Below are 115,343 nucleotides of genomic sequence, written 5' to 3' on the forward strand. Positions count from 1 at the left end.
TCAAAACACCTGCAACTCATTGAATCGCAAGGCTTTTTCGTTTCCGTCTGCGCCGGAAGTGGGGCGAATTATAGAGAGATTGGAGAGCGCGTCAACACATATTTCAAGTTTTTACAGAACCCGCCGGCCTGGTCGAGGCCAGGCGCGGATTCGCCTTGCAATCACTGGGATCCGGAAGGCCAGAAGCACTGCTCCGAGGACGGCATATAAGGCCCACTCCTTGAGATCTGCCCGTACGATCCAGAACATATGCAGCAAACCCAGCCCCAGAATGACGTAGACAAGCCTGTGAAGTTTCTTCCAACGGGCACCCAAGCGTCGCTGACTGTATCGATTCGATGTTACGGCGAGAGCCAGCAAGCCAAGAAAGGCTATCGCACCAACAATGATGTAAGGACGCTTGACCAACTCCACGCCCAACTGCCCCCAATCCAGCCCGAGGATAAACAGTGCGTACATCGTCATGTGCATGACCACGTAGGCGAAACACCACAACCCCAGCTGCCGGCGCACTACGATCCAGCCTGGCCAGCCGGTGAGCCGCTGCAACGGCGTCATCGTCAGCGTGATCAATAGCATGATCAATGTCGCCAACCCGAACCGATCCACCAGCACCTTTCCCGGATCAGGTCCGAGCGCGAAGATCCAGGCTTGATAAAGCCATAACACCGGTGCAACACATGCTGCGAGGAACACTCCCAGACGCCAGAGTGGATATCTCATCAGTAGTCCTTCCTCAAATCCATGCCGCTATATAAGGAGGCAACCTCCTCGGCATAGCCATTGAACATTTCGGTCTGCCGAACATTGGGGCTGAACAGCCCGCTGGGCAAGCGTCGCTCGCGGGCCTGGGTCCAACGTGGATGATCCACAGTCGGATTGACGTTGGCATAGAAGCCGTATTCATTGGCCGCGATGCTTTGCCAGGTTGTCTTGGGTTGTTCACTCACCAGACTGATACGCACGATGGACTTCACGCTCTTGAAGCCGTACTTCCACGGCACCACCAACCGCAACGGCGCGCCGTTCTGGTTAGGCAGCTCCCGTCCATACATACCCACGGCGAGAATCGCCAAAGGGTGCATCGCCTCATCCAGCCGTAACCCCTCTACATACGGCCAGTCGATCAGCGCAAAGTCCGAACGCTGGCCAGGCATCGTCTTGGGGTCCAGCAGTGTTTCGAAACGGATGTATCTGGCCTTGGAGGTTGGCTCGACCTGTTTGAGCAACTCGGAAATCGGGAAACCTATCCAGGGAATGACCATCGACCAGGCCTCTACGCAGCGCAGCCGGTAGATTCGCTCTTCGAGCTGGTAAGGCTTCATGAAGTCTTCCAGCGCATAACGACCGGGCCTGGCGACTTCGCCATCGATGACCACACTCCAGGGCTCGGTCTTCAGCGCCCCGGCGTTATTGGCCGGGTCGCCCTTGTCGGTACCAAACTCATAGAAGTTGTTGTAGTGGGTCGCATCCTTGAACGGGGTGATCGCCTCCCCTTTCACGTTTACGGCGCCCCACTGGGTCGCAGGCAGTTTCTCGGCGAACCACGCAGGAGGTTTTCCCGCTTCCACATCGGCATAACGCGCCGGGTCGGCGGCGCCTGCCCATTGGGGTATTGCAGATACGGCAAGGCCGGCCATGGAACCGGCGAGCAACGAGCGTCTGGACAGATAGAGGGTTTCGGGCGTGACGTCCGACTCTTTACAGTCGGACGCAGAGGGCAGCTTGATTAACATGAAAACTCCGCGACCTAAGGGGACTGATGCACCAGTAGTTCACGGAGTATGAGCCTAAATCAGCTCAATCGATCGTCTTGCGACGACGCATGTGCAACAAATATTGAATCGGGCCGGACAGCGCATAGGCAAGAAATATCAGCAACAGGATACGCGGTGGATCGCTGAATACCACGGCGAACACCAGCACCACGGCGAGTATCGCCACGAACGGCACCCGGCCCTTCAGGTCCAGCTCCTTGAAGCTGTTGTACTTGATGTTGCTGACCATCAGCATCCCGGCAGCCGCCACCAGCAGCGCAACCAGGAACGACAGTTTAGAGCCCTGGATACCGAAATCGCTGAATGCCCAGACCGTACCGGCGACCACACCTGCAGCCGCCGGGCTGGCCAGACCAATGAAGTAGCGCTTGTCGGCCTTGCCCACCTGGGTGTTGAAACGCGCCAGGCGCAACGCAGCACCCGCCACATAGATAAAGGCCACCATCCAGCCAACCTTGCCCATGTCATCCAGCGCCCAGCCAAACGCCAACAGTGCCGGCGCGACGCCGAACGCGACCATGTCCGAAAGGGAATCGTACTCGGCACCGAACGCGCTTTGCGTGTTGGTCATGCGGGCCACACGCCCGTCCAGACCGTCAAGCACCATCGCAACGAAGATGGCGATGGCGGCAAACGCGAAATATTTGCTGGCACTGGCCGTGTCACCGGCGCTCAGGGCGCTTTGCGCGCTCATCGAACTGATGATGGAGTAGAACCCGGCAAACAGATTGGCGGTGGTGAACAGGTTGGGCAGCAGATAGATGCCACGGTGCCGGACCTTGCGGCCTTCGGCGTCGTGACCTTCTTCTACATGTTCATCGATAGGCAGCAGACTTTCGGCGTCAGAGGCCTTGTTCGGCTCTTCAGGACGTTCGCTCATGGACATTACCTTGCAGCGGTTTGAAAAAATTCGACAGGTGTCTGCGGCGAGGGTTCGCCGGCAAACGATGCAGCTTTATACCAGAGCCTTGCCCCAGAACGAAAAAACGCGACCGATTGGCCGCGTTTTTCAGGAAGCCGTGAACTCAGTTCTTGTCTTTGTCGACAATCTTGTTCGCTGCGATCCAAGGCATCATCGAGCGCAGTTTTTCGCCGATCACTTCGATACCGTGCGCGGCGTTGTTACGACGCTTGGCGGTCATCGACGGGTAGCCGGTAGCGCCTTCGCTGATGAACATCTTGGCGTACTCGCCGTCCTGGATGCGCTTGAGAGCGTTGCGCATGGCCTGACGGGATTCGGCGTTGATGACTTCAGGACCGGTCACGTACTCGCCGTACTCGGCGTTGTTGGAGATCGAGTAGTTCATGTTGGCGATACCGCCTTCGTACATGAGGTCAACGATCAGCTTGAGTTCGTGCAGGCACTCGAAGTAGGCCATTTCTGGCGCGTAGCCGGCTTCAACCAAGGTTTCGAAACCGGCTTTTACCAGCTCAACGGTACCGCCGCACAGAACAGCCTGCTCGCCGAACAGGTCGGTTTCAGTCTCGTCCTTGAAGGTGGTTTCGATGATGCCGGTACGGCCGCCGCCAACGCCCGAAGCGTAAGACAGAGCAACATTCTTGGCGTTGCCCGAAGCGTCCTGGTAGACAGCGATCAGGTCAGGAATACCGCCGCCTTTGACGAACTCGGTACGCACGGTGTGGCCCGGAGCCTTTGGCGCGATCATGATCACGTCCAGGTCAGCGCGTGGCACGACCTGGTTGTAATGGATGGCGAAGCCATGGGAGAAAGCCAGGGTCGCGCCCTTTTTCAGGTTCGGCTCTACTTCATTCTTGTACAGCTGGGACTGGAACTCGTCCGGGGTCAGGATCATGACCAGGTCGGCAGCAGCGACGGCGGATGCAACGTCGGTAACTTTCAGGCCATGAGCTTCAGCTTTGGCGACAGTAGGCGAACCCTTGCGCAGGCCAACAGTGACATCAACGCCGGAGTCTTTCAGGTTGCACGCCTGAGCGTGGCCTTGGGAACCGTAACCGATGATGGCGACTTTCTTGCCCTGGATGATGGAAAGGTCACAATCTTTGTCGTAAAAAACTTTCATGGAATTCCCCTGTTATCTCGGCCTTCAGGCCATTTTTGCTAAATGAGTCAGATGCTCAGCACTTTGTCGCCACGGGCAATGCCCGTGACACCACTGCGTACGGTTTCAAGGATAGCGGCAGTGCCGATGGCCTGAATGAAGCTGTCCAGTTTGTCGCTGGTGCCGCTCAGTTGCACGGTGTACACACTGGCGGTCACGTCAACGATCTGCCCGCGGAAGATGTCCGTGGTGCGTTTGATCTCGGCACGCTGCGCGCCGGTCGCCTTGACCTTGACCAGCATCAGTTCGCGCTCGATGTGAGCGCTCTCCGACAGATCGACCAGCTTGACCACTTCGACCAGCTTGTTGAGGTTCTTGGTGATCTGCTCGATCACCTCATCATGGCCGACGGTGGTCAGCGTCAGACGCGACAGGGTCGGGTCTTCGGTTGGCGCCACGGTCAGGCTTTCGATGTTGTAGTTACGCTGCGAGAACAATCCGACGACACGAGACAACGCACCCGGTTCGTTTTCCAGCAGAAGGGAAATGATGTGCCGCATGATTATGTCCGCTCCGTCTTGCTCAACCACATATCGCGCATGGAGCCGTCCTTGATTTGCATCGGGTAGACGTGCTCGGTCACATCGACCTGAATGTCGATGAACACCAACCGATCCTTCATGGCAAACGCCTCTTCCATCATCGGCTTGAGGTCCTTGAGTTCGGTCACGCGCATGCCGACATGACCGTAGGCCTCGACCAACTTGACGAAGTCAGGCAGCGATTCCATGTAGGAATGCGAATGGCGAGCGCCGTAGCTCATGTCCTGCCACTGGCGAACCATGCCCAGTACGCCGTTGTTGAGCAGAATGATCTTCACCGGCAGGCCGTATTGCAGGCAGGTGGACAGTTCCTGGATGTTCATCTGGATACTGCCCTCGCCGGTCACGCAAGCGACATCGGCGTCCGGGAAGTTCAGCTTCACGCCCATGGCTGCAGGGAAACCGAAGCCCATGGTGCCCAGGCCACCGGAGTTGATCCAGCGGTTGGGCTTGTTGAAACGGTAATACTGAGCGGCGAACATCTGGTGCTGACCTACGTCGGAGGACACATAGGCGTCGCCCTTGGTCACTTCGCACAGGGTTTCGATCACGGTTTGCGGCTTGATGACGCTGCCGTCGCCACGGTTGTACGGGAACAGCTCACCACCGGCACGCCACTCGTCGATCTGCTTCCACCAGGCGGCAACGGCCTCCGGGTTCGGGGTCTCGCCGATTTCCTTGAGGGTCGCGACCATCTCGGTCAACACGCTTTCCACAGGACCGACAATAGGCACGTCGGCCTTGATGGTCTTGGAGATCGACGCCGGGTCGATGTCGATATGGATGATCTTGGCGTTGGGGCTGAATTTGGCGGCGCCGTTGATGACACGGTCATCGAAGCGGGCGCCCACGGCCAGAATGACGTCGGTGTTGTGCATCGCCAGGTTGGCGGTGTAGCTGCCGTGCATCCCCAGCATGCCGAGGAACTGACGATCGGTGCCCGGATAGCCGCCCAGCCCCATCAGCGTGTTGGTAACCGGCGCGTTGAGCAGTTGCGCCAGTTCGGTCAGCGGCGCCGAGCCATTGCCCATGACCACGCCACCACCGGCATAGATGATCGGACGCTTGGCGGCGAGGAGCATTTCCACGGCCTTGCGGATCTGGCCCGAGTGGCCGCGGACCGCCGGGCTGTAGGAGCGCAGCTTGGCTTTCTTGGGGAAGACGTATTCGAATTTCTCGGCCGGGTTGGTCATGTCTTTCGGGATATCGACGACAACCGGACCTGGACGACCTGACTGAGCCAGGTAGAAGGCCTTTTTCAAGACTTCAGGGATTTCCGACGGATGCTTGATCATGAAGCTGTGCTTCACGATCGGCCGGGAGATACCGATCATGTCGGTTTCCTGGAACGCATCGGTTCCCACAAGGGTGCTGGCCACTTGACCCGACAGGACGACCATCGGGATCGAATCCATGTAAGCGGTGGCGATACCGGTGATGGCGTTGGTTGCACCCGGACCGGAGGTCACCAGCACAACGCCGGCCTTGCCGGTTGCGCGGGCATAGCCGTCAGCCATGTGCGTGGCAGCCTGCTCGTGACGAACCAGAATATGGTTTACGGCAGGTTCCTTGAACAGCGCGTCGTAGACATGCAGGAGGGCACCACCCGGATACCCGTAAATGTACTCAACGCCTTCGTCACGCAAAAAGCGGACGACCATTTCAGCGCCAGATAAAAGCTCCACGTTGTTCACCTCTAAAACGCCAGAATACCGTCCATCCGGGACGGGTCTTGATAGGTTTTACTGCCAAGCAGAGCATGAGCGACGGTGGTCGCCGACTACGTCAGCACTGACTGAGCAAGTATTGGGATGTCCCTGAGTGTTGCGGAACATTCCCACCCAGCGCGAGGTAACGCGTTGCGGGTGTTACAGGTCGGCGCGGGTGTGCGCCTCATGATCTACTGAGAGAGTCTGCTTCTGGCAGTCCTTCTACAGCGAACTTTGGATTGTTCTGATTCGCCTCCCTCAAGTCAAGTCATCGTTGCGCTTTCTTCCTACCAACCTGCCCTGGCGCACCGCTTCGGACGCCATCGCAACGATATGATAGCTTTCGCCGTGCACAGACATTTTAAGGAAGCAGCATGCGTTGGATGATCCTTGTGGCCGCACTGTTGGCTGCGGCAAGCGCGAGTCAGGCCGCCACGGTCTACAAATGGGTGGACGCTCAGGGCGTGACCCATTTCGATGCCCAGCCGCCTGCGGGCCAGCAGGTGCAGGAAATCAACGTGCAGAAGCCGCAACCCTCGACCGAGCCTGCCGCGTCCACGCCGTCGGCTGATCTGGAAGGTGCAGCCGAGCAGCGCAGCATCGACGCCAAGGTCAAGAACCAGATCAAGGAACAGGAAGCGCGGCGTTCGGAAAACTGCGCGACGCTGCGCACCAACCTTGCGCAGCTGCAGAACAATCCACGGGTCCGTGAAGCCACGGAAAGCGGCAGCCGACGTCTGTCGGATGAGGACCGCAAGGCTCGCATCGAAGAAACGCAAACGGCCATCAACGACAACTGCCGTTGACGGTCGTCCTCGATCAGCGGGCTTCGGCGATCAGTTGATCGAATCGAGCCAGGTGCTGTTGCAGCAGCCGGGCTTCGGCCTGACGTCCGGCATAAACCATTTCGGCCATTTCCAGAATCCCGGACGCGTTGGGCAGCGGCAGATCCTGCTCCAGGATGATCTTCATCCGCGGCAGGAAAATCCATTGCAGCCACTGTGCGAAATCGAGGGTATCGACGCAAAACGGTTCAGGGCTGGACAACGCGGACTCGTCGGGAGACGTCGCGTCCCACCAGCCCAAGGCCCGCAATTCGCGCTCGATCAGCAGCAATTGCTCGGCCACTTCAGGCAAGCGCTTGTCCATCAGGAGCTGGCCCCGGCTTTCTGCCGAGCCAGTGCCGCGCCAGCGGAATCACCCTGCTTCTCGCGAGCCTGAGCGATCAGTTCCCACAAGCTGGCCTGCAGACTCGCCCGACCATTGGCATACGTCAGACCGCGACGCGCCAGTTGCTCGGCCTGGGCCGCATCGCCCTGGGCCAGACGCACCTGAGCCAGACGATAAAGCACCTGCGGCTCACGAGGCGCGACACGCTGTGCCCGTTCCAGGCTGGACGATGCTCCATTCAGATCACCGCCGCTCTGCTGTTGCTGCGCGGTAGTCAGCAGGGCCAGTACCGGGCCATCAAGCTGCTCGTCGGCGGAAAGCCCGCCGCTGTTCGACGGAATGCCGCTCGGCGCCGACGCTGCCGGCATGTTGTAGCTGCCGGTGTTCACCGGGGCCGTATTGATCGGCGCCTGATTGACCGGCGCGGTATCGATCGGCGTATCCACACTGAACGGGGCTTGTGCGGACGGCGTGTAGACCTGGCTCGATTGCCCGGCGCCGGGCACCATGACCACGACGCCCGAGTCCTGCGGCACCGCTTGCGGCTGCTGGGCCTGAGCGGTATTGGCGCGATACGTGCCGCTGCGAGACGCCGAAACGCGCTCGCTGTTGGACACTCTGGAACCCGAATCCACGACTGGAATCGAGCCACGTTGAACACTGGCGCAGCCGTTGAGCAGGGCCAGGGCCGTAAAAGCCGGAATCCACCATCTATTCACTTCAAACCCTCATCGCTTAATTCAACCAACCCTTGACCCAGTCCATCACCTCGGTAGCCGGTGCCGGAACGCCGCCGCACGTGGCGCCGGGCTGGGGTTCACTGCCGCGAATATACGGCATCTGGACCGCATTCGGGCAGCTGCCGTCAGAACCCTGCCCGGTCTGCGCATCGACCCAGGCCTGGGTGACGTTGTCCGGCAATGCCATGTCCAGTGGCAGCGGGTCGGCCTTGCGCATGAAGTGGGTCCACACCTGCAAGGCGCCGCTGGCACCGGTAAATGGCGTCTTGCCGTTATCGTCACGGCCCATCCACACCACGGCCAGCAGATCCTGGCTGAAACCTGCAAACCAGCTGTCACGCGAATCGTTACTGGTGCCGGTCTTGCCCGCCAGATTCAGCGAACCGGGCAATACGCTATAGACCGATTTGGCCGTGCCTTCCCGCATGACTCGCTGCATAGCGTTCTGGACCAGATAAATGGCGCCCGGATCGAAACGCTGTTCGATCTGGAACGGGTAACGCTTGAGCGGTTCGCCTTCGGCCGTGAGCACGCTGCGAATGCCGCGCATTGGCGTGTTGAAGCCGCCGCTGGCAATCGTCTGATACATGGTCGCCACTTCCATCGGCGTCAGCCCGCCCGCACCCAGCAGCATTGACGGGAACTGCGGCCACTCGCGGCTTACGCCCAGCTTCTTGAGGGTCTTGAATACATTGGGCACGCCCAGCTCGAGACCCAGCTTGGCGGTCGACAGGTTGTAGGAATGCGCCAGCCCCTGATACAGGAAGATATTGCCATGGGAGCGGCGATCATAGTTCTGCGGCTTCCACACCTGGCCGTCGGCGCCCTTGACCTGAAACGGCTCGTCGGACACCCAACTGGTCAGCGTGTACTTGCTGGATTGTTCCAGCGCGGTCAGGTAGATGGCCGGCTTGACCAGCGAGCCTATCGGCCGGACCGCATCGATGGCGCGGTTGAAGCCTGCGAAGCCCGCCTGACGACTGCCCAGCAGCGCCTGCACCTCACCGGTTTCCGGGTTGGTCACGACCATGGCCGCTTCCACTTCACCGGCGCCCTTGCGCCCGGCAAGCCGCTTGAAGGTTTCATCCATCGCGGCCTGGGACTTCATCTGCAGGATCGGATCGAAACTGGTGAAGATACGCAGACCTTCTTCGGTCAAGTCTTCGTCGCGGTAATCTTCGCGCAACTGGCGTTTGACCAGATCGAGGAAACCGGGAAAGGAGCTGTCCGCCAGACTGCCGGTGCGGGTCACGCCCAGCGGCATTTTCTTGGCCGCCGCCACCACTTCCGGCGTTGCGACGCCTTGCTGCTCCAGCAGATCGAGCACCAGGTTACGCCGTTCGAGGGCACGCTCCGGATTGCGTCGCGGGTTGTAATAGGACGGCCCCTTGACCAGTCCGACCAGCATGGCGACCTGATGGATTTTCAGTTCCGACAGAGGCTGACTGAAGAAATACTGGCTGGCCAGGCCGAAACCGTGGACCGCCCGCTGGCCGTCCTGACCGACGAACACCTCGTTCAGATAAGCCTCGAGGATTTCCTGCTTGCTGTAGTGCAGTTCCAGCAGCATCGACATCATGGCTTCGGTGAGCTTGCGGGTCAGGCTGCGCTCGTTGGTCAGGTAGAAGTTCTTGACCAACTGTTGTGTCAGCGTACTGCCGCCCTGGCGCATCTGTCCCTGGGAGGTGTTGACCCAGATGGCCCGGGCAATCGACTTGGGCGAAACACCCCAGTGGTTGTAGAAATCCCGATCTTCCACGGTCACCAGCGCGTCGAGCAGGTACGGCGGAGCCTGATCGAGCTTGATCAGAATCCGGTCTTCAAGGTTTTTCGGATACAGGCCGCCGATCAACAACGGCTCAAGGCGCGCCACGGCCAGCTTGTTGCCGTTGCCGGAAGACAGCTGGGCGACGTAATCACCGGAAAAGCGCACGCGGATCTGCTGGGCAGAGTCGGTGCCTTCATAGAACTGGAAGCCGCGCGTGTTGAGATCAACCGTATTGCCGTTGACCGATGCCGCACCTGGCCCGTTGGCCACGCTTTCACGTCGATAGCCCAGCGCGTCGAGCTCGATGAGGAAGTCATCGCGGCTCAGTTTCTGGCCCACGAACAGTTCCAGCGGCCGCGCATACACCTTGGCAGGGATCATCCAGCGCTTGCCGGAGAATTTTTCCTGGACGACGGCATCGAGATAAACGGCGAGGCCGGCGAGGATCACCAGGCCGACGATACTGAGCTTCAGCCCCCAGCCCAGCCACTTGCGCAGGCTGCCGGACGGTTGTTTTTTTGCTTTGCGAGGAGTACGGGATCGAGTCATGGGCGCGGATTATACGCACTTTGCAGGCGATCGACAGACGCTCGGGACAGCGGTTTGCAGCGCCGCGCCGAGCGGCCATAATGGCGCCCATGAGCCATCCCATTCCCATTCAATTGTTGAAGGATCGACCGTGAGCCAGTCACTGATCGCAGCCCTGCAGAACCCGGCCCTTTTCCCACACCCCGTGGAGGGTTTTCAGGTCATCGAGACGCACATCTCGCGGGTCCTGCTCACCGGCCAGTACGCCTACAAGTTCAAGAAACCGGTCAATTTCGGCTTTCTGGATTTCGAGACGCTCGATGCCCGTCGTCATTTCTGCGAGGAAGAGCTGCGTCTCAACCAGCGCCTGACCGACGACCTCTACCTTGAAGTCATTCCGGTCACCGGCTCCCCAGAGGCACCGCAATTGGGCGGCAGCGGCGAGGTCATCGAATACGCGCTCAAGATGCGCCAGTTCTCCCAGGACGGGCTGCTCAGCACCCTGCAGGCCAACGGCGAACTGACCACGGCCCATATCGATCAGCTGGCTCGCCAGATTGCCGAATTCCATGTCGATGCGCCTCGGGTCACGGCCGAAAACGAGCTGGGCTCGCCTGACAGCGTCATGGCCCCGGTGCTGCAGAACTTCGAGCAGATCCACCCGTTCCTCAGCGAAGCGTCCGACCTCGCACAACTCGAGGCGTTGAAAGCCTGGGCCGAATCGAGCTTCGAACGGCTCAAGCCACTGCTGGCTCAGCGCAAGGCCGACGGTTTCATCCGCGAGTGCCACGGGGATATCCACCTGGGCAACGCGACCCTGATCGAAGGCAAAGTGGTTCTGTTCGACTGCATCGAGTTCAACGAGCCGTTTCGCATGACCGACGTCTACGCCGACATCGGTTTCCTGGCGATGGACCTTGAAGACCGCGGCCTCAAATCCTTGTCGCGTCGGCTGGTCAGCCAGTACCTGGAAGTGACCGGCGACTATCAGGGCCTGGAACTGCTGAATTTCTACAAGGCTTACCGCGCCATGGTTCGCGCCAAGGTGGCGCTGTTCAGCCTCGCTCCTGATGCCGATGGTGTCCAGCGCGCGGCTACCCTGCGCCAGTATCGCAACTATGCCAATCTCGCCGAGAGCTACAGCGCGATTCCGTCGCGGTTTCTGGTGATCACCCACGGCGTATCGGCCGTTGGTAAAAGCCAGGTTGCCATGCGCCTGGTCGAGGCACTGGGCGCGATTCGCCTGCGCTCGGATATCGAGCGCAAGCGCATGTTCGCCGGCCAGGACGAAGCGCTGTACGGCGCGCAGGCCAGCGATGCCACTTATGCCCGCCTGCACGAGCTGGCCGGCCTGGCACTCAAGGCAGGTTTCCCGGTTGTTCTGGACGCCACTTACCTCAAGCGCGAGCAGCGCGACGCGGCCGCTCAAGTGGCGGAAGACACGGGCGTGCCGTTCCTGATCCTGGACTGCGAAGCACCGCAGGCAGTGATCGCCGGCTGGCTGGAGCAACGTCAGGCACAGAACAGCGATCCGTCCGACGCCACTCTCGACGTCATCGAAGCCCAGCAAGCGAATCGGGAGCCTCTCAGCGATGAGGAAATACTGCGCAGCAAGCGCGTGGAAACCAACATCAGCGGCGATCTGGACACCCTGATCGACAATCTGCGCCAACGTCTTCCAGGTCTGTGACACAGTTGTCGAGCCGTTGGGCAGGTAATGCTTCACGGCTCGACAATGGTGGCGATATACTGGCGCCATAAATCCAACGCAACCCACGAGGCCGCTATGAGCCAGCCCAAACAAATCGACTCACCTCTGTACATGCTGCTGCGCCAGGATGATGTCGACGGCTTCAACCAAGAGAAGCCGAGGACCGGCACGATCGATATGGTCGGCGGCGATTTCCGGGGCCTGGACCTACGCAGTCTGGATACCACCGGCATCGACTTCACTGATGCCTATTTCCGCTCGGCCGACCTGCGCGGCCTGGATCTGCGCAACACGCCGATGGAAGGCGCAAGCATCGCCCACGCACAGATCTCTGGCGCGTATTTCCCGGCAGAGCTGTCGGCTGACGAAATTCTCATGTCGGTCAACTTCGGCACCCGCCTGCGCTACCGTACCCGCTCGTAAGCTCTGCTTCAGGCCCGTATGCGCAAGGCATGCGGGCTGATGCAGCCATTGGCGTCACGCCACTCTGTGTCTACCGCGCGTTATCTTCTCTTCGCAGAAAAATCCGTTTCGACGTATCCGCTCTCGCAAGGTGAATGCTGCCCGCGCGTATCCAGCGGCAGCGGCTTGCTGTCGCCGGTCGCTGGGAAGGGCTGAAAAGAGTGTTGACTTCTAAATGAGAATCGTTATGATTATCACAACCGGTCGCGAGACTGGTTGATATTCTGAAAGACCTTGGTTCGGACTCTCAGTTTATCTCCTCATCAGGCTAATCACGGTTTTTGACCCGGCTTTTTGCCGGGTCTTTTTTTGCCCGCCGAAAACTGCGCCTCAGTACCCGCCATACCCACCGCTGGCCAGGATGCCGAGTCGCGCCAGTAGATCATCCAGCAGGCTGGACCCACCCACCCGCATCCGTTCCGGCTTGATCCAGTGCGGTCCGAAGCGACTGCGCGCCAGCTCCACGAAAACGCCGGCATCCGGCAATGTGCGAATCCCGCCCGCTACTTTCAGACCGACCTGCCCGCCCACCTCGGAAATGGACTCAAGCATGATGCGCGCCGCTTGGGGCGTGGTGTGCACGGCCGTCCGGCCGGTACCGGATTTGATGAAGTCGGCGCCGGCATGGATCGCATCGCGACAGGCTTGAAGCATGATTTGAGGGTCACGCAATTCCCCGCTCTCCAGCGTCGCAGTCAGGGTGATCCGGCTGGGGCATGCGCTGCGGCACGCCTGTATCAGCTCGACACCCATCCGCTGGTCGCCGGTCAGCAGAGCGCGGTGCGGGTAGACCAGATCGATTTCGTCAGCGCCGGCGTTTACTGCCGCCCGGATTTCCGACAGCACGGAGTTGATGTGCGCGCCACCATTGGGAAAGTTGACCGCCGCGACCACCCTGACGTCCGGAGTACGCTGCCGGTCCAGCAGGGTACGCGCCAGGCACACGAATCGCGGAAAGACACACACGGCGGCAACAGGCCCCACTGGCGTCAGGGCGCGCTGACACACGCCCGCGACTCGGTGTTCGGTTTCTTCATGATTGAGGGCCAGGAGTTCGAGCATGCTCAGCGTCCGGCGCGCGAGCTGCTCTTGTTCGGATGTGATGTCGTTCATGGGTGTCCGCTCTGAAAACATGAGCAGGACAATAAACGAGCCATCTTCCGAAGATTCTCGCCCGCTTGAACATGGGAAACGGACTACTTCAAATCAGGAAAAACCCTAACAAGTCAGTTCAGGGATGCGCGGCGCAGTACCAGACGTAATCGGCCGTATCCGGTGCAATATGGTCCCCCACTCGCGCCAGCATCAGTACCACCGGCTGGATTCCCGGGCCGGCACTGGCCATGAGCACAGGCAGCCCGGTGGCCTTGCGCACCCATCCGGCTTCGGCGAACAGCATGGTCGGCACGGGGGCAGCCAGCACGCAGCGGGTCATATGCTCAGGTACCGTTACGCCATGGCCGGGGTCGAGGCCGGCGGCGAGCACCCGATAAGGCTGAGCGAGCGCAAAGCGCAGGATCGGCCCGAACATCAGCCAGTCCCAGGCCGGCCGCCAATTCAATGCTGCGGCCAGGTCGGCGGGATAGCTCGAGGCCCGCATGCCGGCTTGCAGCCCATCGACACTGGCCTGCTGGCTGGAGGTCAACATTTCGAGCAGCAAACTGCCCTGAGGCCGATAATCGGTCAGGGCCTGCAACAGCCATAGCTGCACCGCGTGATGATCAGGGTTATCGTGCTGCTCGCCCACCAGTACATGTGAAGCGGCTGCCAGGCGTCGAGCGAGTTGCCGGGCAGTCAGCGACTGGCCACTCTTGATGTCACGAATCATGGCTAAGTTCCAATACTGACGCCTGCCAGGCTTTGCCAAGTCTGTATATTGGGCACCGCAAGTGGCCCTTGGCGAGCGACGAGCAGCGTTCGGATCATGAACGGAAACAGCTGCGGCGACGGCTGAGTACGGACTGCCATGCCGGACGTTTCACTCCGCCTGTCCATTGATATTTTTTTTGCATTGCAAGGTCAAGTCTTATGGGGGCTTCTTGAAATTCCTCTGCACCTCCGGCCATATCCCTGACGCCCAGAGCCGCGGCTTTGAACTGAGCGATCATCGGTTGCTGGCCATCCGTCGAGAAGGCCGGGTGTTCGTCTACAAGAACCGCTGCCCGCACCGAGGCGTGCCGCTGGAATGGGAGGCGGACCGTTTCCTGGACAGCAGCGCCAGCCTCATTCGTTGCGCGACCCACGGTGCGTTGTTCCTGATCGAAAATGGCGAGTGCGTGGCCGGACCTTGCGAAGGCCAGACACTCACCGCCTTGCCCTGCGCCGAAAACGCCGAGGGAATCTGGGTCGAGCTGCCTAGCGACGAAGACTGATCAGTCGCTCCCGCCGGCGACGGCCCAAACCACGTGCAGCGGCCGATCGATGCGGATTTCCTCAGGCGTGAGCTGCACCCCATACGCCAGGATCTGCACTCCGGCCTCGATGGCCTCTTTGAGTGCGGCGGCATAGACCGGGTCGATCTCTTCGGCGGGCCGTACCGCCTCGATCCCGGTCAGGTTCACGCAATACAGCAGCACCGCCCGAACCCCCTCGCGCGCCAGGGCGGCCAATTCGCGAAGATGCCGGGCGCCGCGCTGAGTGATCGCATCGGGAAACGCCGCAACGCTGGAATCATCGAACCCCAGGGTGACGCTTTTCACTTCCAGATACAGATAGCCTTCCGGGTATTCGAGGCGGAAGTCCACCCGGCTTTTTTCAACCCCATAGGCCACCTCGCGCTTGAGCGCGGTGAAGCCGGCCAGCTCGCTGATGGTGCCGGCCAGCAATGCCTCCTCGACCAGCGCGTTGGCGCGCCCGGTATTGATACAGGCCAGGCGCCCTTGCGGCGTTTCGCTGATCTCCCAGGTGCCGGGCAACTTGCGCTTCGGATCGCTGGAGCGGCTGAACCAGATGCGGCCGCCGGGCATCATGCAATTGAGCATTGACCCGGTGTTGGCACAGTGAATGGTGAGCTGCTCGCCGTCGGCGGTTTCGATATCGGCCAGGAAGCGCTTGTAACGAACCCGCAAACGACCTTGTTCAAGTTCCGGAAAAAAACGCATCAGGCCTGCCAGCTCCGCAGGCCACGGGCGATTCGCGCCACGGCTTCTTCGAGGCGCGGCAAGCTTTGCGTGTACGCGAAGCGCACATGATGACCGGCCTTGTACTGCCCGAAGTCCAGCCCCGGCGTGAAGGCCACGTGCTCGGTTTCCAGAAAATGCCGGCAGAACGCGAACGCATCACCGCCAAATGCGCTGATGTCGGCATAAAGGTAAAACGCGCCCTCCGGCTCGACCTGAATACCAAAGCCCAGCTCGCGTAACGCGGGCAGCAGGAAGTCGCGGCGGCGGCCGAACTCGGCGCGGCGCTCCTCGAAAATGGCCAGGGTCTGCGGCTCGAAACAGGCCAGCGCGGCATATTGCGCCATGCTGGGCGCACTGATGTAGAGATTCTGGGCGAGCTTTTCCAGATCGGCGACGGCCTGCTGCGGCGCAACCAGCCAGCCCAGGCGCCATCCGGTCATGCCGAAATATTTTGAAAAGCTATTGAGGACAAAGGCATCGTTGTCCACTTCGAGGACGCTGCTGGCGTCAGTTCCGTAAGTCAGGCCGTGGTAGATCTCGTCCACCACCAGATGCCCGCCCCGCGCCTTGAGCACCTGAGACAATGCGGCCAGTTCATCCCGATGCAGCAGCGTGCCGGTCGGGTTGGCAGGCGACGCGACCAGGGCGCCGACGCTGTCGCTATCCCAGTTTCGCTCCACCAGATCAGGTGTCAGTTGGTAGCGCTCCTGCGGCCCGACCGGTACCAGTCTGGCGGCAGCCTCGACCAGCCGCAGGAAGTGCCGGTTGCACGGGTAACCTGGGTCTGCCAGCAGCCAGTGCTTGCCGGGGTCCACCAGCAGACTGCTGGCCAGCAACAATGCGCCCGAACCGCCGGGCGTGATCAGAATCCGTTCCGGATCGATGTCGACCCGATAACGCTGCGCATAGAAGCCTGCGATGGCCTCGCGCAGTTGCGGCAGGCCGCGGGCGGCGGTGTAGCGCGTCTTGCCCTGCGCCAGCGCAGCCTGGCCGGCTGCGACGATGGGCGCGGCGGTGGTGAAATCCGGCTCGCCGATTTCCAGGTGAATGACATCGTGACCGGCCGCCTGCAGCTCATTGGCCCGCGCCAGCAGCGCCATGACGTGAAAGGGTTCGATGGCGCGGCTGCGCGCGCTGTAGGGCTGGGCCATGGGTGTTCCTTGCAGATAGAGCGGGGATGACTGCGATTGGCAGCGAGCCACGATTCTACCCAACCTGAGCGCAGGCGCCAGATGAAATCCGGCCCTCGGCGCGCGCCCGGAATGCAGGAAAAAAGAAAGATACGACGGCGACGCCACCACGGAGTTCACTCAAACCCATGCACTTTTCAACTAGCCCGTATACAGTGGCTCGATAGCGGCCACATGCACGACAACCGGGAGTAGCGCACTCCGATTTGATCTGGTAAGTTCGCCCGCTTGCAGCTGCAGGGCCGACGGGTGTCGGTGATGGAACAATCCTGCGCAATAGATTAGAAGAGTGAGAGGCGGTCCCATACATGCCCACCCCAGAAAAGCAACAGAATCATCTAATCAGCGGCTTTGAACCCTACGTGGAAACGAAGGGCGAAGAGTATATGGGCGAGCCCATGCGCGCGCACTTCACCAAGATCCTGAACAAGTGGAAACAGGACTTGATGCAAGAGGTCGACCGCACGGTAGACCACATGAAGGACGAAGCGGCAAACTTTCCCGACCCAGCAGACCGTGCCAGTCAGGAAGAAGAATTCAGCCTCGAACTGCGTGCCCGTGACCGCGAACGCAAGCTGATCAAGAAGATCGACAAGACGCTGCAACTGATCCTCGACGAAGAATATGGCTGGTGCGAATCCTGCGGTGTCGAGATCGGTATTCGCCGCCTCGAAGCCCGCCCGACCGCCGACCTGTGCATCGACTGCAAGACACTGGCGGAAATCAAGGAAAAGCAGGTCGGCAAGTAACTCGCCGGTTACCTGACCCGCCTTGAATGGCCCGCTTTGAATAAAAAGACGCTTCGGCGTCTTTTTTTGTGCCCGGCTCGGAGCCTGGGCGCAGGTTCGACGCTTGCCCGGCGAAGCCTGGCGCCAGTAACATCCCGACCATGAAAAACCCTGCCTATATCGGGCGCTTTGCGCCAACTCCCAGCGGCTACCTGCACTTCGGCTCCCTGGTCGCCGCGCTGGCGTCCTACCTGGATGCCCGTGCCGCCGGCGGAAAGTGGCTGATGCGTATGGAAGACCTCGATCCACCGCGTGAAGTCGCCGGCGCACAGGCGGCGATTCTCGACACGCTGGAGCGTTACGGTTTCGAATGGGACGGCGCGCTGGTCCGCCAGAGCGAACGCCATGACGCCTACGCCGAGGTTCTCCAGCGCTGGCTGAGTCACGGGCTGGCCTATGCCTGCACCTGCTCGCGCAAGCAGCTTGAAGATTATCAAGGCGTGTATCCAGGCTTTTGCCGCAACGCCGGACACGACTGGGCCAACGCAGCCATCCGCATCCGCGTGCCTGAACTCAGCTACCGTTTCGTCGACCGCGTGCAAGGTCCGTTTGAAATGCATCTGGGGCGCGAAAGCGGCGATTTCGTTATCCGCCGCCGTGACGGGTTGTATGCCTACCAGCTGGCGGTGGTCATCGACGATGCCTGGCAGGGGGTGACCGATATCGTCCGCGGCGCCGACCTGCTGGACTCCACGCCGCGCCAGCTCTACCTTCAGGAACTGCTCGGCATCGCCCAACCGCGTTACCTGCACGTCCCGCTGATCACCCAGCCGGACGGCCACAAGCTGGGCAAGTCGTATCGTTCGCCGCCCTTGGCCGCCGACCAGGCCACGCCGCTTCTGTTGCGTGCCTTGCGGGCGCTCGGTCAGCCGGCCGGAAAGGAACTGGCCTGGGCCAGCGCGCCGGAAGTCCTGAAATGGGGCATAGCGCACTGGAACCCTGCGCTCATCCCCCGCGTACCCAGTATCGAGGAAGCCTGCATTGCCTGATCCAGAGCGGTCGGCGAAAAGTCATACATAAGGCTACTTGCAGCCTGCCCGGCATCCGTTACCATGCCGCTCCTCATCTACCTGCGCAGGGAGACCGGATGTACATATACCGATTGGTTTTACTCCTGGTGGTAGGCATCTATCTGTTCTCCCCGGCCATCATGGACTGGTGGATCGATGCAACCGGCGCATGGTATCGGCCTTACATGTTGTGGCTGATCCTGATCGTGGTGACGTTCATCCTCCAGAGCCAGCGAGATGCCGATGAGCTTTAGCCTGACGCAGATGTTGCTGGTCAGCGCCGCCTATCTGCTGGTGCTGTTCGCCGTGGCGTGGGTCAGCGAGCGCGGCCTGATTCCGCGCTGGATCATTCGCCATCCATTGACCTACACCTTGTCGCTTGGGGTATACGCCAGTGCCTGGGCGTTCTACGGAACCGTTGGCCTGGCCTATCAATACGGCTACGGCTTCCTGTCCAGCTACCTTGGGGTTTCCGGGGCGTTCCTGCTGGCGCCGGTGCTGCTCTACCCGATTCTGAAGATTACCCGCACCTACCAGCTTTCATCGCTGGCCGACCTGTTCGCCTTCCGCTTCCGCAGCACCTGGGCTGGCGCGCTGACCACCGTCTTCATGCTGATCGGCGTGCTGCCGCTGCTGGCATTACAGATTCAGGCGGTGGCCGATTCCATCGGCATCCTGACCCGCGAGCCGGTCCAGGATCGGGTGGCGATTGCTTTCTGCGCGCTGATCACATTGTTCACGATCTTCTTCGGTTCGCGGCACATTGCCACGCGGGAAAAGCACGAAGGGCTGGTATTCGCCATTGCCTTCGAATCGCTGATCAAACTGATTGCCTTGGGCGGCGTCGGGCTTTACGCGCTGTATGGCGTATTCGACGGGCCGCAACACCTGGAACTGTGGCTGCTGCAAAACCAGACCGCCCTCGCCTCGCTGCACACGCCGTTGCAGGAAGGGCCGTGGCGCACGCTGCTGCTGGTGTTCTTCGCCTCGGCCATCGTGATGCCGCATATGTATCACATGACCTTCACGGAAAACCTCAACCCACGCTCGCTGGTCAGCGCCAGCTGGGGTCTGCCGCTGTTCCTGCTGCTGATCAGCCTGGCCGTGCCGCTGATCCTCTGGGCCGGCCTCAAGCTGGGCGCCACCACCAGCCCTGAATATTTCACGCTGGGCATCGGCATTGCTGCCAACAGCAAGTCATTGGCGCTGCTGGCCTATGTGGGCGGGCTTTCGGCGGCCAGCGGATTGATCATCGTGACCACGCTGGCACTGTCGGGCATGGCGCTCAATCACCTGGTGCTGCCGCTTTATCAGCCGCCGGCCGAAGGCAATATCTATCGCTGGCTGAAATGGACCCGGCGCGGCCTGATCGTGGCGATCATCGCCGCCGGTTATGGTTTCTACCTGATGCTCGGCGCCCAGCAGGATCTGGCCAACCTGGGCATCGTCGCTTTCGTCGCCACCTTGCAGTTCCTGCCCGGCGTGCTTTCGGTGCTTTACTGGCCGACTGCAAACCGTCGCGGATTCATCGCCGGGCTGCTGGCCGGTATCGCGGTGTGGGTCATCAGCATGCTGTTGCCGCTGATCGGCAACCTGCAAGGCTTCTACATTCCGATGCTCAATACCATCTATGTGCTGGACGACACCAGCTGGCACATGGCGGCCATCGCATCGCTGGCCGCCAACGTGCTGCTGTTCACCCTGGTGTCGCTGTTCACCAACGCCAGCGCCGAGGAAGTCAGCGCGGCCGAAGCCTGCGCGGTGGACAACGTGCGTCGCCCGCAGCGACGGGAGCTGCATGCCGTGTCACCGCAGGAATTCGCCACGCAACTGGCCAAGCCGCTGGGCGCCAAGGCCGCGCAGAAGGAAGTGGAACAGGCGTTGCGCGATCTGTACCTGCCGTTCGACGAGCGCCGTCCCTATGCACTGCGCCGCCTGCGCGACCGGATCGAAGCGAACCTGTCCGGCTTGATGGGTCCAAGCGTCGCCCAGGACATGGTGGAGACCTTTCTGCCGTACAAGTCCGGCGGCGAAAAATACGTCACCGAAGACATCCACTTCATCGAGAGCCGACTGGAGGATTACCACTCGCGCCTGACCGGCCTTGCCGCCGAACTCGATGCCTTGCGCCGTTATCACCGCCAGACCCTTCAGGAACTGCCGATGGGCGTGTGCTCGCTGGCCAAGGATCAGGAAATCCTGATGTGGAACCGGGCGATGGAAGAACTCACCGGCGTTCCTGCCCAGCGTGTCGTGGGCTCGCGCCTGGAAACCATTCCCGAGCCGTGGAAGGGCCTGCTGTCGGGCTTCATCAACGTCCCCGACGAGCACTTGCACAAGCAGCGCCTGGGTCTGGACGGACAAACCCGCTGGCTCAACCTGCACAAGGCGGCCATCGATGAGCCGCTGGCGCCCGGTAACAGCGGCCTGGTGGTGCTGGTCGAGGACCTGACCGACACGCAGATGCTGGAAGACAAACTGGTGCATTCCGAGCGCCTGGCGAGCATCGGCCGGCTGGCCGCCGGTGTCGCCCACGAAATCGGCAACCCGATCACCGGAATCGCCTGCCTGGCGCAGAATCTGCGCGAAGAGCGCGAGCAAGACGGTGAACTCAAGGAAATCAGCAGCCAGATCCTCGAGCAGACCAAGCGCGTCTCGCGCATCGTCCAGTCGCTGATGAGCTTCGCCCACGCCGGTGCTCACCAGAACACCGATGAGGCCGTCTGCCTGGCCGCCGTCGCGCAGGATGCCATCGGCCTGCTGGCCCTGAACCGACGCAATTTCGAAGTCCAGTTCTACAATCTGTGCGACCCGGAACATTGGGTCGACGGTGATCCGCAACGCCTGGCGCAGGTTCTGATCAACCTGCTGTCCAATGCCCGCGACGCTTCGGCGGCGGGCAGTGCCGTGCGGGTCAAGAGCGAAGCATCCGAGCACACTGTCGACCTGATCGTCGAAGACGAAGGCAGTGGGATTCCCAAAGCAATCATGGATCGATTGTTCGAGCCGTTCTTCACCACCAAGGATCCCGGAGAAGGAACCGGACTAGGCCTCGCACTGGTCTATTCCATCGTTGAAGAGCATTATGGACAAATCACCATCGACAGCCCGGCCGATCCCGAGCAGCAACGTGGTACCCGCATTCGGGTGACCCTGCCGCGCCATGTCGAAGCGACGTCCACCGCGAACTGAGACCGTCGAGAGAACTGAATCAATGCCGCACATTTTGATCGTCGAAGACGAAACAATCATCCGCTCGGCCCTGCGTCGCCTGCTTGAACGTAATCAGTATGAAGTCAGCGAAGCCGGCTCCGTGCAGGAGGCACAGGAACGCTTCAGCATCCCGTCGTTCGACATGATCGTCAGCGACCTGCGGCTGCCCGGCGCGCCCGGAACCGAACTGATCAAGCTCGGGGAAGGCAAGCCGGTGCTGATCATGACCAGTTATGCCAGCCTGCGCTCGGCGGTTGACTCGATGAAGATGGGCGCGGTGGACTACATCGCCAAGCCTTTCGACCACGATGAAATGCTCCAGGCCGTGGCGCGCATCCTGCGTGACCGCCAGACCGTGCAAAGCCTGCAGGCCGAACGCGCCGCCATGGCCAAGGCCGGCGGCAACGACAAGGGATCGGCGCCGAACGCCAACGGCGAGATCGGCATCATCGGCTCATGCCCGCCAATGCTCGATCTGTACAGCAAGATTCGTAAAGTGGCGCCCACCGATTCCAACGTGCTGGTCCAGGGTGAGTCCGGAACCGGCAAGGAGCTGGTAGCGCGCGCGCTGCACAATCTGTCGCGCCGTGCCAAGGCACCGATGATTTCGGTGAACTGCGCAGCCATCCCCGAATCGCTGATCGAGTCCGAACTGTTCGGCCACGAGAAAGGCGCGTTCACCGGCGCCAGCGCCGGCCGTGCCGGGCTGGTCGAAGCGGCGGATGGCGGCACGCTGTTTCTCGACGAGATCGGCGAGCTGCCGCTGGAGGCCCAGGCCCGTTTGCTGCGCGTGCTGCAGGAAGGCGAGATTCGGCGCGTCGGCTCGGTGCAGTCGCAGAAGGTTGACGTGCGATTGATCGCCGCTACCCACCGTGACCTCAAGACGTTGGCCAAGAACGGCGAATTCCGCGAAGACCTTTACTACCGCCTGCATGTCATCGCCCTGAAACTCCCGGCCTTGCGTGAACGCGGCAGCGATGTGAGCGAGATTGCCCGTGCCTTTCTGACACGCCAGAGTGCCAAGGCCGGTCGCAGCGATCTGAAGTTCGGCCCTGACGCCGAGCAGGCGATTCGTCATTACAGCTGGCCGGGCAATGTCCGCGAGCTGGAAAACGCGGTGGAACGGGCGGTCATTCTGTGTGAGAACCCGGAAATCACCGCCGACCTGCTGGGCATCGATATCGAGCTGGACGGCCTGAACGACGATGAGTACATGGGGCTGGCCCCGCTGAGCAACGCGGCGGTCAATACCAGCAATAACGAGCCGACCGAGGACCTTTCGCTGGAGGACTACTTCCAGCATTTCGTACTCGAACACCAGGACCATATGACCGAGACCGAACTGGCGCGCAAACTGGGCGTCAGTCGCAAATGCCTGTGGGAGCGTCGTCAGCGCCTGGGCATTCCCCGGCGCAAGGGCGTTGCCAACGAAACCTGAAACCCTGCGCAAGGCTCTGGCACGCGGTGCGCAGGCCATGCGAAAACTGTTACCTCATAGGATTCACGTAACAAAAGCCGGGGCATACGGTAACGTCTCCCCGGCTTTTTTTGCGCTATCAAAAAGCCATGAAATCCGCTGAACCCGCGGTTTCCAAGGGTTTGCGAAAGTTGGCACAGGTCCTGCTATATCTCAGGTACAAGAAAAACAAAAACCCGTACGACACCCACAATAAAAATAAGACGAATCGACTCACGCATAACAAGAACAACACGGCGGAGGCGCAGCTAACTGATTCTTTTGGAGAGGAGTTGTATTTGGGGCTTGCCCCGCAACCAGGCCGAGAACAATAAAAACTACCCTTAGGTAGCGCCTGAACTGGTTGGATCGAACGATCATTGCAACGCAGCGACCAAAGCAATCCGTTTGCTCTTGACTCCCGATTGGGAGGTTTCACAGGTCACAGGCCTTGTGAATGGGCACTCAACAAAAACAAGAAGCCCGGTCAGACAATAAAAATAAAGAGCACGCACTTTGGGGGAGCTTCGGCTCCCCCAGTAGCTTGTCCCGCATTGTTTTCCCTCCCCGCGTCAGCGTCCTACACCATCCCTCGACTAAATGCTAGAATCCCCGCCCATCCTGCGGTCATTCTCCATTTTTGGCCGAAAATTCCTTCAAACAGTGCATCCCATGCTGAAGAAGCTGTTCCAGTCATTCCGATCCCCACTGCGTAAACCGCAGCAGCACACGCGCACCACGCCCGAAGTGCTCAATGCCAGCCAGCACTCGCTGCAGCGTGGCCAATTCAGCCGCTACGCGGTCAACATCGTCGAACGCCTGCAGAACGCCGGTTACCAGGCTTATCTGGTCGGTGGCTGCGTACGCGACCTGATGCTGAATATCGAACCCAAGGATTTCGACGTCGCCACCAGCGCCACGCCGGAACAGGTTCGTGCCGAATTCCGTAACGCCCGGATCATCGGTCGGCGTTTCAAGCTCGTGCACATCCACTTCGGTCGGGAAATCATCGAAGTGGCGACGTTCCGCGCCAATCATCCCCAGGATGACGAAGAAGAAGACAGCAACCAGTCTTCGCGCAACGAGAGCGGTCGTATCCTGCGCGACAACGTTTACGGCACTCTGGAAGAAGACGCCCAGCGTCGCGACTTCACGATCAACGCCCTGTATTACGATCCGGTCAGCGAGCGCATTCTCGATTACGCCAACGGCGTGCACGACATTCGCAACCGCCTGATCCGCCTGATCGGCGACCCCGAGCAGCGCTACAAGGAAGACCCGGTGCGCATGCTGCGTGCCGTGCGTTTCGCCGCCAAGCTGGACTTCGGTATCGAGAAACACAGCGCCCAGCCGATTCAGCCGCTGGCGCCGATGCTGCGTGACATTCCGTCGGCGCGCCTGTTCGAGGAAGTGCTCAAGCTGTTCCTGTCCGGCCACGCCGAGCCCACCTTTGAAATGCTTGTGGCCCTGGAGCTGTTCGACCCCCTGTTCCCGGCCACCGCCAAGGCGCTGGAATACAACCCGACGTACACCCACACCCTGATCAGCGAGGCGCTGATCAATACCGACCTGCGTATCAAGCAGGGCAAACCGGTAACGCCCGCGTTCCTGTTCGCCGCCCTGCTGTGGCCGGCGCTGCCTGCCAAGGTCCTGCGCCTGCAAGAGCGCGGCATGCCGCCGATCGCGGCCATGCACGAAGCCGCCCACGAGCTGATCATCGAGCAATGCCAGCGCATCGCGATCCCCAAGCGCTTCACCCTGCCGATCCGCGAGATCTGGGACATGCAGGAGCGCCTGCCGCGTCGCTCGGGCAAGCGCGCCGACCTGTTGCTGGACAACCCGCGCTTCCGCGCCGGTTACGACTTCCTGCTGCTGCGCGAGAAGGCCGGTGAGCAAACCGACGGCCTGGGCGAGTGGTGGACCGACTATCAGGAATGCAATGACAGCGAACGTCGGCAGATGATTCGTGACCTGAGCGGCAAACCCGAGGCCGACGGCTCTGCACCCCGCAAGCGTCGACGCAGCACCGGTGCCAAGCGCAAGCGCAGCGGTGCCCAGGTTCAGGACGGTGAGTAACACGCCGGTCGAGCGCGTCTACATCGGCCTGGGCAGCAATCTCGCCGACCCGGCCGAGCAGCTGCGCAATGCCCTCAAGGCGCTGGCCCGACTGCCGGCCAGCGAGCTGGCGGGGGTCTCTTCGTTTTATGTCAGCGACTCTCTGCTGCCCGGCCAGCCGCGCTTTACCAATGCCGTGGCTGCGCTGGACACCGCCCTGACGCCGCTGGCGCTGCTCGACGCCCTGCAGGCCATCGAGCTGGATCAGGGCCGCGAGCGCCACGAGCGCTGGGGGCCACGCACGCTGGATCTCGATATCCTGCTGTTCGGCGAGCGCGTCATCGATGAACCCCGACTCAAAGTGCCGCATTACCACATGCAGGCCAGAGCGTTCGTCCTGTACCCGCTGGCCGAGCTTGCACCCGGCCTGCGGCTGGCCGACGGCCGCGATCTGTCGGCATTGCTCGCCGATTGCCCGTTCGTGGGCCTGGAGCGCCTGAGCGCGCAGGCTTGATGCCCGGTGTCACCCGTTACACCTGTCGGTAACCACCCCGGCAAACGGGTAACGCCCGCAATTGACTTCATGCCCCCTCCTCACGAAGATAGGCCTCCCGCCGCCAAGCCGTTGGTGAGTGGGTGCGAAACAGGCCTTTGCGAAACACCGCGCTACGATGGTGTGCCTGCTTTTCCAGGATGAATCTCACGCGTTGCCTGAGGCTGTATCGCAGATGATCGGTCCAGATCGAGCGACGACAAGCCTGGGGCTCACAGCGCCTGATGGAGAGACTTTACATGCCGGATATAACCGTTACGTCGCTGCTGGCGCTCAAGCAGAAAGGTGAAAAGATCACCATGCTGACCTGCTATGACGCGACCTTCGCCCACACCGCCAGTCAGGCGGGTGTCGAAGTGCTGCTGGTCGGTGATTCATTGGGCATGGTCCTGCAGGGGCATGACAGCACCCTGCCCGTCACCACCGCCGACATGGCTTACCACGTTGCCTGCGTCAAACGCGGCAACCAGGGCGCACTGATCCTCGCCGACCTGCCGTTCATGGCCAACGCCACCCTCGAACAGACCTTCGTCAACAGCGCCACGCTGATGCAGGCCGGTGCGCACATGATCAAGGTCGAAGGTGCCGCGTGGCTGGCCGAGTCGATACGCCTGCTTGCCGAGCGCGGCATCCCGGTGTGCGCGCACATGGGCCTGACACCCCAGGCAGTGAACGTGCTGGGCGGTTACAAGGTTCAGGGTCGCCTGGAAGCCCAGGCCCGGCAGATGCGCGCCGATGCCATCACCCTGGAACAGGCCGGCGCGGCCATGATCCTGCTGGAGTGCGTGCCCAGCGAGCTGGCGGCGGAGATTACCCAGGCGGTCAAGGTTCCGGTCATCGGCATCGGCGCCGGCAGTTCGACCGACGGCCAGGTGCTGGTCCTGCATGACATGCTGGGGTTGTCCATTACCGGGCGCGTGCCCAAGTTCGTCAAAAACTTCATGGTCGGCCAGCCGGATATTCCGTCGGCCATCCAGGCCTACGTCACCGCAGTCAAAGACGTCAGCTTCCCGGCAATTGAACACGGATTCTCGGCATGAACACAGTAAAAACCGTACTTGAGCTGCGTGCGGCCGTGGCGCGGGCGCGCAGCGAAGGCAAGCGGATCGGCCTGACGCCCACCATGGGCAACCTGCACAGCGGGCATGTGGCGCTGGTGTCCAAAGCCGTGCAGCGGGCGGATTTCGTCGTGGCGACCATCTTCGTCAACCCGCTGCAGTTCGGCCCCAGCGAAGACCTGGCGACTTATCCGCGCACGCTGGCCGCCGACCAGGAAAAACTGCTGCAGGCCGGCTGCCATTTGCTGTTCACGCCAACGGTCGAGGAAATGTACCCTCACGGCATGGCCGACCAGACACTGGTCAGCGTCCCGCATCTGTCCGAAGGGCTGTGCGGTGCGAGCCGTCCCGGTCATTTCGACGGCGTGGCGACGGTGGTCAGCAAGCTGTTCAACATGGTCCAGCCTGACCTGGCGGTGTTCGGCGAGAAAGACTTCCAGCAACTGGCGGTGATCCGCGCGATGGTCCGCGACCTCAACATGCCGATCAAGATCATTGGCGAGCCTACCGTTCGCGCCGCGGATGGCCTGGCGCTGTCTTCGCGCAACGGCTATCTGAGCGAAGAACAACGGGCCGCGGCACCGGCGCTGTATCGCATCATAAGCCAGATCGGCACGTCCATCCGTGGAGGTGAGCAGGATTTCGAGCGTCTGCTGGATGACGGCAAGCGTCAGTTGGAAAGCGCCGGGTTCCGGGTTGACTACCTGGAGATCCGTAATGCCGGCAGCCTGCGCCCGGCTACCGCGCAGGACCGCGACATCGTGATCCTGGGCGCCGCCTTTCTCGGCACGACCCGACTGATCGACAACCTGCACCTGCACGAGCAATGACACGGCGCTGCAGACCGGATCGTCATTCGTGCCTATGCTCACTGTTCATTGCCCGTGCGATGCCGGGCAATGAACTAAGCCAACCCTGCAATGCCATATCGGTACAGGTGGCTTGAGCCTCCAATGTCATTCCAGATGCACAGCCCGGCCACTGATGTGTGAAATAGTACCGGGCCCAAGTACAGCAAGGCGCAGACAAACGGGCAGGCGGAAGGTAGTCTCCGTGACATTGCCAGGGACCGAGTCTGTGCTCTCGCTTCAAATGTTCAAGACCGTTTAGCCAAAGGAAACCCGCAGCGATGGCGTACTACCGCAATCCTTCCGATGTGACCGCTCTGCCCGCCTGGCAGGCGTTGAGTCAACACCGCCAAGCCATGCAGGATTTCAGCATGCGCGAGGCGTTTGCCACAGATCCGCAGCGCTTCAGCCAGTTCACCCTCAGCAGCGCCGGGCTGTTTCTCGATTACTCCAAGAACCTGATTACCGGCCAGACGCGGGATCTGCTGGTGCAACTGGCCAACGAAGTGGGTCTCAAGGAGGCGATCAAGGCCCAGTACGATGGCGAGCTGGTCAATTCCTCGGAAGGCCGCCCTGCCCTGCACACCGCGCTGCGACGTCCGGTGGGCGACAAGCTCAAGGTCAACGGCGTCGATGTGATGCCCGACGTGCACCGCGTGCTCAACCAGATGACCGAGCTGGTCGGCCGCATTCACGACGGTCTGTGGCGCGGCTACACCGAAAAGCCGATCACCGATGTGGTGAACATCGGCATCGGTGGCTCGTTCCTCGGCCCTGAACTGGTTTCCGAAGCCTTGCTGGCCTATGCCCACAAAGGCGTACGTTGCCACTACCTGGCGAACATCGACGGCAGCGAATTCCACGAACTGTCGATGAAGATTCGTGCCGAGACCACGTTGTTCATCGTTTCGTCGAAGTCGTTCAATACCCTGGAAACCCTGAAGAACGCTCAGGCCGCTCGCGCCTGGTATCTGGCCCAGGGCGGTTCGGAAGCCGAACTGCATCGCCACTTCATCGCGGTGTCCAGCAACAATGCGGCGGCCGTGGCGTTCGGTATTCGTGAAGAAAACATTTTCCCGATGTGGGACTGGGTCGGCGGCCGTTACTCGCTGTGGTCGGCCATCGGGCTGCCCATCGCGCTGGCCATCGGCATGTCCAACTTCAAGGAACTGCTGTCGGGCGCCTACAGCATGGACCAGCATTTCCAGAGCGCGCCGTTCGAGCAGAACATGCCGGTGCTGCTGGGTCTGCTCGGCGTCTGGTACGGCAATTTCTGGGGCGCGCACAGCCATGCGATCCTGCCTTACGACCATTACCTGCGTAACATCACCAAGCATTTGCAGCAGCTGGACATGGAATCCAACGGCAAGACCGTGCGTCAGGACGGCACGCCGGTCTCTACCGATACGGGCCCTGTGATCTGGGGCGGCGTGGGCGCCAACGGGCAGCACGCGTACCACCAGTTGCTGCATCAAGGCACCCAGTTCATCCCCGCCGACTTCATCGTGCCGATCGTGAGTTTCAACCCGGTCGCCGATCACCATCAGTGGCTGTACGCCAACTGCCTGTCGCAAAGCCAGGCGCTGATGATGGGCAAGAACCGCTCTGAAGCCGAAGCCGAGCTGCGCGAGAAAGGCATGCCGGAAGATCAGGTGCAGAGCCTCGCGGCGCACAAGGTCATTCCGGGTAACCGTCCGAGCAACACGCTGGTGGTCGAACGCATCAGCCCGCGTCGCCTTGGCGCGCTGGTGGCGATGTATGAGCACAAGGTGTTCGTGCAGAGCGTGGTCTGGGGCATCAACGCCTTTGACCAGTGGGGCGTGGAACTGGGCAAGGAAATGGGCAAGGCGGTGTACCAGCGCCTTACCGGCGGCACCGACGAGCCGGCCGACGACGCGTCCACTCAGGGCCTGATCAACTACTTCCGCGGTCGTCATCGCGGTTGAGTCTGAACCGGCCGCGCCTGTCAGGCGTGGCTGCCGGCCCGTTCGCGAGCCAGCTCGCTCCTACGATGCTTACTGCCTGTAGGGCCAGCTGGCTGGCGAAGCGCCTGAACCGGTTGAGAGTACATGGCGCTTCAGCCTGCCATCTGCACATCACTCTTGAACCCCTCCCCCGCGCATAGCTCCTATTCTTGTAGATCCCAACAAGAATACGGAGGCTGTCATGTTCGACATCAGCGCATTCCCCAAAGCTGACGCGGTTCGACAGTCCGCACAGCTCAGTCACAGCGACTATCAGCGCCTGTATCGCCAGTCGGTGGAGCAGCCCGACGCGTTCTGGGCCGAACAGGCCGCTGCATTCCTCGACTGGTCCTCGCCCTGGAGCGAAGTGCAGCATGCAGATCTGAAAACGGGTCAGGCCAGCTGGTTCAAGGGCGGCAAGCTCAATGTCAGCGTCAACTGCATCGATCGGCACCTGAACGAGCGCGGCGACCAGATCTCAATCATCTGGGAAGGTGACAATCCTGCCGAATCCGCCGAAATCACCTACCGCAAGCTGCACCATCATGTCTGCCGACTGGCCAACGTACTCAAGAGCCGGGGCGTGAAGAAAGGCGATCGGGTGTGTATCTACATGCCGATGATCCCGGAGGCGGCCTACGCCATGCTGGCTTGCACCCGCATCGGCGCCGTGCACTCGGTGGTGTTCGGCGGCTTCTCCCCCGATGCCCTGCGCGACCGGATTCTGGACGCCGACTGCCGCACGGTCATCACCGCCGATGAAGGCGTGCGCGGCGGCAAGTACATTCCACTCAAGAGCAACGTCGACAAGGCTTTGCAGAGCTGTCCGGACGTCAGCACGGTTCTGGTGGTGCAACGCACCGAGGGCGACATCGAGTGGGTGCAGGATCGCGACCTCTGGTATCACGAAGCGCTGCACGGCATCAGCGGCGACTGCCCGGCCGAACCGATGGACGCGGAAGATCCGCTGTTCATTCTCTACACCTCCGGCAGCACCGGCAAACCCAAGGGCGTGCTGCATACCACCGGCGGGTATCTGTTGCAGGCGGCCATGACCCACAAGTACGTATTCGATTACCGCGAGGGTGAGGTGTTCTGGTGTACCGCCGATGTCGGCTGGGTGACCGGCCACAGTTATATCGTCTATGGCCCTCTGGCCAACGGCGCCACCACATTGATTTTCGAAGGCGTGCCCAACTACCCCGACGCGTCGCGCTTCTGGCAGGTGATCGACAAACATCAGGTCAATATCTTCTATACCGCGCCCACCGCCCTGCGTGCGCTGATGCGAGAGGGCGCGCAGCCATTGCAAGGCACTTCGCGGGAAAGCCTGCGCCTGTTGGGCAGTGTCGGCGAGCCGATCAATCCCGAAGCCTGGGAATGGTATTTCCATAAGGTCGGCAAAGAGCGCTGCCCGATTGTGGACACCTGGTGGCAGACCGAAACCGGCGGCATCATGTTGACCCCGCTGATCAGCGCCGAGCGGATCAAACCCGGCTGCGCGACCGGGCCTCTGGTCGGTGTGCAACCGGTGCTGCTTGACGAGCACGGCAAGGAAATCGAGGGGCCGGGCAGCGGCCTGCTGGCAATCAAGGCCAGTTGGCCTGGGCAGATCCGCAGCGTATACGGCGACCCGCAACGCATGATCGATACCTACTTCAAGCCCTACCCGGGTTACTACTTCACCGGCGACGGTGCTCGTCGTGACGAAGACGGCGATTACTGGATCACCGGCCGGGTCGACGACGTGCTTAATGTTTCCGGCCATCGCATCGGCACGGCCGAGGTGGAAAGCGCGCTGGTGCTGCATGACAACATTGCCGAGGCGGCAGTGGTCGGCTATCCCCACGACGTGAAAGGCATGGGCATCTATGCCTTCGTCACGCCGATCAACGGTGTCGACCCCAGCGACGACTTGAAGAAAGAGCTGCTGGACCACGTCAGCAAGGAGATCGGCAGCTTCGCCAGGCCCGAGAAGATCCAGTGGGCGCCGGCGTTGCCCAAGACCCGCTCGGGCAAGATCATGCGTCGCATCCTGCGCAAGATTGCCTGCAATGAACTGGACAGCCTGGGCGACACCTCGACCCTGGCCGATCCGAGTGTGGTGGAGGATCTGATCGACAAACGCTTGAATCGTTGAGGCAGGCGAGGCATGGTCTGCGCCGTGCCCGCTGTTTCCCTGTTTCGAGAGCCCATGGAATTCATTCGCAGTCATATCGAACGCCAGGTCATCAACCTGACCGGATTGTCTTTGGGCCAACTGGACCTGGAAAACCCCAAGGGCGATCCCGGCCTGTTCGGGCCTGACTCTATCTGTTGGCGAGTTCATGCTGACTTCACCAGCATGCTGATCGGCGGCATTGCGGCGCTGATGCTCCAGGCGCTGCATCCACTGGCCCTGGCCGGGGTCTGGGATCATTCCAGTTTTCGCCAGGACATGCTCGGGCGCCTCAGGCGCACCGGGCAATTTCTGTCGGGCACAACCTTCGGATCGACGCGTGACGCCAAGTGGTTGATCGACAAGGTACGCACCATTCACCTGCAGGTCACCGGAACGGCCCCCGACGGGCGCGCCTATGCGGCCAGCGATCCCGAGCTGCTGACCTGGGTGCATGTGGCGGAAGTCAGCAATTTTCTGACCGCCCATCTACGCTACGTCGACCCGGCCATGTCCTGCGCCGACCAGGACACCTATTACGCGGAAACTGCGCTGATCGCCGAGCAACTGGGCGCCCGTGATGTGCCGCGTTCCCGCCAGGCGATTGCCGAATACCTGGAGCAGATTCGTGGACAGTTGGTGTGCGATGAGCGCAGTCGTGAAGTGCTGCGCCTGTTGCTCAATGCGCCGGCGCCGAACCGGCTGAGCAAGCCGTTCGCCGCGCTGATGATGCAGGCAGGCATCGAGCTGTTGCCGGATTGGGCCAGCGACATGCTCGGCGAGCATCAAGGTCCGCTGCGCCGGCGTTTGATCCGCCTGGGGGTCAACAGCAGCGCGCCGGTACTGCGCTGGGCCGTGCGCGACGGCTCGTCGCACCGGGCCAGACGACGAATGGGTGTGTGAACCGGGCAGAAAAATGACCAACGGGTTCGCAGTTGGAACCCGAGCCCCCATGTATGACACCATCAGCGACTTGATCACCACGGGCAGCGGTCGAGCGCCCGGTCTCCAAAAACAATGAGGATCAGCACCATGCAAGACGTCGTTATCGTTGCCGCTACCCGCACCGCCGTGGGCAGTTTCCAGGGCGCATTGGCGAATGTTCCCGCCGTCGAACTCGGCGCTGCGGTGATTCGCCAGCTCCTGAGCCAGACCGGCGTGGAGGGCGCCAGCATTGATGAAGTGATCATGGGCCAGGTGCTGACCGCCGGCGCCGGTCAGAACCCGGCCCGGCAAGCGGCCATCAAGGCAGGGCTGCCGTTCGCGGTGCCAGCCATGACCCTGAACAAGGTCTGCGGTTCTGGCCTCAAGGCGCTGCATCTGGCGACCCAGGCCATTCGTTGCGGCGACGCCGAGATCATCATTGCCGGCGGTCAGGAAAACATGAGCCTGGCCAACTACGTCATGCCAGGCGCGCGCACCGGTCTGCGCATGGGCCACGCGACCATGGTCGACACCATGATCAGCGATGGTTTGTGGGACGCGTTCAACGACTACCACATGGGTATCACTGCCGAAAACCTGGCGCAGAAGTACGAAATCAGCCGCGAAGCGCAGGATGCTTTCGCTGCCCTCTCGCAACAGAAAGCGGCGGCGGCTATCGAGAGCGGGCGATTTGTCGACGAAATCACGCCGATTCTGATTCCGCAGCGCAAGGGCGAGCCGCTGTCGTTTGCCACCGATGAACAGCCGCGAGCCGGCACCACGGCGGAATCCCTTGCCAAGCTGAAACCGGCTTTCAAGAAAGACGGCAGTGTCACGGCGGGCAATGCATCCTCGCTCAACGACGGTGCGGCGGCAGTGATGCTGATGACTGCATCCAAGGCTGAACAACTGGGCTTGCCGGTACTGGCGCGCATCGCCGGTTATGCCAACGCCGGCGTGGACCCGGCAATCATGGGCATCGGCCCGGTCAGCGCCACCCGCCGCTGCCTGGAAAAGGCCGGCTGGACGCTGGAGGACCTGGACCTGATCGAGGCCAACGAGGCTTTTGCGGCCCAGTCCTTGTCGGTGGCTCACGAGCTGGGGCTGGACCCGGCGAAACTCAACGTCAACGGCGGCGCCATTGCGCTTGGCCACCCGATCGGCGCGTCAGGCTGCCGGGTGCTGGTGACGCTGCTGCACGAAATGATCAAGCGCGACGCCCGTAAAGGTCTGGCGACGCTGTGCATCGGCGGCGGACAAGGCGTAGCCCTGGCCCTGGCGCGCTGACCTCGTCGCTCGGACACCTGCGTAGCCAGCTCGCTGGCGAAACTGACGCTCGCGGCGATGAGGTTGCTGATGTCACGGCCGATTCGCCAGCAAGCTGGCTGCTACAAGGCAGCGGCGGACCTCAATGGTGTAGGAGCCAGCTCGCTGGCGAAAACTGACGCTTGCGATGATGCGGCTGCTGATGTCACGGCCGATTCGCCAGCAAGCTGGCTGCTACACGGTCAACGCCCCATAGCTGTTAAACTCTCGCGCCTCAATTCCCTGCCAAGGCGCTCTGCATGTCTTCCTTGAATCAGGCGCTCAGCGTCGCCCTCGATAATCGTCAGTCGCTGCTCGCCGAGCTGCACGGGCAAGGCACGGACTGTTATCGCCTGTTCCATGGCAGCCAGGAAGGCGCCAGCGGCCTGACGATCGACCGCTACGGCCCGCAACTGCTGGTGCAGAGTTTCCACACGGCCCTGGAGCGCGATGCCTTGCTGAGCCTGCATGCTCAGGTCAACGAGCGACTGGGTATTGACACCCTGCTGGTCTACAACGATCGCTCCCAGGGTAACTCACGTGTCGATCGCACCGACCCGATCTACCAGGCCGAAGACGCGGCACTGCAAGACCTGATCGGTCACGAATGGGGGCTCAACTACCGCGTGCGTGGCCGGCATGCAGGGCAAGACCCGCTGCTGTTTCTCGACCTGCGCAATACCCGCGGCTGGGTGAAATCCCACAGTGCCGGCAAAAGCGTGCTGAATCTGTTCGCCTACACCTGCGGCGTGGGCCTGAGCGCTGCAGCCGGTGGTGCGCGGGAGGTGTGCAACCTGGATTTCGCCGAAGGTAACCTGGCCGTCGGCCGCGAGAACGGCGCGCTGAACCCGGACTTGCCTGCCATGGAATTCATCCAGTCGGACTACTTCCCGGCCATCCGGCAACTGGCAGGCCTGCCGGTTTCTGCCCGGCGCGGGCAAAAACTTCCCGGCTACGCCAGGCTGGACCCGCGCCAATACGATCTGGTATTGCTCGATCCTCCTGCGTGGGCCAAGAGCGCGTTCGGCACCGTCGATCTGCTGCGCGATTACCAAAGCCTGCTCAAGCCTGCGCTGCTGGCCACCGCCGACGACGGCACACTGATCTGCTGCAACAATCTTGCAAGAGTCAGCATGGAAGATTGGCGCGAGCAGGTGCTGCGCTGTGCCAGCAAGGCCGGGCGTGCGGTCCGGGACTGCCAGGTCATGCAGCCCGCAGCGGACTTCCCATCCATGGACAACCAGCCGCCGTTGAAAACTCTGATTCTAAGGTTCTGATGCATCCTTCATTTTAGGAACTTTCCTACCTGACGTATGGGCGTTACCTTTTGAACCGAGTGGGCATGCCATACTCCAAGCAGCTCCAAAAGAGAGAGACGACGCCCCCCATGTCCAAAGGATTGAAACGCACGATCGGCACTTTGCTGGCCGTTTTCGTGCTGTACAGCTTGCTCGGATTTTTCATCCTGCCCGGCGTCGCGTTGCGCATCGCCAATCAGCAGCTGGCCGACTACGCCACCGTTCCGGCAAAACTGGAACGGCTCGAGCTCAATCCTTACACCCTGGAGGTGACACTCTGGGGGCTGAACATCGGGACACCGGGCCAGGAACAGGTCGGTTTCGAGAAGCTCTACGCCGATCTGCAGATCGACAGCCTGTGGAACCGCGCCCTGCATTTGCAGAGCGTCGAGCTGATCAAGCCACGCACGCAGGTGCTGTTCGGCAAGGATGGCAAACTCAATCTGGCGCAACTATTCAAATTGCCGGCCAGTGAGCCGGCCACCCAGGAGCCGGCCGGCGAGCCTTTCCCGCTGCGCATTGATCAGATCAAGCTGGCCGACGGCTATCTGCATTTCCAGGACCTGCGCCCCAGTGCACCTATCGACTTCCTGTACGACACGCTCAACTTCGAGCTGAAAAATCTCAGCACCCTTCCGGAAGACAACGCTGACATGACGCTCGTCGCGGCCGGCCCGGACGGCGGGCGGATTGACTGGGTCGGGCGCATCAGCCTGGTGCCGATCACCTCCGAGGGCACGCTGAAAATCACCGACGGCAAGATGAAACTGTGGTGGCCCTATGTCCGCGACTCCTTGCCCTTGGCGCTCAAGGACGGCGTACTGAATTTCAGCACCGCGTACAAGCTCAACCTGGCCAAGGAAACCCAGTTGCAGCTCACTGGCGCCTCGGCCAGTGTGGCGCCGTTCGCCCTCGATGCGCCTGACGGCCGCCCGCTGGTGCGCCTGCAACGCCTGGAGGTCAGCGATACCAACATCGACCTGGCCAAGCAGCTGGTGACGGTGGGCAAAGTCCGCAGCCAGAAGCTCGAAACCTGGGCGGCTCGTGAAGCGGACGGCCAACTGGACTGGCAGAAACTGTTCGCTGGCCAACCCGCCAAGCCTGCAGCGACACAAAAACCCGCGGTGGATGACAAGGCCGTGGAGCCTGCTGGCGCCGATCAGGCAGCCAAAGCGCCTGCGCCTGTCGGCAAGCCATGGCAAGTGACACTGCGCGATGTGCAACTGCGCGATTATCAGATCCACCTCACAGACCGGGTGCCTGCCGAGCCGGTAGTGCTGGACGTCGGCCCGTTGAATCTGGACATGCAAGACTTCGACAGCCTCAACTCCCGGCCTTTCAGCCTCAAACTGGATACCGGCATCGGCAAGCAGGGCCGCATCACCGCTGCCGGTAATGTCAACCTGGCACCGGTCAGTGCGCAGTTGAAAGTCACTACCAAGGACATCGACCTGCGCCTGGCCCAAGCCTACATCACGCCGTTCATTCGTCTGGAGCTGCGCAGCGGCATGCTGGACGGCGATCTGGCGGTCAATCTGCAAGGCACCGAGCCGCTCGCGTTCAACGTGACGGGCAAGGCCCGGGTCAATCAATTGCATACGCTCGATACGCTCAAGCAGCGAGACTTCCTCAGATGGCAGCAGCTGGATGTCGACGGCATCGATTATCGCCATGGCCAAAGCCTGGCAATTGCCCAGGTCAATCTCGAGCAGCCTTACGCGCGCTTCATGATCAATGATGACCGCACCACCAACATCGACGACCTGCTGGTTCCGCAACCTGCCGATCAACCGGCCTCACAGAAAGCGCGGCAACCGGCCAGCCAGGACAAGCCCCTGGCGATCCGCGTCGGTGGCGTGAACATCAAGAACGGCTCGGCCAATTTTGCCGACTTCACCCTTACGCCAAACTTCGCCACTGCCGTTCAGCAACTCAACGGCCGCATCGGCACCATCGACAACAGCAAGCCTACGCCTGCGCCGGTGGATATCGAGGGCAAGGTGGACCGTTACGCACCTGTCACCATCAAGGGCAGCGTCAACCCGTTCGACCCGATGGCAAGCCTGGACATCGCCACCAGCTTCAAGCGTGTGGAACTCACCACCCTGACGCCCTATTCCGGCAAGTTCGCCGGATTCCGCATCCGCAAGGGGCGCTTGAACCTCGACCTTCATTACCTGATCACCGAAGGCAAGCTCAAGGCTCAGAACAAGGTGCTGGTGGAGCAACTGCAACTGGGCGAGAAAGTGGACAGCCCGGACGCGGTGGACTTGCCGATCCGCCTGGCGGTGGCCTTGCTCAAGGATTCACAAGGCCGAATCTCCATCGAGCTGCCCGTGGAAGGCGATCTGAACAATCCTCAGTTCAGCGTCATGCCGATCGTCTGGCAGACTCTGCGCAACCTTGTGGTCCGCGCAGCAGCAGCGCCGTTCAAGCTACTCGGCGGGCTGGTGGCCGGCGGCGGCTCCGAGGACCTCGGCACGGTGAGTTTTGCTGCAGGCTCCAGCGAACTTGGCCCCGACACGCAAAAGGCGCTGGACAAGCTCTCAGCCGCCCTCAGGGAGCGTCCCACCTTGCGCCTGGAGATCGAAGGCACCAGCGCAGCCGGCAGCGACGGGCCGTTAATCGCCCAGCAACGCCTGGAACGCGAATATCAATACACCTACTACAAGATTCTCCAGCGCCGCGGCGACAAAGTCCCGGCCCGGGCCGCTCTGCTGGAAGTGCCGGAAGATGAAAAAGCGCCGATGCTTGAGGGCATCTACCGGGCGCGTCTGAAGCAACAGCCGCCGGCCCAGTGGCAGGATCTCGGCAAGGAAGAACGCGCCAACCAGATGCGTACAGCGGTCCTCAAGTTCTGGAGCGGCAACGAAGCCCTGCTGCGCGAGCTGGGCCAGGAAAGAGCCGGCAACATCAAGGACTATCTGGTGGAAAAGGGCAAACTGGAGGACGAGCGGGTTTACTTTGTCGATGCACGCCTCGGCGAAGCCCAACCGGATGGACGCGTTATCAGCCCCCTGCACCTGGACAGCGAGTGACAGACTTGAATCGAGACGCCCGCAAGACGATTTTGCGTATGGGTTTGGCCTGCGCCTGCGCGGTTGTGGCGTTGGGCACTGAGGCGGCGACGTTGCGCTGCGGCAGCCAGCTGATCAGCACTGGAGACCGGCCGTTCGAGGTCGAGCAGAAATGCGGCACGCCGGTCAGCCAGTCGGTGATCGGCAGCCAGGAAACCTTCGACAATGCCTATCGCAGGTCCGAGCAGGTTCAGATCGAGGAATGGGTCTACGGTCCGGACAACGGCATGTACCGATACCTGCGCTTCGTCGGCGGTCGGCTCACCGATATCACCAGCAAGCGCGGACGATAAAAACCGCACGCAAAAAAACAGGCCTCGGCGTTAACCGAGGCCTGTAATGGCTACGTCCCTGTAGCCCTTCGCATGAACTTTCCGTGAGTCAAATGACTTGGGTGTCCAATGCTGAGTCAGCGATTACTCGGCTTTCAGGCCGTCTGCCGATACAGCTTTGACGCCTTTGATTTTCTTGGTGATCGCGACGGCCACGTCTTTCTGGGACTCGGTCACAGCAACTGTCGAGGACAGGGAAACCACGCCTTTATTGGTCTCAACCTTGATGTCCGAACCTGGGATGCCTTTTTCAGTCAGCAGATCAGCTTTGACCTTGGTGGTGATCCAGGTGTCAGAGGTCTCTTCTTTTGCCTTGGTGACTTCACCGGCTGCGAGCACCATAGGTGCCTGGGTGTTGTTAGTCTGAGCAAAGGCAGCGTTAGCCATGGCCAGAGTCATAGTGGTGGCAGCGGCAGCAGCGATAACGAACTTCTTCATACGATAACTCCTGTTTTTCTCAGAAACTGCGCCAACTTCGTGGCTGCAGGGTTAACAGGTATATCGCAAGCGGTGTGCCAACTCTCTTCAAGAAATAAATCCTTATTAATCAACAGGTTAAGAATTTCTGCTTATAACCGGATCGTGCAGATTGCCCGTTCGACCCTGCGTTGTGGTTGCAAGATGCATGTTTGGCGAAAGCACCCAGGCATCGACAGGCAAGTCTTTCATTGAGAACAAAAAAAGGACCCCGAGGGGTCCTTTTTTCTGCAGCGGTCAATCTGATCGATTAAACGCCCGACGCTTTGGCTGCTGCCACGTCTTTGATCGACAGCTTGATGCGACCGCGGTTGTCGACGTCCAGTACCAGGACTTCAACTTCCTCGCCTTCTTTCAGGATATCGGTCACTTTCTCTACGCGAGCATCGCTCAGCATCGAGATGTGAACCAGACCGTCCTTGCCAGGCAGGATGTTGACGAATGCACCGAAGTCAACGATGCGCTCGACCTTGCCGACGTAGATCTTGCCGATCTCGGCTTCTGCGGTGATACCCAGAACGCGCTGACGTGCTGCTTCAGCCGCTTCCTTGGACTCGCCGAAGATCTTGATCGAGCCGTCGTCTTCGATATCGATCGAAGCCTTGGTCTCTTCGCAGATGGCACGGATGGTCGCGCCGCCCTTGCCGATCACGTCACGGATCTTGTCGGTGTCGATCTTCATCGCAATCATGGTCGGAGCGTTGGCCGACAGTTCGGTACGCGACTGACCGATGATCTGGTTCATCTGACCCAGGATGTTCAGGCGAGCTTCCAGGGCCTGGCCCAGGGCGATCTCCATGATTTCCTCGGTGATGCCCTTGATCTTGATGTCCATCTGCAGCGCGGTGACGCCTTTGGCAGTACCCGCTACTTTGAAGTCCATGTCGCCCAGGTGGTCTTCGTCACCCAGGATGTCGGTCAGGACTGCGAACTTCTCGCCTTCCTTGACCAGACCCATGGCGATACCGGCAACCGGCGCCTTCATCGGCACGCCGGCATCCATCAGCGCCAGGGAAGCACCGCAGACCGAAGCCATGGAGCTGGAACCGTTGGACTCGGTGATTTCCGATACGACGCGGATGGTGTACGGGAACACGTCGGTTTCAGGCAGCATGGCCTGAACGCTGCGACGCGCCAGACGGCCGTGACCGATTTCGCGACGGCCTGCACCACCCATGCGACCACACTCGCCCACCGAGAACGGAGGGAAGTTGTAGTGCAGCATGAAGGGGTCTTTCTTCTCGCCTTCGAGGGTGTCCAGCAGCTGTGCGTCGCGGGCAGTACCCAGGGTCGCCACGACCAGGGCCTGGGTTTCGCCACGGGTGAACAGTGCCGAACCGTGAGTCTTGGGCAGAACGCCGACTTCGATGTTCAGCGGACGTACGGTGCGGGTGTCACGGCCGTCGATACGCGGCTTGCCGTTGACGATGTTCTCGCGAACGGTGCGGTATTCGATTTCGCCGAACGCCGCTTTCACTTCGCTGGCAGACGGGCTGCCATCTTCGACGGCCAGCTTGGCAACGACCTGGTCTTTCAGCTCGCCCAGGCGCGCGTACCGATCAGCCTTGACGGTGATGGTGTAAGCCTGGGAGATCGCTTCGCCGAATTCGGCACGGATCGCGCCCAGCAAGCTGGTGGCTTCCGGCTTTGGCTGCCAGTCCCAGGTTGGCTTGGCGGCTTCAGCGGCCAGTTCCTTGACGGCGTTGATCACGACCTGGAACTCGTCGTGTGCGAACAGCACGGCGCCCAGCATCTGGTCTTCGGTCAGTTCCTTGGCTTCCGATTCAACCATCAGAACGGCTTCGGAAGTACCGGCTACGACCATGTCCAGGCTCGAAGCCTGCAGTTGCTCGTAAGTCGGGTTCAGCAGGTAGCCGGTGCTTTCGTGGAAAGCAACGCGCGCTGCGCCGACCGGACCGTCGAACGGAATGCCGGAGATGGCCAGGGCTGCCGAGGTACCGATCATCGCAGCGATGTCCGGATCGGTTTTCTTGCTGGTGGAAACAACGGTGCAGACAACCTGCACTTCGTTCATGAAACCTTCTGGAAACAGCGGACGGATCGGACGGTCGATCAGTCGCGACGTCAGGGTTTCCTTCTCGGAAGGACGACCTTCGCGCTTGAAGAAACCGCCGGGGATCTTGCCGGCAGCATAGGTTTTTTCCTGGTAGTGCACGGACAGGGGGAAGAAGCCCTTGCCGGCGTCGGCCTGCTTGGCGCCGACCACAGTCACCAACACGCTGACGTCATCGTCAACGGTGACCAATACTGCGCCGGAGGCCTGACGGGCGATGCGGCCTGTCTCGAGGGTTACGGTCGATTGACCGAACTGAAACTTCTTGATTACCGGGTTCACGGTTTCCTACCTTTCTTTGTGGCTCTGGGGGAACTGGTTTCTTGCGAATTCTTGGGCTGCGAGGGGAATCGGCCCCAACGGCGGTCCAGATAAAACTTGAGGCTGGAAGCCTGCCAGAACATCGGGAAAACCCGATGTATCGCGACAGACAACCAACCTCCAGAACGTCGTTATTAGCGACGCAGACCCAGACGACCGATCAGGGCGCTGTAACGGCTAACGTCCTTACCTTTCAGGTAATCCAGCAGCTTGCGACGCTGGTTTACCATACGGATCAGACCACGACGGGAGTGGTGGTCCTTACCGTTGGCCTTGAAGTGGCCTTGCAGCTTGTTGATGTTGGCGGTCAGCAGTGCAACTTGCACTTCTGGCGAACCAGTGTCACCAACAGCTTGCTGGTAGTCGGTTACGATCTGAGCTTTTTCTTCAACGCTGAGTGCCATGTGGGCAATCCTTTATTTCAGGGAACCGCTCCAGGGAGACGATTCCAACAGGCCGAGGACGAAACCTCGTATTAAAAAGTGAGATGTGACCGTGCCTGTTTACAGCCACCCTCGTTCCAGCTCGTTTTCAGGCAAGCCTGTCTGCGAGCCGGTTCCGGTCATTCTGACCGAATCAATCGACGCGGCGCGATCCGCCCGTCTTCGCTGACTTCACCGATACCGATGAAACGTCCTTCGTGATCCTGTACCCGCACCATACCGAATTTCGGCGCCTCGGGTGCCCTTACCGGTTGCCCATGCAACCAATAGAACGAACTGTGCTCCGAGAACTTCAACAGGGGCCAGTCCAGCAGACCGCTGTCCGATGGCATGAGGAAGCGGTCGACCGCTTCGTTGCCGCCTTCGGCATGCACCTGTTCCAGCTCTTCCAGGGTGACCGTCTGGGCCAGGCTGAAAGGACCGGCCTGGGTACGACGCAGCTCTGCGACGTAAGCACCACAGCCAAGCTTTTCACCAATATCTTCCACCAGGGTGCGGATATAGGTGCCCTTGGTGCAGTCGACCGACAGACGTGCCGTCTCGCCTTCGCAGGCAAGCAATTCCAGGCGCGCAATAGTAACAGAACGAGGCTCGCGCTCCACTACTTCACCGGCACGGGCCAGCTTGTACAAAGGCTGCCCGTCGCGCTTGAGAGCCGAGTACATCGGTGGTATCTGACTGATTTGCCCACGAAAAGCCGGCAGCACCGCCTCGATATCCTCGCGACCAACGGTCACCGGACGCGTCTGCAAAACCTCACCTTCGGAATCCGCCGTGGTGGTGGTCTTGCCCAGTTGCGCCAAGGTCTCGTAGGACTTGTCGGAGTCGAGCAGGTATTGGGAGAACTTGGTCGCCTCACCGAAGCACAAGGGCAGGACGCCCGTTGCGAGAGGATCGAGGCTGCCGGTGTGCCCGGCCTTTTCCGCGTTGAGCAACCAGCGGACTTTCTGCAGTGCCGCGTTGGACGTGAAGCCCAGGGGTTTGTCGAGCAGGATGATCCCGCTGACGTTACGGCGTATACGCTTGACCTGAGCCACCGCTTACTCCTCGGAACCGTCTGGCTTGGCGCCCGGCGCAGCAGGAGTTCCCTGGTGCTGGCCGTCTTCGGCCACGGCCCGCTCGATCAGAGCCGACAAATGCGCGCCACGGGCAACGCTTTCATCGTAATGGAAGTGCAATTGAGGCACGCTGCGCAGCTTCATTTCGCGGGCCAGTTGCATGCGCAGGAAACCTGCGGCGGAATTGAGCACCTTGATGGTCTGTGCGATTTCTTCAGCGCTGTCCTGACCCATGACGGTCATGAAGATCTTGGCGTGGCCCACATCGCGGCTGACTTCAACGGCGGTGATGGTGACCAGACCCACGCGTGGGTCCTTGATTTCGCGACGGATCAGCTGGGCCAGCTCACGCTGCATCTGATCGCCGATTCGTTGGGTACGGCTGTATTCTTTTGCCATGTTTGTTACCTGTTACTGATCCGGGAGCAAACCCTGACAGTCTGAAAGCGGCAAACGCCCGGCCGACAGATGTCAGACCGGGCGTTGCGTTGAGAGCCTGTGGTGCAGGGCGAGGCATTCGCATACCAGCTTGCACCATGGCTCTTGAAGCTCGCGACTTAGAGGCTGCGAGCCACTTGGACCTTCTCGAAGACTTCGATCTTGTCACCGACCTTGACGTCGTTGTAGCTCTTGACGCCGATACCGCATTCCATGCCGGCACGCACTTCGGCAGCGTCATCCTTGAAGCGACGCAGGGATTCCAGCTCGCCTTCGAAGATAACGATGTCGTCACGCAGAACGCGGATTGGACGGTTACGGTGAACAACACCTTCAACGACCATGCAGCCTGCGATCGCACCGAATTTCGGCGAACGGAACACGTCGCGTACTTCGGCGATACCCAGGATATTCTCCCGGACGTCGCTGCCAAGCATGCCGGTCAGGGCCTTCTTGACGTCTTCGATGATGTCGTAGATCACGTTGTAGTAACGCATATCCAGACCTTCCTGCTCGACGATCTTGCGCGCGCCGGCATCGGCACGCACGTTGAAGCCAAACAGTACAGCGTTGGAGGCCAGTGCCAGGTTGGCGTCGCTCTCGGTGATACCACCGACACCGCCACCGACCACGCGCACTTGCACTTCGTCGTTACCCAGGCCACCCAAGGCGCCCTGAAGTGCTTCCAGCGAACCACGGACGTCGGATTTGAGGACGATGTTAAGCGTCTTCTTCTCTTCCTGGCCCATGTTCTCGAAGATGTTTTCAAGCTTGCCGGCGTGAGCACGGGCCAGCTTGACTTCGCGGAACTTGCCTTGACGGAACAGAGCGACTTCGCGAGCCTTCTTCTCGTCCTGCAGTACCGACATCTCGTCGCCAGCGTCCGGCGTACCGTCCAGGCCGAGAATCTCGACCGGAATGGATGGACCGGCTTCCTTCACAGGCTTGCCGTTCTCGTCGAGCATGGCGCGAATGCGACCGAAGTTCGAGCCGACCAGCACCATGTCGCCTTGACGCAGCGTACCGTCCTGAACCAGGACCGTCGCCACCGGGCCGCGGCCCTTGTCCAGACGGGATTCAACGACCACACCACGACCTGGGGCCGACGGCGTTGCCTTGAGTTCCAGAACTTCAGCCTGCAACAGAACAGCTTCGAGCAGTTCGTCGACGCCGGTACCCATCTTCGCGGAGACCGGGACGAACGGTGTATCACCGCCCCATTCTTCGGAAGTGACACCGTGAACCGACAACTCGCTACGGATGCGATCGAGATCAGCGCCCGGCTTGTCGATCTTGTTCACGGCAACTACCAGCGGAACGCCGGCGGCTACAGCGTGCTGAACCGCCTCGATGGTCTGCGGCATGACGCCGTCGTCCGCCGCCACGACCAGGATCACAATGTCGGTCGCCTTGGCACCACGGGCACGCATCGCGGTAAACGCGGCGTGACCTGGGGTGTCGAGGAAGGTAACCATGCCGCGTTCGGTTTCAACGTGGTACGCACCGATGTGCTGGGTGATGCCGCCGGCTTCGCCTGCAGCTACCTTGGCACGACGGATGTAGTCGAGCAGCGAAGTCTTACCGTGGTCAACGTGGCCCATTACGGTCACGACCGGCGCACGGGAGAACGTCTCGCCTTCGAACTTCAGCGATTCGGCCAGGGAATCTTCCAGGGCGTTGTCGCTGACCAGCGTGACCTTATGGCCCAGCTCTTCGGCGATCAACTGGGCAGTTTCCTGATCCAGTACCTGGTTGATGGTCACCGGAGTGCCCAGCTTGAACATGAACTTGATGACTTCAGCTGCCTTGACCGACATCTGTGCAGCCAGTTCGCCGACAGTGATGGTCTCGCCGATCGCTACGTCACGAACCACAGGGCCTGTAGGGCTCTGGAAACCGTGGGCATTGCGCTTTTTCAGCTTGGACTTGCCGCGACCGCCGCGACGGAAGCTGTCGCTTTCTTCGTCGGTGGTACGAGGCGCAACACGAGGAGCCGGAGCTTTCTCTTTTACCGAAGCGCGATGCGGAGCGTTTTTGCGCTCGCCGTCGCCGCTGCGGGAGTTGCGGTCGTCTGCACGTGGCTTGTCGGGACGACGCTGGTCGTCGCGCTTGCGCACTTCGGCCGTCGGTGCAGCGTTGGCAGGCGTCGGCGCAGCGGCAGGTGCCTCGCGCTCGGCCTGGACAGCTGCAACCGGCTCGGCTGCAGCGGCAGCAGCCGGTGCAGTAGTCGATTGTCCGGCAGGCTGGCGACGCGCTTCTTCTTCGGCGCGACGCTTGGCTTCTTCTTCAGCCTTCTGACGGGCAGCATTCTCTACCGCACGGCGCTCTTCCAGCTCGCGCTGACGCTCTGCTTCGATCTCTTCGGCGCTGCGCTGTACGAATACTTTCTTTTTGCGGACTTCAACGCTGATGCTCTTGCTGCCGGCCACACGCAGGGTGCTGGTGGTTTTACGCTGCAAAGTGATCTTGCGCGGTTCTTCCACTTTCGCCTTGTGGCTGCTTTTCAGGTGAGTCAGCAACGACTGCTTCTCACTGTCGCTCACATGTTCCTCGGCGGCGGTGTGCGGCAGACCTGCCTCACGCATCTGCTGCAACAGGCGCTCTACCGGTGTTTTGACCTCATCGGCCAGTTGTTTCACCGTGACTTGCGTCATGCACTTCTCTCCTCAGGCCGCGCCTAATTACTCGAACCAATGGGCTCGGGCGGCCATGATCAACTTGCCGGCACGATCATCGTCAATGCCGTCGATGTCGAGCAGGTCGTCAATAGACTGCTCGGCCAGGTCTTCGCGGGTAATAACGCCGCGCACCGCCAGTTCCATCGCCAGATCCTTGTCCATGCCCTCAAGCGAGAGCAGGTCGTCGGCCGGATGGGCGTCTGCCAGCTTTTCCTCTGTTGCGATGGCTTTGGTCAACAAGCGATCCTTGGCCCGAGCGCGAAGCTCGTTGACGGTATCTTCGTCAAAGCCGTCGATGTTGAGCATTTCCTCCACCGGTACGTAGGCAATCTCTTCCAGGCTGGTAAAGCCTTCGTCGACCAGCACCTGCGCCAGGTCTTCGTCGACTTCCAGCTCGTCGATGAAGTTGCGCAGAATGTCGCCGGTTTCAGCTTGCTGCTTGGCCTGGATGTCCGATTCGGTCATCACGTTCAGGGTCCAGCCAGTCAGCTGACTTGCCAGACGAACGTTCTGACCACCACGACCGATAGCCTGGGCCAGGTTATCCGCACCTACTGCGATATCCATTGCATGGGCATCTTCGTCAACGATGATTGCCGCGACTTCCGCAGGGGACATTGCGTTGATGACGAACTGCGCCGGATTGTCATCCCAAAGGACGATATCCACCCGCTCACCACCCAACTCGCCGGAAACAGCCTGAACGCGCGAACCACGCATGCCAATGCAGGCGCCTTGCGGATCGATTCGTTTGTCCTTGGAGCGAACGGCGATTTTTGCACGCGAACCCGGGTCACGAGAGGCAGCCATCACCTCGATCAGACCTTCGGCGATTTCCGGTACTTCGATACGGAAAAGTTCGATCAGCATCTCTGGCGCAGTACGCGACAGGATCAACTGAGGGCCACGGTTTTCAGTGCGAATTTCCTTGAGCAGTGCCCGCAAGCGGACGCCTACACGGAAAGTCTCACGAGAAATGATGTCTTCACGAGCCAGCAACGCTTCTGCGTTGTTGCCAAGGTCAACGATGACGTTGTCGCGTGTCACTTTTTTAACGGTGCCGGAGATGATCTCGCCCAGACGCTCGCGATAAGCATCCACGACCTGGGCGCGCTCGGCTTCACGAACCTTCTGCACAATGACTTGCTTGGCGGTTTGCGCAGCGATACGACCAAACTCGATGGAATCGATCTTCTCTTCGATCAGATCACCGGCCACAGCGCCCGGCTTCTTGGCCTGGGCCTGATCAACGGCCAGTTCGTAGGCCGGATCATCCAGGTCTTCGTCCTCGACTACTGTCCAGCGACGGAAAGTCTCGTAGTTACCGGTGTGGCGGTTGATCTCCACACGCAGCTCAACCTCATCTTCAAAACGTTTCTTGGTAGCAGTGGCAAGAGCCAGCTCCAGCGCTTCGAAAATCACACCTGCCGGAACGCCCTTTTCATTGGACACCGACTCAACAACCAGCAGTACTTCTTTGCTCATCGTACGCCTCGCCTTTCGCAAGCCATTGGATCCGCGGGATCCGCAGTATCTGGCACGTATCAGTCAAACGTGGGAATAATGTTGGCCTTGTCGATCAAGTCGATCGGCAACAGATATTCGTGGTCCTCTACATGCACCACGACATCCTGCTCCTCCACCCCGCGGAGAAGGCCTTGAAAGTTGCGCCGACCATCGAAGGGCGAGCGCAGCTTGATCTTCACTTGCTGCCCGGCGTGCAAGGCAAACTGTTCAAGCGTGAACAGTGGGCGATCCATGCCAGGAGAGGACACCTCAAGCGTGTATTCAGCGCTGATCGGATCTTCAACATCCAAAACACCACTGACCTGACGGCTGACTATTTCGCAGTCCTCCACCAGAACGCCGCCCTCTTTGTCGATATAAATGCGCAGCAGTGAATGTCGGCCCTGGGAAATGAACTCAATTCCCCAGCATTGATAGCCAAGAGCCTCGACCACCGGGGCCAACAAGGCCTGCAACTGTTCTAGCTTGCTCGACACCTGAACCCCCTCGTGCATGCTTTAAAAATAAAAAAATGGGCGAGCGCCCATCCATGAAAACGCCGCTGAACATCGACGTTATGTACTGTCCAGCTAACAAAAAGCCCCTAAAAAGGGGCTCAGCTAAAACTGGTTGCGGGGGCTGGATTTGAACCAACGACCTTCGGGTTATGAGCCCGACGAGCTACCAAGCTGCTCCACCCCGCGACAAAGCTGGGGCGGAAGTATACGACCGATCCATTGCAGGGTCAATCGAACATCCACCTACAAGAAAGCCCGCTAGTGCGGGCTGTCCTGTTTATTGGTACCGAGAAGGGGACTCGAACCCCTACACCCTATGGGCACAACCACCTCAAGGTTGCGTGTCTACCAATTCCACCACCTCGGCATTACAACTTTTTGGCGACCTCTGAAGCATCGCCGAATTCTGTTTACTTCTGCTCTGGAGCTTGAGGTACGTCAGCTGGAACAACCGCTGGCTTTTGCCCTTCGAGCACCGGCACATCATCAGTAGCCGGTTTTTGCTTCACTTCCAACACCGCCGGATCTGGCAAACCTACTTGAGTCAGCTGTTGAGCTTTCTCTTTAGCAAAGTAACCTAACCCCAAGCTGGTTATGAAAAAAGCTGCGGCGAGTATAGCAGTAAACTTACTCAGAAAGGTAGAGGTTCCTTGCCCTCCGAAGACAGTATTTGATGCACCTGCTCCGAAAGACGCACCTGCGTCCGCACCTTTACCCTGCTGCAGCAATACCAGAGCAACAACGCCCAAAGCGCCCAACAGATGAAAAACGACTACGACTGTTTCCAGCATTTTTTCAGTTTCCCGCGGCGCGACAGATCGCACCGAACTCATCTGCATTCAGGGAAGCCCCACCAATGAGACCCCCATCGATATCCGGCATGCCGAACAGTTCGACCGCATTGGCCGACTTCACGCTGCCGCCATAAAGAAGACGCACGCCTTGTGCGACTTCGGCATTCTTTTCCGCCAGCTGCGCACGGATGGCTGCGTGCACTTCCTGCGCCTGCTGCGGCGAAGCAGTCAATCCGGTGCCAATGGCCCAGACCGGCTCGTAAGCAATTACTGCATTGGCAAACGCATCAATACCGAACGCGTCGATGATGCTGTCGAGCTGCTGCCCTACCACCGCGAGCGTTTGACCTGCCTCGCGCTGCTCCAGGGTTTCCCCTATGCACAACACCGGGGTCAGTCCGCTTTCCTGGATAGCTGCAAACTTCCGGTTGAGCACTTCATCCTGCTCGCCAATCAACTGGCGACGCTCGGAATGACCGACCAACACGAAACTGCAACCGGCATCCAGCAACTGGGTAGAGGCGATCTCACCCGTCAAGGCGCCTTGCCCAGCCTGTATTGCCGCGTCCTGAGCACCCACAGCGACAGCCTGGCCTTCCAGCCCGACCACCACCTGATTGATGAACAGGCTCGGCGGCATTACAACGATATCAACATCACTCGGCAGCACTTGCTTGCCAAGACCCTCGATCAGCTCAGCGACACTGGCGCGGGTACCGTGCATTTTCCAGTTACCAGCTACCATTGGGCGACGCATGCTGCACCTCGTAGGTCAAAGTGGGCGCAGATGTTACCCAACACTTTCATCACTGGCAAGCCGAAATCAGGCGCAAACTTCTGTAACCAGTTTTGCCAGCTCATCGGCGTAGGCCTGGACCTGAGCTTGATCCTCACCCTCGACCATCACACGCACCAGCGGCTCGGTGCCGGACTTGCGCAAAAGCACGCGGCCACGACCGTCCATCTCGGCCGTCACACGGGCGCACGCTTCCTGGATGGATGGATGGGTGACCGGATCTACCCCGCCTGAGAAGCGAACGTTGACCAGCACCTGAGGACACTTGCGCAGCTTCTGCCGAGCCTCGGACAGGCTGACCCCGCTACGGCGCAACGCCAGCAGGACCTGCAGGGCTGCGATGATCGCATCGCCGGTCGTAGTGTGCTGGAAGCACACGATATGTCCGGAGTTTTCGCCACCCACCTGCCAGTTGCGCTCCAGAAGCTCGGCGATCACATAGCGATCACCGACATTGGCCCTTACGAACGGGATGTTCTGCTCGGCCAGGGCCAGCTCCAGCCCCAGGTTGCTCATCAAGGTGCCGACCACGCCGCCCTGCAGGCGGCCGCGTTCATGCAGGTCACGGGCAATGATGTACAGCAGTTCGTCACCGTCGACGATGGCGCCGGTGTGATCGACCATCAGAACGCGGTCGCCATCACCATCGAACCCGATGCCCATGTCGGCCTTGTTCGCCACCACGGCCGCCTGAAGCGCTTCCATGTGGGTGGAGCCGCAGTTTTCATTGATATTGAGACCATCCGGCTGCGCCGACAGCACCACAACCTGAGCACCCAACTCACGAAAGACGTTGGGCGCCACTTTGTAGGTCGCGCCATGCGCGCAATCGACCACCAGTTTCAAACCTGCAAAATCAGTGCTGGTCGGCACGCTGCTTTTGCAGAACTCGATATAACGACCGGCTGCATCGTTGATTCGTGACACCTTGCCCAGCTTCTCGGACTCGGCAACGGTCATGGGCGCATCGAGCAGTTCCTCGATCATCATCTCGATCTCGTCCGGCAGCTTGGTGCCCTGCCCCGAGAAAAACTTGATGCCGTTGTCATAGTGCGGGTTATGCGATGCACTGATGACGATACCCGCTTCAGCATGGAAGGTGCGGGTCAGATAGGCGATAGCAGGGGTAGGCATAGGGCCCAGCAGCATGACGTCGGCGCCTGCGGCAGAAAGGCCGGCCTCCAGCGCCGATTCGAACATGTAGCCCGAAATACGCGTGTCCTTGCCCACCAGAATCCGACAAGTGCCTAGACGACGAAAAGCCATCCCTGCTGCCCAGCCCAGCTTGAGCATGAAATCCGGGGTAATGGGAAACTGCCCCACCCGGCCACGGATGCCGTCGGTTCCGAAATATTTTTTAGTAGTCATGGATGCCCCGCTATTGTTATTCGGCCGTTTCGACAGCCGCAATCATGCGCACCACGTCAGCCGTCTCGGCGACATCATGCACACGTAGAATTCTTGCACCCTTGGTCATCGCCAATGCGGCCAACGCCAGGCCGCCATAGAGCCTTTCACCCACCGGACGACCCAGCACACCGCCAATCATGCTCTTGCGCGATACACCGACCAACAAGGGACGTCCAAGCGCCAACAAAGTCGGCATGTGCTTGAACAGGCTCAGATTATGCTCCAGCGTCTTGGCGAAACCAAAACCCGGATCAAGAATAATGCGATTTCGATCGATACCTGCAGACTCGCACCGAGCCATGTGTTCGGCAAGAAATGCACTCACCTCGCCGACCAGATCATCGTAGTGCGGGTCATTCTGCATAGTGCCGGGCTCGCCCAGCATATGCATCAGACACACCGGCAAACCGGTCTGGGCCGCCGCTTCAAGCGCACCGGGGCGACGAAGGGAGCGCACGTCATTGATCAGGCCCGCGCCCAGGCGAGCAGTCTCCAGCATCACCTCTGGCGTCGAGGTGTCGACAGAAACAATGACATCCAGCTCGCGAGTGATGATTTCGACCAACGGGGCCACGCGCTCCAGCTCTTCGCTCACCGAGACCGCAAGAGCACCAGGCCGGGTGGATTCGCCACCCACGTCAATCAACGTGGCCCCGGCCACCACCATGGCTTCGGCGTGACGGAGTGCGGCATCGAGCTGACGGTATTTCCCGCCATCCGAAAAGGAATCAGGAGTCGCATTGAGGATGCCCATCACATGAGTGTGGGCCAAATCAAGAACCCGGTTGCCGCAAGGCAACCGGGTTGGGTACAGCGCAGAAGTCATGTCAGACCTTAATGTTCGGCAGCCGGACCGCCGATAGGGGCTTCCGGACGAGGGTCCGGGATCGGCGTACCGTTGGTGCCCGAGCCACCTTCCCAGTCGCGAGGTTCGCGAGGTGGGCGACCGGACATGATGTCGTCGATCTGATCCGCATCGATGGTTTCATACTTCATCAACGCTTCGGCCATCGCGTCCAGCTTGTCACGGTTGTCGGTCAGCAGCTGCTTGGCCGTGCCGTAACAGTGATCGATGATGCTGCGCACTTCAGAGTCGATCAGCTTGGCAGTCTCGCCGGAGACATTGGAGTTCTGGCCACCGCCACGCCCCAGGTAACCGGCATCCTCGTCTTCCGAATACATCAGAGGGCCGAGCTTCTCGGACAGGCCCCACTTGGTCACCATGTTCCGGGCAATCTGGCTGGCACGCATGATGTCGTTGGAAGCACCGGTGGTGACACCGTCGAACCCAAGCGTCATCTCTTCAGCGATACGACCGCCGTAAAGCGAGCAGATCTGACTGACCAACGCGCGCTTGGAGAGGCTGTAACGATCCTCTTCCGGCAGGAACATGGTCACACCCAGGGCACGACCGCGCGGAATGATGGAAACCTTGTAGACCGGATCGTGCTCAGGCACCAGGCGACCGACGATCGCGTGACCAGCCTCGTGGAAAGCCGTATTGCGCTTTTCCTTCTCAGACATGACCATCGATTTGCGCTCGGCGCCCATCATGATCTTGTCCTTGGCCAGCTCGAACTCCTTCATTTCGACCAGGCGCTTGCCGGCACGAGCTGCGAACAGCGAGGCCTCGTTGACCAGGTTGGCCAGGTCGGCACCGGAGAAGCCCGGAGTACCCCGTGCGATAACGCCAGGATTGACGTCGTCACCCATCGGCACTTTGCGCATATGGACCTTGAGGATCTGCTCGCGGCCACGAATGTCCGGCAAGCCCACTACCACCTGACGGTCAAAACGACCAGGACGCAGCAGTGCCGGGTCGAGCACGTCCGGACGGTTGGTCGCGGCGATCACGATGATGCCGTCGTTCATTTCGAAGCCGTCCATCTCGACCAGCAACTGGTTGAGGGTCTGCTCACGCTCGTCGTGACCGCCGCCCATGCCGGCGCCACGGTGGCGACCGACGGCGTCGATTTCGTCGATGAAGATGATGCAAGGCGCGTGCTTCTTGGCCTGTTCGAACATGTCGCGGACACGACTCGCACCGACACCCACGAACATTTCAACGAAGTCGGAGCCGGAAATGGTGAAGAACGGAACCTTCGCCTCACCCGCAATCGCCTTGGCGATGAGGGTCTTGCCGGTACCCGGCGGACCTACCATCAGCACGCCGCGGGGGATACGACCGCCAAGGCGCTGGAACTTGCCCGGATCGCGCAGGAACTCGACCAGCTCGCCGACTTCTTCCTTGGCTTCGTCGCAACCTGCAACGTCAGCCAGGGTCGTCTTGACCTGATCTTCGGAAAGCAGGCGGGCCTTGCTCTTGCCGAAACTCATCGGGCCACCCTTGCCACCGGCTCCGCCCTGCATCTGGCGCATGAAGAACATGAACACCGCGATGATCACCAGGATCGGGAAGCTGGCCACCAGCAACTGGGTCCAGATGCTCTGCTGCTCAGGCTGCTTGCCTTCGACGACCACGTTGTTATCGACCAGATCGCCGATCAGACCGTTGTCCTGAATGGCTGGACGGATAGTCTTGAACGTATCGCCATCGCTGCGTTTGCCCATGATGACGTAGCCGTCGACGGACACCTTCTCTACCTTGCCGTCCTTCACCTGCTGGATGAAGTCGGAGTAGTTGAGGGTCTGCGGCTCGTTCGGGCTGGAGAAGTTGTTCATCACCGTCACAAGGACAGCTGCGATGATCAACCACAGGATCAAATTCTTTGCCATATCGTTCAATTAGCTACCCTCTGAAGCAAGCTCCACGCAGCAAGCGTGCCTCGCATGATATTCACCGGCCTAACTTACTACAGAACCTACAGATGTGGCAGGCGCCGTCTGTAACCCTTTGTGAAACTTTGACTGCAGGATGTTGGTACTGATCACCGCCTAAAGCCATTTAATTAAAGCTATCGGCAATCTCAAAGGCGCTCTTCGCTTGCCGAGCCTTCGATCCCCCTGAAGCCCCGCCCGAGCAGATACTGCTCTCGGGAACGGTCGCGGGATGACAAGGGTTTGCGCATCTGCACCTTGTCGAACAGCTTGCGAATGTCCTTGTGGTACACATCGAAGCCTTCGCCCTGAAATACCTTGATCAGGAAATCGCCCCCCGGACGCAGGACCCGACCTGCCAGATCCAGTGCCAATTCGCACAGGAACATGGCGCGCGGCATATCCACAGCGCTCAATCCACTCATATTGGGGGCCATATCGGAAATCACAAGGTCTACCTGCGTATTACCTACAGCTTCCAGAATCTGGGCGAGCACGGCGTCTTCGGTGAAGTCCCCCTGAATGAAGGTCACATCCGGGATGCTGTCCATCTCAAGGATGTCGGAGGCGATCAGCCTTCCTTGACCACCGATCAGACGACTGGTCACCTGCGACCAGCCACCGGGCGCTGCGCCGAGGTCGATCACAGTCATGCCGGGACGAATCAGTTTGTCCTTCTCCTGGATCTCCAGAAGCTTGTAGCTGGCACGGGAACGGTAGCCGTCTTTCTGCGCCATTTTGACGTATTTGTCGTCGAAGTGTTCTTTGAGCCAGTTATGGCTTGTCTTGGAACGGGCCACGGGGCACCTCAAAAATAAACGAGTCGTGATTAACTGGGCGGTCCCGGACTCGCTCGGGTAAACTGGCCGCCGCTTTTTACAAGATCAGACGCAGGGGTCAGATTATGCCGCTCACTCAAGAGCAGAAGAAACAATACAAATCCATTGGCCATCACCTGAAACCGGTATTGATCGTGGCGGACAACGGTTTGACTGAAGGTGTGCTCGCAGAGCTTGAACGCGCATTGAGCGATCACGAGCTGATCAAGATCAAGCTCAATATTCTCGACCGCGAAAGCCGCATCCAGGCCATTGCCGAACTGTGCAAGGTCGGGTCAGCGGATCTGGTGCAGATCATCGGCAAAATGGCGCTGATCTATCGCAAGAATCCAAAGGTAAACAAGCAGCTGTCCAACGTCCACCGCGCTCACTGATAAAACCGAAGCCAGGGGCCGCGCCCAGCGCGCCCTGGCTCAGGCTCTGCATCGGGCGCGCTCACCGGACGCCTGAAACGAAACCGCTCCGCCACTCACCAAAACCCCAAGGGTTTCGACAAGCCGTCGGAGCGGTACGCCCGCCTGAGCGGACGCTCGCATCAGATGTGACGAACCTCGATGATCTCGTACTCGATGACACCGCTAGGCGTCTTGACCGTCACCACATCACCCTCTTCCTTGGCAATCAGGGCGCGAGCGATAGGTGAACCTACCGAGATCTTGCCCTGCTTGATGTCAGCTTCGTCCTCACCCACGATCTGGTAAGTCACCGACTCGTCAGTCTCGACGTTGGCGATCTCCACCGTAGTGCCGAAGATCACCTTGCCGGTATGAGGAATCGTGGTGACGTCGATGACCACGGCATTCTGCATGCGGCCTTCGATATCACGGATGCGTGCTTCCACCATGCCCTGCTGTTCGCGGGCAGCATGGTACTCGGCGTTTTCCTTCAGATCGCCCAGCTCCCGCGCAGTACCGATGTCCTGGCTGAGCTTGGGACGAACCACCTTGGTCAGGTGGGTCAATTCTTCCTCCAGGGCGCGAGCGCCCTGAACTGTCATTGGGTATTTGATCATGCCTTCAATCCTGCATGGAGATCCTGCAAGCGACGCACGGTCTTTTCCGGACCGAACTTGAGCGCTTCGCAGATGGCTTCGCCTGCCGCAATAGTAGTGGTGCAGTAGATCTTGTGCTGCAAGGCGTTACGACGAATGGAGTAGGAATCGGCAATCGACTGACGCCCTTCGGTAGTGTTGATGATCAGGGTGACTTCGTCATTCTTGATCATGTCGACCACATGCGGGCGACCTTCGGTAACCTTGTTGACGCGACGCACCTTGAGGCCCGCCGCTTCGATGAGCTTGGCGGTTCCGGCGGTTGCCACGATCTCGAAGCCCAGGCCGATCAGGTCGCGAGCGACACCGGCAACCAGTGGCTTGTCATCGTCACGCACGCTGATGAACGCGGTACCACCGGTCGGCAGCACTTCGCTGGCACCCATCTGGGCTTTGGCGAACGCTTCACCGAAGGTATCGCCAACACCCATCACTTCACCAGTCGACTTCATTTCCGGGCCGAGGATCGGGTCCACGCCCGGGAACTTGGCGAACGGGAAGACTGCTTCCTTGACGCTGTAGAAGTTCGGAATGATTTCCTTGGTGAAGTTCAATTCCTTGAGCGTCTTGCCGGCCATGACACGGGCCGCGATCATCGCCAGGGAAACGCCGATGCACTTGGACACGAACGGTACAGTCCGCGATGCGCGCGGGTTCACTTCGATGACGTAGATATCTTCACCCTGCAACGCCAGCTGAACGTTCATCAGGCCAACCACACCCAGCTCCAGAGCCATCTTCTTGACCTGCTCGCGCATCTCGTCCTGGATGTGCGCCGGCAGCGAGTACGGCGGCAGCGAACACGCCGAGTCGCCGGAGTGCACGCCGGCCTGCTCGATGTGCTGCATGATGGCGCCGATCACCACGTCGGTGCCGTCACAAACCGCGTCCACGTCCATCTCGATGGCGCAGTTCAGGAAGTGGTCGAGCAGCACCGGGCTGTCGTTGGAAACCTGAACGGCTTCGCGCAGGTAGCGCTTGAGCTCGTCTTCCTGATAGACGATCTCCATCGCCCGACCGCCCAACACATAGGAAGGACGCACGACCAGCGGGTAGCCGATTTTCGCCGCGGCGCGAATCGCTTCGTCCTCGCTGCGCACAGTGGCGTTAGGCGGCTGACGCAGGTTCAGGCGCTCGACCATCTGCTGGAAGCGCTCACGGTCTTCGGCGCGGTCGATGGCGTCAGGGCTGGTACCGATGATCGGCACGCCGGCAGCTTCCAGAGCGCGAGCCAGCTTCAGCGGGGTCTGGCCGCCGTACTGGACGATCACGCCCTTGGGCTTCTCGACGCGCACGATTTCCAGGACGTCTTCCAGGGTTACCGGCTCGAAGTACAGGCGATCGGAGGTGTCGTAGTCGGTCGATACGGTTTCCGGGTTGCAGTTGACCATGATGGTCTCGTACCCGTCTTCACGCAGCGCCAGCGCAGCGTGCACGCAGCAGTAGTCGAACTCGATACCCTGGCCGATACGGTTCGGACCGCCGCCCAGGATCATGATCTTGTCGCGAGTCGACGGATTGGCTTCGCACTCTTGCTCGTAGGTCGAGTACAGGTAAGCGGTATCGGTGGCGAATTCGGCCGCGCAGGTGTCGACGCGCTTGTAGACCGGGAACACGTCCAGTTTCTGGCGATGGGTGCGCAGGTTCTTCTCGGTGACGCCCAGCAGCTTGGCCAGACGCGCATCGGAGAAGCCTTTGCGCTTGAGACGGAACATCAGGTCGCGGTCGATGGCGGACAGGCCGAGGGTCTTGACCTTTTCCTCTTCCTTGATCAGGTCTTCGATCTGCACCAGGAACCACGGGTCGATCATGTTCATGGCGAAGATTTCTTCGACCGTCATGCCGGCCCGGAAGGCGTCGCCGACATACCAGATGCGCTCGGCGCCCGGCACGGTCAGCTCGCGCTTGAGGGTGCTCATGCTTTCCGGGTGCGTCAGGTCCAGCTTCGGATCGAGACCGCACACGCCGACTTCCAGGCCGCGCAGAGCTTTCTGCAGCGATTCCTGGAACGTCCGGCCGATGGCCATGACTTCACCCACGGATTTCATCTGGGTGGTCAGACGTGCGTCGGCCTTGGAGAATTTCTCGAACGCGAAGCGTGGCAGCTTGGTCACGACGTAGTCGATGGACGGCTCGAACGACGCCGGGGTCTTGCCGCCAGTGATGTCGTTGGAGAGTTCGTCGAGGGTGTAACCGACTGCCAGCTTGGCCGCGACCTTGGCGATCGGGAAGCCGGTGGCCTTGGAGGCCAGCGCCGAGGAACGCGATACGCGCGGGTTCATCTCGATCACGACCATCCGGCCGGTGTCCGGGCAGATGCCGAACTGGACGTTGGAACCGCCGGTCTCGACGCCGATCTCGCGCAGTACCGCCAGGGAGGCATTACGCAGGATCTGATATTCCTTGTCGGTCAGCGTTTGCGCCGGCGCAACAGTGATCGAGTCGCCGGTGTGCACACCCATCGGGTCGAAGTTTTCAATGGAGCAGACGATGATGCAGTTGTCCTTTTTGTCGCGGACAACTTCCATTTCGTATTCTTTCCAGCCGATCAGCGATTCGTCGATCAGCAGTTCCTTGGTCGGAGACAGGTCCAGACCGCGGGCGCAGATTTCTTCGAACTCTTCACGGTTATAGGCGATGCCGCCGCCGGTGCCGCCCATGGTGAACGATGGACGAATGATGCACGGGAAGCCCAGCTTTTCCAGAACCGCGTTGGCTTCTTCCATGCTGTGGGCGATGCCGGAACGCGGGCATTCCAGGCCGATGGACTTCATGGCCTTGTCGAAACGCGAACGGTCTTCAGCCTTGTCGATGGTGTCGGCATTGGCGCCGATCATTTCCACGCCGAACTTCTCCAGGACGCCTTCGCGCTCCAGATCCAGTGCGCAGTTGAGTGCGGTCTGGCCGCCCATGGTAGGCAGCACCGCGTCCGGACGCTCTTTCTCGATGATCTTGGCAACGGTCTGCCATTTGATCGGTTCGATGTAGGTCGCGTCGGCCATGGCCGGGTCGGTCATGATGGTCGCCGGGTTGGAGTTCACCAGGATGACGCGGTAACCCTCTTCGCGCAGGGCCTTGCAAGCCTGCGCGCCGGAGTAGTCGAATTCACAGGCCTGACCGATCACGATCGGGCCGGCGCCGAGAATCAGGATGCTTTTAATATCTGTACGTTTTGGCATGGTTGGTCACTCAAATCCGTAGGTCAGTCGGCAAGCCGTCTTGAACATTACTTTGAGGTGGCCTGGGTGGCAGCGACCGGACCTGCGAGATCCGGGGCCACCCATGGGCACACCTGCTTATTACATTCTCAAGGCAACTTTCAGCGTCGCTTGGCCATGGCTTCGATAAAACGATCGAACAACGGGGCTACATCGTTGGGGCCCGGGCTTGCTTCAGGGTGACCCTGGAAGCTGAACGCGTCCTTGTCGGTGAGTTCGATACCCTGCAGGGTGCCGTCGAACAGCGACTTGTGGATAGCGCGCACGTTGGACGGCAGTGTCGACTCGTCCACCGCAAACCCGTGGTTCTGGCTGGTGATCATTACCACACCGCTGTCCAGATCCTGGACCGGGTGGTTGGCACCGTGGTGGCCATGACCCATCTTGACGGTCTTGGCGCCGGCAGCCAGAGCCAGCAGCTGGTGACCCAGGCAGATACCGAACACCGGAATCTCGGTTTCCAGCACTTGCTGGATGGCGGTGATCGCGTAGTCGCATGGCTCCGGATCGCCAGGACCGTTGGACAGGAACACGCCGTCAGGATTGTGCGCCAGAACATCGCTTGCCGGGGTTTGCGCCGGAACGACAGTGACACGGCAGCCGCGCTCGACCAGCATGCGCAGGATATTGACCTTCACACCGTAGTCGTAAGCCACTACGTGGTAAGGCAACTCGGCAGCGGCAATCTCGGGGCAGCTATCGGTTTTCAGGCTCCAGACACTGGAACGCCACTCGTAGGTGTCCTTGGTGCTGACTTCCTTGGCCAGGTCCATGCCCTTGAGGCCCGGGAAGCCGCGCGCCGCCTCGATGGCAGCCTCTTCGGAAATGTTGTCACCGGCCATGATGCAGCCGTTCTGCGCGCCTTTCTCACGCAGGATGCGGGTCAGGCGGCGAGTGTCGATACCGGCGATGGCGACGACGTTGTTGGCTTTGAGGTAGTCATCGAGCGACAGCTTGTTGCGCCAGTTGCTGGCAACCAGCGGCAGGTCGCGAATCACCAGGCCCGCGGACCAGACGCGGTTCGACTCGGCATCTTCAGGCGTGGTGCCGGTGTTGCCGATGTGGGGGTAAGTCAGGGTAACGATCTGCTGGGCATAGGAAGGATCGGTAAGGATTTCCTGATAGCCGGTCATTGCGGTGTTGAACACCACCTCACCAACGGTCTGACCGTCGGCTCCAATGGCTTCGCCGCGAAAAATGCTGCCATCAGCAAGGGCGAGTATGGCTGGCTTAGTCAAGAAGACCTCCCGTAAATAAAGCCTGAAAGGGCGTTCGCAGGTTGCAAAAAAGCGGAATGACGTAGATACGTCACCCCGCTTTCTTATAGATTCATCTGCGCGCTTTTAGTGGACACACTAAAGCTGTAGCTTACAGAAAAGCCTTGTTTCGGTCTACCACCAATGAGTCCGAAAAGCAGTCAAATGCGACAGCCATTCCCGTCGGTACAGACCGAAACGCCTTTTCCTAGCGCAGCTCCAGCACATCTTGCATGTCGTAAAGCCCCGGCGCCTTGCCGTCGAGCCACATCGCAGCCCGAACGGCCCCCTTGGCGAACGTCATGCGGCTGGACGCCTTGTGAGTGATCTCGACCCGCTCGCCTTCCGCCGCAAACAGCACCGTATGGTCCCCGACCACGTCGCCGGCGCGCACCGTGGCGAAACCGATGGTCTGGCGCTCACGGGCTCCGGTCTGGCCTTCGCGACCGTAGACGGCAACCTCTTCCAGATTCCGCCCCAACGCGCCAGCAACCACTTCACCCATGCGCAATGCAGTACCGGACGGTGCATCGACCTTGTGCCTGTGGTGCGCTTCGATGATCTCGATATCCACATCATCACCCAACACACGAGCGGCCGTGTCGAGCAGCTTCAGACACAGGTTCACACCCACGCTGAAGTTGGCCGCGAAGACGATAGGAATATCCTTCGCCGCCTCGGCCAGACGCAGCTTTTCTTCCGCACTGAAACCGGTGGTCCCGATGATCATCGCCTTGCCCGCCTTGCGGCAGAACGCGAGGTTCTTGAGCGTCACCGACGGATGCGTGAAATCGATCAGCACGTCGAACTCTTCGACCACCCGCGCCAGATCGCCCGACAACGGAACACCAATCCGACCCAGCGCAGCCAGTTCACCGGCATCGGCGCCGACCAACGTGCTGTCAGGACGATCGATGGCCGCGGTCAGACCGGCGCCGGACGCCTGCTGAACCGCTTCGATCAAGGTCTTGCCCATGCGCCCAGCGGCGCCGACTACAGCAATACGTCGCATGTTCTGCTCCTGTGATAGCTCTTACAAATCGCCGAAGAAACGCTTCACACCCTCGAACCAGCCACTGGCCTTCGGAGAGTGGGACTCGTCACCTTCAAGCGAGGTGCGGAATTCTTCGAGCAGCTCACGCTGACGCTTGCCGAGGTTGACCGGAGTTTCCACCGCCACACGACACATCAGGTCGCCAGGACCCCCGCCACGCACCGGCGCCACACCCTTGCCACGCAAGCGGAACTGCTTGCCGGTCTGGGTACCTTCCGGAATCTTCAGCTTGACCCGGCCGTCGAGGGTCGGTACTTCAAGCTCGCCCCCGAGGGCCGCATCGGTGAAGCTGATCGGCACTTCGCAGAACAGATGCTTGCCATCGCGCTGGAAGATCGCGTGCTCGCGCACATTGATCACCACGTACAGGTCGCCGGTCGGACCGCCCTGCGCACCCGCCTCGCCCTCACCGGACAGACGAATGCGATCACCGGTATCGACGCCTGGCGGCACCTTGACCGACAGCGTCTTGTATTCTTCGACGCGACCTTCGCCGTGGCACGAGTCGCACGGGTCGGAGATAATCTTGCCATGACCATGGCAGCGCGGGCAGGTCTGCTGGACCGCGAAGAAACCTTGTTGCATGCGCACCTGGCCGATGCCGCCGCACGTCGGGCACGTCACGGGGGACGAGCCTTTCTTGGCGCCACTGCCGTCGCAAGGCTTGCAGTTGACCAGCGTCGGAACGCGGATATTCACGGTCGTACCGCGAACCGCTTCTTCCAGATTCAGCTCCAGGGTGTAACGCAGGTCGCTGCCGCGCTGCGCGCCGCCACGGCCGCCACCGGCACCGCCACGGCCACCGCCGAAGAAGTCACTGAAGACGTCGCCGAAAATATCGGAGAAGTTCGCGCCGCCAGCGCCACCACCACCAAAACCGCCGCCACCCATGCTCGGGTCGACACCGGCATGGCCGTACTGGTCGTAGGCTGCGCGCTTGCTGGCATCGGACAGAACTTCGTAGGCCTCGTTGGCCTCCTTGAACAGCTCTTCCGAAGCCTTGTCATCGGGGTTGCGGTCAGGGTGATGCTTCATCGCCAGACGACGGTAAGCCTTTTTCAGTTCCGCCTCGCTGGAGCCGCGCTCCACCCCCAACACTTCGTAATAGTCACGCTTTGCCATAATTCTTCCGCACTCTTGAGGATCTCCGGCAAAACGCTCCTGTGCCTTGCCGAACTCGTTGAGCCCCATACAGGCCCGGACCCAACTCACGTCATTTCAACGATCCTGGACTTTATTCAAGGGCCAGTTGCCTGACCGAGAAAGCGGCAGAACGAGCCGCCACGCAGGAGCATGACAACCTTGCCACAGGGCCTGCGGGCCGAAACCCGCACGCCGGAATTTTTGCGTGTTCCAGACACGCCAACGCGGGAGCAAGCTCCCGCGCGGCGACATCCTACCAGCCACCGCTCGAAAGAGGTCAACCGGCTTGCAAGTGAGCCTGCGCTTACTTGTGGTCTTTCACTTCTTCGAACTCGGCGTCGACAACGTCGTCAGCCTTGGTCGCTTCTTCCGCAGGCTTGGCAGCTGCTTCAGGGTTTTCGGCCTGCTCGGCATACATCTTCTGAGCGATCGGCGCGGAAACCTTGGACAGCTCCTCGACCTTGGCTTCGATAGCGGCCTTGTCGTCACCTTTGACAGCTGCTTCCAGAGCGACCACGGCGGCTTCGACAGCAGCTTTCTCCTCGGCAGTCACCTTGTCGCCCGCATCAGCGATCATCTTGCGAGTCGAGTGGACCAGCGCATCACCCTGGTTACGGGCAGTGGCCAGCTCTTCGAACTTGCGATCTTCTTCCGCGTTGACTTCGGCATCGCGGACCATCTGCTGGATTTCGTCCTCGGACAGACCAGAGTTGGCCTTAATCACGATGGACTGCTGCTTGCCGGTGGCCTTGTCCTTGGCACCTACGTGCAGGATGCCGTTGGCGTCGATGTCGAAGGTCACTTCGATCTGCGGAACGCCACGTGGAGCCGGTGGAATCTCGGCCAGGTCGAACTTGCCCAGCGACTTGTTCTGAGCGGCTTGCTTACGCTCACCCTGCAGAACGTGAATGGTCACAGCGCTCTGGTTGTCATCGGCAGTCGAGAACACCTGGGATTTCTTGGTAGGAATCGTGGTGTTTTTCTCGATCAGTGCGGTCATCACGCCGCCCATGGTTTCGATACCCAGGGTCAGCGGGCTGACGTCCAGCAGCAGAACGTCTTTCACGTCTCCGGCCAGGACAGCGCCCTGGATGGCAGCACCCATTGCAACCGCTTCGTCCGGGTTGACGTCCTTGCGGGCTTCTTTGCCGAAGAACTCGGTTACCAGCTTCTGAACCAGCGGCATACGAGTCTGGCCACCGACCAGGATCACGTCGTTGATGGCGCCGATGTCGATGCCGGCGTCCTTGAGTGCCAGACGGCAAGGCTCGATGGTGCGCTGAACCAGGTCTTCAACCAGCGACTCCAGCTTGGAACGCGAGATTTTCACGTTCAAATGCTTAGGACCGGTGGCGTCTGCAGTGATGTACGGCAGATTCACGTCAGTCTGCATGCTGGAAGACAGCTCGATCTTGGCCTTCTCGGCAGCTTCTTTCAGACGCTGCATCGCCAGTGGGTCACCCTTGAGGTTCATGCCGCTTTCTTTCTTGAACTCGTCAACCAGGTAGTCGATCAGACGGATGTCGAAGTCTTCACCACCCAGGAACGTGTCGCCGTTGGTTGCCAGTACTTCGAACTGGTGCTCGCCGTCGACTTCGGCGATTTCGATAACCGAAACGTCGAAAGTACCGCCACCCAGGTCATAAACGATGACGGTATGGTCGCCCTTGGCCTTGTCCATCCCGTAAGCCAGCGCAGCGGCGGTCGGCTCGTTGATGATGCGCTTGACGTCCAGACCGGCGATACGACCGGCGTCCTTGGTTGCCTGACGCTGGCTGTCGTTGAAGTAGGCCGGAACGGTGATGACCGCTTCGGTAACCGACTCACCGAGGTAGTCTTCGGCGGTCTTCTTCATTTTCTTCAGGATTTCGGCGGAAATCTGTGGCGGGGCCATTTTCTGGCCGTTGACTTCAACCCACGCGTCGCCGTTGTCGGCCTTGACGATCTTGTAAGGGACCATCTGGATGTCTTTCTGCACGACTTCTTCGTCGAAGCGACGACCGATCAGACGCTTTACTGCGTACAGGGTGTTGTGCGGGTTGGTCACAGCCTGACGCTTGGCGGATTGGCCGACCAGGATTTCACCGTCGTTGGCGTAGGCAATGATCGAAGGCGTGGTACGAGTGCCTTCGGCGTTCTCGATAACCTTGACGTTGCCGTTTTCCAGAATGGAGACGCAGGAGTTGGTAGTCCCCAGGTCGATACCGATAATTCTGCCCATCTTGACTCTCCCGAAACTTTTCTGATTTGGTTGCCGCAACTGCGTTTACAGGTTGCGGTAGCTCTTAAACGCTTGGCCTTTAAATGGGGGCCTTCCAGCTGATTTCAAGCCTGCTCGTCAATTGACGGCGTTGCAGGCGACGGTGCCTTGCTGACCACGACCATGGCCGGGCGCAGCAGACGACCATTGAGCTGGTAGCCCTTCTGGAACACTTTGAGCACCGTGTTGGGCTCGACATCCTTGCTTTCCTGCATGGCCATTGCCTGGTGCTGTTCGGCACTGAACGGCTGACCGTGCGGGTCGATGGCTTCAAGCTGGTAACGCTTGAGCGTGTCCTGAAACATTTTCAGCGTCAGCTCGATGCCTTCACGCATCGGGCGAATGCTTTCGTCGTCCGGGTTGGAAAGATCCAGGCCGCGCTCCAGGCTGTCGATGATCGGCAGCAGGTCACCGGCGAATTTCTCCAGCGCAAACTTGTGCGCCTTTTCCACATCCTGTTCTGCACGGCGGCGGACGTTCTGCAGATCCGCAGCAACACGCAGAGACTGGTCCTGGGCGGCGGCTAGCTGCTCTTCGAGCACTTGCACGCGGGTAACCAGATCTTCGCCGGTTGCCGCTTCGGCAGCCTGGTCCTGGGTCTGCGCATCCAGATTCTGTTCGTCAGCCATCAATCCTCTCCTCTTAAAACGTCCGCGAACCCAACTCGCGCTTCTGCCCCCTATATGGGTTCGGATTTCCCCGCTTCAAGGGCCTGAGGTGTCGATATGCGCATTGCCTTACAAATTGCTTCATGGCGGGGACACCGCAGGCTGCTTCAATGCAAAGCGGCAGGAACTAAAAAAGTTGGTCATCCAATCAAATCGAGCTAAGGCAAGGCATTGTCAGAAGCAAATAAAACACTGTATAAATAACCAGACAAATCGCTCGGGAGCCGCTCAATGCTGGTGCACCTTTCCGTACACAACTACGCCATCGTCGAACACCTTGATCTGGAACTGGATCGCGGCATGAGCGTGATCACCGGTGAGACCGGCGCCGGCAAATCGATCATGCTCGACGCGCTTGGCCTGACCCTGGGCGACCGCGCCGACAGCGGTGTCGTCAGGCCCGGTGCCGACAAGGCCGATATCCTGGCAACCTTCGATCTGGCGGATATTCCCGAAGCGCAAACCTGGCTCAAAGAGCGTGACCTGGACAACGACGGCCCGTGCATCCTGCGCCGCGTGATCACCGCCGAGGGCCGCTCCCGCGCCTACATCAACGGCACCCCCTGCCCTCAGGGAGACTTGAAGTCCCTGGGTGAACTGCTGATCGACATCCACAGCCAGCATGAACATCAGTCGCTGCTCAAGACCGACACCCATCGCCGCCTGCTCGACGAATACGCCGGCGCGACCGATCTGGCGCGGCAGGTCCACCTGGCGGCACAGCGCTGGCGCCAGACCCGCCAGGAGCTTGAGCGACTGTCCAATTCCGGCGACGAACAGCGCGCCCGACACCAACTGCTCAGCTATCAGCTCGAAGAGCTGGAAAGCCTGAGCCTGGGTGAAAACGAGCTGGAAACCCTGGAGCAGGAACACAAGAACCTGACCAACGCCGAGAGTTTGCTGGCCATTTGCAGGCAGGTTGTCGAGCAATGCAGTGAGAGTGATTCCGGCAACGTGCTCAACGCATTGACCGCCAGCCTGCATCGCCTCGGCAGCGTGAACAATTCCCCATCCGCTTTAAGCGAGGCGACGGACCTGCTCTCCAGCGCCCAGATCCAGGTGGAAGAAGCCGTCGGTGAACTCAACCGGTTCCTCGACCATTTCGATGCGGACCCGGCAAGGCTGCAACAGCTCGAAGAACGGCTGGATACCATCTACACCCTGGCTCGCAAGCACCGAATCCAGCCGAACGAAGTGGCTACGCTGCAGCAGAAGATCCTCGACGAAATCGAAACCCTCAACGCCAACGATGAATCCATCGAGCGCCTGGAGCATGAGGTTCAGGCTTTTGCCCGGCATTACCAGGAAAAAGCCAGGGAGCTGAGCGATCTGCGCCGGACCTCTGCGCTTCAGCTCGCGAGCGCCGTCGAGCAGGAGATTCATCGCCTCGGCATGCCAGGCGGCCGCTTCGTTATCGAGCTCAAACCCAATGCCAGCAACGATCTGCTTCCCCACGGACTTGAACAGGTCGAGCTGCTGGTGAGTGCAAACCCGGGCCAGCCTATAAAGCCGTTGGCAAAAGTGGCATCGGGCGGCGAGCTGTCTCGCATCAGCCTGGCGATTCAGGTCATCACCGCGCAGACATCACGGGTTCCAACGCTCGTATTCGATGAAGTGGACGTCGGGATCGGCGGCCCGACGGCGGAAATCGTCGGCCAGCTACTGCGCCGGCTTGGCGAGCGTGGGCAGGTGATGACAGTGACTCACTTGCCGCAGGTTGCGGCGCAGGGCCATCAGCACCTGTTCGTGCACAAGGTAAGAGGCAGCGACGCGACCCGCACTGCCGTCTCCAAGCTTGGCAAGACAGAGCGCATCGAGGAAGTGGCCCGCATGCTGGGCGGCATCGACCTGACCAAGGAATCCCTGGCGCACGCCAAGAAGATGGTCATCACCGCAAAAAACTGATTCCCCTGAATGCACAAAGGCGACCCTGGGGTCGCCTTTGTCGCTTGCTCACGCCTTTTTGTTGCGGACGTAGAGCACCAGATTGTGATCCACCAGGTCAAAGCCGTGTCTTTCGACGATAGCCTTTTGCAGTTTTTCGATTTCTTCATCGAAAAACTCGATCACGTCGCCGGATTCAACGTTGACCATGTGATCGTGATGACCACCATCAGCCAGTTCGAACACAGCATGGCCACCGTCGAAATTGTGGCGAACCACCAGTCCAGCGGCTTCAAACTGAGTCAGAACACGGTAGACCGTGGCCAGGCCGACATCTTCGCTAGCCTCCATCAGCGCCTTGTAGACATCCTCGGCACTCATGTGGCGCTGCTCGGCAGAATCGAGCATTTGAAGAATCTTGACCCGTGGTAGGGTCACTTTTAGTCCTGCTTTACGTAGTTCGCTATTTTCAACCATGGTCAGCTTTCTCGCAGACGCTGCTTCGCAGCTTCTCTTAATGCAGGTATGATCGGGGTTTACGTTGTCCCAGCCAAGATAGTGGAAGTCGCCCACCGATGCAAAACACCAAGCTCTTGCTAACCAGTTTCACCTTCGTGGGACTGCTCGCACTCGCCGGTTGTTCATTCCCCGGGGTTTACAAAATCGACATCCAGCAGGGAAATGTCGTGACACAGGACATGATAGACCAGTTGCGCCCCGGAATGACCCGGCGGCAAGTACGGTTTATCATGGGCAACCCGTTGCTCACCGATACTTTCCACACTGATCGCTGGGACTACCTGTACAGCCTCCAGCCGGGTGGTGGTGAACGCCAGCAGGAGCGAGTCAGCCTCATCTTCAACGAGAGCGACCAGCTGGTGAGCCTGTCAGGCGACTTCATGCCGGGCGTGAGTCGTGATGAAGCGATTCTGGGCAACCCTAGCGATACGACCACTCCTGCCGAGCCTCAGCAGCCGAAAGAAGAGCCGGCCAAGCCAGGCTCTCTGCTGGAGCGCATTCAGAAGGATGTCGACAGCGTCGAGACCACGCCGGTGCCTACTCAGGAACCGCTGGACACCGATCCGCAGTAAGGATCGCGTTCAACAAAAAAGCCCGGCTCGCCGGGCTTTTTGTTATCTCGACTTTGCAGCCGGTCCAGAAACTCAAGCCTGCCGGTTCAACCGCGCCTTCGCGGCACGCAAGCGCCTCACTTCCATCGGGTCAGCCAGCAGCGGGCGATAGATCTCGACCCGATCGCCCTCCTCAAGCACCCGCGAAGCCGGATCGCTCACCACCTTGCCGAAGATTCCGACAGGGCACTGGCTCAAGTCCAGTTCAGGGAATTCCCGTTCCATACCGCACATCAGCAACGCCTGACGCACCGAGCAGCCGACGGGTACGTCCAGCGCGAGCAGAACCTGACGGTCGACCGCCGCATAGACGACCTCGACCGCAATGGTCAGCTCAGGCATGCAGTTCTTTCGCCCGCTGGCAGAACGCATCGACCAGCGTGTTGGCAGCCTGGTTGAACAAAGGTCCCAGGGTCGCGCGGACGATCGGGCCTGCGTAATCGAAGGACAAATCCAGGCTGATCTTGCAGGCTTTCTCGCCCAGAGGCTTGAAGGTCCACACGCCATGAAGTTGTTCGAAAGGCCCCTCGACAAGATCCATGATGATGGACTCGCCAGGCACCAGCGTATTGCTGGTCACGAATTTCTGACTCAGACCACCCTTGGCTATCTCCAGGCCGGCTCGCATATGCGTGTCGCTGACCTCAAGTACGGTGGCCGAGGAGCACCACGGCAGGAATTCCGGGTAACGGGTTACATCATTGACCAGGTCGTACAGGAACCGAGCCGGGTACGGCAAAAGAGCCGAGCGTTGAATATGCGTAGTCATTTGAGCGTCATTTCCAAAGCTGAGCGGCAAACACCACAAGAATGCCGAACGGCGCTACATAGCGCATCAAAAAGAACGTCAGATTGAAGAGCAGCGGGCTGCGAATGGATAACTCGTCTCGCACCGCTTCACGCCCCATCACCCAACCGGCGAATACCACAAAACACAGTCCACCCAGCGGCAGCATGATCCGCGAGGTGAAGAAATCGATGACTCCAAAGAAGTCCAGGCCATGAGTTGCGCCCCACTGGTAGAGGTGGAATCCGGCTTCATCGTTCACGAAAAACTTGGCTTTTTGCCAGATATTGAAGGAGAACACGGTACCCAGCCCAACGAACCAGCAGGTGAAGGCCAGCCAGAAGGTCACCCAGGCGCGGCGGATTCCGGTGCGCTCGACCAGGTACGCCACCATCGGTTCAAGCAGGGAAATGGCCGAACTCCAGGCAGCCACCGCGACCAGCACGAAGAACACTACGCCCATCAACTGCCCGAACGCTACGTTACCGAACGCGAACGGCAGGGTGACGAACATCAGGCCCGGCCCTTCGCTCGGGTTGAGGCCCGCGGCAAAAACAATCGGAAACAAGGCAAGACCGGCCAGCAGGGAAACGAAGGTATCGAGCAACGCGATACCCACCACCGTGGTGCTGATCGACGAGCCTTTGGTCATGTAGGCGCCGTAGATCATGATCGAGCCGACCCCGACGCTCAGCGAGAAGAACGCGTGGCCCATGGCGGGCAGCAGGCCGTCGAGCACTTTGTCCGGGTTGAAGTCGAACATGAAATGCACGCCTTCCATGAAATGCCCGGTGGTCAGGCTGTAGCCCAACAGGATCAGCATCAGCAGGAACAACAGCGGCATCATGATCCGCAGACTGCGTTCGAGGCCGGCCTCCACGCCCTTGGCGATGACCACGGCCGACAGCAGCATGAAGATGGTGTGCCAGAGCGTAAGGCGCCACGGATTGCCGATCACGTTACCGAAGTAGGCACCGACCTGATCCGCCGACACGCCCTGGAAGTCGCCGCGCCCCATGTCGATGATGTAGTCCAGCGACCAGCCGCCCACCACGCTATAAAAAGAAAGGATCAGCAGCGCGGTGATCATCCCCGCGAAGGCGCCCCATGACCAACGCGGCGAATGCCCGGCCTCGACCGCCAGTTCCTTGAGCGCATTGGCCGGGCTGAGCCGTGAGCGGCGGCCGATCAGGGTTTCGGCCATCATCACCGGAATGCCGATCAGGGCGATGCAGGCCAGGAAAACCAGCACGAATGCGCCACCGCCATACACCCCGACCATGTAGGGAAATTTCCAGATACTTCCCAGCCCGACAGCAGAGCCGGTTGCAGCGAGAATAAATACCCAGCGGCTTGCCCAGCCACCGTGGACCGAGACCTTGTCCGTCGACATCGTATAAACGCCCACCCAAAAAAGAGCGCGCATTGTCCGGGATTCAATCATCGCGCTCAAGCGCACGCTTTCCCGTAGCCGACATTGATGCAACTCCCTATAATGCGCCCCCTATGGCTAAGCTCAAGAAACACCCCACAGGGACCATCGCGCAGAACAAGAAAGCGCGTCACGATTACTTCATCGAACACAAGTTCGAGGCCGGTCTGGTCCTGTCTGGCTGGGAAGTAAAAAGCCTGCGTGCCAACAAGGTGCAGCTGGTTGACAGTTATGTGCTGCTCAAGGATGGCGAGGCGTGGCTGATGGGCAGCCATATCACGCCGCTCAAGACGGCCAGCACACACGTCATCGCTGACCCGACACGCACCCGCAAACTGCTGCTGAACCAGCGCGAGCTTGAAAAGCTCATCACGTCGGTTCAGCAGAAAGGCTACGCCTGCGTCGCCCTTTCCCTGTACTGGAAGCAGCACTTGATCAAGTGCGAAATTGCTCTGGGCAAGGGTAAGAAGGAGTACGACAAGCGCCACACCGAACGCGAACGCGATTCGGACCGTGAGCTGCAGCGTGCCGTGCGTACCAAAGGCAAGGACGACTGAGTCCGGTTTCTCGGGCACCGCCTTCGCCAGCGAGCTGGCTCCTGCAAGAACTGCGGCAGACTTTGTAGCAGCCAGCTTGCTGGCGAAGGCGTATGTGCATTCTCTGCACATGTTGAACATGTGCACGCCCCTTCGCAGACAAGTCCGCTACGACCGATCATCATCGGCTACATCTTGCTGCGCCGTTCCGCCCTGGCCGTGCGCTGTACCTGCTGACGCACTTCTTCGAGCACTTCCTGGACGTAGGTGATATGGCGGTTGGAAATCTCCCGCGCGTCTTCGCCTCGCCCCTCGACAATCGCCAGATACAAATCACGGTGTTGCTGAATCAGCATGTCGCGGGTTTCGCTGCGCTGTTTGTACATGCCGCCGATGTTGATCACCATATTGCGCTTGAGCAGGTCGAACAACCCGCGAATCGTGTGCAGCAGCACGGCGTTGTGACTGGCCTCGGCAATCGCCAGGTGAAAATTCGCATCTGCTGCGCCCTCTTCCGCACGGCTCACTTCCCCTGCCCGGTCGTAACAGTCCTGCAATGCCTGGAATGCCACCTGCAGGCGCTGGCGATCCATGTCCGTCGCTCGTACCGCCGCGTAATAGGCGCAGGAGGCTTCCAGCGTATGACGAAACTCCAGCAGGTCGTGCTGTGAATCCGGGTTGCTGTCCAGCAGATGCAACAGCGGATCGCTGAACGTCGAGCCAATGGTTTGCGCCACATAATTGCCACCGCCCTGACGACTGATCAACAGCCCCTTGGCGGTCAGCTTCTGGATGGCCTCGCGCAACGACGGCCGCGACACGCCGAACTGTTCCGCCAAGGCCCGCTCCGCGGGCAAACGCCCGCCGGACTTGAGCGTGCCCTCAAGAATCATTTGTTCGAGCCGCTCGACAATATCGTCAGACAAACGGCGCTGACGCACCTGATCAAAACCCATCAATCACACTCCACATCCGTAACCTGCCGCCAGGCCGCGTATTTCGGCCGGTCCCGCAGGTAAAACCCGGTCGTCGGCTGCCGCCTTGAACACCTCTGACAGCGTGCGGCCAGCTGCATGCCCGACGAAAGTCGAGACATGACAAATTGACACACCAACTGCAGGGCCTCTAACCTAGCCAGCAGACATTGTAAATTGGTATTACCAATTATCCAATGCCAGCGTTTGGTGGCTGTCTCCATCACGCTGCGAGACCGCTCCACAAGAGCGGCTTGAGCTGGTGAGCTGTGCGATTTCGTCGTCAGTATCGACATGACACCCGCTACACGGCATGTCCAGTCGACGCCGCGCTTACACAGAACACCGGGCCTAACCAACAACAATTAGGGGCCACTTAACATGCAGACATGGCAACAGCTCTACACACCTCTAGGCAGCCTATGGCTTTCCGCCGCCGCTGCGCTCATTCCCATTATCTTCTTTTTCCTGGCGCTGGCAGTGTTCAGGCTCAAGGGTCACGTGGCGGGCAGTATCACGCTGGCGCTGTCGGTGCTAGTGGCGATCTTCGCGTTCGGCATGCCGGGCGACATGGCGCTGGCCTCGGCCGTGTACGGCTTTGCCTACGGCCTGTGGCCCATCGCGTGGATCATCGTCGCGGCGGTGTTTCTCTACAAACTGACGGTCAAGAGCGGCCAGTTCGAGATCATCCGCAGCTCGATCATGTCCATCACCGATGACCAGCGCATTCAGGTGCTGCTGATCGGTTTCTGCTTCGGGGCATTTCTTGAAGGTGCAGCCGGATTCGGCGCCCCGGTGGCGATTACCGCCGCATTGCTGGTAGGCCTGGGACTCAACCCGCTGTATGCGGCCGGCCTGTGCCTGATCGCCAATACCGCGCCGGTGGCCTTCGGCGCGCTGGGGATTCCGGTGATCGTCGCCGGTCAGGTGTCAGGGCTGGACGCGTTCAAGATCGGTGCGATGGCCGGCCGGCAGTTGCCGTTCCTGTCGATTTTCGTGCCGTTCTGGCTGATGTTCATGATGGACGGGGTACGCGGCGTCAAGGAAACCTGGCCCGCAGCGCTGGTTGCCGGCACCACCTTTGCGATCACCCAGTTCCTGACTTCCAACTTCATCGGCCCGGAACTGCCCGACATCACCTCGGCGCTGGTCAGCATCGTTTCGCTGACGCTGCTGCTCAGGGTATGGCAACCGCAGCGCGCCTCGGACACGGTGGTTGTCAGCGGTGGTTCGGCAGCGATCATCGGCGGGCCGGGTGGTTTCAAGCAGCAGCCGCGCAGCATGACCAAATCGCCCTACAGCCTCGGGCAGATCATCAAGGCGTGGTCACCGTTTCTGATCCTCACCGCCATGGTCACGCTCTGGACGCTCAAACCCTTCAAAGCCATGTTCCTGCCCGGCGGTTTCATGCAGGCCTGGACCTTCAACATTCCGGTGCCGTACCTGGACCAACTGGTGATGAAGGGCGCGCCGGTGGTGGCCAAGGTCACGGCGATGCCCGCGGTGTACAAATTCGATTTGATTGCCGCGACCGGCACCGCGATCCTGTTTTCCGCAATCCTGGCGATGCTGGTGCTGCGCATTACGCCGAAGACAGGCCTGACCACCTTCAAGGAAACACTGATCGAACTGCGCTGGGCAATCATGTCCATCGGCATGGTGCTGGCCTTCGCCTTCGTCATGAACTACTCAGGCATGTCTTCCACCCTGGCGCTGGTGCTGGCGGGTACAGGCGCGGCCTTCCCGTTCTTCTCGCCATTTCTGGGTTGGCTGGGGGTGTTCCTGACCGGTTCCGACACGTCATCCAACGCCCTGTTCGGTTCATTGCAAGCCACCACGGCGAATCAGCTCGGTGTCAGCGACATCCTGATGGTGGCGGCCAACTCCAGCGGCGGCGTGACCGGCAAGATGATCTCGCCTCAATCCATTGCCGTGGCGTGCGCCGCGACGGGTCTGGTCGGCAAGGAATCGGACCTGTTCCGCTTCACCCTCAAACACAGCATTTTCTTCGCCACCATCATCGGCTGCATGACCTACGCCCAGGCGTACTGGTTCACCGGCATGCTGGTGCATTGATCCACCGATGAGGCTTTACCCTGACGCCGGAGCCACCGGCCGGCGTCAGCCATTCACACCGCCGGCAACCAGGCGGATAACCGGGCCAACCCGGAGAATGACCTGATGAGTGAGCTTTTCTACAACGCCGTTCCCAACGCCACCCGCGTCGCCCCGCCGCGTCGCGCCCCCCGCCGGTATCCTGCCGAGAAACCGCGACAGGTCTATCTGTTCGGCACCTGTGTGGTGGACCTGTTCTTCCCCGAAGCGGGCATGGACGCCATTCACCTGCTCGAACGCGAAGGCATCCAGGTCCACTACCCGCAAGGGCAAAGCTGCTGCGGGCAACCGGCCTATACCTCCGGCTATACCGATCAGGCTCGCGACGTGGCCCGTGCGCAACTGGCACTGTTCAACGAGGACTATCCGGTTGTGGTGCCTTCAGGCTCCTGCGCCGGCATGTTTCGCGAGCATTATCCGGACCTGTTCAAGGACGAGCCCCAGATGCTGGAAAAAGTGCGCAAGCTGGCCGAGCGCACCTATGAACTCACCGAATTCCTGCTGCTGGTGTGCAAAACCCAGCTGGACGATCGCGGCCAACCGACGCGTATCGCCCTGCACACCTCCTGCTCGGCACGACGGGAAATGAACACCCATTTGCACGCCCGGGAACTGCTCGCGCAACTGGGCAATGTGGAGCGTATCGACCACGACCATGAAAGCGAATGCTGTGGGTTCGGTGGGACATTCAGCGTGCGCATGCCGGACATTTCCGGCGCGATGGTCGCCGACAAAACCCGCTCCCTGAAGGAAACCGGCGCCGATCAGATCCTCACCGCCGACTGCGGCTGCCTGATGAACATCAACGGCGCACTGGAAAAACAACGGGAAGCCCTGCGCGGCCAGCACCTGGCGAGTTTCCTGTGGCAACGCACCGGAGGTCAGCGATGAACATGCAAACCCGAATCCCGACCATCGAGATCGAATCCCCGGACTTCCGCGCCCGTGCTCACCAGGCGCTGGGCGATGCGCAACTGCGTGGCAATTTCCGCCGCGCCATGGACTCGCTGATGACCAAACGCGCCATTGCGTTCAGCGACCCGGAAGAACGCGAAGACCTGCGCTCGCTGGGCAACGCGATCCGCGCCCGCGCCCTGTCCAAACTGCCCGATCTGCTGGAGCAACTCGAACGCAATCTGACCCGTAACGGCGTACAGGTCCACTGGGCCGAAACCGTCGAAGAAGCCAACGCCATCGTTCTCTCCATCGCCGAAGCGCGCCAGGCCAGGCAGGTGATCAAGGGCAAGTCGATGGTCAGCGAAGAAATGGAGATGAACGACTTCCTGGAGCGGCATGGCATCGAGAGCCTGGAAGCGGACATGGGCGAATACATCGTGCAGATGGATCACGAAAAGCCGTCGCACATCATCATGCCTGCCATTCACAAGAACGCGGGCCAGGTCGGCGAGCTGTTCCACAACAAACTGGGCGTGGAATACACCACCGACGTCGACCAGTTGATCCAGATCGGCCGCCGCGTGCTGCGCCAGAAGTTTTTCGAGGCAGATATCGGCGTCTCCGGCGTCAACTTCGCCATCGCCGAAACCGGCACCCTGCTGCTGGTGGAAAACGAAGGCAACGGGCGCATGGTCACCACGGTGGCGCCGGTGCATATCGCGGTGACCGGCATCGAGAAAGTGGTCGAGAACCTGCGCGACACCGTGCCGCTGCTGTCGCTGCTGACCCGCTCGGCGCTGGGCATCCCGATCACCACTTACGTGAACATGATCTCCGGCCCGCGCAAACCTCACGAGCTGGATGGCCCTGAAGAAGTGCATCTGGTGTTGCTGGACAACGGCCGCAGCCAGGCCTTCGCCGACAGCGAGCTGCGCCAGACCCTGAACTGCATTCGCTGCGGCGCCTGTATGAACCATTGCCCGGTCTATACCCGCGTCGGCGGCCACACCTATGGCGAGGTTTATCCCGGCCCCATCGGCAAAATCATCACGCCCCACATGGCCGGGCTGTCGAAGGTTCCCGATCACCCGAGCGCTTCGTCCCTGTGCGGCGCCTGCGGGGAAGTCTGCCCGGTGAAGATTCCGATCCCGGCGCTGCTGCGCCGTCTGCGCGAAGAAAACGTCAAGGCACCGGACGCGCCGAATCGGGTGATGCGCGACCAGGGCGCCAAGTATTCACGCAAGGAACGGCTGATCTGGAATGCCTGGTCCAGGCTCAACACCTCGCCTGCGCTGTACCGCGCCTTCAGCCTGATGGCGACGCGCTTGCGCAACCTGACGCCGGGCAACGTCGGCCCCTGGACGCAGAACCACAGCGCCCCCAGACCCGCCGCCCGCTCACTGCACGAAATGGCCCGCGAACATCTGGCCAAGCCGTCTGGAGACCAGCGATGAGCGCCAAAGCCAATATCCTCGCCAAACTGCGCACCAGCCTTACCGGGACTACGCCGATTGCCGACAACTTCGATCAGGCGCTGGTGACCGAGCCGTGGCGTTACCAAGCCGCAGACCGCATCACCCGGCTACGCACCTTGATGGAAGCGGTGCACACCGAAATCCATTTGTGCAGCGAGCAGGACTGGCCGCGTCGCCTGGGCGAACTGGTGCGGGATCGTCAGCTGCCCAGCCTGCTGATCGCACCGGCCACGCCCCATGGCCGACGCGTCAGCGAGCATTGGTCGCTGCACGCCGACTTGCCGCCACTGAAAAGTTACGAACGGCCCGTTGAAGACTGGAAAACCGAGCTGTTCGACGACACACCGGCCAGCTTCACCGCCACCCGCGGCGCGATTGCCGCCACCGGCAGCCTGATCGTCTGGCCGACCCGTGAAGAACCACGCCTGATGAGCCTGGTGCCGCCGGTGCATTTCGCCCTGCTCAAGGCCAGCGAGATCCACGACAACCTGTATGAAGTGCAGATCGCCCAGAACTGGGCGAGCGACATGCCCACCAATGCGCTGCTGATTTCCGGGCCGTCGAAGACCGCCGACATCGAGCAGGTGCTGGCCTATGGCGCACATGGGCCGAAAGACCTGGTCGTGCTGATCGTGGAGGACGCATGAGTTTGCCCGCGACATTCTGGCAAGAAGCCCAGCGGCTGATTCCGAAGAACCGCCGCTTCGACGATCCGCTGTCGACCCTGGCGTTCGGCACCGACGCCAGTTTTTATCGGCTGATCCCCAAGCTGGTGATCCGCGTTGAATCGGAAGACGAAGTGGTCAGCCTGCTCAAGCTTGCCCAGCAGGAAAAGGTGCCGGTCACCTTCCGCGCGGCGGGCACCAGCCTGTCCGGCCAGGCAATCAGCGATTCGGTGCTGCTGGTGCTGGGTGATAACTGGAATGGCCGGGAAGTCCGCGATCAAGGTGCGCAGATCCGCTTGCAACCCGGTGTCATCGGCGCCCAGGCCAACACTTGGCTGGCACCGTTCGGGCGCAAGATCGGCCCGGACCCGGCGTCCATCAACGCCTGCAAGATCGGCGGCATCGTCGCCAACAATGCCAGCGGCATGTGCTGCGGTACGGCACAGAATACCTATCACACCTTGGCCGGCATGCGTCTGGTGCTGGCCGACGGTACGCGTCTGGATACCGAGGACGCCGCCAGCGTGGCGGCTTTTCGCAGCAGCCACGCCGCACTGCTCGACGAGCTTGAGCGCCTGGGCCGCGACACGCGCGCCAACCGCGAACTGGCTGCCAGAATCCGCCACAAATATCGCCTGAAAAACACCACCGGCTTGTCGCTCAATGCCCTGGTGGATTTCGATGACCCGCTGGAGATCCTCAGCCATTTGCTGGTCGGTTCCGAAGGCACGCTTGGTTTCATCAGCGCGGTGACCTACAACACCGTGCCGGACCACCCGAACAAGGCTTCGGCGCTGATCGTCTTCCCGGATGTCGAGACCTGCTGCACCGCCGTGAGCGTTCTGAAAAGCCAGCCGGTGGCCGCCGTCGAATTGCTCGACCGACGCAGCATGCGTTCGGTGCAGGACAAGCCCGGCATGCCGGCGTTCGTGAAAGAACTGTCCGAAAATGCCTGCGCGCTGTTGATCGAAGCCCGCGCCGCCAGCCCATCGCTGCTGCATGAGCAACTGGCGCAGATCATGGATTCGCTCGCCTCATTCCCGGTGGAAAAACAGGTCGACTTCACCGAGGACGCGCTGGAGAACGCACGGCTCTGGGCGATTCGCAAAGACACCTTTCCGGCGGTGGGCGCCGTTCGCCAGACCGGCACCACGGTCATCATCGAAGACGTCACCTTCCCGGTGGAACAGTTGGCCGCCGGAGTGCGCCGGCTGATCGCACTGTTCGACAAACACCACTACGACGAAGCGATCCTGTTCGGCCATGCGCTGGAAGGCAATCTGCACTTCGTTTTCACCCAAGGCTTCAACAACCCCGAAGAAGTCGCCCGCTACCAGGCATTCATGGACGACGTGGCCGAGCTGGTGGCAGTGGAGTTCGGCGGATCGCTCAAGGCCGAGCATGGCACCGGCCGTAACATGGCGCCCTTCGTCGAGAAGGAATGGGGCGCGGACGCCTACCAACTGATGTGGCAACTCAAACGCCTGCTCGACCCACACGGCATCCTCAACCCGGACGTGGTGCTGAGCGACGATCCGCAGATTCACCTCAAGCATCTGAAACCGTTGCCTGCCGCCGACGAGATCGTCGACAAGTGCATCGAATGCGGTTTCTGCGAGCCGGTCTGCCCGTCCAAAGGGCTGACCTTGAGTCCAAGGCAACGCATCGTGATCTGGCGCGACATCCAGGCTCGCAAACGTCGCGGTGCCGATACCGCCCAATTGGAGCGAGACTACCAATACCACGGCCTCGACACCTGCGCCGCGACCGGACTGTGCGCCCAACGCTGCCCGGTGAACATCAACACCGGCGAACTGGTGAAGAAGTTACGCAGCCAACAGGCCACACATCACAAAACCGCCGACTGGCTGGCCCGGCACTTTCGCACCGCCCTGCAAGGCGCTCGCTTCACCCTGCATGCGGCCAATGGCGCGCGCATGCTGCTGGGCGCGCCTCGCCTGGCGAAGTTTTCCGCAGGACTTCGCAAAGCCACCGGCAATCGAGTGCCATTGTGGACCCCCGCCATGCCGCAACCCGAAACTGCCATTCGCGTCTGCGCACCGCTCGACGATTCCCGCCCTCGCGTGGTGTACCTGGCCGCCTGCGCATCCCGGGCCATGGGGCCTGCCGTCAGTGATCGAGAACAGACCTCGCTGCTGGACAAGACCCGAGGCCTGCTGGAAAAGGCCGGCTACCAGGTGGTGTTTCCGGAACGTATGGACGCGCTGTGCTGCGGCCAGCCCTTCGCCTCGAAAGGCTACAACGCGCAAGCCGATGCCAAGCGCCAGGAGCTGTTGGCCGCATTGATCGAAGCCAGTCGCGGCGGCCTTGACCCGATCTATTGCGACACCAGCCCTTGCACGCTGCGACTGGTTCAGGATCTGAAGGACCCGCGCCTGGACCTCTACGACCCCGTGCGCTTCATCCGCACGCACCTGCTGGACAAACTGGCGTTCACTGCGCAGCAAGAGCCGATTGCCGTACATGTCACCTGCAGCACCCAACATCTTGGGGAAAGCCAGGCGCTCATCGAATTGGCCCGCCTGTGCAGCGTGAAGGTCGTGGTGCCGGAAGGCATTCATTGTTGTGGATTCGCCGGCGACAAGGGCTTCACCACGCCGGAACTCAATGCCCATGCCCTGCGCAGCCTGAAGGATGCCGTGCAGCATTGTCATGAAGGCATTTCCACGAGCCGGACGTGCGAAATCGGCCTGTCGGATCATGGTGGCATCGACTACCACGGGCTGGTGTATCTGGTGGATCGCGTGACCCAGGCTAAATTGGTTCAATCCACGCAGTAACTGCAGATATTGCCCCTTTTTGGGTCAAGATGGCCGCCAAGTGGCTTTTTCACATGAGCCTGAAAATAAAATAGAACCCCTGCGGTGGCACACAGTCCATTTCGTTAGGCCCTGGTAGAAAAACGGGGCTCATCACCATCTCGGGCACCGGCCTCATAGACCGGCCATACCGAGTCCACAGGCTATAAGGAGATACACATGAAGCGTACCGCCCTCTCTGGACTGTTTCTGAGTGCCGCACTGTTGGCTTCCCCGGTATTCGCCGCTGACGATTTGTGTGGCAGCAACCTGCAGACCATCAAGGATGCGCAGGTTTCGACCAACGCCAACCTGAGCCCTGAGGTCAAGGAAACCCTGGCCAAGACCGAAAAAGACGCCATGGCCGCCAAAGCCAAAGGCGACGAGAAAACCTGCGTGGAACTGACCACCAAGGCCATTACTGACCTGAAGAACATCGGTTCGGGCAGCGAAGGCGCCGGCAAGTAACCCGATTGCCCAGGCCAGCCACGGGGCTGGCCTTGTCGATTGACTGGACGGGTCGACGCGCCGCAGCAAAACGCGTACACTCCGCCCAGCGACTGCGAAAGCGGTCTCGGGGCCGATTAGGATTCGACGCCGGTGATGAAACTTTAGGTGCATGCCGAGTTGGTAACAGAACTCGTAAATCCACTGTTGCAACTTTCTATAGTTGCCAATGACGAAACCTACGGGGAATACGCTCTCGCTGCGTAAGCGGCGCTAGCCTTCCTTCTGGTAGCTTCGGCTCCAGCAATCATCAGGGGATGCCTGTAAACCCGAAATGATTGTCATATAGAACAGGATCGTCGCTTAGGACGTTGTGGCCGACGCGACTAAAACTTACACAACTCGCCCAAAGCACCCTGCCCGTCGGGTCGCTGAGGGTTAACTTAATAGACACGGCTAAGCATGTAGTACCGACAGCGGAGTACTGGCGGACGGGGGTTCAAATCCCCCCGGCTCCACCACATTTACATCTAAAGACGTCCACGGACGTCTTTTTTTGTGCCTAAATCTAGTAAATACAAGGCTTTAGCGTCAATTGGAGTCTACGGACGTCCGATAGAATCCACATCACCTGGTATTCCACATGGTATTCCAAGCCCTTCAGTGGTAATTTTTGGAATACCGAATGATGTCATGGAATACCTCATGTGCGCTCAAGCCACCCGCCTCTCTGATCGCCAGCTCAAAGCTGTAAAACCGAAAGACAAGGACTACGTCCTCAGTGATGGGGATGGTCTACAGCTGCGAGTGAGAATCAATGGCTCTACACTATGGAACTTCAATTATCGGCAGCCGGTTACCAAGAACCGTATCAACATGGGTCTCGGCACCTACCCAGAACTTTCGCTTGCGCAAGCCAGGAAGAAAACGGTCGAAGCCAGAGAGCTTCTCGCGCAGGGCATCGACCCGAAAGAACATCGTAGCGCGCTGGAGCAGACAAAAAGGCAGGCAACTGAGCACACGTTCGAGAACGTGGCGTCCGCTTGGTTTGAACTGAAAAAAGATTCCGTCACTCAGGCTTATGCCGAGGACATCTGGCGCTCGCTCATACTGCATGTTTTTCCAACACTAGGAACAACACCTATCTCGCAGATCAATGCCCCGATGGTCATCGAACTGCTGCGCCCTCTTGAAACCAAAGGCAGCCTGGAGACAGTGAAGCGATTGACCCAACGGCTCAACGAGATTATGACCTACGGTGTGAACTCGGGAATGATCTTTGCCAATCCGCTCAGCGGCATCCGGGCTGTTTTCAAAAAGCCGAAAAAGCAAAACATGGCTGCCCTCCGCCCCGAAGAGCTGCCAGAGCTAATGGTCGCCATCGCCAATGCGAGCATAAAAAGAACAACACGCTGCCTGATCGAATGGCAGCTCCATACCATGACTCGTCCTGCGGAAGCCGCCACGACCTCCTGGGCTGACATCGATCTAGACAAGAAAACCTGGACGATCCCAGCGGAGCGTATGAAGAAGCGACGCGCTCACGTCATACCACTCACCGAACACGCACTGGCTCTACTGGAGACGATCAAACCTTACAGCGGCCACAGAGAGTATGTGTTCCCGGCAGATAGAGACCCACGGGATCATTGCAACAGCCAGACAGCAAACATGGCCCTAAAACGTATGGGCTTTGAAGGGCGATTGGTGAGCCACGGCATGCGCTCCATCGCCAGCACCATCCTGAACGAACAGGGATGGGACCCCGAGCTGATCGAGGTCGCGCTTGCTCATGTGGATAAGGACGAGGTTCGCAGCGCCTACAACCGGGCGGACTACATTGAACGCAGACGCCCCATGATGATCTGGTGGAGTGAACACATCCAGCAAGCCGCCACTGGCAGCTTGTCAGTCGCAGCCGTTCAGGGAACAAGAGGCATGAAAGTAGTATCGATGCGTTAGAACCTCGAACAAAGGCAGCGCAACTCAATGACGGAAAAATGCCGCAAGCGCGCTGCCAGAGCGGTAATAAAGCCCAACAATAATCATAACCCATTGAATTATATACAGTTAACGTAGACAGTGCGACGGCTACCCCACGCAGAGCTCTATGCCGTCAGGCGCTTTTATAACCACGCGTAGTATCTGGCAGATCCCGCCAAGATGATGGAGCAACGGGCTGACTTATTTGGGCATCTGGAAGCACAGGCCTCTCATGCTGACGGTACGAATGGCGGGAGACAACCCAGTGGCCGCTCACGCAAGCGGGGCCCAATTTAAACCGTGATACGGCGCAAGACATGGGTAGATATCTAGGCGCGGAACATGTTCCAGTGAGAAAAATGTTCAAAAAAAGAAGTACTAGGTCTTGACCACCGGGTAACAGGCATCGCCCCAGAGCGTGTGTGGGTTATCGAGCATCAACAGGATCACCAGCGGCACCAGTTTGCCGAGCAAGTTCGCACAATCGCGCAATTGCGCCCGGTTAACGCTGCCCTCCCAAGTCGCACCACCATGAATCAACTGATTGCGTAGGGTGTAAATGCGGTTAAACATCACCCCCAACACCTTCGCCGTATCACGGTTGGCCAGCGCCGACTGTGCACTGCGCTTGCCGCTCCGCAGACGCTCCTCCCACTCCACCTCAGTGATCTTGCCGTTCTGGAAGTCCCAGAAGCTCTGGAACACATATGGGTTATCCAACAGCGCACGGATACTCCCGGCGAACTCCGACCAAACAAGCTTTTCGATCAGGTTCCCGGTATCCAGCGTGCAGAGTTTTTGCAAAAAGCCCTTGAATGACTCCTGCTCGGACAACCGATACTGCTCATCAATATCCGTGGCATAGGCCGCATTAAAGGCAATCCATAAAAAAATAAAACGCCCGTCCACATCCTCAGCCTGCTCGGCACGGTTCAACCAGCTCAGAGCCCGGTGCACACGTAAAGCTAAATTCGGGTGATGAGCATCGCGTTCGATACGATGGCGGGTTTTGAGCGTCTGGTAATCCATTCCAGGATGTTCCTTGAGGCTGGTGAGAGAAAGCAGTGATAAGGCGAATTTTGTGGATTTCGCACACCGAATGCGACACATCTTGCCGCGGATGGCTTTAAGCTACCACTCATTCAGGATTTGGATCCATAGGCGGCTAGCCCTGGAGATTTTTTGCAGTTACGCCAACCCCACCAAGGACTCGTTAATGTTCAAACTCCACACGCCGCTAGCCCGGATGAAAGCAGTTGCCTCCGGGTTGTTGTTGATGGCGGCTGCTCTCTACGTGACGGCGCTTGAACTTGCCCATGCGCAACCGGTATTCGCCGGCTACCTCAAGGCGTTTTCGGAAGCAGCGATGGTTGGCGCCATTGCCGACTGGTTCGCGGTCACAGCCCTGTTCCGACGTCCACTCGGGTTGCCTATCCCGCACACCGCAATCATCCCGCGCAACAAGGCGCGCATCGGTGCCAACCTGGGCGAATTCATCTGCACGCACTTCCTCTCTCGCGAGCAGGTACTCGCCAAAGTCGGCGAATTCGACACCGCCAAGCGTCTTGCCGAGTGGCTCTCGAATCCCGCCCACGCCACCGCCTTTTCCAACCTCTCCCTGCGCCTGGCGGGTCACAGCGTCGGTGCTCTGCGCGACGAGCGCGTCAGCCAGTTTGTGCGTAGCACTGCCCTCGCACGCCTGGAACAAATCGACCTGGCGTGCATCAGCGGCCAGCTACTTGAAGTACTGACCGACGACGGCAGAGCGCAAGAGGTGCTTGAAGGCGTGCTTGATCAGATCGATCTCATGATGCAAAGCGAAGCCACGCAAAAGCGCATCGCCGACCTGATCGCCGCAGAACTCGACATCCTGCGCTTCAACATTTTTGGCAAGGAAATATCCTTCAGCGGCGTGGCCGGCACCTGGACTTCCGACAAACTGGTCAAGCGTATTTCCACCGTGATCAGTGAAGTCAATGAAGACCCCGAGCACGAACTGCGCAAACACTTCGACGAGCAACTGCTCGCGCTTGTCGCCAAGCTCAAGGATGACCCGGCTTTTCGCCTGCGCGCCAGCCAACTACGCGCACAGCTCATCCTGCATCCGGCACTGCACAGCTACCTCACCGGCCTGGTCGACAGCGTGGTCGACTGGTTCGAAGCCGACATCCACAGCGACCAGTCCACCCTGCGGCAACAGCTGAACGCCGGCGTGCTCAAGCTGGGCGAAGCCCTGAGCGAAGACGCTGCCATGCAAAGCTGGATCAACGAACAAGTCCTCGCCCTCGCCGGGCCTATGGTCGAACGTTATCGAGCGCAGATCGGTGACTACATCCGCGAACGAATCGAACAGTGGAATGAGGAGGAGTTGGTGGAGCAACTGGAGGCGCACGTGGGCAGGGACTTGCAGTTTATCCGGATCAACGGAACGCTGGTGGGTGGGTTGGTGGGTGTGCTGATCCATGTAGGGACACAGGTTTTCGTACCTGGGTGATTACCGCGATGCATGCGCAGAACTTAAAGCTCATTAGTGGCCCGCCGATAACCTTCGGACTCGCCTGAAAAGCATCGCCGGTCAACCAAAAAGGATGATTAAGTGACCCCAGATCTGATCAAAAATCTTGAACACGCCGTTGCTGGCGTCCTGGATGTAGTAGCCGGCCTCGATAGCCGTTCGGCCCACCGCGCCACGCTGAAGTCGGTTTTGCGCAAATTGCGCATTACCCGCGAACTCTCCTCGCTGTATTACATCTGCGTTGCCGGCAGCCAGAGTGCGGGCAAGACGCGCCTGGTCAGGGAGCTTTACAACCTCAACGGTGAAGACGAGTGGCTGGTTGATAATCAGGGCCGTGGTGAACGAGTGCCGGTTTTTATCCTCGAGAAAGACGTCACGGCACCTTATGCGGTCGGAGTTCGTTACAAGCCCGGCGCTGATGGCCGTGAGGAAGAGACTCTCAACAAGGAAGATTTCCGCCGCATTATCAGCGCCTACGACGTCAACGACGATTACCTGTTCACCAAGCTGTATGTGCCGAAACGGTATTTTTCGGCGCAGAGTTTCGGTCTGGTCCTGTTACCCGGTTACGAGATGCTCAACCGCGAGAATGCCGAATGGCAGGGGTTGATGCGCCATACGCTGATCCACTCGCTGGGTAGCGTACTGGTAACCGACCGCACTCGAATTGCCGATAACGCCCAGATCAAAATTCTGGCTGACCTGAAATCCAGATACTTCCCCGACCGCAAACCGGTTATCGCCGTTACCAAAACAGAAGCGCTGGAAGGCCAGCAGATCGAGGACCTGACGGCGACGGTTGCCGATGTGTTCGAAGTACCGGGGCAAGAACTTGATCGAATAGTCTGCACCGGCGTGGGAGATGACGATTACCGAAGGAAATGGACCCGCAACATCATGGACGTGGTAGGCAAGTACGCCTTGTCTTCTGCGGGCTCGGAAACCGTTCGGGTCGAAGAGCTGGAACGCATCATCAATGATGAGCTGGACAATGTTTCTGCGGCGCTTCGCGACGAAGCCGCAGGCGAAGGTATCAACGAGCACTTGAAGGAGCGCCAGGTCGAGAAAGTTCGTGCCGCGTTCCGCAAAGCATCCGATCGCTATCGGCGCGGATACGCGAAAGAACTGCGAAACAACATGGTCGACTACGCCAGTCACACGATCAAGGTTGCGACTTCCAAGTACATCGAGGAAGAGGAAGGGCTGAAGGCCAAGCTGCGTCAGGCCGGTAATTTTCTGACGTTCCAGTCGGGTGAGCATGAACAGCGTTTTCAGGAGCGCATTGTCGACTGCTGGAACGGTGCGGACGATGACACCCGGTCACCGTTGATCAGTGACTATCGCGCCATCACCGACATGTCCCGCAAGGAACTTGATATTGAGCCGCCCGAAGAAGGGACGCTGGCACTGTCAGCCCAGCCGCTGCAAAACCTGATCGGCCACGGGACAACCATGGAGCAAATCCCAGACGAAAAACTCCTCACGCTTCGCCAAGACTTGCGCCTGTTGATGGGGCAAAACCTGAAAGACGAGGACAGCAGCGAGCTGAAACTGTTCAAGGGTGAGCAGCTCGAAGAGGTATTGCGACAGCTGCCTGCGATGACGATGGAATACGTTCGGATCAATCAGGCCATTGCGCTGCGCAATCCAGAGCTACTCAACAAAGAGCTGGCGAATTTTGATTTCAACGCGCTGCGAACGGAAATCGAAACCGAGCTGCCACAGGCTCAAAAAACCTTCGGGCCGCTGATCAAGTCGATTGCCGCCATCATGGCGGTAGATGTTGCCATTGATGGGCAATTCGATGTCTTGAACACGATGACCGGTGGGGGCGCGGCGGCTGGCCTCGGCGGCACGCTTTCGATGGCGGCAGCGGGAGCCATCGCGTTTGGCTTTATCGCTTACAAAACGGCCAATCAGGTCCAGGCGTACGACGCCGCGAAAAAAGGCTTCATTCGGGAAAGCTTGATGCACTTTGCCGAATCGCACATCCAGAAAAGCCTCGAACTCTACGATGATCTGATGGAAAACCTCGATGACCGGATGACCAGGAACCTGCGCCTGGCTTATGGGCTGGGGAGTGAGTTGACCAAGCACGATTCGTTGACTCGCAACCTGCACCGCATGGACGTGGCTCGCACCAACGTCATCAAGGCGCTGGATCGTGGCTGATGTGTGGCTGAGAAAGTTTCGCCAGCGCAACGATTGGGCCCAGCAAGCCTATGATCGCTTCGTCGCCGAGGTGGACCCCGAGCTGGTCGGGGATTTCACCCGCTCGGAGCACATTACTGTGGTGGTCTACGGTACGACTCAGGTTGGCAAAACCACGCTGATTCTGGATCTGCTCGGCATTCGCAAGGATGCGTTGCCCGACGTTTCCGAGGTATTGCGAGGCGGGCAACGGCTGGGAAAATCGTCTACCGCCACACCCATTCGCTATGGCCGCTCCCCTGACGATCTTTGGTATTTGGGGGAGGACGCGACGGGCTTGAGCAATGACGACGCAGCGGAACGCTTCGGTGAAATTCGCGAGCAGGTGATGAATGGGACCACCTGCTCCTCGCCCCTCTTGAATGTCCGTATCCCGGGTCTGTTCTTCCAGCATGAAGCAGAGGGGGCGCTGAGCCTGGACCTGCGGCTGATCGACATCCCGGGGATAAATGCGATCAATGAGCATGAACAAATCGAAGTCAGGCGAATCGCCGAGCGATATGTCGCATCGGCTGATTTGATCCTGTTGGTAGCGCGCGCGGACAACCTGGGTTTTTTCCAACCCAATGCCCTCGATTTTGAGGCACTCAACGACTGGATGTTGCAACCCAGCCGGTTTCGCGTTGTGTTGACCTACACGTTTTCGCCGGCAAGTTTCCAGACCTGGTTCTGCAAGGCCGAGGACGCGAGCCCCCTTACAGTGCGCGATATCCAGCAGCACCATTACGATGAAATGTGCACCCACGATGAACGCCCACCTGCGGAGGTGCTCAAGCATATTTACCCGCTCGAGTTTGGTGATTCTCTCGAGAGTATGCGCAACCATTCGCAAGCGTACTTCGAGCGTGCAAGTCATGTAATTGAGGCATTACGCCGTGATTTGTTGGCCAGCGTCACGGACGCGGCCAGTCCGTATGCCCGACTGTGGTCTGCGTTTCGGGTGGGAGAATTCATCGAAGCCAAGGTCCAGCGCGAAAACGATGAATTCAACAACCGGCGGCCCCATCTGGAGTGCGCTATCTCCCGGGCACAGGATCGTGTGATTGAAGCGCAGACACAGTTAAGCGATGCAGCAGACGAACACCTGAGCGCGGAACGGCGGTACCGTCGTCATGAACGGCGTCTGAGGCATTTCAATCGGGATGCCTATGTGCCGCGATTGAAGCGCTACTTTACCCTCGACGTCGAACTCGACCCCGGTGAAACCGTGCCCGTGCTCCGGCAAGCACTGAATGCGTTTCAGCTGCGTATTCGCCGCCATTGGAGCGACCTCTGGGACGGGTTGAAGGACTCTTCCGCCAAACTGGCTGTGGGTGATATGAGCCCGCCCTCTACCATAGCGTTGCGCGCGTTCGAGGCCAGGCTGGACGGATACTGGACCGACAGTTACTTGCTGAGCAGTAACTTTCAGACCGATGTTTCAGTGCTTCGAAACCAGGCAGGCATGGTGGGTTACACCTATGCCGAGGCGGCCAATCAGGCGCTGGGGGCGCGACTCAAAACCAAACGGAACCACGCTGTTGAGCAAATGCGCAACAGTGAAACAATTCTCAAGGCAATGAAACTGGAAGTGCTGCGCCGTGAGCTCAACCTTAAGGAAGCTGAAGGGCTGCTGCTGAACGCCGAACAGCAACATGCCCTCTTCAATGAGCGAATGGCACTAAGCCTGGTGCACGCCGTTAAATTCAAACAGTACATCTTTGAGGCATTCAGGACGGAGCTGAGCACCGTGCGCAGTGCGATTGCCCGACCCAGGAACAGCGTCGAGCAACTGTGTGATGCCTTTTATGGGCTGCTGCTGCCGTGCGAGCTCGACAAAATGCTTAAAGGAGATGAAAAGTGATGGACCGTACAACCCTCGACCCCGAGATCCAGCAGGCACGCGAAGAGCTTGGTCGTTTGCTCGACGACTTGATAAATCAACCTTTGGTTGAGGAGGCCCGGCGTCTTGCAAGCGACAACCTCGACCAGTTGAAAAGTGATATTCAAGCCCAGGGAGGTGGCCTGCGGCGACAAATCGATACCGGCTTCACCGCGACGAATGATGACCTTGGGGACGCAGTCGATAAGGTGCGGTCAGCCGTTTCGAAAATCGGTAACGACGTCCTCCAGGCGGCACAGAGTACCCAACTGCGCCTGGAAGGTATGGAGCCGTTACTGAACAGCCTCGATGCCGGGCTCGCGTCCAGTGAAGAGCGCCTGACCCGGTTGATGCAGGCGCAACTGCACCACAACGCCACCTCATTCAAAGCCATGACGGTACTGCTGAATACTCAACAGGCGGAGTACAGCCAGGCCATCGCCAGCGTCTCGCAGGAACTGGCGGGGGTGAAGGAAATGCTCTGCGCCGAGCGTGAAGACTTCCAGCGGACGCTACAGGAACAACGCTTTAGGTTTAAAACCCTGTTAGGGCTGTTACTGCTAACAGGTGTTGGTACCTCTTCCGTGCTGCTCAAACTGTTTCTTGGTTGACTACTTGCCTGCAGGGGTTTCAAGGCGAGCAGTTCAACAACCGGATTACACGCATCGCCCCATAAAGCGCGTTTAGGGCGTTTCAGCCGTTCGCTAGTGCCAACGAGCTGGCAGGTGCGTCGCTGGCCAAGTTTCGACTGAAATCCACCGGGCAGCAGCGGTCTATGAGGGTTCACGCATTGACCACACCAAAGGTTGGTGGATTCACGCCGATAGACAGCTAAGAAGCTTACTCGCCAGCCAAAGGCCAGCTTTAACTCTACGAGGATGACCCTTTTGCCTTCAGCAAAGACTCACAGCGCCCTTAGTCGTCAGTGGGAGCTGTTGCAACAGCTCCCCAAACGCGCCCCGGGTATTACAGTCAGTGAATTGCTGACCCGTTTAGTTGCTGCTGGTTACTCTATCAGCCGCCGCAGCATCGAACGCGACTTGCGCGACCTGTCCACAGTATTTCCACTGCAGTGCAACGATAGCGGTACGCCATTCGGTTGGTACTGGAAGCCAGGCGTGAGCGTCGAATTGCAGGGCATCACCCTGACCGAAGCCGTAAGTCTTTCGCTAGTCGAAGATGCCGTCCGCCCGCTGCTTCCGGGCAGTATGCTGAGCGTTCTGGAACCGCGCTTCGAGCACGCTCGGCAAAGACTCAAGGGCCTCAAAGATGGCAACCCCGCAGCCCGCTGGCCTGACAAGGTCGCCAGCGTTCGGCCGGATTTCAACCTTCGAGCCCCGGAAATTCGGGCTGAGACACTGGAGGCACTGCAGCACGCCCTCATCAGCGAGCAGCAGGTGCGCTGCCAATACTACTCGGCGCACAACAACAAACTCAGTGAACTGACCCTCAACCCCCTGGCCATTGTCCAGCGTGGCCTCGTAACCTATCTCATTGCTACCGCCGCGCCATACACCGATGTACGTCAGTTCGCAGTGCATCGCTTTCGAGCAGTAACGGGGCTCGATACGCCATGCCAAGGGCTGGAGTCGTTTGAGCTGAAAACATACCTTGCCACTGACGCTTTGCAATTTGGCAAACCGGAGAAGATTCGTTTCAAGGCTTGGCTAAGCGAACACCAGGCGCGATTGATTAGAGAGACACCATTAAGCACGGACATGGTGCTGGAAGCGCTGTCGGACGGTTTTCAGGTGCGGGCGACCCTAAACAATACGTGGCAACTGCACTGGTGGATTTTGTCGCTGGGTGATTCGTTGGTGGTGCAGGAACCGGCAGAGTTGCGCCAGCAGATGAGAGACACATTGCGGCGGGCGGCAGCAGCGTATGGGCACGAAGAAGACAAGGTGAGCTCGGTGTAATCCATCAGCCCAGTTGCCTGGACCCACTTAGCGAAGCACCAAAGGCATTGCTGTAGAGCGCTGCAATCGCCGTATGTGACGACGAAGGCAAAGCGGTGCGCGGCGGTATCCACTCCTGCGATGATTGAAGCATGGACGGCCAGGTATCACCCCTCAAGTTTGACCACTCGTTAATTCTTGCGGAATTGCACTCCACTTGACCACCCGTTTGCATTCGGCCTCACCAGTCATTTGCATTCGTTTTGACCATCGACTGCATCGGATTTGACTAGTACGCTTTCTAACCATGACCGGCAGAGAACGGCAAAAAGCGGTCATCGAGTATCTACAAAAGCCCGGACTACTCACTTCTTATTTACAGGTCCGCAACTGTCGAGATAGAAGCGCTTGGATAATTTATCGGGAATAATGCTGAAATTACATTGCTGATTTTCGCACTTGGCATAGCGCTTATTCTTTCTTTTGTAGGAATCATACTCTTGTGATTCAAATAACTTGAGTGGTGATCCGCAGTCGGGACAAAGCCCGACTGGATTGCTTTTGGCGTGATCCGAGCAGCAGCTACCACAGCCTTTGCAAATGTAGCGGCCGCTACTGCACTTTGCTTTACAGTCTCGCGAGTCAATAATGTGGTAGCAGTCGTAGCCCATGCAGTGATTTATATAGTGACCAACGTGATGTTCTAGACAAGCCGCATTTGGGCATCTGAAGACCGTCAGACGATACGCCGGTGCCATATTCTTTTTTACCAGTCTGCCATTTTCTATTGCGGTATATTCAACTCGAGCGTATTGCAAGTCTGGAAGCATTAAGGATGAGCACTGACGACAATGAAGAGTCTTAAAAATCTCTCTCAGTCGATTGAGGTAGCCAGCAAGTTTGATGGGGAAATCACGGGTTGTCGGCTTTTTTTCGGTCAGATAGTTGATGCCGTAATGAGAGAACCAGTCATAAATGGTGAAGTCACAATAGTTTTTTGGCTCTGTAAGGCCAACCACTTTAGGGCGTGTGCACTCACGCCCCCGGCAAAGAAACATCTCTTGTTTTTCCCAATAAACTGCTTCACAGGAAAGCGATTGGTTGATCGTGCCACATGCAGGGAACAACTCAAGGATTTCGCTGACCTGCTGTGAAGGGTCAATTTTTCCGGATGAAATTGCCTCCCACAAACGTCCCATAAACAGGCTGTAAACGTTATCCAGCGGGTTGCCGGCCAAAATCAGGCTGAATATTTCTTTCAGTACGAAACTGTCAAGTTTCGATTGCAGGTGCTCATTGGTGTCGTACAGGCTTATAAATTTCAGATCCTTTTCGTGCAGATACTTCTTGAATTGGTAGTAGCTGAAGATCGATCCGATAAGCGGATGCTTCATAATACCGCCACTGGGAAGCGTTTTATTTTTAATATACTGCGTCAGGTATTCCGGTAGCTTCACGGATTGGGAGTATATTTTGTTTACATACGAATCCATTGAGGCTCGCATGCTCTCTGAAAAGCTACCGTCTTCGTCCACATCTTCAATGTAGCCAGCCAGCAGACAAAACATTCTAAGGTCTGGTGGGAAATTTCCGGCGGTGTTTTGTACAAGGCGCACAGCCTCCGCCGGCTCAAGGGCCTGCAGATGGTTTGCCATTTGCTCAGCGTGCTGGCCGATGTACGGTGTCGGTAGTGACGACCACTCGATGTCCCATAACGGTTTTATGAGGCCTTTAGCTTCAAGGAACTCGATATTCTGCCGCCACTCGCGTTTCCAACGAAGTATGGTCAGCAGTTTCTTCAGGCCAACCCTATCTATGAGCTCTTGAGCGTTAGGGCCTCTGGCGGAGCTTAAATCAGCACTGATCCTTGATGTTATGAATTCACTTATTGCTTCTGCGACGGACATTTTGGGTCCACTAGTGATTTTTTCAAGCAGTTCAAGTTGCTTATCGCGGGGCACGTCAGTCAAGGCATTGGCGTTATTGGCGGACCATTTGCCTTTCTGCTCTTCCAGTTCAAAATAAACAAGCTGACTCTCGACAGGCTTGCCATGACCAAGCCATTGACTTTGATGAAGGAACACATCTCTACCGGATACGCCCTCCAAAAAACCAAATTTGTTCTCAGCGTCTTTGGCTTTATTGTAACCACCAAACCATTTCACAACTCCCGCGCTTGCTGACATTGCTTTACTCCGAAGTCCCGCCGGTTACTGCGTATGTTCCACTATTCCTCTCAACGCCACGCCACACAAGAGGGGGGCTGAATTGCCCTTGATTCTGTAGACACAAATGACTGGCAGCTATGGGGCGCTCTCTCCCGGTCGTGTCCGCGAAGTATGCTGGTCAAATCCGATGCAAATGACTGGTCAGGCCGAATGCAAATGGGTGGGCAAGTCTGTGCAATTACCCAATTCTGACCAAGAGTTAAAGCTCTGCCTGCGGTGACACCGTCTTGTTGCCAACGCGTTCACGGCGCCCCCTCATCGATAAAGGCGCACCTGTACGGCCGAGCAGGCATCTAATGCACACTGCCCAAGCCCCGAGCCTCGAGAATCATGTGGTCAAGCAGTGCGAGCATGTCGTCGACATCAATTTCCTGGAACCGGCCATTCGTATCCTGATCAAGGATCATGGCGGCGAATTCTTCGCTGTACTCGACCACTGCCTCAGCTTCAACCTCCGCGAGTGATCGGTCATCCGGGTGACTGTCAGTTTCATCGTTACGCATCGCGAACCTCGCAACTAGATGGGGCTTCAGTTGAATGGTTGCACCAGCTTGGCTTTAAAAATCTCCAGCCCCGTCGCAGGCCAGACATCCAGGTCGACGTGCTGGCATGAAGGGCAAGCCGAGAACCAATCTTTGCCCTCACGCAGCGCATCGCTGGGTGGCACCGTTGTTTTATGCCAGTGGCATTGAGGGCAAGTGAATGTGAAGGGATGGGGCGGCCAGGGCATAGAGATAACCTGTTAGTCTTAAATTTAATGGAGTAGTGGACACCGTACTGTGTCAGGCCGAATCACCGGCGCGCTTGTCCAGTTCCTGTTTCATCTCGCTGTATTCACGAAAGAACTCATAGCCCTTTTTTACAACGACGATGACGCCAATAATTGCGAACAGATTTTTCATGCTGCGGTCCCTTATGATTGGCTGATGAGGCGAGCATGAGGGAGCAGCGCGACAAGACACGTCGCGATCGGATGATCCGTCGGTGTTTTGCTGACTACCGCCCCCTGCCCCCTTACTCCTGCAAGAGCCCGTTTACCAATCGATAAGCCTCAGGCAACGCCATCTTCCCGCCTTCGACCGCCTCGATCAGCCGCAGCGCCTTATCTGCACTGATGACATCTTTCTCGATCACCTCGCGAAGTGACGAAATAAACCCTGACTTATCCAACAGCGTGACAGCCCCCATGCGCTCCTTGGCTTCCATCTCAGCCAACCGCTCCTGATAGACCAGCAACAACTCCTCCTTGCGGCCCTCTGACATTGCACCTCCGCGAATCCAGCGCGAGACGCCGTAGGCCAGAACGCCACCGGCTGCCGCAGCACCTAGTGCCCAGCCAAGTGGCGTCGCCGCCACGGCAGTGACACCCACCCAACCGGCGGCTGTGGTGAGAACCGGAATACTGGTCGCACCCGCGATACTCGCCACCGTGCCTGCTGCAGCGGCGCCGAGGCCGATACCGAGCGTGCTGATGCCCACCTCCCCCAGGATGCGGGCACGATCGTGGGGCCTGCGTTCAAGCTCATCAATGACCTTGAGCAGTTGCTTCTTGCTGACATTCGGTGGCCGACTCATGAAGTTTTCGCCGATGCAAATTCAGCCATGATGATCTGAAACGTCTCAATGAACAGATCAAAGTACGTTCGGGCCATTTCGATCAGGTTCTGAGGAAGCTCCTCCAGGCTCACCCCTCTGCCGTTCCCGTCCGGATGCTTATCGCGTTGATGGCCGGTGACCGCGATCATCAGGCCAAGCAGTGCACCCAGGGGCGCCAATATCGAGCCGAGCAACGGAGTCGCGGTAACCAGCGAAGCAATAGCGGCGCCCAACACGGTGCCAATAGCCAGGTTCTTATGCGCCGTAATGAAGTCGCGCAACTTCATCACGATCAGCTTGCCGATGGAGACAACCTTGTTACCTATGCGCTGAGTCACGTTAACCAGCTCTTTGAGCCGTACGGCGATTTCGGGCGACAGACCGCACCCGCAACCAGATATAAAGATCGCTGCTGGCCATGGAATCACTTTCGGCTTGCATGAGTGCAAGCTCCAGCTCGGCTTGAGCCTTTGAAATGAGTGTTGTCATCGCGTTTCCTTTTAGAGCGTTCCGTGATTTTTCATCCAGCACTTGCTGAAGTCGTTTCTCCAGCTGTCCATCACCCGTCAGTGGCGCAGGAAATTACCGTCATGGAATGCTCCACTGATTCAGCGTCAGCACAGCCCACCCAAAAGGGCCGTAGCACCACATCCAGCCCGCTGTGTTCAACGCTCAGCTCCGCGACGCCAACACCATTGTCTTTCCGGTAATTCATCGTCTCCAACAATGGAGCGCCTCCTCCACGGGGTACCAGCAATAACGATAAGTCCGGTTTATGCCCGTCCCAACGCAAGCAGTCCCGGTACAAGTGCGCAGACTCCATGCCTTGCAGCACCCATTCGCGATCAACTCGGTACTTGGCATCCATTACAATGAATGAGCGCCCAGCCGGACTTTTCACGGTGACAACAATGTCAGGGCGGCGCTCTCCGGAAATGCTGGAAAAGCAGTGGTTGGCTGGCCGGTCAAACGCAGGGCAGCGTACCTGTAGCCAGACATCGACCTGTGTGTCGCTACTCCTTCCCTCGCAACGTACGACGTCCACACGTGAGCCGGGCCATCGGTAACTCCACTGCAGGCCGGGATAGATCGACTTCATCTTGCCGACCACTTGGAGGTAGCACCAACGCTCATAGATCTCCCACGTCGGACTGATCCACAAACGCTCTCCCTCGCTGCTGCCATCAATACCCGGGCGCAGCAGGTACCAACCATAGCGATAAGCCCGAGCGTATGCAGGATGAGCGGAAATCGCGTTAAGCCCTGCAGCGTTAATACGAGGCTGACGCAGGGAACAGAAGGGTTCCTTGCGCTGGATCCTCCGAAGGGCGCTGTGCAAGCCTTCGAGGAACTCAATACGGCGCCCAAGCCGTGGGGCCAATGCGGAGCGAGCACCCGTATCACGCTCCTGATCAATGAGCTTTTGCAATCCGGCAATCACCTGCCGGCTGCGTCGCAGAGTATCTCCAAGGACAACAGCCAACGCCTGGTTGGCTGGGTTATCGAGGTCCTCGAAAACACTGGGCACATCAAAGTGCAGTACCTCACCACTGGCATTAGCCTGCTCGATATTATAGAGCAACGCCGTAGCCGCAGGGTCTTGCAAGGCACGACGCAAGGTCTGGCGATCAATCCGACGCAATTGATGCGCTGGCCGTAATGTGCGCTCTCGGTGTAACCGGGTTAGCGGCTTGCGCAAGACTTCGGCGAACGCCGACAATAGCTCAGGACCATAACGTTTCAGCCGGGCATATTGCAGATGTGGATCGCTGGTTCGACCTTCGCGCCCCACCTCCAGCTGTGCGTATTCGTTTCCCAACAGCAAACGTGTATCGAAGGCAAGAAGTTCATCGAGCATCGCTGCGAACGAAACCTCGCCGAGCTTGCATTGATCCGGGGCCACATCAAAGTGGTAGGTCGCTACGACTTTGCCACTGCCATCAACCAACTCAGCGATGACTTTGCCTGCATAGAAACCCGGTTGCCATCGCCAAGCGTCAAATGCCTCATGACGCGAGGTCTCCAACGGCTCATCGTCAACAAACAAGCGCCACTCTGGGACAGTCTCAAAATAGTAGATGCCGCGCTCCATGAAACCTGAGGCCAGAACATCGGGGCTGACAGTGAACGCGCAGCCTTGTTTGTCGATGCATCGAATAATCGCCATGTTTCAGCGCCAGAACCGGGCAGAACCCAAAGAGCGCAAATCATCGTGCAATTCGGCGACTTTTGCTGCCGAGTCCGCCAGTTTCATATCCCGCAACAGAGCGCTGGTGTCCGCGAAAGCGGCCTGGACCCGCGGTGTGTCTTCACCGCGCAGTTTTGGCAGGACTTTGGCGTAGATGGCTTGATCCAAAGCTCTATCAAAGTCAATCACACCACCGCGTTCGGCCTGCTCGATGTAGCCGATAACATCATGGATCGTCCGCCAGCCGAAATGCAGTCGGGCCGGGCGCAAGGCCTTGACCAAACCTTTGAGCGTGTCGCGCACTCTAACAACTTGTTCTTCGGCCAAAGCGCTGGTTTTCCAGCCAGGAAACGCTTCAACATCGATGTCCCAGAACTCGATCACTGCTGCCCGATCGAGCACCTTGTCGCTCAGACCATGTGTCGTTTCATCCATATTCACGGTGCCAATGATCACCAGGTTGCTCGGGTACTTGATGGTCGCCGGCACACCGCAGATATCATTGTCCTGAGCATGGAGCTCAATTTGATCACCTGTCTCCATGGCCGAAAGCAGCGGTGCCAAATATTGCTCCGGGTGCGAAAGGTTCATTTCGTCCAGCACAACCGTGTATGGACGCTCGGTGTCGGAACTGGCTCTAAGCAGGAAATCGACGAAAGCCGTACGTACGTAGCTCTCGCTATTCAAGGGATTGACGTAACCAAGCAGACACGAGGGATCATGCCAGCCTGGCTGGACGGGAACTGTAAGCAAGCCCTCTGCCTGATTGGTTTGCCCCTCGTGCAACGCAAGCGCATACCCCCGAGCCAGTACCGTCTTACCAGCACCGCTGAGCCCTGTGAGTACGGCGAAGTGACGGCGCGGATGGCTCCAGAGTCCCGCGTCAAGGCGAGCAACCAGACCGATCGGAAAGGCGATATCTTCGGGGAAACTACGCTGGATGGTTTCCAGCGAGGGTCGCTCAAACGGCACAGCCTCCTCACTGTATGGCACCACGCTGGTTGAAACGGCCCCAGCCTCTGGAGTAAGTGATTGGGGTTCCCAGTAGATTTGCGCTGCCCAAGTTTCACCGAGTTCGGTCAGGTGCAGCAGTTTGTCTGCACGGGTTTCGACCAATTGCAGGGCACGCAGCCAAAAGGTCAGACTGGTCAATGCTCGATCGCTGGTCCACCCGGGGTTGACCTTTCTCAACGCGTCATTCAACGCACTGACGGACATTGGGCCGATTCGCAATGCATAGAGCATGTGATCAAACCCGAGAACGCGGGTCAGCAACCAGTCCGATACTTCATCAGGTTCGCCAGAATCTAGCAGTCCCTCACCTCGCGGTGTCAGATGGATTTCGTCGCCTTGAGCCCGCAGAACACCCCATTCGGCAATGAGTGAATTGAGTTGTGTTCGGATACTCGAAGTCGCGTGACTTGGGTTGATCGAGCGCATGTGCTCCACCAAATCTTCTCGCTTGCATCCCTCTTTGGCGAACTCAATGATCGCCCTGATGGTCGCGATACCACCACCAATGGCGAGCATGCCGCGACGTCGGCGCTCAGCAGGTAAAGGATTCAAGCGCTCCTGACCTGTAGCGGGGTCTGCGATTTCCGTGGCCTCGGTTTCCTGCTCCCTTACGAATTTCATGTAGAGCAGCCAAGGCAGAGTCATGCGCTCCAGCGTCGGTATTGATAGTCCTTTTTCTCGCTCGCCCAAAACATCGTCCAGGCGCTCAAGCACACTCCGATGCAGAGAAAGCTCACGCTCGGTGCCTCCTACACCTATCAACGAAGCCAAAGTACGCAACTTCGGGTAGTGAGCGAGTGTGGTCAGTTCGGTTGGGCACAACGCTGCAAAAAGACGATACTTTTTAAGCCTCGGATTGCGTCGCACAAGGGGAGGAGCAACTAGTTGGTTCAACTCGCGCCAGCCTTCCTTGAGCACCTGATCTTGAAGGTGAATATCACCAGTTTTGAGCGATGCCCGAATACTCCAAAGGCATTGGGCGACTCCAGGATCGGCGATCACCTCAGACACATTGACCGTGCCCATGCCCGTTTTTGTAATGACCTCACTTTCCCACAGCAGCTCTTGAAACGCTGTACTACAAAACTCCTCCTGATCAGCGTCTTGTACTTTACGAAGGAACTCCGACAGCTTTTTCAGCCAGCTCTGATACCAAGGCAGCTCACGATTGTGAGCCAATACCGCCTCACAGGCTGCCTTCAGATTTGCGTTATCCTTCAGATCTACCGCCACCAGTCATGCCCCTTATTGTCTTGTTAGGCGACCGCGCCCAATACCGTCTCTGATAAATATTTGCATGCGGAGTTACACCACCTCCTAGGAGAGTCCAGGCAGTGACACTGGCTCCTGGCCCATCACCTTTCAGGCAAACGATTAACACGAGCCACTAGCCGCTGAATACGTGCTCGCGATGCCAGGCCAAGTAGTTCAAATGACGCTCATGAAGGCTACGCAATCGGCATTGCGGTTTAATACCAAGCGCCAGTTGCAGTTCAGTGGTCAGCGCTTGCGCAATTACAATATCGCCCTTCTCGGTAAAGCTGATTAGTCCCAGGTCAAAGGCTTGATCCAGGTTGGGTGTCAGAAGCAATCCGTTAAAGGGATCGAGGCGCTCCAGATGCGTGGCGTCACGCCATGGTTTGATGTGTGAAGCGCGCAGCATGGAAGCGAGCGCAAAACCACTAACAGCACAACCTTGCCAATGCTCGAGCAGCGCCTGGCGATAGACGCCTTGTCCTACTCGCGCTCGGATGATGGCCTCACGTTCTGTCGTACCGATCTGCTGCCCAGTAGGTGATTGCTCGAAGAGCTCAATCAGGCTGACTTCGTCTTCCACCTGCTTCTCGATGCTCACCAACTCACCGCCAAGCAAGCCAAACAAACTGAGCAAGTCGTCTACATTAGCCACGTTGACTGCGATTCCGGTTTTGCTGGTCGAGCCCGGCGCAAACGGAAACGCTTCCAGGCTGGTACTTTTGTAAGTCTCATTGGGTACTCCCCGCGTCAACGCCTTGATTTGCGCCCAATGCGCCGATTTTCGGTATGCCGGATGCAGCACCAATGGCTGGCGCCCAACGCTTCGGCCGGTGGCGTAATGCTTGACGAATAGCGGATGCTCAAGCCCCGAGTGAACATAACCCCGCGCATAGGCTCTTTCGTACTTCCTGCTGCAACCGTTGCCTTCCAGAAGCCTGCATATTTCCAGCGAATCGAGCATGTACTCCTCCTAATGTCTACACCGTATCGGAGCCAAATCACGGGGCCTTGCACCAAGGCCCTCGTGCCTCACACCTAGGGCAGCAAAGCCTGCAGAATCTCCACCTTGCGCTGCAACTGCTCCACATGAGCCTTCTCCGCCCGAAGCGCCGATTTCAACTCGCGATTCTCTTCGGCGTGCCAGCTCAGCCGCTGCTGGCGCTCCTTCGTGGTCGCATGCCAATGCTCGAGCAATCTCCAGGCTTTGTTAGTCTGCAGATACTGCACCAAAAGCATCAGCAGGATCATCAACAGCATCAGCATCGCTACCGACGCCGTCCAATCCCAACCATCCATAAACATGTCCCTCATGTCGTCAACTCCAAACTTGCCAGAGTCACGATATGTAGTGTTAAACGACACGTCTAGAATGTAGACTTATACAGGTAAAGTATTCACTCACATGGAGGCGACATGAAACGCAAGCAAACCATCGAGCAGGTCCGTTGGGACCTCGCCCTTCGCTACCGACTGATCGAAACCGTCGCGTGGTGGGAAGGCCGGCTGACCACGGTGCACTTGACGCAGAGCTTCGGCATCAGCCGTCAGCAAGCATCCAAGGACATCAATACCTATATCACCGAGCATGCGCCTAAAAACCTTACATATGATCGACAGATCAAGGGTTACGTGCCGAGCAAACAGTTCAAGCCACTGTTCATCGATGACAGCGCCAGCGCCTACCTACACCTGCTTTACCAGAACAATGCTCGAGCGCCACACGTTGAGGGGCTGGCGTTAGCCTACGCCCACACCAAAGTACTGGAGGTGCCTGATCGCTCGATCAAGGCCGAGATACTGCGCCCACTGCTCAAGGCTTGCCGGGAGCATCTACGCCTGGACATCGACTACGTTTCGCTCAACAGTCCCGAACCTGAAGGGCGAACCATTGCACCACATACGCTGGTTTACACAGGCATGCGCTGGCATGTGCGCGCCTACTGCGAAAAAAACCGCGAGTACCGGGACTTTGTACTGAGCCGACTGCGTGGGGTTCCTGAACTGATGGACGGCGAGACCGAGAATGGCCTCTCGGACGACGACCAGTGGAATAGCGAAGTCAAAGTCATCATCAAACCCGATGAGCGTCTGACGGTGATGCAAAAAGCGATAATCCAGGAGGATTTCGGGATGGTCGATGGGCGACTGCAGATTCCCTGTCGCCAGGCGTTGGTCAAGTATGTGTTGCAGCGCTATCAGATTGATCCAAAGAACATGGACCCGAAACCAGAGGCGCAACAGATCGTGGTGGAGAACCTGAAGGAGTTGAAACCCTGGCTGTATGACTGATACCGGTCCCTTTCGACTGCCCTGTTCGCGACAACCTTGCCGCTGGCACACGACTCCAAAAAATACCGAGCCCTGACACAGTGCGACATGATCTGTCGCACGAGTGAATCAAGCTCTGTATCAGACCCCACGAGAGAACGCGATATTGAATAATCTGGAAGCCCTGAAGCTGGTGGAAACCACGTTCACCGAGATACTGAACGCCGACAAAGTGTCCGACCTGCAAAAGATACTGACGTCCGATTCCCTGCTGGAAAAATGGCAGATGGACCGCAACAAGTACCCAGAATTGCAGTTGAAGTTGACGGACCACGACATCAGTTCCCTCATGACTAAGGTTGGCAACGATCTTCGCTTGCATGCGGACCTCAGCGCCAAACTGGAAACTCCTCTGGAAAAGCTGCTCTACGCCCTGGTCTGGAAAAATGGCGACCTGCAAAAGGTGGCGCACATCATCAAAGGTGCAGCCGATGTCAGACCAACATCGCTGACTAACGGCCCAGGCCAGGTATTCAGACAGTTCGGCCGGCACCTGGCTGATCGCTCGGAATCCATTGTCGATCAGCACGTGCTTCGTGCCTTCGAACTCTATGAGCAGATCAACGACCCAGACTTTTCCAAGATCAAGACCATTCGCAAGAAGATCAACTGGGACAAGGATGTCGCCTGCATCGAACGCTACAAACGCTGGCTCTGCGAGCACTTCAAAGAGCGTCAGGATGCCGAACCTGGATTCGTGGTGAACATCGACATGGCGCTCTTCGCGCTCGGTCGAGCGGTAAAGATCACCAGCAAACGCGGCAACGGTGAAGCAGCGTAATACCATCACCATCGAGGACAGCGCCATGAAAACCTACAAAGCCTTTATGCAACGTGTGGTTGCCACCGCCGGCCCCCAAGCCAACTTCACCATCACGGTTCAAGCGGTGACCTCTGCCATGGCAAAGGTCACCGCTGAAGCCCAGTACCCAGGCTACAAATGCCTGAACGCACCCACTCAGGTGCGTTGAAGTTTTGCCAGCTCATCTTGCAGTTGCAGCGCCAGCCCACTGGTTCGCTGCACATTGCGACTCACCGCACCTTCAAATACGCCCGGACTGGCTTCGACCAGGCTGAACCATTGCTTGGCACGGGTGATGGCGGTGTACAACAGCTCCTTGGTCAGCACAGGGTTAAGCGCATCGGGCAATACCAGAGCCGTATGGTTGAACTCCGACCCCTGGGACTTGTGCACCGTCATGGCGAAAACGGTCTCAACCTCCACCAGCCGACTCGGCATCACGAAACGTACGCCGCCGCTGCCATCGTTTCGCGGGAAGGCCACACGTAGAACACGCTCTGCAGAGGGGCCTGGTACCCAGAGTGCAATGCCAATGTCACCATTCATCAAGCTCAGGCTGTAATCATTGCGGGTGACCAGTACCGGTCGCCCTTCGTACCAACCCTGATCCCCCGACAACAACTCACAGCGGCGCAGTTCGGCGGCCACTCGCTGGTTCAGCCCTTCAACCCCCCAAGGCCCGCGACGCAGCGCACAGAGCAGGCGGAACTCATCGAACGCGCCCAATACTTTGCCAGCCCAACCGGCCCAAAGGGCACTGTCCCAGGGAGTGTCTTTCGCAGGACGCTGGTCTCGTAGCTGCTCAAGGTAATGACGGTAACCCGGGGCATCGCCTTTGCCGTTGATAATCAACTCTATGAGTGCGGCATCATGCTCGCCTCGCAACTTGAGGTTGAACAGCTGAGGCAATTGCTGATCAAGCAGGCTTCGTGCTTCGGCGGCGTTTTTCTCATTGACCAGCTTGGCCAGACGCCCAATGCCCTGCTGGGCGTCGAAGCGTCGGGAGTAGCGCAGCATGACGGTTTGCTGGGCCAGCGGATCGCCAGCACCGACTGCCGTTTGCAACCCCGGAGCGCTGACCGACTCGCCACTGTGGGCTTCCAGCCAGGCCACTGTTTGCTCGCTATAGCCGCCGGCTTCAGCGTTGCGACAAAGGTCGCCCAACACGGAGCCTGCATCCACCGATGCCAGCTGATCCTTGTCACCCAACAGAATCAAGCGCGCCTGCCGAGGCAAGGCATCGAGCAAGCAAGCCATCATTTCCAGGTCAATCATCGACGCTTCGTCGACCACCAATACATCCAGCTCCAGTGGCTTATCCCGGTGGTGAATGAAGTTGCGCGAATCCGGTCGACTGCCCAACAGACGGTGCAATGTGGAAACATCCGTCGGGATCGCCTCCTGCACCGGGGCGCTGACCGGCAGCTCACGGACGGCCTTGCCAATGGACTCGGACAAGCGTGCGGCTGCCTTGCCGGTGGGGGCGGCGAGGCGAATGCGTAGAGGTTTTCCTTCCTCCACGGCCGGTGTTTGCAGCAGCCCCAGCAAGCGCACGACCGAAGTGGTCTTGCCGGTGCCGGGGCCGCCGGTGATGACACTGAAATTGCCTCGTGCCGCCAGCGCACAGGCAATTTTTTGCCAGTCGCTGCGGCGTTCACCGTTAACTTCGAAGGTGTCAGGGAACAAGGCATCGAGCCGACTGGAAAGTTTTTCCGGTGTTACCGCGTCCACGCTCAAGCGGGCACTCAACGCCTGGGCAATGTTGCACTCGTAGTTCCAGTAACGACGCAGGTACAGGCGCTGTCCGGTCAACACCAACGGCCGTCGCGGAAAACGCTGTGCCCCGTCCCGATCCTCCACCAGCGGGCTCAAGGCCAACGCCCGGCGCCATTGCGCGACATTCAGGCCCAGCAACCATTTCGACGGTAATTGGCCGCCCTCCTCCCCTTCAGGAGGTGACGACAACACAAAGTCAGGCGCTTGCAGGGTAGAGACCAGATCTAGGCAGGAATGCCCGCGACCCAGTTGATGACTGGTCATCGCGGCGGCCAACAACACACTGGCCTGGGCCTGAGGATCCTGTTCAAAAATGAAGGTGGCGAATGAGCGATCCAGTGCGCGCAGCCAGCCTCGGCTCACCCAATTGTCGAGTTGATGCAGCAGCTCGCTGCTGTCGGCATCGCCAACGAACAACGGCGGGTGATCAACGTTGCGCTGGCTGTTGCTCAGTTGCTTAAGGGTCTGGCTCATGCGCTGACCTCCGCGTGTTGGCCCATGAAGAGTTGGTCCAGTTGTTCAATCAACTGCCGTGGCGGTCGTTCGAAATGCACACCATGGGTGGGCGCCTGGTGCCCACGGACGAACAGGTATACCGCCCCGCCCATGTGCTGTTCGTAGTCATACCCCGCAAGGCGCAGCTTGAGCTGACGATGCAACGCCAGCAGGTAGAGGCACAACTGCAGGTCGTAACGTTTGTTCAGCATGGTCTCGGCCATCGCCTCGGCGTCGTAGGCCTGATCGTTACCGCCCAGCCAGTTGGACTTGTAGTCCGCCACGTAGTAGCGACCTTGATGCTCAAAGGTCAGGTCGATGAAGCCTTTGAACATGCCGTTCAACTCGTTGGCGGCCAGTACTGGACGCGGTGCACCACCCAACGTGTATTGGCGCACCAGTGCATCAAGGCGCTGAACGTTCACTGACCGGCTGGAAAACCAGAACTCCATCTCCACCTGATAGGTGGTGAGGGTCGAGAGTTTGCATTGGGTACCGTTGAACCGCAGCGGTGCATTCAGATAGCTGCCAAGCCAAGCGGACAGTGGCTCGATCCAGGCTTCCCAATCGCGCAGGTTGCAGCGTCGGGCAACGGTGTTATGCAGGGTGATCGGATCTCCAGCCGCCTTGGCGAAACCTTCGCGGCCGGCCCATTCGAACAACCCGTGCAGAAAGGTGCCCGGCCCTGCGCCCCGAGGGAAACCGTGAATCCCGGCCCCGGCGGGCAAGGCTTCAGCTTCGTCCTCTTCCTGCAAGTTGGCTTCCAGCGCGGTCGCCGGCTCAAGATTGACACCCGGCTGCGCCCCCATCAGGACATTACCGTCGGCAATGGCCAACGCCGAGTAACTGGCGATCCACCAGTTAGCCGCAAGCTTGTGCAGGGGGCGCAATGCCGGCCCCACCAGCGGTGGCGTTGGCGCCGTATGCACATCGTCGGACGGCACGGGGGCTGCGCACACGTTTATGTCATTGCAGTTCTTTGCGAAAGTCTCGACCACGCCGAGAAGCTCATCGGGCGTGACCTGCTTCTCACCTGCCAACATGTAACCCAGGCCTGTCTTGTGCAAGTGCGTCGTTTTACTTCTGCGATCCGATGCTTGGGCTGCCATGCAAATCCAGGTGGCGTAACGAGCTCGGGTCAAGGCGACGTAGAGCAAGCGCATCTCTTCTCCCATACGCTCATCGTTGGCCCGCAGTTGTGCCGGTTTTGCCGATTCACCTTTTACCAATTCAATCACCAACGAATCATTTTCATCGTGAAACATCGGCGGGGTTTTGCTTTTGCCATCGATCTCCCTTGCGCTACAGGCAAACGGCAGCAGCACCAAAGGGTATTCCAGGCCCTTGGACTTGTGCACGGTGATTACCTTGATCAGGTCCGAATCGCTTTCCAGACGCAGAATTTCTTCTTCGCTCTGACCATCGACCTGCTCGGCCAGATGGCGGATCAGCGCATGCTCGCCATCGAGTTCGGCAGCGCTGCGCTGCAACCATTCGGCCAGATGCAACAGGTTGGTCAGGCGACGCTCACCCTGATCCTCCACAAGCAAACGGGCCGGCACCTTGAACGTGGCCAGCAGCTTTCGCAGCATTGGCAGAACACCTTGTTGCTGCCACAAGACACGCAAATCCCTGAACAACAGCACCTGTTGCTCCCAGAACAACTCATCTTGGTTCAATTGCTCCAGCGTCTGCCATGGCAGCCCGATGCTACGGGTCGCCATCGCCGCTCGCACCAGCCGATCGCTGGTCGGTTGAGCGCAGGCTCGCAGGATATACAGCAGGTCTTTGGCCTCCTCGCTTTCGAAGACCGAGTCCCTGTCAGAGAGATAGACGCTGGCCAGTTGGCGCTGCGCCAGGGCTTTGCGGATGGCTTCGGCTTCCTTGCGATTGCGCACCAGAATGGCGATATCGGCGGGCCGCAAGGCGATGAATTCACCCTTGTCGTTCAGCAAACCGGACCGGTTGATTGCAGCGGGATCGAGCCAGGCCTGAATCGCCGATGCCGAGGCTTCAGCGGCTTTGCGCAAGTACGTGGCGTTATTAATTACGCCCTGGGTTTCCAGATGCCAGAACGTCAGGGCCGTTTGGTCCGTGCCGTTGATCTGCAAAATATCGTCGCGCCCGTTGGCTTGTACGGTGTTGAACGGCACCGGATTGCCCTGGTCTTCCTTGGCAAAACGAAACGCTCCACGCGGCTGTGATTCGGCGAACTCGAAGCAGTGGTTGGCTGCATCGACCATCGCCTGGGTGGAGCGATAATTGGTGCCCAGCGTGTAATGACGGCCAGCCGTGGCCTCTCGCGCCTGCAGATAAGTGTAGATATCCGCGCCGCGGAAAGAGTAAATCGCCTGTTTCGGATCGCCGATCAGGAACAGCCCGCAGTCTTCCAGGTTCTCGCAGATGCGGTAGATTGTTTCAAAGATCCGGTATTGAACCGGGTCGGTGTCCTGGAACTCATCGATCAGAGCAACCGGGTACTGCTTGCGAATGGTCTCGGCCAAACGAGGGCCGGACGAGCTCTGCAAGGCGTGGTCAAGGCGATTGAGCAGGTCGTCGAATCCGATTTCAGCTCGGCGGCGCTTTTCTTCATCGAAGCGCTCATGCACTTCATGCAAGGCATGCAGCAGCACCTGCGCCCTGATATCAACCTTGGCGTTACGTTTTTCCAGCCAGGCATCAATGGCCTGTAGCGCCTGATGTTGGGGAACCTTGTCTTTACCAGTGAGCCTCAAGCCGGATTGACTGAACGCCTTTATTTTTTCAGGTGCAGGTTGCCCCCGACTCCACCGCTCCAAGTCGCGCAAATAGCCATTGAATACATCATCCTGGTCTGCCCCCCTATAGGTACCTCCATGCATCCGGACCCGAACACTCTGCAGTAAGGCCTCTAGGTCGAACTGATGCTGTACCCACAACTGGCGAGCATTACGCTCCAGTTCGCCGACTGTTCCGTACCATTCACCCGGTTCCTGGAGTAATGCCTGCAAAGACCCAGGCGCTTCAAGAGGCTGGGTTTTGTATTGATAAGTCGCGTCCCGGCGTGTCAGCAACGAACCGAGCGCATCCCCCAGCTCCTGAGGGCTTTTGAAACAATCACCGATCGATCGCGCCTGCTCCACCGGCAACTCATAGAAATGCCGGCGCCAATAATCCCTGACCACCTCGGCCAGTAACTCGCTCTGGTCGGTTTCCAGTGTCTGGGTGAACAGGCTGCCACTGTCGAAGGCATGCTCACGCAGCATCCGATAACACCAGCCGTGAATGGTCGAGACGGCGGCCTCATCCATCCACTCCCCGGCCAATTGCAAGCGTCGAGCGCAGTCAGGCCACTGCTCCGTTGGGTATTCGTCACGCAGTTGCTGCAGCAACTTGTCATGTTTGCGATCCGGTTCCAGAAAGCACTGCGCCGCTTCGGTCAAGCGCGCACGAATACGGTCGCGCAGTTCCTGAGTGGCGGCGTCCGTAAACGTCACCACCAGGATTTGCGGCGGCGTAAGCGGTGCCTTGAATGCGTTTTCGCCGCCATGCCCCAGCACCAGACGCACATAAAGCAAAGCGATCGTGAAGGTTTTGCCCGTGCCGGCACTGGCCTCGATCAATCGGCTGCCATGCAATGGAAAGTCTAGGGGGTTGAGATTAACTGGGCTCATTGGTCGCTCCCTGCGTGGCTGGAAGACAGGTGTTTGAACAGTCCGCCATACAACCGCTTGGACCATGTGCCAAAATCACCGCAAGCACATAGCTGGTCAAAGTCCGCGTAGGCGCGGCGCAAGGCGAAGGAGCTCTCTGCTTCTCCGGTGCGCTTGTAGCCACCCTCGAATGTCTCACGGGCCTTGTCCGAGGCCGCGTCTTTGTCTTCGCCATCCGCTCCCGCTTCCTCAAGCCATGCGAATGCGCTTTTGCAGGCGACCGGCAGCGGTTCACGCATGCCCGCCACCCAGGCGTCGAGCAGCGATTGCAACTGCGCCTGCGCCTCTTGCGCGGGCATTGGCCGGAACACCACATCACCGTTCAAACTGACCAGAATCGTGGTGCAGCCCAAACCGCTCAGCTGCAACGCCAGATGTCGCACCCAGGGTCGAACCAGGTTGTGCCAGCGCCAACTGTCGTCGTTGCACAGTTTCTTGCTGTCGAGTTGCAAGTACACCCGCTCACCTTGGGCATTACAGCGAATGCCGCCCAACCAGTCATTCAATCCCGGTGTCGATTCGCACGCGGCAATCGTGGCGGCAGTCTGGCCGTCCTCGATTTCAGGCCATGCCTGCAGCTGCGCGTGGTAACGCTCCAGCATGTCCGGTAGAGGCTCGGCCAATGCCGATGCGCTCAAGGTTCCGAAGCCACCCAGCGGCAACTTGCCTTCGCGCTGCAATCGCTGAACGTGCCGATCGAGCTCGGCCACCGCGTTCTCGGGCCGGTAATCTTCTTCAACCCAGCGCTTGAGCGCCTGGCTGAGCCGGTCCTGGTGCTGCCAGTTTTCGAGGCCGTCGAGCTGAAAGGTTTCGTCGTCGCGGCCGGTCAATTCGTCATTGTCGAAATTGACCTTGAGCCGTTGCTGGAAGAATGCCCCGACGGGATCACGGACAAACCCGGCCAGTTGGCGCAGGGTCAACGGGGTGTCTTGAGCGAGCGATGGCAACAAACCGGCCGATGGTTGCCCGGCTTGTGAATCATGCACTTCGCGCCACTCGTGAGAATACGTGAACAGCCCGTCGGGCCCGGGTTTATTGGCAAAGTAGGCAGGGCTGAAAGGCTGGAGCGGATGTTCCTGAGTCAATGCATGGAGCAGCGCATCAGGCGTCGCATCGGGCTGCGCCAAACGCCAGCCACTGGCCAGATGATCGCGCAGTTGACCGATCAAAACCGAAGGTACGCGCTCGCTGTTGTCGCGAATATTGCGACCGACCCAACTGACGTACAGTTGTTCCCGGGCCGATAACAGCGCCTCAAGCAACAGGTAACGATCATCCTCGCGCCGCGAGCGATCGCCCGGACGGTAATCGTTGCGCATCAGATCAAAATCTACAGGCGGTTGTTGGCGCGGGTAGTCGCCATCGTTCATGCCCAGCAGGCACACCACCTTGAATGGAATGGCACGCATCGGCATCAGTGTGCAGAAGTTCACCGCGCCGGCAAGAAACCGTTGTGACAAGCCGCCCTCTTCAATGCCGGCCATCCAGGTTTCATGCATCACACTCAGCGGCAGCGGTTCGTCGAACTGCGCGGACTCGCATGTGCGCAACCAGTCGTCGAGCAACTTGAGCAGTTGGTTGACCAACAAATCTTCGCCATCACCCACCGGCCGGAAGAACACTTTCAGCAGCGATTGCAGACGCTCAACCCAGAGTACCGGTGTGGCTGGCTGTTGCAGGTCTTCGCGGGCAATTTCCAGGTGATCGAGTAAGGTCAACAGCGGCCCGGCCAAGGCGGCTTCCAGTCCCGACACTTCATCGTACGGCTCGATGCCATTCAGCTCAGGTCCCTGGCCGGTCGCGTAGCCCAGCAACATGCGACGCATGCCGAAGCGCCAAGTGTTTTGTTCCAGGCCCGCCGGCATGTCCAGGCTCTCGCGCTGCTGCGCATCGAGTCCCCAGCGCACACCGGCACCGTCGATCCAACGCTGCAGAAGCGGCACATCCGCTTCCTTGATACCGAAGCGCGTGCGCAGCGCCGGTACGTCCAGCAGGTCGAGAATATCGCTGACGGCAAAGCGGCTTTGCGGCAGTTCAAGCAGGTGTTCGAGAGCGATCAGCAAGGGCTGGCGCCCACGCTGTCCCTGGTCGGCCAGGGTAAAGGGCAGATAACGAGGATCATGACGCGGCACCTGACCGAACACGGCCTCGATATGCGGTGCATACGCATTGATGTCCGGCACCATCACAATCACATCGCGCGGGCTTAGCCCAGGATTGGCACTGAAGCGAGCAAGCAACTGATCGTGCAGCACCTCCACTTCGCGCTGGGCACTGTGGACCACGTGAAAGCGCACGGAGCGATCCTGTGCCACGTCGACCGGGGCCCACACTTCGCGAGTTTCAGCCAAAGGACGCAATTCAAGAATGTCGCTTTGCAATTGACCTAGGAGGCTTGAAGGTGGCTCGTCATTGAACAGGTCGATACGCCCGCCGTTTAAGCCCTCGAAAAGGTGTCGATAACTCGCTGGCTCGTCATAGTGGTCGAGCAAATTGATGTAGTCGCGACCTTGCTTACCCCAAGCGGCGAGCAATGGCTGGCCATGTTGGCTCGCCACCATAGAAGCACTTCTGTTTGGCTGACGGCGATAGGCATGGCCCAACAAGTCTTTGTCAGCGACGATATCGCCCCAGTGATGGCGACAAGGGTTGTGCACGCACAGCAACACCTGGCTGTAGCGCGAGAGTATGGCCAAGGCTTCCAAAACCTGTGCCGGCATAGATGAAATGCCAAACACCACCACACGCCGAGGCAACCCAGCCGGGGCCTCCCCTGCTTCACGCAGACGTGCGACAAAGCGCTTGTGAACACCGGCGCGGCTCTGCTCAAGAGCGCCCTCGCCAACATCCGCCAATACTTCACGCCACAGCTCCGCTTGCCACAGGTTGTCGGGATCCAGCGGTTTCACACCGCCTTTGATGTGCTTTAGCTGATCACGCCCGGCCGCCCAGTCCTCCAGCCAGTCGGCGCGATAGACCTGATACTGATCAAACAGGTCCGCCAGCCGCTCGGAAAGCTGATGGCGCTTGCGCTGATCGTCATCCCCCTGGAGGAAACGCCGCAAGCTGCTGAAATGGGTTTTGTCGAGCAATTGAGGCAGCAAACGCATTAGCCGCCAACTCAGCGCGGTCTTGTCCAGCGGCGAAGACTCGGGGGTTGTCTCTACCCCCAGGACAGACCTGTAGGCCTGCCACAGAAAACGCGCGGGAAGTTGCACATCCAATGCGGCAGCAATACCGCAGCCACCGTGATCAGGATCTTCGGCCAGCGCCAGCTTCAACCATTGGGCAATGCCGTTGCTGTGCACCAGCACGACTTCATTTTCCAATGGGGCTAATGGGTAGCGCTGCATCCAGCTCACAGCGAGCTCACGCAAATCGTCCAGACGATTGCCGTGAATGATCATGAAGCCGGGCTTCAACGAGTCCGCATCCTGCATAAACGCTTCCCTCAGGTTTGAACGGGCAGCTCTGCAGTACAGAGCAGCAAAAGGCCATCACTTTAAAACGATATGGTTACACGCCACCAGCCCGAAGAAGGTCAGCACAACCATCCACAGGAGCCGAGCATAGGTTGCCCAAGGAGGAGAGCAAATGCTGGGTGTTTGCACAGGTCAACTTCCCACGCACATACCCAACCGTTTCTGCTTAGACGACAGTTAGAAAGAAATGAAAAGGCGTAAACATCTGTGCTGTTTGTTGACAGTCCACGGGGTTCATCACCACTCACTTGAGCCTGCCCCCATGAAAACCTACCTAACCTTCATGCAACGTGTAGTTACTACCGCCGGCCCTCAAGCCAACTTCACCATTACCGTACAAGCAGTGAGCTCAGCCATGGTTGGCCAAGGTCACTGCCGAAGCGCAGTATCCCGGTTACAAGTGTTCAATGCCCCACACAGGTTCGCTGATGCTTTTCCAGCTCAGCCAGCAATTGCAGCGCCAGCCCGCCGATACGCTGCACATTGTGACTCACGGCACCTTCCCTCGGCCTGGCCTCGACCAGGCTGAACCAGCCCTTGGCTCGTGTAATTACGGTGTATAAAAGCTACTTGGTCAGCACGGGATTCAGCACATCAGGCAATACCAACGCGGTATGGCTGAATTCCGAGCTTTGAGACTTGTGCACCGTCATCGCAACCTGCAGACAGGTTGTCGCGTGATACCAAATTCTTCATCGGCATGGGCGATTCGACTTAGAAAAAACCAAATCACTTGCTCCAAGACAGTTTTTTCGAGACGAGACGCTCCCTAATTCGATCTGAATTCAGTTCAAAAAAATTTCAAACCTATATCACCTCGATGAACACCCTACCGTATTGACTGCGGCAGGGAATTTGGCGTGCCTGCTTTGGGCTGAGCACGCTCATCATTGGAGGATTTGCGTATGTATGCCCCCTGCCCTAGCTGCAACTCTGGACGTGTCGTCACGAAAAATATCGGTAAACAAGCGGGTGGATTAATTGGGGTCGCCGGCGGTGCAGCCAGTGGAGCCGCCGGAGCCTTATCGGCGGCGGAAGCCGGTGCGGTAATCGGTGTGGTCGGTGGGCCGGTCGGGATCACTATTGGCAGTATTGCTGGAGCGATTTTGGGTGGTCTGGTCGGCGGGGTCGCCGGTGGGATTGCCGGCGCCACGCTGGGTGAACAAATGGATGACAAGGTACTGAACAACTTCCAGTGCCTAGAGTGCGGTTACAGCTTCAGCGTCAACCGTTAAGTCGTTGTGAACAGGCGCCGTGCCTCACTGAAAAGGCGCCGTCTCCCCTTAATTCACAAGGAAACATTCCCATGGCACACCTGATCGAAAAAATGGCTTACGTCGGCTCTACTCCCTGGCATGGTCTGGGCAGTCGCCTTTCCGAGAAGCAACCGCTGGAAATCTGGCAACGCGAAGCCGGCATGAATTGGAAGATTCAAGAAAGCCCAGTTCACTTCAAGGCTGACAGCATCGGCTCATTGGGAACCATCCACTCGTTCCCGGAACAAAAAGTGCTTTACCGCTCCGATACCAAGGCACCGCTCTCCGTCGTGTCCAACCGGTACCAAATCGTACAACCGCGTGAGGTCCTGGAGTTCTACCGAGATCTGACTGAAGTATCCGGCTACGAGCTGGAAACGGCGGGCGTGCTGAAAGGTGGTCGCAAGTTTTGGGCGTTGGCACGTACCGGACAAACGGCCGAATTGAAAGGCCATGACCAGGTAAACGGCTACCTATTATTGGCCACCTCCTGCGATGGAACCCTAGCCACCACAGCGACGCCAACCACGGTTCGGGTGGTCTGCAACAACACCCTGACCATCGGTCTTGATGGTACGACCCGTGCGATCAAAGTGCCTCATAACCCGCTTTGATCCGCAAGTGGTGAAAAAGCAGCTGGGTATCGCCGTTTCGCAATGGGATGAGTTTATGTACCGGATGCGGAATTTGGCTGAACGCAAAGTGCAGTGGCATGAGGCAATGGGTTTCTTCATGAACGTGCTGTGTGACGTCTCCCCACACAGCACGTTGCCGGAAGTCCTCCCCAACGAACGGGCGCTGCGTAAAGTCCAAGAACTGTACGAAGGCCAAGGTCGCGGCGCAACGCTGGAATCATCTCGCGGAACGGCCTGGGGCTTGCTCAACGCCGTCACCGAGTACGTCGACCATGAACGACGGGCTCGGAGTAATGAGTTCCGCATGGACTCGGCCTGGTTCGGCCAAGGGGCTGCGATCAAACAACGTGCCCTGAGCGCAGCCCTTCAGCTCGCCGCCTAGTGGGGTTACTCGCGGTTACTTTCGGCTCGTACGTCTCGTTCCTCTCACCTATTAAAACGCCTGATCAGCTTGCTGCTGGTCAGGCGTTTTTTATGCATTAGGAAATACTCATGACCTCTCAAACACTACCAAAAACCACTGTAAAAACCCGGCCAGCGTTACGCCTGGTTGGCACCAAACAACTGCCGCGTGAAGATTGGCTGGCGGTACGTAAAGGCGGCATCGGCAGCTCGGATGCAGCCGCCGCTGTCGGCCTCAACCCTTATAAGTCCCAGTTGGAGCTGTGGCTGGAAAAAACCGGACGCGATGCCTCCTTGCCCAAGATCGATCCTCAGGACGAGGAGAGTCCGGCGTACTGGGGCAACGTCCTCGAACCCATCGTCGCCTGGCATTACAGCAAGCGCAGTAGCAATCGAGTGCGGCGAATCAATGCCGTGCTGCAGCATCCCGATCCAAAACCGCCCTGGATGCTGGCCAACATCGACCGCGAGGTGATCGGTGCCGACGATGTACAGATCCTTGAATGCAAAACCGCCGGTATCAACGGCGCTCGCCTATGGAAGGAGGGTGTGCCCGAATATGTGCAGTTGCAGGTCATGCATCAGTTAGCCGTAACTGGCAAACAGGCGGCGGATGTCGCAGTACTGCTAGGTGGCCAGCACCTGGAGATCCATCGCATTAAACGAGATGAGTCGGTGATTGCTCGGCTGATTGATCTGGAGCGGCTGTTCTGGGATTACGTGGTCAGTGATACCCCACCACCGGCCGATGGCACGGCCTCAGCGGAAACGGCGTTGCGATGCCTCTACCCCGAGGACAACGGTCAGACGCTTGACTTTAGTCAGAACCCGGATCTGGCCACCACCTACCTGGATCTCAAGGCTGTTCGCCAAAGCATTGCCCAGCAGGAAACGCGTGAGGCGCAGCTCAAGCAAGTCCTACAACAGGCCATGGGCACGGCCA

93 protein-coding genes, 2 tRNA genes, 1 other RNA gene and 2 pseudogenes (1 of these 98 running past the window's edge) are annotated in these 115,343 nt (G+C 59.2%); 44 read left to right on the top strand and 54 right to left on the bottom strand.

Annotated elements, in window-relative coordinates; all coding sequences use genetic code 11:
* Positions 1-111: 111 nt before the first annotated feature.
* From msrQ to EGJ27_RS22520, 6 genes are all read right to left on the bottom strand, one after another.
* Entirely contained in the window at positions 112-723 is a 612-nt protein-coding gene (msrQ, locus tag EGJ27_RS22495; protein WP_125832964.1) for a protein-methionine-sulfoxide reductase heme-binding subunit MsrQ, read from the bottom strand.
* Positions 723-1,736 (bottom strand): protein-methionine-sulfoxide reductase catalytic subunit MsrP, encoded by a 1,014-nt coding sequence (msrP, locus tag EGJ27_RS22500; RefSeq protein ID WP_125832965.1) that lies wholly within the window; start codon positions 1,734-1,736, stop codon positions 723-725. The genes msrQ and msrP overlap by 1 nt, the downstream gene beginning before the upstream one ends.
* Positions 1,737-1,800: 64 nt before the next feature.
* Positions 1,801-2,658, bottom strand: coding sequence for a CDP-diacylglycerol--serine O-phosphatidyltransferase (gene pssA, locus EGJ27_RS22505; RefSeq protein ID WP_125832966.1), 858 nt, complete (start codon positions 2,656-2,658; stop codon positions 1,801-1,803).
* Positions 2,659-2,803: 145 nt separating this feature from the next.
* The gene (gene ilvC / locus EGJ27_RS22510; protein ID WP_125832967.1) at positions 2,804-3,820 is read right to left on the bottom strand and encodes a ketol-acid reductoisomerase; all 1,017 of its coding nucleotides are present in this window, start codon (positions 3,818-3,820) and stop codon (positions 2,804-2,806) included.
* Between the two features lie 47 nt (positions 3,821-3,867).
* Entirely contained in the window at positions 3,868-4,359 is a 492-nt protein-coding gene (gene ilvN / locus EGJ27_RS22515; protein ID WP_025258538.1) for an acetolactate synthase small subunit, read from the bottom strand.
* A 2-nt stretch (positions 4,360-4,361) separates the two neighbouring features.
* Positions 4,362-6,086, bottom strand: a complete 1,725-nt coding sequence (locus EGJ27_RS22520) for an acetolactate synthase 3 large subunit (RefSeq protein ID WP_125832968.1) — start codon at positions 6,084-6,086, stop codon at positions 4,362-4,364.
* 398 nt (positions 6,087-6,484) lie between these two features.
* Here EGJ27_RS22520 and EGJ27_RS22525 point away from each other — a divergent pair, with 398 nt between their 5' ends.
* Positions 6,485-6,916 (top strand): DUF4124 domain-containing protein, encoded by a 432-nt coding sequence (locus EGJ27_RS22525; RefSeq protein WP_125832969.1) that lies wholly within the window; start codon positions 6,485-6,487, stop codon positions 6,914-6,916.
* A gap of 13 nt (positions 6,917-6,929) precedes the next feature.
* On the opposite strand, the gene EGJ27_RS22530 is transcribed toward EGJ27_RS22525, so the two are convergent.
* Genes EGJ27_RS22530 through mrcB form a run of 3 tightly spaced genes read right to left on the bottom strand, consistent with a single transcriptional unit; the run spans position 6,930 to position 10,337 of the window.
* Entirely contained in the window at positions 6,930-7,259 is a 330-nt protein-coding gene (locus tag EGJ27_RS22530; RefSeq protein WP_125832970.1) for a YqcC family protein, read from the bottom strand.
* On the bottom strand, positions 7,259-7,960 hold the full coding sequence (locus EGJ27_RS22535; RefSeq protein ID WP_306085293.1) for a M48 family metallopeptidase: 702 nt from the start codon (positions 7,958-7,960) through the stop codon (positions 7,259-7,261). Before EGJ27_RS22535 ends, EGJ27_RS22530 begins: the two co-directional genes overlap by 1 nt.
* 55 nt (positions 7,961-8,015) lie before the next feature.
* Positions 8,016-10,337, bottom strand: a complete 2,322-nt coding sequence (gene mrcB / locus EGJ27_RS22540; RefSeq protein WP_125832972.1) for a penicillin-binding protein 1B — start codon at positions 10,335-10,337, stop codon at positions 8,016-8,018.
* A 130-nt stretch (positions 10,338-10,467) separates the two neighbouring features.
* Between mrcB and EGJ27_RS22545 the strand changes: the two genes are divergently transcribed.
* Positions 10,468-12,006, top strand: coding sequence for a bifunctional aminoglycoside phosphotransferase/ATP-binding protein (locus EGJ27_RS22545; protein ID WP_125832973.1), 1,539 nt, complete (start codon positions 10,468-10,470; stop codon positions 12,004-12,006).
* A gap of 96 nt (positions 12,007-12,102) precedes the next feature.
* Positions 12,103-12,450: a pentapeptide repeat-containing protein gene (locus tag EGJ27_RS22550; protein WP_125832974.1), complete on the top strand. Its 348-nt coding sequence runs from the start codon at positions 12,103-12,105 to the stop codon at positions 12,448-12,450.
* A gap of 369 nt (positions 12,451-12,819) precedes the next feature.
* Here the strand turns inward: EGJ27_RS22550 and deoC are convergent, their stop codons facing one another.
* The gene (gene deoC / locus EGJ27_RS22555; protein WP_125832975.1) at positions 12,820-13,602 is read right to left on the bottom strand and encodes a deoxyribose-phosphate aldolase; all 783 of its coding nucleotides are present in this window, start codon (positions 13,600-13,602) and stop codon (positions 12,820-12,822) included.
* A 118-nt stretch (positions 13,603-13,720) separates the two neighbouring features.
* Complete coding sequence (locus EGJ27_RS22560) at positions 13,721-14,317, bottom strand: ChaN family lipoprotein (protein ID WP_125832976.1); 597 nt, start codon at positions 14,315-14,317, stop codon at positions 13,721-13,723.
* Between the two features lie 211 nt (positions 14,318-14,528).
* Between EGJ27_RS22560 and EGJ27_RS22565 the strand changes: the two genes are divergently transcribed.
* Positions 14,529-14,861 (top strand): Rieske (2Fe-2S) protein, encoded by a 333-nt coding sequence (locus tag EGJ27_RS22565; RefSeq protein WP_125832977.1) that lies wholly within the window; start codon positions 14,529-14,531, stop codon positions 14,859-14,861.
* On the opposite strand, the gene sfsA is transcribed toward EGJ27_RS22565, so the two are convergent.
* Entirely contained in the window at positions 14,862-15,590 is a 729-nt protein-coding gene (gene sfsA, locus EGJ27_RS22570; protein WP_125832978.1) for a DNA/RNA nuclease SfsA, read from the bottom strand.
* Positions 15,590-16,762: a pyridoxal phosphate-dependent aminotransferase gene (locus EGJ27_RS22575; RefSeq protein ID WP_125832979.1), complete on the bottom strand. Its 1,173-nt coding sequence runs from the start codon at positions 16,760-16,762 to the stop codon at positions 15,590-15,592. Before EGJ27_RS22575 ends, sfsA begins: the two co-directional genes overlap by 1 nt.
* Before the next feature lie 347 nt (positions 16,763-17,109).
* Here EGJ27_RS22575 and dksA point away from each other — a divergent pair, with 347 nt between their 5' ends.
* From dksA to EGJ27_RS22655, 16 genes are all read left to right on the top strand, one after another.
* The gene (dksA, locus tag EGJ27_RS22580; protein WP_125832980.1) at positions 17,110-17,550 is read left to right on the top strand and encodes an RNA polymerase-binding protein DksA; all 441 of its coding nucleotides are present in this window, start codon (positions 17,110-17,112) and stop codon (positions 17,548-17,550) included.
* Between the two features lie 140 nt (positions 17,551-17,690).
* Positions 17,691-18,578 carry a tRNA glutamyl-Q(34) synthetase GluQRS gene (gluQRS, locus tag EGJ27_RS22585; RefSeq protein ID WP_125832981.1) on the top strand — a complete coding sequence of 296 codons (888 nt, stop codon included), beginning with the start codon at positions 17,691-17,693 and terminating at the stop codon, positions 18,576-18,578.
* Positions 18,579-18,676: 98 nt separating this feature from the next.
* Positions 18,677-18,853, top strand: a complete 177-nt coding sequence (locus tag EGJ27_RS22590) for a hypothetical protein (protein ID WP_002552060.1) — start codon at positions 18,677-18,679, stop codon at positions 18,851-18,853.
* Positions 18,837-21,791 (top strand): sensor histidine kinase, encoded by a 2,955-nt coding sequence (locus EGJ27_RS22595; RefSeq protein ID WP_125832982.1) that lies wholly within the window; start codon positions 18,837-18,839, stop codon positions 21,789-21,791. Before EGJ27_RS22590 ends, EGJ27_RS22595 begins: the two co-directional genes overlap by 17 nt.
* A gap of 22 nt (positions 21,792-21,813) precedes the next feature.
* Positions 21,814-23,250, top strand: a complete 1,437-nt coding sequence (locus EGJ27_RS22600; protein WP_125832983.1) for a sigma-54 dependent transcriptional regulator — start codon at positions 21,814-21,816, stop codon at positions 23,248-23,250.
* A 690-nt stretch (positions 23,251-23,940) separates the two neighbouring features.
* The gene (locus tag EGJ27_RS22605; RefSeq protein ID WP_125832984.1) at positions 23,941-25,344 is read left to right on the top strand and encodes a polynucleotide adenylyltransferase PcnB; all 1,404 of its coding nucleotides are present in this window, start codon (positions 23,941-23,943) and stop codon (positions 25,342-25,344) included.
* Complete coding sequence (gene folK / locus EGJ27_RS22610) at positions 25,337-25,837, top strand: 2-amino-4-hydroxy-6-hydroxymethyldihydropteridine diphosphokinase (RefSeq protein WP_125832985.1); 501 nt, start codon at positions 25,337-25,339, stop codon at positions 25,835-25,837. The genes EGJ27_RS22605 and folK overlap by 8 nt, the downstream gene beginning before the upstream one ends.
* 278 nt (positions 25,838-26,115) lie before the next feature.
* Positions 26,116-26,916: a 3-methyl-2-oxobutanoate hydroxymethyltransferase gene (panB, locus tag EGJ27_RS22615; protein WP_125832986.1), complete on the top strand. Its 801-nt coding sequence runs from the start codon at positions 26,116-26,118 to the stop codon at positions 26,914-26,916.
* Positions 26,913-27,764 (top strand): pantoate--beta-alanine ligase, encoded by an 852-nt coding sequence (gene panC, locus EGJ27_RS22620; protein WP_125832987.1) that lies wholly within the window; start codon positions 26,913-26,915, stop codon positions 27,762-27,764. The genes panB and panC overlap by 4 nt, the downstream gene beginning before the upstream one ends.
* A gap of 299 nt (positions 27,765-28,063) precedes the next feature.
* Positions 28,064-29,728, top strand: a complete 1,665-nt coding sequence (gene pgi / locus EGJ27_RS22625) for a glucose-6-phosphate isomerase (RefSeq protein WP_125832988.1) — start codon at positions 28,064-28,066, stop codon at positions 29,726-29,728.
* 220 nt (positions 29,729-29,948) lie between these two features.
* Positions 29,949-31,886 carry an acetate--CoA ligase gene (gene acs, locus EGJ27_RS22630; protein ID WP_125832989.1) on the top strand — a complete coding sequence of 646 codons (1,938 nt, stop codon included), beginning with the start codon at positions 29,949-29,951 and terminating at the stop codon, positions 31,884-31,886.
* Positions 31,887-31,940: 54 nt separating this feature from the next.
* Entirely contained in the window at positions 31,941-32,807 is an 867-nt protein-coding gene (locus EGJ27_RS22635; protein ID WP_125832990.1) for an oxygenase MpaB family protein, read from the top strand.
* 129 nt (positions 32,808-32,936) lie between these two features.
* Positions 32,937-34,115, top strand: coding sequence for an acetyl-CoA C-acetyltransferase (locus EGJ27_RS22640; protein WP_125832991.1), 1,179 nt, complete (start codon positions 32,937-32,939; stop codon positions 34,113-34,115).
* Positions 34,116-34,393: 278 nt separating this feature from the next.
* Positions 34,394-35,410, top strand: a complete 1,017-nt coding sequence (locus EGJ27_RS22645) for a class I SAM-dependent rRNA methyltransferase (protein ID WP_125832992.1) — start codon at positions 34,394-34,396, stop codon at positions 35,408-35,410.
* Between the two features lie 110 nt (positions 35,411-35,520).
* Entirely contained in the window at positions 35,521-38,469 is a 2,949-nt protein-coding gene (locus tag EGJ27_RS22650; protein WP_177523088.1) for a DUF748 domain-containing protein, read from the top strand.
* Between the two features lie 38 nt (positions 38,470-38,507).
* On the top strand, positions 38,508-38,801 hold the full coding sequence (locus EGJ27_RS22655) for a DUF2845 domain-containing protein (RefSeq protein ID WP_125832994.1): 294 nt from the start codon (positions 38,508-38,510) through the stop codon (positions 38,799-38,801).
* A gap of 123 nt (positions 38,802-38,924) precedes the next feature.
* Here the strand turns inward: EGJ27_RS22655 and EGJ27_RS22660 are convergent, their stop codons facing one another.
* The 16 genes from EGJ27_RS22660 to rlmE all read right to left on the bottom strand — a co-directional run bounded on the left by EGJ27_RS22660 (position 38,925) and on the right by rlmE (position 54,931).
* Entirely contained in the window at positions 38,925-39,278 is a 354-nt protein-coding gene (locus EGJ27_RS22660; protein ID WP_125832995.1) for a BON domain-containing protein, read from the bottom strand.
* 289 nt (positions 39,279-39,567) lie between these two features.
* Positions 39,568-41,673: a polyribonucleotide nucleotidyltransferase gene (gene pnp, locus EGJ27_RS22665; protein WP_125832996.1), complete on the bottom strand. Its 2,106-nt coding sequence runs from the start codon at positions 41,671-41,673 to the stop codon at positions 39,568-39,570.
* A 173-nt stretch (positions 41,674-41,846) separates the two neighbouring features.
* Entirely contained in the window at positions 41,847-42,116 is a 270-nt protein-coding gene (rpsO, locus tag EGJ27_RS22670; RefSeq protein ID WP_002555121.1) for a 30S ribosomal protein S15, read from the bottom strand.
* A gap of 158 nt (positions 42,117-42,274) precedes the next feature.
* Positions 42,275-43,192 (bottom strand): tRNA pseudouridine(55) synthase TruB, encoded by a 918-nt coding sequence (truB, locus tag EGJ27_RS22675; protein WP_125832997.1) that lies wholly within the window; start codon positions 43,190-43,192, stop codon positions 42,275-42,277.
* Positions 43,193-43,195: 3 nt separating this feature from the next.
* Positions 43,196-43,612, bottom strand: a complete 417-nt coding sequence (rbfA, locus tag EGJ27_RS22680; RefSeq protein ID WP_125832998.1) for a 30S ribosome-binding factor RbfA — start codon at positions 43,610-43,612, stop codon at positions 43,196-43,198.
* Positions 43,613-43,770: 158 nt separating this feature from the next.
* Positions 43,771-46,305 (bottom strand): translation initiation factor IF-2, encoded by a 2,535-nt coding sequence (infB, locus tag EGJ27_RS22685; RefSeq protein WP_125832999.1) that lies wholly within the window; start codon positions 46,303-46,305, stop codon positions 43,771-43,773.
* Between the two features lie 27 nt (positions 46,306-46,332).
* Positions 46,333-47,814 carry a transcription termination factor NusA gene (nusA, locus tag EGJ27_RS22690; RefSeq protein WP_125833000.1) on the bottom strand — a complete coding sequence of 494 codons (1,482 nt, stop codon included), beginning with the start codon at positions 47,812-47,814 and terminating at the stop codon, positions 46,333-46,335.
* A 59-nt stretch (positions 47,815-47,873) separates the two neighbouring features.
* Positions 47,874-48,332 (bottom strand): ribosome maturation factor RimP, encoded by a 459-nt coding sequence (rimP, locus tag EGJ27_RS22695; protein ID WP_158619380.1) that lies wholly within the window; start codon positions 48,330-48,332, stop codon positions 47,874-47,876.
* Positions 48,333-48,462: 130 nt separating this feature from the next.
* Positions 48,463-48,539: transfer RNA gene (locus tag EGJ27_RS22700), tRNA-Met, on the bottom strand.
* 95 nt (positions 48,540-48,634) lie between these two features.
* A tRNA-Leu gene (locus tag EGJ27_RS22705) sits at positions 48,635-48,720 on the bottom strand.
* A gap of 43 nt (positions 48,721-48,763) precedes the next feature.
* A complete protein-coding gene (secG, locus tag EGJ27_RS22710; protein ID WP_125833002.1) occupies positions 48,764-49,144 on the bottom strand; it encodes a preprotein translocase subunit SecG in 381 nt (126 codons plus the stop codon).
* 4 nt (positions 49,145-49,148) lie between these two features.
* Positions 49,149-49,904 (bottom strand): triose-phosphate isomerase, encoded by a 756-nt coding sequence (gene tpiA, locus EGJ27_RS22715; RefSeq protein WP_125833003.1) that lies wholly within the window; start codon positions 49,902-49,904, stop codon positions 49,149-49,151.
* A 66-nt stretch (positions 49,905-49,970) separates the two neighbouring features.
* Complete coding sequence (gene glmM / locus EGJ27_RS22720) at positions 49,971-51,311, bottom strand: phosphoglucosamine mutase (RefSeq protein ID WP_125833004.1); 1,341 nt, start codon at positions 51,309-51,311, stop codon at positions 49,971-49,973.
* A gap of 16 nt (positions 51,312-51,327) precedes the next feature.
* A complete protein-coding gene (folP, locus tag EGJ27_RS22725) occupies positions 51,328-52,179 on the bottom strand; it encodes a dihydropteroate synthase (RefSeq protein ID WP_125833005.1) in 852 nt (283 codons plus the stop codon).
* Between the two features lie 8 nt (positions 52,180-52,187).
* Positions 52,188-54,089, bottom strand: coding sequence for an ATP-dependent zinc metalloprotease FtsH (gene ftsH, locus EGJ27_RS22730; protein WP_125833006.1), 1,902 nt, complete (start codon positions 54,087-54,089; stop codon positions 52,188-52,190).
* Between the two features lie 191 nt (positions 54,090-54,280).
* Positions 54,281-54,931, bottom strand: a complete 651-nt coding sequence (gene rlmE / locus EGJ27_RS22735) for a 23S rRNA (uridine(2552)-2'-O)-methyltransferase RlmE (protein ID WP_125833007.1) — start codon at positions 54,929-54,931, stop codon at positions 54,281-54,283.
* Between the two features lie 104 nt (positions 54,932-55,035).
* Here rlmE and EGJ27_RS22740 point away from each other — a divergent pair, with 104 nt between their 5' ends.
* Positions 55,036-55,344, top strand: coding sequence for a YhbY family RNA-binding protein (locus tag EGJ27_RS22740; RefSeq protein WP_125833008.1), 309 nt, complete (start codon positions 55,036-55,038; stop codon positions 55,342-55,344).
* A gap of 161 nt (positions 55,345-55,505) precedes the next feature.
* On the opposite strand, the gene greA is transcribed toward EGJ27_RS22740, so the two are convergent.
* From greA to grpE, 7 genes are all read right to left on the bottom strand, one after another.
* Positions 55,506-55,982: a transcription elongation factor GreA gene (gene greA, locus EGJ27_RS22745; RefSeq protein ID WP_125833009.1), complete on the bottom strand. Its 477-nt coding sequence runs from the start codon at positions 55,980-55,982 to the stop codon at positions 55,506-55,508.
* Positions 55,979-59,200 (bottom strand): carbamoyl-phosphate synthase large subunit, encoded by a 3,222-nt coding sequence (gene carB / locus EGJ27_RS22750; RefSeq protein ID WP_125833010.1) that lies wholly within the window; start codon positions 59,198-59,200, stop codon positions 55,979-55,981. The genes greA and carB overlap by 4 nt, the downstream gene beginning before the upstream one ends.
* A gap of 140 nt (positions 59,201-59,340) precedes the next feature.
* Positions 59,341-60,477 carry a glutamine-hydrolyzing carbamoyl-phosphate synthase small subunit gene (gene carA / locus EGJ27_RS22755; RefSeq protein ID WP_125833011.1) on the bottom strand — a complete coding sequence of 379 codons (1,137 nt, stop codon included), beginning with the start codon at positions 60,475-60,477 and terminating at the stop codon, positions 59,341-59,343.
* Between the two features lie 226 nt (positions 60,478-60,703).
* On the bottom strand, positions 60,704-61,507 hold the full coding sequence (gene dapB / locus EGJ27_RS22760) for a 4-hydroxy-tetrahydrodipicolinate reductase (RefSeq protein WP_125833012.1): 804 nt from the start codon (positions 61,505-61,507) through the stop codon (positions 60,704-60,706).
* 21 nt (positions 61,508-61,528) lie between these two features.
* Entirely contained in the window at positions 61,529-62,671 is a 1,143-nt protein-coding gene (gene dnaJ, locus EGJ27_RS22765; protein WP_125833013.1) for a molecular chaperone DnaJ, read from the bottom strand.
* A 325-nt stretch (positions 62,672-62,996) separates the two neighbouring features.
* Positions 62,997-64,913: a molecular chaperone DnaK gene (dnaK, locus tag EGJ27_RS22770; protein ID WP_125833014.1), complete on the bottom strand. Its 1,917-nt coding sequence runs from the start codon at positions 64,911-64,913 to the stop codon at positions 62,997-62,999.
* Positions 64,914-65,017: 104 nt separating this feature from the next.
* The gene (gene grpE, locus EGJ27_RS22775; protein ID WP_125833015.1) at positions 65,018-65,581 is read right to left on the bottom strand and encodes a nucleotide exchange factor GrpE; all 564 of its coding nucleotides are present in this window, start codon (positions 65,579-65,581) and stop codon (positions 65,018-65,020) included.
* Between the two features lie 270 nt (positions 65,582-65,851).
* Between grpE and recN the strand changes: the two genes are divergently transcribed.
* Positions 65,852-67,525, top strand: a complete 1,674-nt coding sequence (recN, locus tag EGJ27_RS22780; protein ID WP_125833016.1) for a DNA repair protein RecN — start codon at positions 65,852-65,854, stop codon at positions 67,523-67,525.
* A gap of 48 nt (positions 67,526-67,573) precedes the next feature.
* Here the strand turns inward: recN and fur are convergent, their stop codons facing one another.
* Positions 67,574-67,981, bottom strand: a complete 408-nt coding sequence (gene fur / locus EGJ27_RS22785; RefSeq protein ID WP_122386923.1) for a ferric iron uptake transcriptional regulator — start codon at positions 67,979-67,981, stop codon at positions 67,574-67,576.
* A gap of 98 nt (positions 67,982-68,079) precedes the next feature.
* Between fur and EGJ27_RS22790 the strand changes: the two genes are divergently transcribed.
* Positions 68,080-68,595 carry an outer membrane protein assembly factor BamE gene (locus EGJ27_RS22790; protein ID WP_125833017.1) on the top strand — a complete coding sequence of 172 codons (516 nt, stop codon included), beginning with the start codon at positions 68,080-68,082 and terminating at the stop codon, positions 68,593-68,595.
* A gap of 72 nt (positions 68,596-68,667) precedes the next feature.
* Here EGJ27_RS22790 and EGJ27_RS22795 read toward each other — a convergent pair whose 3' ends face one another.
* From EGJ27_RS22795 to EGJ27_RS22805, 3 genes are read right to left on the bottom strand one after another with little or no spacing between them, the layout of a single operon-like run.
* Positions 68,668-68,976 carry an RnfH family protein gene (locus EGJ27_RS22795; RefSeq protein WP_125833018.1) on the bottom strand — a complete coding sequence of 103 codons (309 nt, stop codon included), beginning with the start codon at positions 68,974-68,976 and terminating at the stop codon, positions 68,668-68,670.
* Positions 68,969-69,403: a type II toxin-antitoxin system RatA family toxin gene (locus tag EGJ27_RS22800; RefSeq protein WP_125833019.1), complete on the bottom strand. Its 435-nt coding sequence runs from the start codon at positions 69,401-69,403 to the stop codon at positions 68,969-68,971. Before EGJ27_RS22800 ends, EGJ27_RS22795 begins: the two co-directional genes overlap by 8 nt.
* A gap of 7 nt (positions 69,404-69,410) precedes the next feature.
* Positions 69,411-70,814 carry a sodium-dependent transporter gene (locus tag EGJ27_RS22805; protein ID WP_125833020.1) on the bottom strand — a complete coding sequence of 468 codons (1,404 nt, stop codon included), beginning with the start codon at positions 70,812-70,814 and terminating at the stop codon, positions 69,411-69,413.
* A 113-nt stretch (positions 70,815-70,927) separates the two neighbouring features.
* On the opposite strand from EGJ27_RS22805, the gene smpB reads away from it, so the two are divergent.
* Complete coding sequence (smpB, locus tag EGJ27_RS22810; RefSeq protein ID WP_125833021.1) at positions 70,928-71,410, top strand: SsrA-binding protein SmpB; 483 nt, start codon at positions 70,928-70,930, stop codon at positions 71,408-71,410.
* Between the two features lie 167 nt (positions 71,411-71,577).
* Here the strand turns inward: smpB and EGJ27_RS22815 are convergent, their stop codons facing one another.
* Positions 71,578-72,345 carry a GntR family transcriptional regulator gene (locus EGJ27_RS22815; RefSeq protein ID WP_125833022.1) on the bottom strand — a complete coding sequence of 256 codons (768 nt, stop codon included), beginning with the start codon at positions 72,343-72,345 and terminating at the stop codon, positions 71,578-71,580.
* 399 nt (positions 72,346-72,744) lie between these two features.
* On the opposite strand from EGJ27_RS22815, the gene EGJ27_RS22820 reads away from it, so the two are divergent.
* From EGJ27_RS22820 to EGJ27_RS22855, 8 genes are all read left to right on the top strand, one after another.
* Positions 72,745-74,439: a lactate permease LctP family transporter gene (locus EGJ27_RS22820; RefSeq protein ID WP_125833023.1), complete on the top strand. Its 1,695-nt coding sequence runs from the start codon at positions 72,745-72,747 to the stop codon at positions 74,437-74,439.
* Between the two features lie 105 nt (positions 74,440-74,544).
* A complete protein-coding gene (locus EGJ27_RS22825; RefSeq protein WP_125833024.1) occupies positions 74,545-75,369 on the top strand; it encodes a (Fe-S)-binding protein in 825 nt (274 codons plus the stop codon).
* Positions 75,366-76,829 carry a LutB/LldF family L-lactate oxidation iron-sulfur protein gene (locus tag EGJ27_RS22830; protein WP_125833025.1) on the top strand — a complete coding sequence of 488 codons (1,464 nt, stop codon included), beginning with the start codon at positions 75,366-75,368 and terminating at the stop codon, positions 76,827-76,829. The genes EGJ27_RS22825 and EGJ27_RS22830 overlap by 4 nt, the downstream gene beginning before the upstream one ends.
* The gene (locus tag EGJ27_RS22835; RefSeq protein ID WP_125833026.1) at positions 76,826-77,497 is read left to right on the top strand and encodes a lactate utilization protein; all 672 of its coding nucleotides are present in this window, start codon (positions 76,826-76,828) and stop codon (positions 77,495-77,497) included. Before EGJ27_RS22830 ends, EGJ27_RS22835 begins: the two co-directional genes overlap by 4 nt.
* On the top strand, positions 77,494-80,316 hold the full coding sequence (locus tag EGJ27_RS22840) for an FAD-binding and (Fe-S)-binding domain-containing protein (protein ID WP_125833027.1): 2,823 nt from the start codon (positions 77,494-77,496) through the stop codon (positions 80,314-80,316). Before EGJ27_RS22835 ends, EGJ27_RS22840 begins: the two co-directional genes overlap by 4 nt.
* Before the next feature lie 198 nt (positions 80,317-80,514).
* Positions 80,515-80,802, top strand: a complete 288-nt coding sequence (locus tag EGJ27_RS22845) for a hypothetical protein (protein WP_125833028.1) — start codon at positions 80,515-80,517, stop codon at positions 80,800-80,802.
* Positions 80,803-80,910: 108 nt separating this feature from the next.
* Positions 80,911-81,302: a transfer-messenger RNA gene (gene ssrA, locus EGJ27_RS22850) on the top strand.
* Between the two features lie 184 nt (positions 81,303-81,486).
* A complete protein-coding gene (locus EGJ27_RS22855; RefSeq protein ID WP_125833121.1) occupies positions 81,487-82,743 on the top strand; it encodes an integrase domain-containing protein in 1,257 nt (418 codons plus the stop codon).
* 399 nt (positions 82,744-83,142) lie between these two features.
* On the opposite strand, the gene EGJ27_RS22860 is transcribed toward EGJ27_RS22855, so the two are convergent.
* Positions 83,143-83,793, bottom strand: a complete 651-nt coding sequence (locus EGJ27_RS22860; RefSeq protein ID WP_017528813.1) for a HEPN domain-containing protein — start codon at positions 83,791-83,793, stop codon at positions 83,143-83,145.
* Between the two features lie 187 nt (positions 83,794-83,980).
* Here EGJ27_RS22860 and EGJ27_RS22865 point away from each other — a divergent pair, with 187 nt between their 5' ends.
* The 5 genes from EGJ27_RS22865 (at position 83,981) to EGJ27_RS22885 (ending at position 91,270) form a co-directional block, all read left to right on the top strand.
* A complete protein-coding gene (locus EGJ27_RS22865) occupies positions 83,981-85,258 on the top strand; it encodes a DUF445 domain-containing protein (RefSeq protein ID WP_057975477.1) in 1,278 nt (425 codons plus the stop codon).
* A gap of 102 nt (positions 85,259-85,360) precedes the next feature.
* On the top strand, positions 85,361-87,451 hold the full coding sequence (locus tag EGJ27_RS22870; protein ID WP_057975478.1) for a hypothetical protein: 2,091 nt from the start codon (positions 85,361-85,363) through the stop codon (positions 87,449-87,451).
* The gene (locus tag EGJ27_RS22875; protein ID WP_158619382.1) at positions 87,444-89,333 is read left to right on the top strand and encodes a dynamin family protein; all 1,890 of its coding nucleotides are present in this window, start codon (positions 87,444-87,446) and stop codon (positions 89,331-89,333) included. The genes EGJ27_RS22870 and EGJ27_RS22875 overlap by 8 nt, the downstream gene beginning before the upstream one ends.
* Entirely contained in the window at positions 89,333-89,962 is a 630-nt protein-coding gene (locus tag EGJ27_RS22880) for a hypothetical protein (protein WP_057975480.1), read from the top strand. The genes EGJ27_RS22875 and EGJ27_RS22880 overlap by 1 nt, the downstream gene beginning before the upstream one ends.
* A 276-nt stretch (positions 89,963-90,238) precedes the next feature.
* Positions 90,239-91,270, top strand: coding sequence for a YafY family protein (locus EGJ27_RS22885; RefSeq protein ID WP_057975481.1), 1,032 nt, complete (start codon positions 90,239-90,241; stop codon positions 91,268-91,270).
* Positions 91,271-91,614: 344 nt separating this feature from the next.
* Here EGJ27_RS22885 and EGJ27_RS22890 read toward each other — a convergent pair whose 3' ends face one another.
* Positions 91,615-93,435 carry a cold shock domain-containing protein gene (locus tag EGJ27_RS22890; RefSeq protein ID WP_125833030.1) on the bottom strand — a complete coding sequence of 607 codons (1,821 nt, stop codon included), beginning with the start codon at positions 93,433-93,435 and terminating at the stop codon, positions 91,615-91,617.
* 338 nt (positions 93,436-93,773) lie between these two features.
* On the opposite strand from EGJ27_RS22890, the gene EGJ27_RS24810 reads away from it, so the two are divergent.
* A complete protein-coding gene (locus EGJ27_RS24810) occupies positions 93,774-93,941 on the top strand; it encodes a hypothetical protein (RefSeq protein WP_017528820.1) in 168 nt (55 codons plus the stop codon).
* A gap of 550 nt (positions 93,942-94,491) precedes the next feature.
* On the opposite strand, the gene EGJ27_RS22905 is transcribed toward EGJ27_RS24810, so the two are convergent.
* From EGJ27_RS22905 to EGJ27_RS22930, 7 genes are all read right to left on the bottom strand, one after another.
* Entirely contained in the window at positions 94,492-95,052 is a 561-nt protein-coding gene (locus tag EGJ27_RS22905) for a hypothetical protein (RefSeq protein ID WP_057975483.1), read from the bottom strand.
* Positions 95,049-95,411: a hypothetical protein gene (locus EGJ27_RS22910; protein ID WP_256672902.1), complete on the bottom strand. Its 363-nt coding sequence runs from the start codon at positions 95,409-95,411 to the stop codon at positions 95,049-95,051. Before EGJ27_RS22910 ends, EGJ27_RS22905 begins: the two co-directional genes overlap by 4 nt.
* Position 95,412: 1 nt before the next feature.
* Positions 95,413-95,562, bottom strand: a complete 150-nt coding sequence (locus EGJ27_RS25120; protein WP_256672903.1) for a hypothetical protein — start codon at positions 95,560-95,562, stop codon at positions 95,413-95,415.
* A gap of 70 nt (positions 95,563-95,632) precedes the next feature.
* A complete protein-coding gene (locus EGJ27_RS22915) occupies positions 95,633-97,240 on the bottom strand; it encodes a DUF2357 domain-containing protein (protein ID WP_125833032.1) in 1,608 nt (535 codons plus the stop codon).
* A 3-nt stretch (positions 97,241-97,243) separates the two neighbouring features.
* Positions 97,244-99,508 (bottom strand): McrB family protein, encoded by a 2,265-nt coding sequence (locus EGJ27_RS22920; RefSeq protein WP_125833033.1) that lies wholly within the window; start codon positions 99,506-99,508, stop codon positions 97,244-97,246.
* 154 nt (positions 99,509-99,662) lie between these two features.
* Positions 99,663-100,493, bottom strand: coding sequence for an HNH endonuclease (locus EGJ27_RS22925; protein ID WP_057975487.1), 831 nt, complete (start codon positions 100,491-100,493; stop codon positions 99,663-99,665).
* A gap of 74 nt (positions 100,494-100,567) precedes the next feature.
* Positions 100,568-100,843, bottom strand: coding sequence for a hypothetical protein (locus tag EGJ27_RS22930; protein ID WP_017528827.1), 276 nt, complete (start codon positions 100,841-100,843; stop codon positions 100,568-100,570).
* Between the two features lie 102 nt (positions 100,844-100,945).
* Between EGJ27_RS22930 and EGJ27_RS22935 the strand changes: the two genes are divergently transcribed.
* From EGJ27_RS22935 to EGJ27_RS22945, 3 genes are all read left to right on the top strand, one after another.
* Positions 100,946-101,821 carry a YafY family protein gene (locus EGJ27_RS22935; protein ID WP_076013783.1) on the top strand — a complete coding sequence of 292 codons (876 nt, stop codon included), beginning with the start codon at positions 100,946-100,948 and terminating at the stop codon, positions 101,819-101,821.
* Positions 101,822-101,966: 145 nt separating this feature from the next.
* On the top strand, positions 101,967-102,641 hold the full coding sequence (locus EGJ27_RS22940) for a hypothetical protein (RefSeq protein ID WP_076013784.1): 675 nt from the start codon (positions 101,967-101,969) through the stop codon (positions 102,639-102,641).
* Complete coding sequence (locus tag EGJ27_RS22945; protein WP_125833034.1) at positions 102,628-102,831, top strand: hypothetical protein; 204 nt, start codon at positions 102,628-102,630, stop codon at positions 102,829-102,831. Before EGJ27_RS22940 ends, EGJ27_RS22945 begins: the two co-directional genes overlap by 14 nt.
* Here the strand turns inward: EGJ27_RS22945 and recD are convergent.
* From recD to EGJ27_RS22965, 4 genes and pseudogenes are all read right to left on the bottom strand, one after another.
* The gene (gene recD, locus EGJ27_RS22950; protein ID WP_125833035.1) at positions 102,819-104,912 is read right to left on the bottom strand and encodes an exodeoxyribonuclease V subunit alpha; all 2,094 of its coding nucleotides are present in this window, start codon (positions 104,910-104,912) and stop codon (positions 102,819-102,821) included. The genes EGJ27_RS22945 and recD overlap by 13 nt on opposite strands.
* A complete protein-coding gene (gene recB, locus EGJ27_RS22955; protein ID WP_125833036.1) occupies positions 104,909-108,586 on the bottom strand; it encodes an exodeoxyribonuclease V subunit beta in 3,678 nt (1,225 codons plus the stop codon). Before recB ends, recD begins: the two co-directional genes overlap by 4 nt.
* Entirely contained in the window at positions 108,583-112,065 is a 3,483-nt protein-coding gene (recC, locus tag EGJ27_RS22960) for an exodeoxyribonuclease V subunit gamma (RefSeq protein ID WP_125833037.1), read from the bottom strand. The genes recB and recC overlap by 4 nt, the downstream gene beginning before the upstream one ends.
* A gap of 446 nt (positions 112,066-112,511) precedes the next feature.
* Positions 112,512-112,763, bottom strand: a pseudogene (locus EGJ27_RS22965) (ATP-binding domain-containing protein); the annotation flags it as partial.
* A gap of 249 nt (positions 112,764-113,012) precedes the next feature.
* Here EGJ27_RS22965 and EGJ27_RS22970 point away from each other — a divergent pair.
* The 3 genes and pseudogenes from EGJ27_RS22970 to EGJ27_RS22980 form a co-directional block, all read left to right on the top strand.
* Positions 113,013-113,342 carry a hypothetical protein gene (locus EGJ27_RS22970; protein ID WP_125833038.1) on the top strand — a complete coding sequence of 110 codons (330 nt, stop codon included), beginning with the start codon at positions 113,013-113,015 and terminating at the stop codon, positions 113,340-113,342.
* A 71-nt stretch (positions 113,343-113,413) separates the two neighbouring features.
* Positions 113,414-114,380, top strand: a pseudogene (locus EGJ27_RS22975) (DUF932 domain-containing protein).
* A 110-nt stretch (positions 114,381-114,490) separates the two neighbouring features.
* On the top strand, positions 114,491-115,343 hold the 5' portion of the coding sequence (locus tag EGJ27_RS22980) for a YqaJ viral recombinase family protein (RefSeq protein WP_125833039.1). It continues 152 nt past the right edge of the window; only the first 853 of its 1,005 coding nucleotides appear in the window; the start codon lies at positions 114,491-114,493; its stop codon lies beyond the right edge, outside the window.

Source organism: Pseudomonas sp. v388 (assembly GCF_003935425.1).
In the GTDB taxonomy this organism is placed as follows: Bacteria; Pseudomonadota; Gammaproteobacteria; order Pseudomonadales; family Pseudomonadaceae; genus Aquipseudomonas.

Coding starts and splice junctions, on each gene's coding strand:
- msrQ (WP_125832964.1), bottom strand. CDS start 723: ATGAGATATCCACTCTGGCGTCTGGGAGTGTTCCTCGCAGCATGTGTT.
- msrP (WP_125832965.1), bottom strand. CDS start 1,736: ATGTTAATCAAGCTGCCCTCTGCGTCCGACTGTAAAGAGTCGGACGTC.
- pssA (WP_125832966.1), bottom strand. CDS start 2,658: ATGAGCGAACGTCCTGAAGAGCCGAACAAGGCCTCTGACGCCGAAAGT.
- ilvC (WP_125832967.1), bottom strand. CDS start 3,820: ATGAAAGTTTTTTACGACAAAGATTGTGACCTTTCCATCATCCAGGGC.
- ilvN (WP_025258538.1), bottom strand. CDS start 4,359: ATGCGGCACATCATTTCCCTTCTGCTGGAAAACGAACCGGGTGCGTTG.
- EGJ27_RS22525 (WP_125832969.1), top strand. CDS start 6,485: ATGCGTTGGATGATCCTTGTGGCCGCACTGTTGGCTGCGGCAAGCGCG.
- EGJ27_RS22530 (WP_125832970.1), bottom strand. CDS start 7,259: ATGGACAAGCGCTTGCCTGAAGTGGCCGAGCAATTGCTGCTGATCGAG.
- mrcB (WP_125832972.1), bottom strand. CDS start 10,337: ATGACTCGATCCCGTACTCCTCGCAAAGCAAAAAAACAACCGTCCGGC.
- EGJ27_RS22550 (WP_125832974.1), top strand. CDS start 12,103: ATGAGCCAGCCCAAACAAATCGACTCACCTCTGTACATGCTGCTGCGC.
- deoC (WP_125832975.1), bottom strand. CDS start 13,602: ATGAACGACATCACATCCGAACAAGAGCAGCTCGCGCGCCGGACGCTG.
- EGJ27_RS22560 (WP_125832976.1), bottom strand. CDS start 14,317: ATGATTCGTGACATCAAGAGTGGCCAGTCGCTGACTGCCCGGCAACTC.
- sfsA (WP_125832978.1), bottom strand. CDS start 15,590: ATGCGTTTTTTTCCGGAACTTGAACAAGGTCGTTTGCGGGTTCGTTAC.
- EGJ27_RS22575 (WP_125832979.1), bottom strand. CDS start 16,762: ATGGCCCAGCCCTACAGCGCGCGCAGCCGCGCCATCGAACCCTTTCAC.
- dksA (WP_125832980.1), top strand. CDS start 17,110: ATGCCCACCCCAGAAAAGCAACAGAATCATCTAATCAGCGGCTTTGAA.
- gluQRS (WP_125832981.1), top strand. CDS start 17,691: ATGAAAAACCCTGCCTATATCGGGCGCTTTGCGCCAACTCCCAGCGGC.
- EGJ27_RS22590 (WP_002552060.1), top strand. CDS start 18,677: ATGTACATATACCGATTGGTTTTACTCCTGGTGGTAGGCATCTATCTG.
- EGJ27_RS22595 (WP_125832982.1), top strand. CDS start 18,837: ATGCCGATGAGCTTTAGCCTGACGCAGATGTTGCTGGTCAGCGCCGCC.
- EGJ27_RS22600 (WP_125832983.1), top strand. CDS start 21,814: ATGCCGCACATTTTGATCGTCGAAGACGAAACAATCATCCGCTCGGCC.
- EGJ27_RS22605 (WP_125832984.1), top strand. CDS start 23,941: ATGCTGAAGAAGCTGTTCCAGTCATTCCGATCCCCACTGCGTAAACCG.
- panB (WP_125832986.1), top strand. CDS start 26,116: ATGCCGGATATAACCGTTACGTCGCTGCTGGCGCTCAAGCAGAAAGGT.
- panC (WP_125832987.1), top strand. CDS start 26,913: ATGAACACAGTAAAAACCGTACTTGAGCTGCGTGCGGCCGTGGCGCGG.
- pgi (WP_125832988.1), top strand. CDS start 28,064: ATGGCGTACTACCGCAATCCTTCCGATGTGACCGCTCTGCCCGCCTGG.
- acs (WP_125832989.1), top strand. CDS start 29,949: ATGTTCGACATCAGCGCATTCCCCAAAGCTGACGCGGTTCGACAGTCC.
- EGJ27_RS22635 (WP_125832990.1), top strand. CDS start 31,941: ATGGAATTCATTCGCAGTCATATCGAACGCCAGGTCATCAACCTGACC.
- EGJ27_RS22640 (WP_125832991.1), top strand. CDS start 32,937: ATGCAAGACGTCGTTATCGTTGCCGCTACCCGCACCGCCGTGGGCAGT.
- EGJ27_RS22645 (WP_125832992.1), top strand. CDS start 34,394: ATGTCTTCCTTGAATCAGGCGCTCAGCGTCGCCCTCGATAATCGTCAG.
- EGJ27_RS22650 (WP_177523088.1), top strand. CDS start 35,521: ATGTCCAAAGGATTGAAACGCACGATCGGCACTTTGCTGGCCGTTTTC.
- EGJ27_RS22655 (WP_125832994.1), top strand. CDS start 38,508: ATGGGTTTGGCCTGCGCCTGCGCGGTTGTGGCGTTGGGCACTGAGGCG.
- EGJ27_RS22660 (WP_125832995.1), bottom strand. CDS start 39,278: ATGAAGAAGTTCGTTATCGCTGCTGCCGCTGCCACCACTATGACTCTG.
- rpsO (WP_002555121.1), bottom strand. CDS start 42,116: ATGGCACTCAGCGTTGAAGAAAAAGCTCAGATCGTAACCGACTACCAG.
- rbfA (WP_125832998.1), bottom strand. CDS start 43,612: ATGGCAAAAGAATACAGCCGTACCCAACGAATCGGCGATCAGATGCAG.
- infB (WP_125832999.1), bottom strand. CDS start 46,305: ATGACGCAAGTCACGGTGAAACAACTGGCCGATGAGGTCAAAACACCG.
- nusA (WP_125833000.1), bottom strand. CDS start 47,814: ATGAGCAAAGAAGTACTGCTGGTTGTTGAGTCGGTGTCCAATGAAAAG.
- secG (WP_125833002.1), bottom strand. CDS start 49,144: ATGCTGGAAACAGTCGTAGTCGTTTTTCATCTGTTGGGCGCTTTGGGC.
- tpiA (WP_125833003.1), bottom strand. CDS start 49,904: ATGCGTCGCCCAATGGTAGCTGGTAACTGGAAAATGCACGGTACCCGC.
- glmM (WP_125833004.1), bottom strand. CDS start 51,311: ATGACTACTAAAAAATATTTCGGAACCGACGGCATCCGTGGCCGGGTG.
- folP (WP_125833005.1), bottom strand. CDS start 52,179: ATGACTTCTGCGCTGTACCCAACCCGGTTGCCTTGCGGCAACCGGGTT.
- ftsH (WP_125833006.1), bottom strand. CDS start 54,089: ATGGCAAAGAATTTGATCCTGTGGTTGATCATCGCAGCTGTCCTTGTG.
- EGJ27_RS22740 (WP_125833008.1), top strand. CDS start 55,036: ATGCCGCTCACTCAAGAGCAGAAGAAACAATACAAATCCATTGGCCAT.
- greA (WP_125833009.1), bottom strand. CDS start 55,982: ATGATCAAATACCCAATGACAGTTCAGGGCGCTCGCGCCCTGGAGGAA.
- carB (WP_125833010.1), bottom strand. CDS start 59,200: ATGCCAAAACGTACAGATATTAAAAGCATCCTGATTCTCGGCGCCGGC.
- dapB (WP_125833012.1), bottom strand. CDS start 61,507: ATGCGACGTATTGCTGTAGTCGGCGCCGCTGGGCGCATGGGCAAGACC.
- dnaJ (WP_125833013.1), bottom strand. CDS start 62,671: ATGGCAAAGCGTGACTATTACGAAGTGTTGGGGGTGGAGCGCGGCTCC.
- dnaK (WP_125833014.1), bottom strand. CDS start 64,913: ATGGGCAGAATTATCGGTATCGACCTGGGGACTACCAACTCCTGCGTC.
- grpE (WP_125833015.1), bottom strand. CDS start 65,581: ATGGCTGACGAACAGAATCTGGATGCGCAGACCCAGGACCAGGCTGCC.
- recN (WP_125833016.1), top strand. CDS start 65,852: ATGCTGGTGCACCTTTCCGTACACAACTACGCCATCGTCGAACACCTT.
- fur (WP_122386923.1), bottom strand. CDS start 67,981: ATGGTTGAAAATAGCGAACTACGTAAAGCAGGACTAAAAGTGACCCTA.
- EGJ27_RS22790 (WP_125833017.1), top strand. CDS start 68,080: ATGCAAAACACCAAGCTCTTGCTAACCAGTTTCACCTTCGTGGGACTG.
- EGJ27_RS22795 (WP_125833018.1), bottom strand. CDS start 68,976: ATGCCTGAGCTGACCATTGCGGTCGAGGTCGTCTATGCGGCGGTCGAC.
- EGJ27_RS22800 (WP_125833019.1), bottom strand. CDS start 69,403: ATGACTACGCATATTCAACGCTCGGCTCTTTTGCCGTACCCGGCTCGG.
- EGJ27_RS22805 (WP_125833020.1), bottom strand. CDS start 70,814: ATGTCGACGGACAAGGTCTCGGTCCACGGTGGCTGGGCAAGCCGCTGG.
- smpB (WP_125833021.1), top strand. CDS start 70,928: ATGGCTAAGCTCAAGAAACACCCCACAGGGACCATCGCGCAGAACAAG.
- EGJ27_RS22815 (WP_125833022.1), bottom strand. CDS start 72,345: ATGGGTTTTGATCAGGTGCGTCAGCGCCGTTTGTCTGACGATATTGTC.
- EGJ27_RS22820 (WP_125833023.1), top strand. CDS start 72,745: ATGCAGACATGGCAACAGCTCTACACACCTCTAGGCAGCCTATGGCTT.
- EGJ27_RS22825 (WP_125833024.1), top strand. CDS start 74,545: ATGAGTGAGCTTTTCTACAACGCCGTTCCCAACGCCACCCGCGTCGCC.
- EGJ27_RS22830 (WP_125833025.1), top strand. CDS start 75,366: ATGAACATGCAAACCCGAATCCCGACCATCGAGATCGAATCCCCGGAC.
- EGJ27_RS22835 (WP_125833026.1), top strand. CDS start 76,826: ATGAGCGCCAAAGCCAATATCCTCGCCAAACTGCGCACCAGCCTTACC.
- EGJ27_RS22840 (WP_125833027.1), top strand. CDS start 77,494: ATGAGTTTGCCCGCGACATTCTGGCAAGAAGCCCAGCGGCTGATTCCG.
- EGJ27_RS22845 (WP_125833028.1), top strand. CDS start 80,515: ATGAAGCGTACCGCCCTCTCTGGACTGTTTCTGAGTGCCGCACTGTTG.
- EGJ27_RS22855 (WP_125833121.1), top strand. CDS start 81,487: ATGTGCGCTCAAGCCACCCGCCTCTCTGATCGCCAGCTCAAAGCTGTA.
- EGJ27_RS22860 (WP_017528813.1), bottom strand. CDS start 83,793: ATGGATTACCAGACGCTCAAAACCCGCCATCGTATCGAACGCGATGCT.
- EGJ27_RS22865 (WP_057975477.1), top strand. CDS start 83,981: ATGTTCAAACTCCACACGCCGCTAGCCCGGATGAAAGCAGTTGCCTCC.
- EGJ27_RS22880 (WP_057975480.1), top strand. CDS start 89,333: ATGGACCGTACAACCCTCGACCCCGAGATCCAGCAGGCACGCGAAGAG.
- EGJ27_RS22890 (WP_125833030.1), bottom strand. CDS start 93,435: ATGTCAGCAAGCGCGGGAGTTGTGAAATGGTTTGGTGGTTACAATAAA.
- EGJ27_RS24810 (WP_017528820.1), top strand. CDS start 93,774: ATGCACACTGCCCAAGCCCCGAGCCTCGAGAATCATGTGGTCAAGCAG.
- EGJ27_RS22905 (WP_057975483.1), bottom strand. CDS start 95,052: ATGAGTCGGCCACCGAATGTCAGCAAGAAGCAACTGCTCAAGGTCATT.
- EGJ27_RS25120 (WP_256672903.1), bottom strand. CDS start 95,562: ATGACAACACTCATTTCAAAGGCTCAAGCCGAGCTGGAGCTTGCACTC.
- EGJ27_RS22915 (WP_125833032.1), bottom strand. CDS start 97,240: ATGGCGATTATTCGATGCATCGACAAACAAGGCTGCGCGTTCACTGTC.
- EGJ27_RS22925 (WP_057975487.1), bottom strand. CDS start 100,493: ATGCTCGATTCGCTGGAAATATGCAGGCTTCTGGAAGGCAACGGTTGC.
- EGJ27_RS22930 (WP_017528827.1), bottom strand. CDS start 100,843: ATGAGGGACATGTTTATGGATGGTTGGGATTGGACGGCGTCGGTAGCG.
- EGJ27_RS22935 (WP_076013783.1), top strand. CDS start 100,946: ATGAAACGCAAGCAAACCATCGAGCAGGTCCGTTGGGACCTCGCCCTT.
- recD (WP_125833035.1), bottom strand. CDS start 104,912: ATGAGCCAGACCCTTAAGCAACTGAGCAACAGCCAGCGCAACGTTGAT.
- recB (WP_125833036.1), bottom strand. CDS start 108,586: ATGAGCCCAGTTAATCTCAACCCCCTAGACTTTCCATTGCATGGCAGC.
- recC (WP_125833037.1), bottom strand. CDS start 112,065: ATGCAGGATGCGGACTCGTTGAAGCCCGGCTTCATGATCATTCACGGC.
- EGJ27_RS22970 (WP_125833038.1), top strand. CDS start 113,013: ATGTATGCCCCCTGCCCTAGCTGCAACTCTGGACGTGTCGTCACGAAA.